The sequence below is a fragment of the Streptomyces sp. NRRL S-378 genome, assembly GCF_000720645.1.
GTDB lineage: Bacteria > Actinomycetota > Actinomycetes > Streptomycetales > Streptomycetaceae > Streptomyces.
Map to the genome: position 1 here is coordinate 56,341 of NZ_JOBX01000008.1, position 110,401 is coordinate 166,741.

A 110,401-nucleotide genomic window follows, 5' to 3' on the forward strand; every position below is an offset into this window, starting at 1 on the left:
TCTGCTGCCGCGCGGCACCTCCCGGGCGCTGCTGGCCGGCCCCGAGGGGCTCCTCGTGCTGACCGTGCACAACAGGCGCCGCGGAATGAGCATCGGACGGAGCACCCCCGCCGCACCGCCGGAGCCGTGCGCGCTGCACCTGGTGTGCGGCCGGTGCCACCGGCACGCGATCGAGGCGGACGCCCGCTACTGCAGCGGCTGCGGTACGGCTTTGCCGGAACGCCGTACCACCTAGGGGTGCAGCGGCTGCGGTACGGCTTTGCCGGAACGCCGTACCACCCGAGGGGTGTCTTGTTCGGTCAGGCCGGCGACTGAAGGCCACGGCGACCCGTACGACCGGGTCCTCACTGTCCTGCAGCCGGGCCACTATGTCGGCGGTCAGGTGCGGGTTGTGTGCCACGGCGTGCAGTACGTCCGGGTCCCCGGTCGCTCGCAGCCGTGCGAACCGGTCGGGCGTCAGCGGGACATGTCGAGCGAAGGTCGGCCCGCACGGCCGGATCGGCGAGGCAGCGATCGTGGTGCTCCGGCGGGGCGCCGGGGTGCTCGGCCCAGGTGGCCGCGGCCCGCACCCGCGGGTCGGGGTCGGTGAGCAACGCGGACTGTACGGCGGCCGGGCGGTCCCGCCAGGTCACGGCGACCACGGCGCGCAGACCGGGGTCGGAGGCGGCCGCGAGTTCGGCCGGCGGCCGCCCGTACGCCTCGACCAGGTCCGTGAGGCTGCTCGCGGTCCCGTTCGCCACCAGGTCCCGTACGTGGTCCGTGTGGGCGTCACGGACCGCCGGGTCGGGGTGCTCGGCGATCCGACGGCTCATCGCCGGAGAGACCCGACTACCGTGCAGCAGGACCCCCCCTACAGCGGCCGCCGTGCGTCAGCAGGGCCTCGGCCACCGCGTTGGGTCACGGCCCCGGGAGCAGCGTCAACCCGTGCCGGCCGGCCGGATGCGCGGCCAGGCGCACACCGATGTCCGTGGGTGCGGCCGGATGCTGCCCGAGCCCCGAGAGCTCCGGCTCCTTGAGGTGCACCATGGGCCCACGCTGGCCGCCACCGCCGGGCCGCGGGCATCGAGCGGCTTTGATCCGCCAGATCGACGACCGTCGGGAGCCGCGCCGTCACCTTCAGTGGTGTTGCCGCGGGGCTATGGTGACACAGGGTCAGATGTTGTCGGGTTCCGTGCCGCGGGTACGGGACGCCCTTCCGGAAAGGCTTGCACCCGTGTCTGCTGAACTCTCCGATGATCTGAAGCGCCTCATCGACGACGCTCCGCTGTTCGTGACGGTGGCGACCATCCAGCCCGACGGCAGCCCGCAGCTGTCCGTGACCTGGCTCATGCGCGACGGCGACGCCCTGCTCATCTCCACGACCGAGGGCCGCAGGAAGGAACAGAACCTGCGCCGGGACCCGCGCATCACCGTGATGATCAACCCGCCCGACGCGCCGTACTCCTACGCGGAGGTACGGGGTACGGCCGAGCTGAGCACGGAGGGCGGCCAAGAGCTGATCAACGAGCTCTCGCGGAAGTACACGGGCAAGGACTACCGGGACTTCAACCCCGCCTCGGTCGACGACGCCCCGCGCGTCGTGGTGCGCGTCGTTCCCCGCAAGGTCGTCGGCTCGATCTAGTGCGGCGGCGGCCGTGGGCGCCCGGGGCCGGACGGGCCCCTGTGCGTCCCCGGCGGGTTTGCGGTGAGGGGGTGTCAAAGTGTCGCCCACATCAGGAGCGGTGCGAGGGTGACGGCTGCCTGGGAGGACTGGGCTGTCCGGTCGTACCTGGTCGCGACGGCGCGCCACTGCCGACCCGGTTGAAGCACCGTTCCACCACGTTGCGGTGCTGGTGGACCTCCTGATCGAAGGCCGGTGGGCGGCCCGCCCCGGGCTGTCTGGCCGGGCCCCGTTACGGACTTGGCCGGACCGTTGCGGGACCGTGCGAGTGATGCCGCGGCGCCGCTGCCGAGTATGCGGCGCCGCAGCCCGAAGCGTGCGCCCTTGGACGGGCCTTGACCTGCCAGGATGCTAACGATCGGAGACGTGCAGGGCGGGTCCGCCCTCCTCTGCCTCGGCTCTCTCCAGGGCGCTGATGGCCCTGCGGCGCCAACGAGTGCCGGCTGCAACGACAATCACCCCACCCAACAGGATGACCAGCGGGACACCCCAGGTTGCCGCCATAAACAAGGTTCCGAGTGACTCCATGACGCCCCCTTCGGGTCGAGAGTACTCCGCAGAACGCGGCATCAGGTGTGGAGCTCCCCTTGCCCGAGCAGGGTGGTGCACACCGGTACCGGACTCACCGACCTCGGCCGGCACCAGATCGAACGCCTGGCCAGCCGACTCGCCGCCGAGCAGAGCACCGAAGACCGGATCGACGCCGTCTACGCGGGACCGCGCCGACGCCTCCAGGAAAGCGGCCGCCTCCTCGCGACGCCCCTCAACCTCCCCCCTCCTCACGGACCAGGGCCTCGACCACCCCCTGCACGGCCAAGCGGACGGCATGCTCTGGCGCAGGTGTGCCGCACACCAAACACCACGCCTCCCGGGGCAAACCTGCCCGTGTGCACGCGCCCCGGCACCCCTACCCCCGCGCGGCCGGTGCCCGTTGCCGCGCAGCACCCGTCGGCGGAGCCCAGCTACGTCCCCAAGTCCCATGTCAGGCGCGGCGCTGGAGCGGAGCGGGTGCCGGAAGGCACCAGCGCCGTCGCTGCGCCTCAGGTGATCAGGCGATCCGGGGAGCCACTCGTTCCACGGGGTGCGGACCCGTCTCCCACTGCGGCAGCCAGTCGGTGGCGAGCGCACCGGCGAGGGCTCCGTGGAACCACTCGCCGAAACCGAGCCCGGTATCGTGCCAGTCGCCCCATCCCCTGCGGAACGCCGACACGGTCCAGGTACCGTCCGCCTGCGGGAGCAGAAAAGGTCGATCACCTTCGATCGTGTGCCCCCAGAGCAGGGCCCCTCCCGGCGAGGGCAGGACGGGGCAGGGTACGGAGGGGGAGCCCGCCAGCAGACCGCTCCATCTCTCCCCGTACGCACGCAGGTTCCCGGCGCCGCAGAGATACAGGTAGCCGGAGATCATGACGTCGCCGTACGCGGCCGCTGCGGCCACGTAGTCCGCCGGTAGGACGACCCCCCAGTCACTGGCGACCGCCTCGATCGCAGTGGCGCCGTCATCCGGGGGCCCAACCGGAGGACCCAGCAGCTCGGCCAGGCTCCAGCCGGCTCGTGCCGCGAGGGCCTCCTCCCTCCGCGGGGCCGGCGCGGGCGTCAACGGGGCGCCGTTCAGGTCGCCGTCGCCCTCGAAGGACCACCACAGTTCGCCGTCGCCGGTCAGGTAGGGCACGCAGCCGTCGACCACGCCGCCGTAGTCCAGAACGTCGGCCACCTCCGCCAGATAGGCGGCCAGAGACGGCCAGCCTTCCCCGAAGTGGCCGGTGCCGTCGTGGCACGCCGTACCCAGCCGCCCCTGCTCCGGCCCCTCACGCATGTCGATCACCTGCGCGTCCCCGTCGCCGTGGGCCCAGGGGATCCACCGAACATGCCACCAGGGCTCGCCCGACGGCCCCGAAGACCCGCGGAGGTCTGCATCGTCACCCGCGATCTCCTCGCACATCCGCCAGTGGTCCACGATCAGCGCAACCGGTCGGGGCATCTCACCCGGAAAGAGGTTGCCCCACTCCAGCAGGCCGTCATGGCAGCGCAGAGAGTCGACCAGATCGACGGGGAAGCGCAAACCCATCTCCGCCTGCGCCGCCTCGATCCGGTCGGGATCCGCAGGAGGCGCAAGGAGCTCGTACGAGGCGGGGGCGTACATGCGCAGCCAGGCATCAATACGGCCCCACGATGAACGGACCGACGATATGGAAGAACTCATGGAGCCGAGCATGCCCCACACCACCGACGACGGCGTTACGGGGCAGCGATGGCCCTCGTTAGCGGCCTCGGCTCAGCCCCTTGTCGTCGCCACGGGATACGACCGCGCCACCCCCGTGAGTCGAGCCGTGCATCCAGCTCCACCAGGGCTGACCTCATGGGAACGGTCGTCTGACCTTGATCACCGCCGATGCGCTGGGCTGTGACGACCCCCTCCCTGGGACAGCGCTCGCTCCGCGGTGACCTTCCCGTCCCCGACCGGCAGGACAGGCCGGGCGAAAGACGATCTGCAACGGCAGGCTGCGGGCTGACCGACGGGAGCTCGGGCACTGGCGGTCAGAGAGACCTGGGCTTGGCTGCGGCCAGCGCGATCCGTCGTCGGCGTGGGTGTCGTGAACGCCGCCGCTACGTGGGGCCGCGCGGTCGGGAAGAACCACGCGAAGCTCCTGGCAGCAGGGGTGATCTCGGCCGGAACCCGTCCGTAGGAGCTTCGCAGTCACACAGGCAGTCCAGCTCACAGTCAGTACCACGAGCCGGAATGGCTCAGTGGGTCGGACGCCGCGGCGCGCTCGCCACCCCTGCATCCCGGTGCTGCTGACCGCCACCGCGACCAACTGGCCGATCTGCTGGCGAGACACGACCGCATGGAGGAACTGCGCGCATACGCCGCGTCCGAGTACCACGGACACGCCACGCAATCGATCTGGAGACCCGTCGGGAGGTGCATATCGCCGAAGGGCCGCCGGAGCGCTGGAAGCGCCTCGGGTACGGCGGCACGGGTCAACTGGTGTGCTTCTACTGCTTCCACGGGTTCGAGGCCCCGGCGGGCACCCGGGTGCCGCTGGTGACGCGGGGAGGCTGGGCGGGAAGGTCCGCCGGCACTTCGCGCACCCGCCCGGGCAGGCGCCGACCGGGGGCCACGGCCCGGAGGCGGTCTGGCACATCACGACCAAGCACCTCCTGGCGGCCTGGGCCCGGTCCACGCCCGGGGTCGACCGTGTGCGGCTGGAGCAGTGGACGGAGGATCACGACCGGCGGGCCGACGTCGAGGTGCTGCTGCGGGACTGCACAAAGGTCGCACTGGAGGCGCAGCGCAAGCTCATGACCGACGACGGGTGGCGGGCCCGGCATCGGGACTACGCCCGCCAGGGCGTCGTCGACGTGTGGTTCTGGCGGCCGCGGGTGCACTTCCCGCACGTGGTGCTCGACGAGGGCTTGCCGGTGTGGTTCTACTCCGTCTCGAAACGGGAGGCTGCGACGTCGCTGGGGCGGCCTCATGCGCGCGCACATCAGTGGTGGCAGGCACCGGACCTGTCGGTGTTCGGGCTGCACCATCCGCCGTGTGCGCTGGACGAGCTGGAGCGGGTGACGATGCCGCTCGCCGCGCTGGGGCTGGGACCGGGCGACGCGGTGTTGCCAGAGAATCTGCGAAAGCGGGTGCTCGACTCCCAGCGGGAGGCGCAGGACGAGGCGAAGCAGCGCAAGGACGGCGAGGCCCGGTACGCCCGGGCAGTCCGTGAGACCCGGGACCGGGCGGCGCGTGCGCCCGCTCCCCTGCCGCCTCCGCCGGTGCCGGCAGGTGATCTGCGGTGCGCCGCCGTCCGCTGGATCCACTGCTGGTCAAAAACCGGCGACATCTCCTGTGCTGACCCACCCGGATTGCCCCCGTTAGACCTAACCGGGGCAACCCGGGGTGGGACCGGCCGCTCGCCAGCGCCGCCGCAAACCCTGGGCCGTCACTCGCCACCACGGTCGGTGACGCAAATGGTGCGTGATGTGACTTTGGGTGGCAGCGTGATCGGGCAGGAGTCCTTCCGCATCTCAGAGGAGTCGCCGTCATGGGCGGTATGCAGGACAAGCGTCAAGAACCGGGCAAGGGCAGCGAAGAGCAGGAGCGCATGCGCCCGGGCCAGGCCCACCCCGGCGCGGGCCAGGAAGGCGAGCGGGCCCCGAGCCCCGAGGAGCTCAAGCGGCGCCGCCAGGAGGAGATGTTCCGCGAGCGCGAGCGGGACGAGAAGCGCGACGAAGAACTCTGACCACCGTCAGACGTCACACCCACGCACGCAGGACCCGGCCGGGCCCGTAGGCACCTCGGCCGGGTCCTGCCACGTCATGCCACGCAGGCTCCCGCTTGCGGCCCGGATCAGGACAGGACGACGATCGAAACGGGCCGTCATCCGGCCCGCCAGCGCATCAGGGCGGCATGGCGGCGAGGTGTCCGTGGGCGCGTTGGCGGCCGGCCCCCCAAGCTCAACAACCACCAGATCAAGGACCTCATCCAGCAGCACGCCGACGGCGCCCGCGTCCCCGTCCTGGCCAAGAGGTTCAAGGTCTCCCAGGCGACGGTTTATCGCCTGCTCAACCTCTCCCACCTCGAGAGGGCCCCGTCCCAGTCGTCCGGCTCCCGCTGATCTGCGATGGCGAGGCAAGACCTGAAGTCACTCATCGAAGATCGGGAACATCTCGGCATAAGGGTTCGGCTCCCCGGTCAAGGGGTCCAGCCCGGCGACGAGTCGGCGGCGTTGCTCGCGCCAGCTGACGAACACTCCAGGGCGTCCCCAGAGTGATGCGTCGCCGAGCGGGCATTCGTCGAACTCCGCAAGCATCATGCGCGTGAGGAACTTGACCATGCCGCAGTCGAAGATCGCCCACCGGGACTCTCCATAGGAAACCTGGCGACGCCATGCCACGACAGGCCATTTGTTCGGGTCTGCGTCGGTCATCAACCAAGCCATCTCGTTGGCGTTGCAGCCGGTCCCCCACGGCAGTACAGCCTCCGGGCCAGCAGAAACGCCCGGCACACCGCCCTCCTCCTCCCACACCCAGCGGAGCCCCTCGCTCACGCTTCCGATGTGGCAGTCGCTCAAATGGGGGACGTCGATGGACAGTGGCGGGAGGATGACCAACTCCGCGATGTCGCCCACACCATATGTGTCCATGAACGACATGTAGTCGCTCGGCAACCTCGTGCCCAATGCGGCTTCCGCGGCACGCCAGTCGATACGCTCCTCGCCCCGATTTTCTGCGGGAACAATCCGCAGCAAATCCTCTACATCGGGATGAACAGACATGATTCAGACTCCTTGAGTACGGCGGGCCGCTCACCTTAACCCGAGGCTCCGACAGCACTGCCTGGCGACGATCCAGACCGACCGAGGCGACGACCAGCATCCGTGCGCGGACACAGATCAGCGGCAACCGAACCTGAGACGCTCAGCGGCTAACCCGTCAGAGCGACAACGAGATGTGAGACCAGCGAGACCATCCGGTCCCACTCGCCGTTGCATCAGCCCAGTTCAGGGGCTATGCCACCGGCAAAGAGCGAATGAGACGGGACATCAATCAGACGCTAAGGCGGTGGCCGGGACCCCCGAAGGCCGTGGCTACAGACGGGCCAGGTGCTCACGTACGGGGTCGGCGATCTCGGCGTAGAAGTCGATGCGGTCCTGAGCCTGGAGGATCTGGGCGGCCACGGTCAGCAGTCCGGTGCGGGCCTCGGGACGGTCCAGGACGGGGGCGAGCTCAGTCCGGATGCGGGCGGCCGTGGCGGGGGTCAGTAGCGCGTACAGGTACAGGGTGGCGGCGTCGTAGCCGTACGGGGCGCGGCCCCAGCCTTCCCAGTCCAGGATGTGCGGGCCGCGGGTGACGTTGCCGTAGTGGAGGTCGCCGTGGGTGGTGGACCAGGTGACGTCCTCGACCTGGTGGCCGGTGAACTGGGGGATGACACGGCGCAGGTACTCCTCGCGTACGGCCTCGCGGTCCGCCGGCGGTGGCACGTCGGCGAGGGCATCCAGGGCGGCGGTCATCTCCTTCCACCACGTCTCGGGCAGGCCCGGGTCCTCGTCGAGGACGGGGCGCGGGGAGACCATCGGGTCGGGGGCGAGGGCGTAGAGCTCGGCCCGGTAGGCGTAGCCGTCGGTGGTCCAGTCCCGGATGCGGGATGCGGAACAGGTCGGGGCGCGGCACCGCGGCGGGGAGGGTGCGGGAGGTGGACGGGCCGTTCCACAGCGTGCCGCCCTCGGTGCCGGCCTCGGCGCAGACCAGGCGCAGCCAGTGCGGACCGGCGGCTCCGGAGAGGGTCCGGGCCCGGTACCCCCACACCCGGCGGCCGGTGGCACGCTGGCCGAACTGGTCGGCGGCGTGCTGCTGGGCGGCCAGCATCCGGTCGACGGTGGCGGGGGCGGGGGCCTCGAACATGGGCGGGTCCTACCTCGGCTGGGAGACAGCTGCCGCGTCCTTGGATACCAGCTCGGTGGCCAGGGCTGCGACCTGTTCCACGGTGAGACCGGAGCGCTCGGCCAAGTCCCCGAAGGGCAGGCGAGCGCCGGAGACCAGAGCCTCCAGCACGGGGCGCACGGAGGGGTGGAGCTCCCATTCGTGTCCGGCAGCGCGCAGCACGACAGCCTCGTCGGATCCCTCCAGCGCGGCCCGGGCGGTGGTGAGGGCCAGGACCAGCCCCGGATCAGAGGGGACGTCGCCGATGTACGGGAGGGACAGGGCCGGGCGGCCGGGATCGCGGGCGTCCAGGGAGGCGGCGAACTCCGAGACGACGTGGGAGTGGAGCGCCTCGGACACCTCCTTGCACAGTTGCTCGGCGTACGCGTTGCGCTCGGCGGAGCCGGCCACCGTGGGCACGTTCGCGCGCAGGGTGGGGGAGTGGAGGAGCTGCCCGGCCAGCCACACCAGGAGGTGGTGGCCGGTCGCCGGGGTCAGCCCGCACGTCAGGTGCAGGGAGCGGCCCTCGGTGGCGGCCACCGCGTGCCACCAGCCTCGCGGCACGTACAGCATGTCCCCGGCCTGAAGCACCACCTCGGCCAGCGGCGGCCCCTCGGGCTTCTCGGGCGCTTCGACGTCCAGGCGAAGCGGGTCCGTGCGAGTGGCCCCGTACAGGTTCCACCGCTTCGCGCCTTCGAGCTGGAAGACCACCGTGTCGTGGTCGTCCCAGTGGATCCCGAAAGCCTCGGTCGGGTGCCAGGAGGCGTACAGGTTGGCCTGGACGTCGGTGCGGAAGTGCCGCTCCAGCGCCTCGGCGAGGTCCTGAACGCCAGGGTGCAGCTTGTCGACCGCGTCCAGGACGAGGGAGGCGCCGGCGCTGATCTGCCGGTGGAGGCCGGAGGGTTCGACCCTCTGGCGGATCTCGGTCCGCTTGGTGATCGAGGTGTGCAGGTCCTCGTACGGCGGGACCTGCTCCCCGTCGTTGAAGAGGCGCAGGCGTGGGGCGTCGAGGCGGTGGCGGGCGACCAGGTCGTTGAGGTCGTCCCACGTGAACAGGCTGCGCAGCTCTGCGGCGGCCTGTGACCAGTGCTGGTAAGAGCGGCCGAAAGCCCCGGCGAGGAAGTCCCCGCCGAGGCTCCGGACCGCCGCGTTGATCGCGGTGGTCATGGTCGGAGATCAGTCGTTGCCGTCGCCCTTGCCGGTGCCCCCGCCGTCGGGGGTCCGGGTCGCGGCTCCCTTGATGGAGCGGCTGGCCAGGATCAGACCGTTCATGACGTACTCCTTCCCTTCCCGGATGGAGCGTGGACGGCGCCCGCCGCCCCCAGGCGAGGCGGGCGCCCCGTGCGGGACCGGGCCGGAGGGGGAGCCTCTGGAGGCGTTGTCCCGGCTGGTTCCGTTCGACCATTGAACGGGCGGGGAACAACTCGGGGGAGGGCCGGATCAGGGTGCCGATTCCCTCTGCGGGGTGCCGTGTTGGGGGGCCAGGATGGTCTTCCGACACCCAGACGCGGGGAGGACCGGCATGGTGAGCCCGGACGGAATCGGCGAACTGCTCCGCACCATCAGGGAGCGGGCGGACCGGACCCGAGAGCAGCAGGCGAGGCTCATGACGGCCGCCGGCCTCTTGTGCACGGTCGAGAACCTCAAGAGGTGGGAGACCGAACGCCGCTTACCAACACCGGTCTGGCGCTCGGCGATCCGTGCCGTCTACGGCCTGAGCGATGAGCAGCTGGACCAGGCTCTGGAGACCACCCGCAGGCACCGCAGGCAGCAGAGGATGGAGGACGACGACGTGAAGCGACGCAAGCTGTTCACCCTGGCGGCGGCCACGGCGGGGTTCGCCGTGCTGCCTGGCATCGCGCAGGCCCGGGAGGGCATCGACACCGGCCTCGCCGGGGACGGCGCCGGGGATCTTGCCTACCTGGAGGGAGCCTTCGAGCGGCACCGCGGCGGCTACAACGGGCGGGCGCCCGACGTAGTCCTCGCCGAGATGCGCGAGGACCTGGCGCTGCTCGCCGCCGTCTTCGCCGGCCGCACCCTGCGAAGGACCGAGCCGACCTGGCGCGCACGGCCGCCGGGATCTCCGGCCTGGTGGCGATCGTCCAGCACGACCGGGGCGACCAGGCCGACGCGCACCGGTGGTTCGCCACCGCAGCGAAGGCGGCGCAGGAGTCCGGGGACCGGCGGATGACGGCCTGGGTCCTGGGACGGCGCGCCATGGTCGGCCTGAACTACGGAGCACCTGGGCAGGCCGCCCGCATTTGCTGCCCAGGCACGCCGGGAAGCCGGGGCCCGCCCGTCCGGCGCGGCCGCGCTCGCGGCCGTTGTCAACGCCCGCGCGCTGGCCGCCGTCGGCGACATCCCCGGCTCTCGCAGCAACGGTCGACGACGTCCGAACTCTGGCCGAGCAGCTGGACGGGCCCGAGGTCGCCGACACCTGGTTCGGGTACCCCGCCCAAAAGCACGCGGTGCACCTGTCGCAGGCGTACACGCTCCTGGGGGACACCCGCGCCGCCTACCGGGCGCAGGACGAAGCGCTGGCCCTGACGACCTCGCCCTCGGTGATGACCCGGGCCCTGATCGCCATGGACACCGCCGCGTGCCTGCGGGTCGACGGGGATCCGGGCGCGGCCGCCGAGATGGCCGCTGCCGTCTACGACCGGCTGCCCGCCGCGTACCGCAGCGGCCTGGTGCATTCCCGCGCCCAGCTGCTCCATCGGCGTTTGGACGGTACTCCGCGCCGGCTGCTCGGCGACGCGCTGAGGTGAGGAGGCGGGGTAGCTGCTCGCTGAGACCTTCGTCGAGGAACGACGCTCCGGCCGGGGAGAAGGGGGCGAGGAAGCTCGCGAAGATCGCCGAAGCCCCAGGAGGAGGCGTGGGAGCTGACCTACCTTTGTGATGAGCTGGAAGCGGAGGTCCAGAACCAGGCCTGACCGCGCCGGGCGTGGGGCGGCTGCTGCCAAGCGCACCAGGCGGTTGCACAGTCCGCCGCCCGGGCGCTCGACCGGCAGGAGCCGGGCCGCTCCGCCGCCACCCAGCCCGGGGGCACCGCATTGCTTCCGAAGGAAGATTTCAGAAACCGCATGTAGCTGTGCGTGCTTCTGACAACATCCAGTCATGCACACCCCGGGGAAGGGGTCCGCGGCGTAGTGCTGGGACGAGCTGTGGTCCGTGACCTCGACCGCCGGACCGCCGGGCTGGTGGGAGCAGGGTGACGGACCGTGCCGTACAAGCGGCGAAGTCGAGGACGGGTACGAGGCCGGCGAGGCATCCGTCGAGACGTCGTACGAGGAGAAGAGGGAAGCCCGTTGGCCGTGGGGATCACCGAGGAGCAGTTGCTCGCGTCGCGGCAGATGCTGGGCGGGCATTCGGCGACTCTGGTCCACGTGTTGGAGGAAGCGCTCGGCCGGATCCGGGCAGGACGGGCTGCTCCGGAGCTTCTGGCTTCTCAGCTGGAGGAGTGGCGGCAGTTGCGGTCCCGGATCGGCGGCGAGCTCGCCGCCGATGGACGGGAGTGGGGCGGGGAAGCGGGATTCGCGGAACTCGACGAGATCGTGCAGGCACTGCGGGACGCGGCGGAGCGCGCCGAGGAATTGCGCAGGCTGGGTGACGATCGCGAGGGGCTTCGTGTCCTGCTGGAGAGGATCGCCCCCGACGCGCCGCACCGCATACCGCTCCAGCAGTCGCTGGCCGTGTTGGAGGCGCGCATCGGTGAACTCGCGGCGGCATCGGCCGCCGCCGTGGTTTCGTCGGAGGATGCCGCGCCCGACCCTGCTGAGCTGGCTGTCGATGGCAACGAGGGATCCGAGGCGGTGGAGGAACCCGAGCCAAACCTCGCGGCGGCGGGCAACCACACCCCTGACGTCGGCCCGGGGCCGACCGCCGTGGAGGTGCCCCCGGTCGTCGTCCTGATCGGCCCCTCGAAAGTGGACCTGCAGCCGGAGACCGAAGCGGACCCGAATCCGGAGCCTGCTGCGGCACGGCCCCTGGAGGAAGAGCCGGCTGCCGCTTCCATACCCGCGTCGCGGGCGACGGCGACGTCTTCTGCTCTCGGGCAGGAGCCGGACACCGATCCGGCGCTCGAAGCGCGGGCCCTTCCCGAGCTGGGCCGGCCGACCGGTACCGGGCCGCATGCGACCGAGGTGTGGGAGCGGCCGACGCTACAGAGTGAGACCGAAGCCTCCAGCACCCCGGCGGACACCGCGGACCCGGACCTTGGCCCTGTTCCGCAGCCTAGGCCGTACTTCCTGCCCTGGAAGCCGTTGGCGGCGCCTGACAGTGGAGAGGCTGCCGTAGCCCGGCTGATCGGCCAGGGCCGGTTCCAGGAGGCCTACTGGATGACGGTCGGCTCGGCGGAGCCCCCGCACCGTGCCCACTGCCTCGCCTTCGCCGAGGCCGCCTTCTCCTGCGGTGACGAGGGAGAGGCCGTGGCCGTCATGACCGGCTTCGACCCGGAGATCGAACTGCTTCAGTCCGACCGGCCGGCCCTGGTGCTCGCCGCCGTGGCGTCGCTGCGGGCCGGTCTGCTGGCTGGGTGGCCCAACGACCTCCTGATCCAGACGGATCTCTCTTCCACTGTGCCGGAGAACTGGGGCAAGCTGCTCGAACGCGCTGTTGACGCTCTGCGCCGCTATCACCGGGTCGACCTCAGTGCGACCCGCCTGACCACCGAAAACATGCTCACCGCGGACCAGCTCTCAGCCGAGGCGGTCGAGCTGCGGGACGCGTTGCGGCGTCAGCGCATCGGTTACACCCGTGCGACCCAGGTCAGAACCCGTCTGATCGACTCGGACCAACCCCTCGGCAAGGCTCTGGACGGAATCAGCGCCTGGGCGGCTGGCGCGGCCGAGGCTGCCGACCTCGACGAGATCTGGGACCTCTTCCGTAAGCGGGGCTCCGCGGAACGCATGATCGAGGAGGCCGACGCCGAGATCCGCACGCCGAAGCAGGCGAAGGAACCCATCGAAGCCGCTGCCAAGCGGGCCCTGCTGCGCAGCATCGAGCAGGTCTCCGACCTGTTGTCCCACGCGCGGGCGCTGGCCGCCCCGGCCGTCGACGAACGGGCGGCGGACGCCACCACCGGGCTCCGCCATGTCCTGGACCAGGTACGGCACGAAACGCCTCCACCGGGTGTTGAAGGGGCTGCTCTGCTGCGGCTTCGCACGTGGCTGCTGGAGGGCGACCGGTCGTCCGGGGCCGCCGTCCCGGCCCGTGACCCGGAGGCTGTGCGCGCAGGTGAGCCGCCCCGGGCGGAGGCCTTGCTCGCCGCGCCGGAGCTCCCCCGTTCTGCCGAAGGAGCGCCGTGGCCGGGCGAGGAGGGCTTCGGGGAAGCGGTGGTCGGGCTTTTGGAGGCAGTCGATGCACGTGCGGTGCTGCGCAGGTACCTTGAGCGGGGAGACCTGCACCTGGCCGACGCCCTGGTCGCGGCGCTGGAACAGGACCTCGTCCCCGCCCTCCCGGCAGGTCTGGACGCGGTGCCGAGCGACTGGCGGCAGATGCGCGACCCTGAGTGGGCACGCTGGGGTGCCGTTCACCGCAGTGCCCACGCGACCGCGAGTACTCTCCTCGCCGAGCTGAGGACCCAGCAGCTCGACATGCAGACGGAGCGGGAGCTCGTCGGCCGCCTTGAGGAGTTGCGTCGGCCGGTGCCGGAGGGCGCATTCGGCCGGGCCTGCTCCAGCCTCGCCGTCCTGGAGGGCGAGATGCGGGAGAAGGTGCAGGAATACGTGGAGGACCTACGCGAAACGCTGGCCGCGCTGAGCCCCTCGCCCGAGGAGTTGCACCGTCTGACTTCGCTGCTCGACGCGGGGGATACGGTCACCGCCGAGGAGTGTCTGGCGCTGCTGCGTGAGGGCAAGCCTCTCCCCGACTGGAGCACCGTGGATTCGGGGGCGGAGCTGGAGCGCTTCACCGCCGGCATCGAACTTCCGGTGACGCGCAAGGCTGGCACCCAGGGCATTTCGGCCCGGCCGTGGGCCGAGTCTTACCTGGATGGGGAGCCTCTGACGGAGGGCGCTCGCAGCGGGCTGGACTCCTGGGAGGCCTTGTGCCGGCCTGGCACCAGGGGCTCGGAGTGGCAGCGGCACATCCCGTCGGTCCTGCGCGTGCTGGGCCTGGAGTGCCTGCAAACGCCCGTTCGGGACCAGCAGCGAGAGGTGCGCGGCGTGCTGCGGCTCACCGCCCGGGCGCGGGCGAGTGAGACGGCTCCCGGCTATGTGGCGGCCCTGGGGTCGGCCGCGTCTTCGTACACGATCATTGTGGTCTCCGATGAACAGCGCGGCCGCAGTCCGCTGGAGCTGCTGGACGGCAGCGACTCCGGAGCCTGCCTGATCCTTTATCTGTATCCGCTGGGCCTCAACGGGCGCCGGGAGATGGCGGCCCGCGCACGCATTAGCCCCAAGCAGGCCTTGGTGGTGGACCCGGCTGTGTTCGGCTGGGTGGCCGCGCGGTCCCCGCGCTCCTTCCGGGCCACCCAACGGGTCACCCTGCCCTGGACGGCGTACAACCCGTACACGCCCTTCGTGGCCGGGCTCGTGCCGCCGGAGGTCTTCTACGGTCGGCAGGAGGAGATCGCCGCGGTCACCGACCCGCTCGGCGCGCTGTTCTTGTACGGCGGTCGTCAGTTGGGCAAGTCCGCCCTCCTGCGCAAGGTGCAGGCGTCCTTTCCGGGCACCCTCGGCCACAAGGCCATCTATGTCGACCTCAAGGCGCGTGGGGTGGGTGAGGCTGAGCCGGCCGAGCACATCTGGGCGGTGCTGGAGGACGAGCTGAAGCGTGTGGGCGTCCTGGGCGAGTCGGTGGACTGCGCCCACACCCCGGACGTGCTGCTCGCCGCAGTGGAGAAGTGGCTGGAGGAGAGCCCTGACAGGCGAGTGCTAGTGCTCGCCGACGAGGCTGATGCATTCTTGACCGCCGACTCCAAGGCCGTGCGCGGGCGGGGTGGGGAGGCCACGTTCTCCAATGTGCTCCGGCTCAAGGGCCTCATGGACCGCACCGACCGCCGCTTCAAGATCGTCTTCGCAGGCCTGCACCAGGTCCAGCGCTTCAGCCACCTATCCAACGTACCCCTGACGCACGGTGGCCCGGACGTCCTGATCAGCACACTGAAGCCGGCTGAGGCTCAGCGCCTGGTCGTCGAACCGATGGCAGCCTTCGGGTACCGCTTCGAACGACCCGAGCTGGTCTGGCGGGTGCTCGCCGCGACCAACTACCAGGCCTGTCTCGTGCAGATCTTCTGCGAGCAGCTCGTCGCCGCCCTGCGGGCAAAGTCGCTCACCTCAGCGCAGTGGCCAATCACGGTGACCGACGACGACGTGCGGTCCGTGACCGGATCCGCACAGGTCCACCGCCACATCGCCGAGCGGCTGCGGATCACCATCAACCTCGAGGACCGCTACCGGGTCCTCGCTCTGGTGATCGCGCTGCGCAGCCAGGAAGACCGCTACCGGCACGGCTACGACGCCGACGAGCTTCTGAGGGCGGCGAAGGAACGCTGGCGGGAGGGGTTCAGCTCGCTCACCGCAAGCGACGTGAGGATCTACCTGGACGAGATGGTCGGCCTAGGCCTGCTCATCCAGCTCGCCGACGCGCGGCTGTACGCTGTCCGCAGCCCGAACGTCGTCAGCATGCTGGGAACCCGGGAAGACCTCGAGCTCGAGCTGCGCCAGACCGAATTCGACCTTCCCTACGACTATAATCCGCGCTTCTCGAGGCGCTTCGTCGCCCCGGACCGCGAGGGCATTGCCCGCTACAGTCCGCTCACGGAGCACCAGCTGCACCTGGTGACGGCGCCCGGGGTGGCCGCGGTGTGCCTGACCGCAGCCCACGGGCCAGCGCTCGTGACGCACGCTGTGAAGTCGTACTCCACCGCGCGCGGACTGGACTTCAGGGAGGCGGCCCCCGGCGCCGCGCCAAAGACGCTGACACGAGACGCGGACGGCCGCCCCTTTCTGATCCTGGCCGATCTCAGGGGCCGTGGGTCCGCGGAAGTCGCCGAGTGGGTCAAGGCGCTGCACGCGCAGACCTCCCTGCCGGAGGGGGCCCATCAGACGGCTGTCCTGCTGGTGGACCCGGGCGAGCTCAGGCAAAAGGACGAGCTGGTCACCTGTGTCGTGCGTCCCGAACGGTGGACCGCGGACAGTCTCCGCGCCTGGCCGGAGTGCCCGTTCGACACCCCGGACAAGCGGCGGCGGGTCATCGAACTCACCGGTGGCTGGCCCCACCTGCTGGAGCGGACCGTGCACCGCATCACCCGGGAGGGCTCCACTCTCGAATCGGCCCTGGAGGACGCCCGGGACTTCATCAGTCGGCGCGACTTCGCGCGTGTCCACCTGGAGCGGGTCGGGCTCGACACCCCTCTCATCGAGGTACTGACCGAGTGGAGCCGGTACGTGGAGCCGGGGGAGGGGTGCGCCTACGCCGACATCGCGTCGGTCACCGGACTGCAGCTCCAGGACGTCGGATCGCTCGTGGAGCGACTCATCGACCACGGCGTACTCGATGACGGAGCAGAGGGCTGCTCCCTGGACCGAATCACCTTCCGGGCGCTCCAGGTCCTGTCGGAACCGTCGTGACCTCGGTGTCATGGGCCCTGTCGGAGAACTCGGTGACCACGTTGCCGGGGGTGCGGTTGTGGATGCGCCGGCTACTGGGCGACCTGCGGTCGGGCAGGAGCTGCCTCTGCCTGTTCCCGCAGGCCCAGCTGACCGGTGCACCCGTCACTGTCGAAGCCCTGCTGGACGAGCTGCTGCACGAACTGGCGGACTTCGTTCTCGTCCCCGCACCCAGCGACGACCCGGCACACGGCGGCTTCGTCCCGGCCGCCACGCCCCCCGTACCCCCGCGGCCGTGGGACGGCTTGGACCCGATCCTGGATTATGACGACGGCCTGTCCGCGTTCTCCTCCATGCGAAAAAGCCGTGCGGAGATACCACAGGCCCGCTCAGCCCCGGCACCCGCCGCACGGCGGGAGGAAACCGGCTTCCACCCGCTGGCCGACCGGATCGTCAAGGAAGTCGGGGACTGGGCCTCCGACGACCGGGGGCGCACCGGAATCGAGCGACTACTCGATCGCCTGACCAGCCCCGCCTGCAGCTTCGATGCGGGCCGGGTGATCGTGGTGCGCAGCTGGAAAGAGCCCGTCCCGACCGCCGGGACCGACCTGCTGCGACGGCTGTCAGCCACGGTCAAGAGCGCCGGACTGCCTCCGGGCCAGCGCCCGCGGCTGCTGGTGCTGGCCACACCCGGGGACTTGCCCGCAGAACTACCCGACCAGATCGCGCGCGAGGACGTCGGTGTGCACTGGTGGTGGGGCGCCCTCGGCCGACTCGACACCGCCACGGTGGTCGCCATGGCCCGGCCCCAGCCATCCGGCCCAGCCGCCCAGCACCAGCTCCTCGAAGCGGTGGCTCAGGCCACCGTGGTCGAAGTCTGCGGGCCCTTCCTTGACCTGGCAGCCCGGCTGGCGGTCGAGTGGGACGGCCTCCCGGACAACCTTTTTGTCCAGTTGCAGCGACTCACAGCCGGCGCCTCGGCCGACCGGCCCCCCCTGCCGATTCCACAGAAAAGGGAGCCACCCGCCGCTCTGCTGCATCCGAACGCCTCCCAGCGTCCCGAGTGGAACCGGGGCACGCTCGAACGGTGGGACGGACGGCTACGCCGACGCCCAAACGGCGGTGCCGGACAGCAACACAGCGTGCGCACCCGCATCTGGCTCGCCCAGAACCACGCGCTGTTGCCCCTTCTCGACGAGGCCCGCGAGCAGTTCACCGAGGTCATCGGCACCCGATCACGCATCTCCGCAACCCAGCTCACCGACCTCTACGGCCGACGGGCCGGGATGGAACTCGGCGCGATGTGGCATGCGTACGTGCAAGGCCACGTTCGGCTCACCCGACGAGAGGCCGACAGACTGCGCACCCTGTGGGCGTCCCGGAACAAACTCGCCCACCGAACCGCACTCGACAACACCGCCCTGTCGACGTTGATCCACGCGCTTTGCTCCTGAGACCGCAGCAGGCGAGTCCGGGGGACACGCCGAAACCGGGCGCCACGTGAGCGCTGGGGGGCGCGGGCACCTTCCGGGTCCGACACCGGCAAGGAGAGGTCGCAGTCCTGGAAGGCGCTCGGCGCTGAGGGCACAGGACGTTCGGTGGTTGGCATCCGGGGCAGGATGCCGAAGCCGCAACGGCCGCCGGCAAGATCAAGCGCCATCTGGAGGGAGCTCGGCCGTGCTTGGCGGACGGGGACGAGGACCTGGTGCTCGCCTTCGCTCGTGCCCACGCACGGGGACCTGCAGTACCTCAACGTCCTGATCGGCGACGACGGCGAACCGCTGTTGTTCGACTTCGAGCGCTCCGAGTACAACACCGCGACCCGGGACATGGTGCGGCTGAGCGACACCTGGACCGGCCGCCCGGACCTGCGCAACGCGTTCCTCGACGGCTACGGCAGAGCGCTCACCCCCGCCGAGGAGCTGTGCCTGGACTGCGATGCCGCCTTCGACGCCGTCTCCGGCATCGCCTACGGCACCAGCCACGACGACCCCGAGGTCACCGAACGCGGCAACCGCACCCTGCGCCGGCTCCGTCCCATCCCCCGCCCATAGATGCGCGGGTCTACCGGCCCCTTCGAGGAAGGAAACGTCGTGCCCGAGCCCCGCCTCGCGAACCCGGGCGACGCTGCGGAGATCGCCCGCCTGCGCTACCACGTGCGCCGACCAGCTCGCCTTACGCCTCCAGGACGGCGGCGACGCCCACGCGTGCGTCGTCGACTCCCCCACCAGCGGGCTCGCCACATGGGCCCTGGGCCTGGTCCACGCCGTCCAGCCGGACCCGAAGTACTCCAATACGGATCCACGCCGTCGCCACCCACCCCGCCCACCGGCGCCACGGCTACGCCAAGGCCGCGCTACTCGACCACCTGGAACGCGACGGCGTCACCCTCTACGAGCTGTACGCCAGCGAAGGTTTCGCCACGCTGTACGAACAGCTCGGCTTCGCCGCCGACCTGGCAATGGTCAGTCACGGTCCGGGGGTGTGGTGGTCTGTTCGTCGGTGAGGCGGGCCCTCCAGTCACTGACGTATGCGTCGGGCAGGGAGGCCAGGCGGGCGATCTCCGCGTCCCCGCGTCCGTCGGACCAAGCCAGGATCCGCGTCACGGTGCGGTTACGTGCGGCGCGGAAGTCCTTGAGCATGGTTTCGAGGCGTTCGACTTCCTCGCCCTCGTGCACGAGTTGCCGGTCGACGGCGGAGCGTTCCGCACCGCGCAGCCGCCGGAGATGAGCGGTCAGGCCCGTCAGGGCCAGTCCGTGTTCGTGCGCGGCGTTCTGGAACGTTTCGGCCAGGGACACCAGCACGCAGTCGGGGACGTCGGCGAGGGTGGCTCCGAGGGGCTTGGCCGCTTTCCAGGTGTCCCGCCCGGCCTCCGTCGTCTCCAGCCAGACGCGGGCGTCTGTCGGGGTACGGTCGCCGCAGGCCCGTGCCCGGTAGGCGTACAGGGCGGCGCGGTGGCCGTAGAAGGTGAAGCCGTCCTCTATCTGCTGGTCGGCGTCGCGGCAGATCCGGCCCGGTACGCCGCCATAGCCGTTCGGGGGGCTGTAGTCGGCGTAGGTGTCGAGTTCCGCGTCCGTGGCCAGGTCCCAGGAGGGGTCGCACAGGCCGGGGTTGGCGGCCAGGAAGGCCCCGACCTCGACGCGCCAGGCCGGGACCGGTGTGGTACGCGGTCTGGGCCAGCGGAGTTCCCCGGAGGGGTCGAAGGCGGGGGTCGCGGCCTGTTCGATGTCGTCCCATGCGGTGGCTGCCTCGGCCGACCACTCGAGCTCGCCTTCGGGCCCGATCCGGTGGATCGTGCCCACGAGCCGCTGCACGGCGGGCAGGACGCGCACCGCGAGCGCGTGCAGTTCCTCGGCGTCGAAGAAGCGCCATGTACAGCCGCGTTGTTCGTCGTGGCTCAGGTGGCCGAGCAGTTGCACCATGATGCCGGGGTCGGGGATGGTCCCGTCGCCGAGTGCTCTGCGGGGGATGCCGGGGAGCCGGCTGCCAGGGGACTCCTGCGGGGCCCGCCAGTCGGTGTCGCCGAACCAGACGGCGCCGCTGCGGGCGTCCACCGCCAGCCACTGCTGGTAGCCGACTCCCGGGCCGTAACGCTGGTCCTGCTGCTCGGCGTTCTCGTCGTGCCATACGTACTCGGCCGGGGGCGGGTCCAGCTCTGCGGCCATGAAGCCGTCCTCGGGGCGGTAGCCGGTGAGGACGCGCGCCGTTCCCGGCGCGCTGTCGGCTGCGGTCATGAGGGGTTTCCTCTCGATGGAACGTCAACCGCGGCAAACCTAATGTGCCCGTCACACAATAGTTTAACTTTCAGCCACCGTGTCCGGTAGTCGGACACGGTGGGAAGTACGGCGTGCCGGTGAGGTCTACGCGCGTGCGACGGCGGTCAAGTTGGCCGCTTTTCACGTTCCCCCCCCACGATCAGCTCCCCCACGACCCGCTCCCCCCGATCAGCTCCCCACGATCCGTTCACCACCCGACCCCGGGACGCCGTGTGCCTTACGAGAGGGCGGCCAGCGCCTGGGCGGCGAGCATCTCCTCCAGGTCCAGGACGGCGCGCGGGGCGTGCCGGGTGTCGATGCGGACGGCGTAGATGAAGCGCGTCAGCTGCGGCTCGGCCAAGGGGCGGGCCACCACCTGGGTGTGGGTGCGGGGCAGGGCGAGTCGCGGCATGACGGCCACGCACAGGCCTGCGGCCACGAACCCCAGCACGGTGTTGAAGTCGTCACCCTCGTATTGCAGGCGGGCCTGGAAGCCGGGCGTGTCGGCGATCTGCGAGAGCAGTTCCAGGCGCAGCGCGGCCTCCGGAGCGGCGATCCACGTCTCGGAGGCGAGACTGGCCAGGTCGATGACCTCCCGGTCGGCCAGGTGGTGGCGCGCCGGGACGACGGCCACCACCGGGTCCCGTGCGACCAGCGTCCGGCGCAGCATGCGCGGCGGCGGGACGGGGATGAAGTCGTAGTCGTAGCTGAGCGCCAGGTCCATGTCCCCCCGCTTGAGCCGGTTGTAGCCGGCTTCGGGCTCCAACTGGCTGAGGCTGACCTGCACGTGGGGGTAGGCCGCGTGGAGGCGGGCCAGCGCCTGCGGAACGATGCCGGTGGCGGCCGAGGCGAAGGCGCCGAGCCGGATCCGGCCGGCCGTCCCGGCACGCATGGCGCCGAGTTCGACCGACGCCGCCGCCAGCGCGCTGCGGACGCCCTGCTCCGCGCCGAGGAGGACTTCGCCGGCCGGTGTGACGCGAACAGGTCGCCGCTCCAGCACCCTGAGGCCGGCGCGGCGTTCGAGTTCGGCGATCTGTTGGGAGACGGCGGGCGCGCTGTAGCCGAGTTCGCGTGCGGCGGCGCTGAAGGAGCTGTGCCGCACGACGGCTTCGAGGGTGGCGAGCAGGCGGGGGTCGAGTGCGTGCACGGAGTTAAGGCTCACTTATCTGTCGCGAAGATGTGTTTTCTTGTGATTGGAGATGAACGCCAGCAGGATTCTTGCTCGCGGCAAGAAAAACGCAAGCCTGCGCTCCTGGACCGCGAACACCCCTCCCCCGCCGTCATGGTGGCCGCCGCCCGTACCGCCTTGCCACCCGCCACCGCCTGCCGTGGCGGGGGCGGCCGGCTGCGGCCGTCGACGGTCACCCCTCATGCCCCGAAAGGAAGTGGTATGCCCCAGCCACCGCTCATCGGACTCACCACCTACCTCGCCCACGCGCAGTGGGGTGAGTGGGACCTGCCCGCCGCGGTGCTGCCCGCGGCCTACGCGGACTGCGTCCGGGCGTCCGGCGGCCGCGCCGTACTGCTGCCGCCGGACGCGCCGGAGGCCGCTGCCGACGTGGTCGAGCGTCTGGACGCGATCCTCCTGGCGGGAGGCGAGGACCTGGATCCCGCCCTGTACGGAGCCGTGGCCCATCCGCGTACCGGGCCGCCGGTGCGCGAGCGCGACGCATGGGAGCGGGCCGTACTGGCCGCCGGCCTCGCCCGTGACATACCCGTGCTCGGGGTGTGCCGGGGGATGCAGCTGATGAACGTACACGAGGGCGGCACCCTGATCCAGCACCTGCCCGACCGGGTGGGCCACGACGGCCACAACCCCTACCGGGGCCACTTCTGCTCCCACGCCGTGACCACCGTACCCGGGACACAGGTCGGCGCCCTGCTGCCGGGGACGCGCCACGTCGCCACGCACCATCATCAGGCGGTGGACCGCCTCGGCGTGGGACTGGTCGTCGCCGCCCGTGCTGCGGACGGCACCGTCGAGGCCATCGAGAGCACCCGGCACCGCTTCGCCGTGGGTGTCCAGTGGCACCCGGAGATGGGCGCCGACGCCCCGGTCGTGCGGGCCCTGGTGGCTGCGGCGGGTTCCGCCGGAGGTACCGCTGCTGCCCGTACTGCCGGACGGAACACCCGCACGGTGCGAAGCGTGCCGAGCGGGATTTTCCCGGCACAGGTGCCTTGACACCCCGGGGCGAACCCCCCAAGATCACAGCGTGAACCTGTCAGACAGCCAGACAGGTGGCCCCCTTCCGCGGCGCGTCAGTGCCATGGAAGCGGTCTTCGGCCACCTGCGCAGCGCCATCGAGCGCGGTGAGTACGCCGTGGGAGACAAGCTCCCCTCCGAAGCCGAGTTGTGCCGCACCCTGGAGGTCAGCCGGCCCGTACTGCGGGAGGCGCTCCGGGCCCTGCAAGCCATGGGGTTGACCGTGTCCAAGAGCGGCAAGGGCACGTTCGTCCTGGCGAACACGGTCGAGGAGCCCACCTTCGGCGACTACGCCGCCAGCGACCTGCTGGAAGTGCGCCGGCACGTCGAGATCCCGGTCGCCGGGTACGCCGCGCTGCGCCGCACCCCCGAGGACCTGGACTACCTGCGCCATCTGCTGGACCGGATGGAGCAGGAGACCGACACCACCGCGTGGGTGGCGATGGACACCGTGTTCCACCTGGCCGTGGCCGAGGCCTCCCGCAACCCCGTCTTCCGCCGCGTCATCGAGGAGATCCACGACGCACTGGCGCGTCAGTCGACCTTCCTCAACGAACTGGGCGGCCGGCGCGAGCAGTCCAACTGCGAGCACCGGGCCATCCTGGAGGCGCTGGTCGACGGCATCGAGCACGACGCGGTGGAGGCCATGTCCCACCACCTGCGACGGGTCGAGACGACCCTCACCGACATCGTGCGCCCCCAGCGCACCACCGCCCCTACGGAAGGCAGACCCGAGGCGTGAGCGAGCAGTTCCTCAAAGACGAGAAGCGCCCCACGACCCGTCACGTCGACGCCGGCGACACCGGCTACAGCAAGACCTTGAAACCCCGCCACGTCAACATGATCGCCATCGGCGGCGCGATCGGTACCGGGCTCTTCCTCGGCGCGGGCGGACGCCTCGCCGAAGCCGGGCCCTCCCTGTTCATCGCCTACGCCGTCTGCGGGATCTTCGCCTTCCTCGTCGTGCGCGCGCTCGGCGAGCTGGTCCTGTACCGGCCGTCCTCCGGCGCCTTCGTCTCCTACGCCCGGGAGTTCCTCGGGGAGAAGGGCGCCTACACCGCGGGCTGGATGTACTTCCTCAACTGGGCGACCACCGGCATCGCCGACATCACCGCCGTCGCCACGTACGCCCACTACTGGCACCTGTTCTCCGATGTCCCCCAGTGGGTGATCGCCCTCATAGCCCTGGCCGTGGTCCTCACCGTGAACCTCATCTCGGTGCGGATCTTCGGCGAACTGGAGTTCTGGTTCGCCCTCGTCAAGGTGGGCGCCCTGGTCGTCTTCATGGGGATCGCGATCTTCCTCCTGGCGACCCGGCACCCCGTCGACGGCGCCGTCCCCGGCCCTGCCCTGATCACCGGCAACGGCGGGATCTTCCCCCACGGCCTGCTCCCCATGCTGCTGATCGTCCAGGGCGTCGTCTTCGCCTACGCCTCCGTCGAACTGGTCGGCGTCACGGCCGGCGAGACCGAGAAGCCCGAGGAGATCGTGCCGAAGGCGATCAACTCGATCATGTGGCGCGTGGGCCTCTTCTACGTCGGCTCGGTCGTCCTGCTGTCGATGCTGATGCCCTGGAGCAGCTACAGCGGGGCCCAGAGCCCGTTCGTGACCGTGCTCTCCCACATCGGCGTCCCGGCGGCCGCCGACGTGATGAACCTGGTCGTGCTCACCGCGGCCATGTCCTCACTCAACTCCGGCCTCTACTCCACCGGCCGCATCCTTCGCTCGATGGCCGTCAACGGCTCCGCCCCGCAGTTCACCGCACGGCTCAGCCGGACCCAGGTCCCCTACGGCGGCATCCTCCTCACCAGCGGCATGTGCGTCCTGGGCGTCGGGCTCAACTTCGTGGTTCCCGCGGACGCGTTCGAGATCGTCCTCAACCTCGCCGCGCTCGGCATCCTCGCCACCTGGGGCATGATCATGATCTGCCACCTCCTCTTCTGGCGGAAGACCCGCAGCGGCGAACTCACACGCCCCTCCTATCGCCTGCCCGGCTCCCCCTGGACCGAACTCGTGACGCTGGCCTTCCTCGCCTCCGTCCTGGTCCTCATGTACGCCGACGGAGGCGCCGGGCGCACCACCGTGCTGTGCGTACCGCTGATCGCCGCGGCGCTGGTCGCCGGCTGGTACGCGGTCCGCGGCCGTGTGGCGCGCACCGCCGCCCGAAGCGACGGCTGAGCCGGACGCCCACCCGTCCGCCCACGCCCGGGGGTGGCGGTCGCCACTCCCGGTCAGCAGCGACCCACCACAGAACGAGGCAGTGATGCGCAGCAGTTTCCTCGAGGACGCGCCCGCGATCCGCGAGCCCCGGCACGCCGCCGTCGCCCACGTCGTACGGGGCGGCATGATCGAGGGGGTCCACTACGGTTCCGTCGCCGTCCTCGACGGTGAGGGTGAGGTCCGGACGAGCATCGGGGACATCGAGGCCGCCTGCTATCCGCGCTCGGCGCTCAAGCCGGTCCAGGCCGTCGCCATGGTGCGGGCCGGCCTGCCGCTCGACGGAGCCCTGCTCGCCCTCGCGATGGGCAGTCACTCCGGCGAGGAGCACCACCTCGCGGGTGTCCGGCTGGTCCTGGAGCTGGCCGGTCTCACCGAGGCCGACCTGCGCAACGTCCCTGACCTGCCCTACGGCCCGGCCGTCCGGGACGCCTGGCTGCGCGAGGGCCGCGGGCCGTCCCGACTCGCCCAGAACTGTTCCGGCAAGCACGCGGCGATGCTGTACCTGTGCAAGCTGTCCGGGTGGCCCCTGGAAAGCTACCTCGACGCGGACCATCCGCTCCAGAGGGCGATCGCCGAGGGCGTCGAGGAGCTCACCGGCCGGCACATCGCGCACGTCACCGTCGACGGCTGCGGATCCCCGCTGTTCGCGGTGTCCCTGCACGGCCTGGCCCGCGCCGCCGCCCGCATCGCCACGGCGGCCCCGGACACCGCCGAGCACCGCGTGGCGAACGCACTGCGCCTCCACCCGGAGATGGCCTCCGGTACCGGGCGGGATACCGCCGCACTGATGCGCGCGGTGCCCGGGCTGCTGGCCAAGGACGGCTTCGAGGGCGTCCAGCTGGCCGCGCTGCCCGACGGCCGGGCCGTGGCCGTGAAGGTCGCCGACGGGGCCGACCGCGCGCGTACGGTCGTGACGGCCGCGGCTCTCGCACGTGCGGGAGTCGAGCCCCGGCTGCTCGCCGGGTTCACGGGCGAGCCCGTGACCGGTGGCGGCCGGACCGTCGGCGGCATCCGGCCGGTAGCGGCCCTGAACCCGCCCGGCGCCCCCGTCACGGCAACCGCCACCGCCACCGCCTGACGCCCGCCTGCCCCCGCACCACCTTTGACCCGCCCACCTCAGGAAGAGGATCCGCACACCGTGACCGCCTTGACCGCCGCCTCCAGCCGCAGTGAACACGACCTGATCGGAGACCGCGACGTCCCCGCCGACGCCTACTGGGGCGTCCACACCCTGCGCGCCACCGAGAACTTCCCCATCACCGGCACGCCCATCTCCACCTACCCGCACCTGGTCGACGCCCTCGCCGCCGTCAAGGAGGCCGCGGCCCTCGCCAACGCGGAACTCGGCCTGCTGGAGCCCGCGAAAGCTGCCGTCATCGTCGCCGCCTGCCAGGAGATCCGCGGCGGCGAGCTCCACGACCAGTTCGTCGTCGACGTGATCCAGGGCGGCGCCGGCACCTCGACCAACATGAACGCCAACGAGGTCATCGCCAACCGCGCGCTGGAGCTGCTGGGCCACGGCAAGGGCGAGTACGGACACCTGCACCCCAACGAGGACGTCAACCTCGGCCAGTCCACCAACGACGTCTACCCGACAGCCGTGCGGATCGCGACCGTCTTCGCGGTGCACGGTCTCCTCGACGCCATGGCCGTCCTGCAGAACGCCTTCGCCCGCAAGGCCGCCGAGTTCCACGATGTCCTGAAGATGGGCCGCACCCAGCTCCAGGACGCCGTGCCGATGACGCTCGGACAGGAGTTCTCCGCCTTCGCCGTCATGCTGGACGAGGACCGCAGCCGGCTCGCGGAGGCCCTCGGACTCGTCCACGAGATCAACCTCGGCGCCACCGCCATCGGCACCGGTCTCAACGCCCCGGCCGGCTACGCCGAGGCCGCCCGCCGCCACCTCGCCGACATCACCGGCCTGCCCCTGGTCACCGCTCCCAACCTGGTCGAAGCCACCCAGGACTGCGGCGCCTTCGTCCAGATGTCCGGCGTCCTCAAGCGCATCGCCGTCAAGCTGTCCAAAACCTGCAACGACCTGCGCCTGCTGTCCTCGGGACCCCGCGCCGGACTCGGCGAGATCAACCTGCCCCCGGTCCAGGCCGGTTCCAGCATCATGCCCGGCAAGGTCAACCCCGTGATCCCCGAGGTCGTCAACCAGGTCGCCTTCGAGGTCATCGGCAACGACATCACCATCACCATGGCCGCCGAAGGCGGACAGCTCCAGCTCAACGCCTTCGAGCCGGTCATCCTGCACTCGCTGTCCAAGTCCGTCACTCACCTGCGCGCGGCCTGCCTCACCCTCGCAGAACGCTGCGTGAGCGGCATCACCGCCAACACCGAGATGCTGCGAGCCACCGTCGAGAACTCCATCGGCCTGGTGACCGCCCTGAACCCGCACATCGGATACACCGCCGCCACCGACATCGCCACGGAGGCCCTCGCCAGCGGGCGGGGTGTGGCCGAGCTGGTCCTGGAACGGGGGCTGCTGCCGGCCGAGCGGCTCGCCTCCCTGCTGCGCCCCGAGGTGCTGGCGGGAACCGGCCCGGCCCGGCTCTGACCGGGATTACCGGAACCGGCTCCGGGTCCCGGTCCCGGTCCCGGTCAGGTTCCGCCCGGTCGGAGCGCGGGGTGCAGCGGGTGGACGTGGTCGTGCGGGGCGGCTACGGCCCGAGGCGGCGACCCCCACGATCGCCGCCCAGCACCTCCCGGTCGCCGCGCCGACGTCGGCCAGCGTCTGAGGCCGCGACGGCGCCTCGGGTGCCGGCCGCCGACGATGGGTGGCTGCCTCTGGGTGAGGGGGGACCGGGCTTGCGGCGTCGTCGCGGGAGGACTGCGCGGCAACCGGCGCCACGCGCGGTGCCTACCGCGGGGACCGACCGGACCGGGTCAGCGGATCGTATGCCCGAAGCCGATCCGGGTCCGACATCCGCCAACCGCCGCACGGCAGAGGCCCAGGTCAGCGACCTGGTGCTTGTCTGTTCTCCTGGGCCCCCGCTGGTGGTCAGGCGTGCTTGTCCGCGGGGTGGTGGGTGGGCTGGACCGACCAGGTCGAGGGTTCGTCGTTGCCCGACTCCTCGTCGCTTTCCGCGTCGGCGAAGGTTGCGTGGATCTTGCCCGGGGCGTGGTGGACCGGGGCGTAGACGGCGTAGAGCTGCATGGGCTCGTCCCCGGTGTTGGTGATGTTGTGCCACGTGCCGGCGGGTACGAAGACCGCCCAGCCGTCCTCGACCTCCTGATCGAAGTCGAGGCGGTCCTTCGCGCTGCCCATCTGAACGCGGCCGCGGCCCGCGTCGAGCCGGAGGAACTGGTCGGTCTCCGGGTGCGCCTCAAGGCCGATGTCCTCGCCCACCGGGATCGACATGAGGGTCAGCTGGAGGTACTTCCCGGACCAGGCGACCGATCGGTAGTGGGTGTTCGCCAGCGTCGCCTGCTCAAGGTCGAAACTCTGAGGTTCGGGCCCGATGTCCTTGATGGTCATGCTTCTCTCCCGGTCGACGGAGGTGGTACGCGTTCAGGCACAGGTGTTGCGCCGGGCCAACCCTTCCAGACCGACCGGGGTGTTCTGGCCCGACGCCAGTGGCGCTCGAGCCTTTGGTGTGGGAGCCGCGGAGTCCATCGGCGGCGACGCCCTCTTCTGCGGCGAGGCCCTTCAGCGGCCCGCTGACGACGAAGCCCGCCGCCGCGACGTCTCCTACGAGCGCGACCAGCTCGTCCTGCGCCACGAGGCCGAGGGGGGTGCCGACCGGGTTGCTGGCCGGTGGGGCGGCCGGAGGGCGTGGCTGCGGTGTCAGCGGGTGAACCTGAGCGCCCGGCATGCCGGATGGGTGCGTCGGGCCTGGCCAGCGACGCACGGCCCCGGGTGGCCTGCGCCAGCGCGTTCCACAGGGGGCGGATGCGGGTGACCGCCATGTACGACAAGCCGGTATGAACGTCTGACGAAATGATCTCCAAGGCGGTTGGATCACTCCGGAACTGATGATCCGGGGTGCGCGGCGGCTCGGTCGAAGCCCTGGCGAAGCGACGACGAGTTGTGGGCGGTGCCCGCTGAACCGCGAAGAACGTAAATGCGTCGACAGGGCCCCTCGGCACCCGGCACAGTGCCCACCCATGACGAGCAGTGAACTGCGCCTCTCGGGGCAGCTCGCCCAAGCCGTCGGCCCGGACGCCACGGTCACCCACCTCCGTGACCGCCACGGACGCCTCCAGGCCGAGACCGTGAACGGCCGCACCATTGCCTACACCCACGACGAACTCGGCCGCTGTGTCTCCCGCACGACCCCTTCCGGGGCCGTGAGCTCCTGGTCGTACGACGCGATGGGCCGACGGAGGGAGCTCACGACCGCGGGCAGGACGCTGACCTTCGAGAGGGACGCCGCCGGGCGCGAGACCGTCCGCCGCATCGGGGACGGACTGACCTTCGCCTCCACCTACGACGCACACGGCCGCCTTACGGACCACCTCGTTTCGAGCGCGCAGCGGAGCCTCCAGCACCGGTCCTACGCCTATCGTGACGACGGCATGCTCGTCGCGATGGACGACCAGCTTTCCGGTAGCCGCCGCTTCGAGCTGGATGCCGTGGGCCGCGTGACCGGTGTGACCGCCGAGGCGTGGACCGAGCGCTACGTCTATGACGCGAGCGGCAACCAGACCGAAGCCTCCTGGGCCGGCCACCCATCCGGGCCGGGAGGCGACCGGGCAACGGCAGTACGCCGGCACGACCCTCACCCGGGCGGGCAGGGTCCGGTACGAGCACGACGAACTGGGCCGGGTCGTCCTGCGCCAGAAGGCCCGGCTTTCCGCGAAACCGGACACCTGGCACTACGAGTGGGATCCCGAGGACCGGCTGACACGGGTGACCACGCCCGACGGCACGGTGTGGCGGTACTCCTACGACCCGCTCGGCCGCCGCGTCGGCAAGCAGCGCCTGGCGCCCGACAGCGACGAAGCCGTGGAGCAGGTCTCCTTCACATGGGACGGCACGCTCCTGTGCGAGCAGACGACGACAGCGGCCGACGCCGCGGCTCCGACCGTCGTCCTGACCTGGGATCACGAGGCCCTGCGCCCGCTCGCCCAGACGGAACGTGTCATACGCGACGGAACATCCCAGGAGGTGATCGACGAACGGTTCTTCGCCATCGTCAGCGACCTCGTCGGCACTCCTACGGAGCTGATCGACGAAGAGGACCGGATCTGCTGGCGGACGCAGGCCACGCTGTGGGGGGCCACGGCGTGGAACAGGGATGCGTCGGTCTACACGCCCCTGAGGTTCGCCGGTCAGTACTTCGACCCGGAATCCGGAATCCATTACAACTGTCAGCGCTATTACGATCCCGAAGTCGGCCGGTACCTCAGCGCCGACCCCCTCGGCCTCGCGCCGTCTCCGAATCCCTCGGCATACGTGCCCAATCCTCTCCAGGCCACCGACCACCTGGGACTCGCACCTGACTATCACGAGTTCCACACGGTGCAGGACCCCGCGAACGCCACCCGGCTGAGAGGTGACGGAAACCCCTGGCCGGAGGCGGACACACGAGGCCAATGGGGCGAGGGAGCTACTCCTGGGGCACGCTGGACGAAGCGGTCCGCTACGCGGAACGCCTCCGCGGACGGGACATCGAGGTGGAGATCCTCACATTCAAGGTGTCCGCGGACGACTTCAACATGATGAACAAGGTGGACATCACGAAGATGACGCCTGACAAGATGGACGAATTCTTCGAGAAACACAGCCGCCTGTACAGCGAGGCGGGAGCGCAGCCGCACAATTTCGACTACGTTCGCGGTCCCACCGGCATGGGAGTCGAGAGCTACTTCAGCCGAGGCGTTTTCCACCTTCGCAAGTTCGTGGATTGAGTGAAATGATTCGAGGATTCAAGTACCGGCTCAGGAGTCCGATCGGCGGACTGGCGGCGGATCTTTCGGCCGAGGCCGTGTCACCCGGTGAGACGGCGGCTCCCTCCGTGGGGATCGACCGAGGAGTGAGGCTCCTGTTGCCGGCGTCGGGCATCTACTGGGAGGACCTGGCGTGGCTCTCCTTCGTCGTCGCGCTCCGCGCCGACGAGCTGCGCACCCGGCATCCGGACGGTGTCCACCTGCAGATCGTCTCCCTCGACTTCCCGTTGGCCGACTACCGGCCGGAGGTCGCCGCCCTCGCCGTGGACGGGTGGCTGCGCGAGGAGTTCGACCTGCCCGATATCGGCATCACCTGCTCGTACACGGGTGGCGCGGACCCCTACGCCTTCTCCTGGGGCGGGGCGGAGCCACCGCTGAGGAGCCCGCGCCTCTGAACCCGCCATAAGGACGCGGGGCGACGGCGGGGGTGGAGGGGACCGCCGGCGCAGTCCCTGCCGCAGCCCCACCGAACACGGTGTCGCCCCGGGTCCGGGCGACCACGACGTCGGGCCTGGCTTCCGTCACCCGGGGATCGCCGCGGGCGGGCCGCCGGGGATCAGGCGGCCTCGGTCACTGAATTCCGCCACGGGGCTGTCGGTCATGTGGAGTGTCTGCTGGTCTCTGGTGTGGACGGAGGCGTTCTGCACGGCGCTGCCGGTCACGTGCAGTCTGCTGGTCCCGGGCGTACACAACCGCGTCGTGCAGAACCGCATGGCGCAGATCGATGGTCTGCCCGTCGCCGCCGGCCAGCTGCAGCCCGTGGATGACGGCCCCCCTCAGATACACACCGTTCGCTCCCGTCACGGCGGGGGGCTCCGAGGAACCTCGGTCACCCGGCGGCTCCTCGAGGTCCTGGAGCCGCTTCGCCTTCTCCTCGGCCGCAGCAGCGTCGTGACCTCCGATGTCCGCGAGTGCCCTGACGACCGACAAGACGCTGGCGGGTCTCGCACTCGTGCCCGCGACGACTCGCCGTACCGTCTCCGGACTGATGTCGGCGCTGCGCGGGTCGGCGAGAATGGCCGCACTGATGGCCCGCACAGAGGGGCTGCCAGCTGCCCGGTGGAGCTCTCTGACCTCGTTGGCGATGGCGGCCGGGGCAGCGACCGTGGGCGACGACGGATCCGGTGAGGGGAGTTCTGGGGTCTCAGGAGGGGGTCGAAGCACGGTCGGCTGCGAGCCCTGCTCATCCGCGCTTCGAGCAGGTGACGTCCCGGTCGCAGGCGAGGACGCCGGTGTCGCGAGCGCGGCCACCCCTACCGCGGCCCCGGCGGCTGCCGCAGCTTCGGCTCCCGCACCCGCTCCCGGCGCCCGCGTACCGGCGGGTGATCCGTGGGCGCCGCCCACCCGACGTATCCCCGCCCCCGCTCCCGTCCGCAGTCCGGCCGGGCCCGCCCCCGCGGCGCCCGCCGTACCGACCACCGGGCCTGCCGCCGCTGCGCCCGCTGCATCGCGGGCGGGGCAGGCCGCCGATTCGTGGGCCACGCCCGCCCTTGCTCCTGCGGGCGTGCCTGCTTCCGTGCCTGCGAGTGCGGATGCGAAGCGGGTATGGGGCCCGTTGACTGAGGGCCTGACCGTTCCAGGATGCTGGAGGAGCGCGGTGACGTGGAAGGCGCGATCACCGCGTACCGGCAGGCAGGCACCCCGCTGGCGCACCAGCGGGAGAGTGCAGTGCAACTGGCGCAGCTCCTGTCCCGGCACGGCCGGGGCGACGAGGCGATCGAGCTGATGCGCACGCTCGTGGACTCGCCCGGCGGCGCGGAGGACTGGCTCGTCGACACGCTGTGCACCCTGTACGCGGACCACGGCCGCGCCCAGGAGGGGCTGGCCCACCTCGATGTCCTCCAGGCCCGCCGCGGCGGCGAGGAGGAAGGGGACCTCTACAGGCTGCGACTTCGGCTCATGGCCGACTGCGGCCTGCTCGATGAAGCAGTCGAGCGGGCGTGGGCGCACCCCGAGGGCCACACCTCCTACGCGGTCTGGACCGTCGCCGACCTGCTCGCCGCCGCCGGTCGGACCGAGGCGGCGGTCGCCGTCCTCGAACCGCACGCTGTCGCCAGCCCCAGTTCTCTGGCCGGGCACCTCATCACCCTCGGCCGGGTCAAGGAGGCCGTGGCCTTGCTGCAGCAGCGCCCATCCGATCCGCCCGCACGTGTCTGGACGGGCACGTTCTCCAGCGAAACTCCGTCCTGACCCCACGCGCTGGGGACGCAAACTCGGATCCCCATGGGTGAGAAGCACAGCCCCTGGCCTGAAGTACCGATCGTGCAGTTGACACGTCAGCCCGGCGCAGGACGGCGCCCCGGCGCATCCACTCTGCGTGCCGCGCCGGCAGGAGCGGCCGGCCCGCACCGGATCCCGCTCAGGGGCGTCCGGTCATCCAGCCGCGCCGGCCCCGCACGGACCGAGGCCGCAACGGCTGCGCGAGTTCCCACTCAGCGTCCGACAGTTCAGGGCGACGTATCACCCGACCGTGATCCACAATGCGAGATCACTTTGACGGCCGACCCTAGGCGACCAGTTCCTGCTCGGCCGCCGCGGCACCGGGCAGTTCTTTCCCGGACCTGTTCTTCACGAGTTCGACCTTCTCGACGAACAGCTCGAAGAGCAGCTGGCTCGGACCGACCTCCCTGCCCCTCTTGCCGTTGTTGCCCTGCGCGATGCCCAAGCTGTAGGGCTCCTTGTCCTCGGCCTTCACGCCGATGTACCCGCCCAGGGTGCCTTCGTTCGGGTTCGCGTTCTGGTATGTCCCGTCGTCCTTGTTCGCCTTGCGGATCAGGTCGTTCTTGTAACCCGGCCCGAGCGCCATGTGGTTCGGGTGGAACAGGAGTTCGTGGGCGCCGGGCTTCAGCGTGAACCTCAGCTGGACCGCGTACGGCTCACCCTGGGTGTCGTAGTACCCGTCGGCCTGGCCCTGGTCGCCGAGGTGGGCCCCGATCGTCATGCCGGAGTACCCCTTACCCCTGAACTCCTTCGCCGTGCCACCGCCGGCAGCGATGTAGTCCGTCATTTGGTTCCGTGAGGCCTCGTCGCCCCAGTAGGTCAGGGCACTGTGAGCCTCTTCGAAGCTCATGGAGCGGTACAGCTCCATCCGGCCGGCGGTTTCCTCCATGTTCGACAGGTCGCGCAGCAACTGGGGGCCGACGGTCGCGATGATGTCTTCCATGCGGCGTGGAGCCTTACTGGCCTTGAACGTCCTCGCGGCCTTCTTGGAGTCGGCGATCTGCTTGGCCCTGGCAGTGGCGGCCGTGCTGCTGGATTCGCCCAGTCCGGCCTTCTCCTCCCAGTACTCGACCGTCAGCCGGTCCTGGGGGTTCCCTACGCGCTGCACCGCGGGTTGGGAACCGGCCGAGGCAGAGGGCGCCGTATGCCGTTGTACGTCCGTGGCAGCCCGGTGGCCGGGAGCCATCACCCGGCTGGCGTTCGCCTCGGCCTCCCGCTCGAACCGGTCCGACGGGTCGGAGACCTTCAGCCCCGCACCGTTGTCGGTACCGGCGACCGGCCCCTGGCGCTGCTGGATGACGTGGGTGAGCTCGTGCGCGAGGGTGTGCTTGTCGCTGCCGCCCGCGCCGATGACGACATGGCTGCCCGAGGTGTAGGCGCGGGCCCCCACTTCGGCGGCGGAGGCCTTGGCGGCGCTGTTGTCATGGATGCGTACGTCGGAGAAGTCCGCGCCGAGCCGCGCTTCCATGTCGGTGCGGGTGGCTTCGTCCAGGGGGCGTCCGGGGGCCCGCAGGACGTCGTGCACGGCGGACCGCTGTACCGCGTGCTGTCCGGTCTGCTGGTGTCCGCATCCGTCGGTGTGCCGGTGCTGTTCCTGTTCCTGGTCCTGCTCCTGGAGGTGACCGCTCCGCCGGAGCATCTGCACGACCGCGGCATTGCCCGCACCGGCCTGCAGCGCCATCAGCCCGACCGGTGGCGCGGCCTCCTGCTGCGGAGCCGCGGGACGACGGGAGGACAGCAGCAGTCCGTCGTCGGTCTTCTGCGTCGGCCGGGGGTGCTTGGGACTCACGCGATCGCCTTTTCGCTACGTCGGAGAAGCCGCTTCGCGCGGCCGCAGGCCACACCCCGGAAGGGCGGTCACCCGTCATGACCAGGGGTTCTGAAGCATTATCAGCTCACCTGCCGACGCGAAGCCAACGATCGGCGCCCTGCCGTCGGCTCTCTGCCCGGACGGCCACCGGGCCGTGCAACCGAGGTGCCCTTTGGGGCAGACCCACCGCCCCCGACCGCGGCGCGCGGGCCGGGGACCGGTTTCCTACCACGCGGCCGTGGCCGGTCTCCTACGGTTCGGCCGGCAGCCGGACCGTGACGCGGAGGCCGCCGGCGGGGCGGGGGGTCAGGTCGAGGGTGCCGTCGTGCGCGCGGACGATGCTGTGCACGATGGCCAGACCGAGGCCGACGCCGGCGTGCTCGTCGGTGCGCACGCGCTCCGTTCCGCGCCGGAACGGCTCGGTGAGCGTCGCCACCAGTTCCGTGGGGAGCACGCTGCCCGTGTTCTCGACGCGCAGCACGCTCGTGTCGCCGGACGCCTCGGTGTGAACGGTCACGGTGCCGCCGGCCGGGAGGTTGTGGACGACGGCGTTCTGGACGAGGTTCGTCACCATGCGCAGCAGCAGGTCCGGGGAGCCGGTGGTCCGGGCCGCGCCGCCGGTCACGTCGCCGGTGACGCCGAGGGTGATCCGGCGCTGCTCGGCGAGGGGCAGCAGTGTTTCGGCGGCTTCCTCGGCGATGAGGGAGAGGTCGACGCCCTCGCGGGGGAAGTTCCCGCGGTCACCCCGGGAGAGGAGCAGGAGGGCCTCGGTCAGGTCGATCGCCCGGGCGTTCACGACGGACAGGCGTTCGATGAGTTCGCGGTGGTCCCGCGCCGGGTCCTTGAGGGCGACGTCGAGGAGCGTCCGCGAGATCGCCAGCGGGGTGCGCAGTTCGTGGGAGGCGTTCGCGGCGAAGCGCTGCTGCTCGGCGACGTGGGACTCCAACTGCTCGAGCATCGAGTCGAAGGTGTCGGCGAGTTCACGGAACTCGTCCTGCCGGCCCTCCATTCGGATCCGGTGGGACAGCGAGCCCTTTCCGGCCGTGCGCGCGGCGTCCGCGATCCTCGTGAGCGGTCTGAGCATCCGGCCGGCGAGGAGCCAGCCGCCCAGCAGGCCGAACACGAGCAGGAAGACCATCGCCGCGGCCGCGGCGGGGGCGAAGGTGCGCACGAGGAGGTAGCGGTTGGGCGAGACCCCGAGGAGGCCCTGGGAGTTGTCCGGTACGTAGCGCAGCAGGAACACCCACACCACGGCCAGCAGCAGGGCGCCCGCGACGAAGAGGAACCCGGCGTAGCTGAGGGCGAGCTTCAGCCGGGCGCTGGGCCCCGGTCGTCTACGCACCGGTGGCACCGGCACCACCGGGAGCGGGAGCCGGAGCAGTGGGGTCCGCACCGGTGTCGATCCGGTAGCCGACGCCGGGCACGGTGGCGATGACCCATGGCTCACCGAGCCGCTTGCGCAGGGCGGACACGGTGATCCGTACGGCGTTCGTGAGCGGGTCGACGTTCTCGTCCCAGGCCCGCTCCAGCAGCTCCTCCGCGCTGAGCACCCCGCCCTCGGCGGCGACGAGGACTTCCAGCACGGCGAACTGTTTGCGGGTGAGGGCCACGTACCGCCCGTCGCGGAACACCTCCCGCCGGAACGGGTCGACCCGCAGGCCAGCGATCTCGCGGACCGGGGGACGGGCGTACGCGCGCCTGCGGTCGAGCGCCCTCAGCCGCAGGACCAGCTCCCGCAGCTCGAAGGGCTTCGTCAGATAGTCGTCGGCGCCCAGCCCGAACCCGGAGGCCTTGTCGGCGATCCGGTCGGCGGCGGTCAGCATGAGGATCGGGATGCCGCTGCCGGAGGCGACGATGCGGCGGGCCACCTCGTCCCCGGAGGGGCCGGGGATGTCACGGTCGAGGACCGCGAGGTCGTAGGAGTGGACACTGAGCAGTTCGAGGGCGGAGTCACCGTCACCTGCGATGTCGGCGGCGATCGCTTCCAGCCGCAGACCGTCACGGACGGCCTCCGCCAGGTAGGGCTCGTCCTCCACGATCAGTACGCGCATGCCGGAAGCCTAAGCGGCGCAGCCGGTCGCCGACGTACGCACCGGCCTGTGCCCCGACGCGTGCGCACCGAACACGGCGCCCTCACGCCGGTACGGGAGCCGGGCGGGGCGGATCCGACGGCGTCCGCTCCGCCGTGCGCCACCAGCGGCGCGACGCCAGCGCGGCCAGCACGGCACCGGCCGCGTTGATGAGGACGTCGTCCACGGAGGACACACGGTCCAGCCACAGCACGTACTGCGCGGTTTCCACCAGGACCGAGCAGCCCGCCCCGAGCGCCAGGATCCGCGGCACGGACGCCAGCGCCGCGAACCGCACGGGGGCGAAGAACCCCAGCGAGGCGAAGACGAGCAGATTGCCCACGATCCCGAGCGTCCCCATCGTCATCAGGTCCCGCAGCGGCACCAGGCTGACCCGGCCCGGAACGACACCGGCCCCGGCGCCCGGCATCAGGATCATCCAGACCCACGGCAGCGTCCCGTGCACCATGCCCACCTCGGCCAGCGACATCCGCCACGCCGACGGGACACCGGCGGCGCGCCGCCGGCGCGCCAGGACCCACGCCACCAGCACCGCCAACGGCAGCGATACCAACGTCATGAGCACCACACCGTTGAACGTGTCGAAGCAGCCGTGCCAGCGCCCGGCCATGCACGCCGGAACGGACATCATGAGCGGCCGCCGCAGGACGAACACGGCCCCCGCCACGCAGAGGACCGCCAGGGCGACGAGCACGATCGGGCCCGTGCGGCACGGCGGCCGGGGCGGTGCGGGCAGGGATGCGTCATGGTTCATGCCCCCATGGGACACGCGACGCCGTTGCGGTGGCGTATGGGCTTTTCGATACACCCGCGATACACCCGAGATACACCCGCGTTCGATCAGCGGTACGCCTGCGATCGCGGGAGTCCGGGGCCTCGGCGCCGACGAAACGCGGCCGCATGGTCCGCGATCCCCACGCCCTGGTCCGCGCGGGGGTCGCCGGAGGCCCCCGCCCGCGCCCGCGCCAGGTGCTTCCGCTGCCCGACGACGTCCTCATCGCGCTGCTGACCGCCGAGGACGGCGGCGAACGCGTGCTGCTCATGGTCGGCGAGATCGTGCAGGAGCTCGTCTTCTCCCACCAGATGCCCCCGTCGTTCCGGTACCGGATGCGCGGGCACGAGCACCCTGCTGTGCGGGCCACCGCGACGGGGGTGTGGGACCGGCTCACCGCCGAGGAGCGGCAGGCCCTGCTGACCGACCCCCACCCGGACGTCCGGGAAACGGCCGAGCACCGCGCGCGGGCGGCGGATCCGGCAGCCATGGAGGCCGAGATCCCGGAGCGGGGCCACTACCGCGGACTGCCGCGCACCACCGCGGAATGCACGGCCGTCGATCACGAGCTGAGCGAGGCCGCTTCACGCGACGGCGACTGCCTCTGCTTCATCCTGGAGCGCCGCACGGAACCGGACCCGGACTGGTACCGGGCCTGCGCCGGGTCCGAGGACGTGCTGCTGCGCCTCGCGGCGGCGTCGTGCGCCACCCTGCCGGCCGACCTGGTGGCGCGGCTGGCGGGGGACCCGCACGAGGAAGGACCCGGAGGTTCGCGCGCTGGCCGCCGCCGCGACCCTCGGGAGGGCTCCGGTACGGCTCCTCACCGACCCCGACGAGCGCGTTCGCCGGGCCGCCGCCGGCAATCCCCTCTTCTCCGGGGACGCGGTGGAGGCACTGCTCCACGACCCGGCTACGGCCGAGGGCGCGGCGGCCAACCCGGGACTGCCGGCTGCGCGGCTGCACGAGCTCCTGGACCGCGCGGGCGTCCCCCGCTGACTCCGCCGTCCGTTCGGGGCCGGCGCGGTCCGTCAGCGGACCCGTCCGGACATCCAGGGCGTCAGCGAGACGCCCGGGACGTGTTCCCGGTAGGTCTCGTCGCCGGGAAGGGGGACGCAGAGCTGGTAGCCCGGCGGGAAGAACCGGCCCTTCACGAAGGCCAGTCCGCCGTAGACGCACGTCAGGAACGGCGGGACGTGGTCGCGGGGGAGGTCGTGGAACTCCACGCCGTCCACCGTGATCTGCGCGTCGCCCTCGGGGAAGAGCCGGATGCTGATGGCCGGGCTGCCTCCCAGCTCCACGAACGCCTCGTGGGGCAGTGACCCGTCGGGATCGGTGACGGAGAACAGCGGCGCGGCAGTCCTCCGCGACGTCCGGTCGGCACCGATGTCGTCGGTCACGGTGATGGCCCGCCGGTACTCGGCGGCGACGGCCCGTATCGCGGTGACGGCCGACTCGGTGGTCGGCAGGTGGGGGTGAAGCGTCATGATCCCGATGATGCCCCACCCGGCCGGGGCGCAGCCCCCTCCCGGTGCCGCGAACGCCGCGCAGGTAGGGTCGGCCGTCCGGGGGAGATCGGATCAGGGGGACCCATGAGCGCCACGGACGCACCGCCCATCGTCCTCGTCCACGGGACGCGGTTCAGCGCGGGGCAGTGGAGCCCCCAACTCAGCAGTCTGCAGGGCGACTTCCGTGTGGCCGCCGTGGACCTGCCGGGCCACGGCGCCCGCGCCGCCGAGCACTGGAGCCTCGACGCGGCGACGGAGGTCATCGCGGCCGCGGCGGAACAGCTCGACCACGGCCCCGCCCTGGTCGTCGGGCACTCCCTCGGCGGTTACGCGGCACTGGAGTTCGCGCGCCGTCGCCCCGAACTGCTGCGGGGGCTGGTCCTCGCGGGGGCCAGCGCGTCGACGAAGGGCGCGTGGGCGACCCCCTACCGGTGGGTGGCGCGTCTCGTCCCGCGCATTCCGGCGGACCGGCTGACGCGGTGGAACGACCGCCTGCTGCGCCGCATCTATCCTCCCGACGTGGTGGATGCGACCATCCGCGCGGGGTACGCCTTCCATACTCTGCCGGTGGCCTGGGGAGAGGTGCTCGGCCGGTTCGGCGCGGATGCGATGCGGCACGTGGCGGCTCCGGTGCTCATCCTCAACGGCGAGAAGGACACCGTCTTCCGGTCCGGCGAGAGGGAATTCGCCCGCGCGCACCCGGACGCCCGCATCGAACTGATCCCACGGGCACGGCATCTGGCGAACTTCGACGATCCGGAGGCGTTCACCGCGGCCGTCCGCCGCTTCGCCCTGCACCTGCACGCTCGTGGCTGATCGCGGCCGGTCGCGGCTGGCTGAGGCTGATCGCGGCGGGTCGCGGGCCGGAGCGGACACCCGGCGGGCCGAAGGCTATGCCGGGCCGGTGTCGCGTACGCGTACGGTCTCCACCCAGGACGGGGGCGCGGGCGGAGCCTCGCCGACCAGCGCGGCGATCAGGCGGCAGGAAGGCGTCTCGTCCGGCCACGGCGTGTACCCGTCCGTCAGCACGACGACGATGTTCGGGCGGTCGGGCAGGGCCAGCGCAGCGCTGATACCGATCCGCATGTCCGTACCGCCGCCGCCCGCCAGCGTCACCTCACCCGCACTGCGCACTCGCGTCACGGCGTGCACGTCTGCGTCGCACGCCAGCACGGCCACCCGGTTGCCGCCGACGCCCACCTCCCGCAGGACGCCGGTGACTTCGGCGAGCGCCGCGGCGAGATCGTCCGGGCCCATCGACCCGGAGGTGTCGACGACGATGGCCACCCGCGGCAGCGGCCTGCGCAGACTGGGCAGCACCACCCTGCCGCCGAGCGCCGGTGTGCGGCGCGAGGGGCGGCGGTAGGTGTAGTCCACGGCGCCCGCGGCCCAGGCGGCGGCCTCGCGGACCGCTCCGGCCAGGGCCTGGCGCCAGTCGACGGAGGGTTCCAGGAGCTCTTCGGCCCAGCGGGCCCAGCCCTCGGGGACCTGGCCCCGCGCACGCCGGTGTGCCCGTACGGCCTGGGCTGTCTGCCGGCGCAGCGCCTCCGCCTCCACCGGGCCGACCCGGGCGGGACCGCCCTCTTCGCCCAGTTCCCAGGGCATCGGGGTGCCGTGGGCGCCGGAACCGCAGTCCGGCCCGTGCGGGGTCGGAGGGATACCCGGCAGGTACGCCTCGAACAGGCCGCCCGTGGGCAGCCCGTAGAGCCTGGGCTCCATCCGGCCCTCGGGCAGCGCGAGGCCGTCGGCGAGCAGGTCGTCGTTGATCTCGCAGTCCTGGGCGATGTTGACGCGTACGTGATCGCGCTGGTCGGCGGCGGGCAGCCGCTCGGCCCGGCCGTGGTGGTCGCGCAGCAGGTGCGCCACCTCGTGGATCCACACCCCGGCCAACTCGACGACCGGGGTCGCCTCGACGAAGGCGGGGGAGACGTAGCAGCGCCAGTGCCGGTCGACGCCCATGGTCGGCACGCAGGCCGAAGGGACCACGGTCAGGGCGTACAGGGCGGAGGCGAGGTACGGACGGGCCTCGGCCGCCTTGTAACGGGCTGCCAGCAGCTTCGCCCGGTCCAGGGCCGGTTTCGGATGCGGGTCCGGGCGCACGGCTGCCGGACCGGATTCAGCCGCCGCCCGGCAGCGAGCCGGACAGCTGGAGCAGTTCCACGAAGGCGTCGATGCCGGCGGGCACCGGCCAGTCGAGGTCGCGCATCGCCGCGAGGTCGGCGGCGGCGCGGGCGGCGACGTCGGGCACGCCCGCGTCCACGGCCTTGGCGAGGACCGCCCAGCCCGCTTCCCACCGGGGACGGGTGAGCTCGCTCTGCACGGCCGCGACCACCGCGATCAGGAAAGCCAGCTGCCGGTCACCGCGCTCGGGCAGGGCGAAGGCGTCCGGGTCGGCCAGCACCCGGTCCGGGTCGGGCAGGTCGAGGTGTTCGAGGTAGGAGAGCAACTCGATCCCGGCCGCTTCACCGACGGCGCCGGTGAGCGCGGCCGCCAGGGCCTCCCGGCCCGTCGACGCCGCGTACCCGGTGGCCAGCAGCCGCAGGGCCATCTCCCAGGTACGGGGGGAGGGCCAGCCGCGGCCGCGTCCGGCGGCCTCGGCCGGCATGTGGTGGACCAGGCCCGGCCGGGCGGTGAGCAAGCCGGAGACGGCGCCGCGGGCACGGGCGACCGAACCGGACGCCTTGGCGGGATCGACGGTGGGGATCGCCACCTCGGGCCAGGTGCCGGCCATGCCGCGGGCCACGGTGCGCGGGTCGTGCGTCCAGTCGAGGTGGACGAAGCGGTTGGCGAGCGGCGGGCTGAGGTGCCAGCCGTCGGCGGCGCTGGCGGGGGGATTCGCCGCGGCGACGATCCGTACCGCCGGCGGGAGTTCCAGGCTGCCGACACGCCGCTCCAGGACCACCCGTAGCAGGGCCGCCTGGACGGCAGGCGGGGCGGAGGACAACTCGTCGAAGAACAGCAGCCCGTGGCCGGTTCGGACGAGGCGCACCGCCCAGTCCGGCGGGGCCATGGGGACACCGGTGGTGGCGGGGTCGTCGCCGACGATGGGGAGCCCCGCGAAGTCGGAGGGCTCGTGGACGCTGGCGATGACGGTCTCCAGCGGTACGCCGAGCGCGGTCGCGAGCTGCTCCATGCCGGCGGACTTGCCGATGCCCGGCTCGCCCCACAGCAGGACCGGCTGATTGGCGGTCACCGCCAGTGCCAGCGCCTCCAGTTGAGGGTTGGTGGCGGGTTCGGTACGGGTGGCGCCCAGCCGGGCGCCGAGGGCGTCGGCGGCGGCCAGGGCCCGGGCGGGCTGCAACGGCTGGGCGGCGCTCATGCGTCCTCGTCCTCTTCCTCGTCGTCTTCGTCCGCGTCCTCTTCCTCGTCGTCTTCGTCCTCGTTCTCCCAGTACTCCATGTGCTCGTCGAACCATTCGGCGCCGTTGCCGGGGAACTCCTCCTCCACGCGGTCCCGCAGGAAGGCGAGATCGGTCCGCTTGTAGCGGCGGATCTCCTGGGACACCGACAGGTCCATCTCGTCCAGGACGTCGATGCGGGAGCCCGCCGCCAGCAGGGCCTTGACCAGGCCGACCGAACCGCCCCAGTGCACCGCGGACAGCAGGGGGGTGCGGTACGCCTTGTCCCGCCCTTCCAGGTCGAGTCCGGCCGCCAGCAGCCGTGGCAGGAGCACCTCGTGGTCGAGCAGGTGGAGCGTGTGCAGCAGTCCGCGGTGGCGACCGTCCCGGATCCGCGGGTCCACGCCCGCGTCCAGCAGTGCCACGACACCGGGGGTGTCGCCGTGCTGGGCGCGCAGGAAGAGCTCGTGCCGCTGGGCCCGCAGGCCGCGCGGCAGCCGTCCCTCGCCCGTGGTCCAGATCTGCTGCACGGCGAAACAACCCGAGACGGCGCCGCCGAACGCCCGCATGGCGCGCTCCCGTTGCTGTTCCTCGGGGGAGTGCGGCACGTCGAGCACGCCGCCGCGCGAGCGCACCTCGTGCCATGCGCCGCGGCAGCGGACCCGTACCGGCCCGCCGTCCGTGTCGGGGCCGGGCGGGCCCGTCACCGGCCCGGCGTCGGGGAACAGGGCGGCGGCCACCAGCGGATGCAGCTCGCGCGGGGAGATCCGTCCCGTCCGCACCAGTTCGAGGTCGGGGAGGGGCTGCCAGGCGTACCGGGGCAGGGCCGGGACGGAGGCCGCCCCGGCCTGCGGGACGATGCGGACCAGGAGACCGTCCGGGCCGGTGTGCTCCAGTACGGCCGAGTAGGGCCAGCCCGCCCTGAGCCGGTACCGGCCGCCCGCGCCGGCGGCCACGAGCCGGGCGACCTCAGGCGCCATCCGCGTGAGGTCGACGGGCAGCCTCGCGAGGAGGGCCTCCGGGTCCGCCGGGCGCTGGTACTGCCGGGCGGGAGGAACGGTCAGGTCGCACGTGATGCCCGCGGCCCCGTACGCGCCGACCGTGTCCCCGGCGGCCCGCAGCCCCGCGATCCGCTCGGCGAGGCCGTCCGGTTCGGCGAAGCGCGTGCCGAGTTCGCAGGCGTGGCGGGCGTCCCAGAACGGCCGGATCGCGGTCCAGTTCTCCGGGACGAAACCGCGTCCCGTGTACTTGTTCCGCTTGATGACGACGGGCGCGCAGTGCAGGCGCAGCCGCTGCGAGGCCTCGGTCATGACGGGTGTGGTGACCGACAGGGCCGGCCCGCCGGGGCCGTCGTAGGTGGCGAGGACGATGCGCAGGTCGGGGGCGATGGTGGTGCGGCCGCCCAGGAGCCGGGGCAGATGCCAGCGCAGCAGGTCCGGGGCGAGGTGCCGCAGGTCCTCCGCCACGGCCGCGGCCACGGCCGTGCCGTAGCGGGCCTCGATGTCGGGCAGATCGAAATCGACGTCCACGGCGGCGGCCGCGCAGGCCGCCCGCCAGTCACCGGCCAGCCGGTGCGCGGTGGCCTGCTCGATCATCCAGCCCGGCACGGCGTAGCGGCGGATCCGCTGCCAGGCCGAGCCGTCCTCCGCCCTGAAGCCGCCGACGGGTTCCGCGTTCGCAGGGCTCATCGGTACACGCTGCCGATGGCCCGCACGTCGGGGTGGGAGGCCCGGGCGGGGCGGAGCCGTTCGCTGAAGGAGCGCTTCACCCGGCGGGGGAGTCCGGGCCCCAGGCCGACGTACTCCAGGGGGCTGTCGTCGTGCACGGCGGCGAGCAGGCCCTTGGCGCCCCGCCCGGTCAGACCGGTGTGGCGCAGTTCCAGCCGGCGCAGGGGGCTGCCGGGGAGGGCGGCGGCCAGGGCGTACGCCCCTTCGTCGCCCGTGTGGTTGCCGGGGGCTCCGAGGCTGCGCTCGGACAAGGTCCGGCCGAGGTCGAGCGCCTCGATACCGCTGAGGGAGGCGGCCAGGGAGCGGGCTCCGGCGGCGCCGATGCCGTTGCCGCCGAGTCCGAAGCGGACCGGGTGCGCGGCATCGGCCGCGGCGGCGGCGAGGGTTGCGGCACCCTCGTCGCCGAGGTGGTTGGCGGGGGCGTACAGCTCGCGGACGCCGGCGTCCCGGATGAGGGCGGCCAGCAAGGGGGCGGCGTCGGGGCCGAGGCCGTTGCCGCCGAGGAAGAGCCGCTCCAGGGGCTGTTCGCGTTCCAGCAGGGCGTCGAGCAGGAGGCGTACGCCGTCGGCGCCGATCCCGGTGTTGACGAGGTCGAGGGTGCGCAGGGCGGTGTTGTGGCGCAGCAGCGCGGCCAGGGTGCGGGCGCCGTCGGCGAACAGCGGATTGCGCTTGAGCCAGAGGGCGCGGACGGTGGTGTCGTCGGTGAGCGCGCCGGCGAGGGAGCCCACGCCGTCCGGGCCGATCCGGTTGCAGCCGAGGTAGAGGGTGTGCAGCCCGTGGCCCTCGGTGGCGTGGCCGTCGGTGGCGAGGGCGTCGGTGGCGAGGGCGTCGGCCAGGATGCGGGCGCCCGCGTCGCCGATGGCGTTGGTGCCGAGGAGCAGGTGGGTGGCGTGCGCGGAGGCGGCGGCGGCCGGGAGCAGCCGTGCGGCGCCGGCCGGGCCGAGGCCCTGCTTGCACAGGTCGACGCGGCCGTCGGTGCGCAGGGTGCCGAGCGGGAAGGTCTCGTCGGTCTCGACGGGGCGTTCCGCGGCGAGCCGGGCGAGCAGCGGGTCGAGGCCCGCCGGGTCGGCCGTCGGCAGATCGGGGTGCTCGATCGCGGGGCACCGTACGGGTGTCGGCTGTGTCATCACCACTCCACCGGTTTCCTTCGCCGGTGCCCGGCGTCCATCACGACTTGAAGAGACGAATACTGCTCAAAGAAGACGCAAGACCGGTCGGATTCGAACCGACGTCCTCCAGCTCGATGCGTGGGCGCGACGACCTCTGCGCTACGGCCTTGCTGTCGGCGATCATACCCATAGGGTGGCCGAAAATCGATCACCAGTTTGGGCGTTCGGGTGTAGGGGCCGGTGAAGCGGGGGAAAAGGCCTGACCGGACGCCACGGTGGCGGAGTTGAGCCAGTCATGGCAGCTGCGGCCGGTGTGCCTGGTGGGGGTCGCAGGCGCTATGTAATGTCACATCGCATGATGTCCTTACGTCGTGCGGCATCGGCCGCAGCCCTCCTCGCCACCGTCCTTCCCGTGGCGGTCACCTCGCCCGCGCACGCCACCGCCGCCGGCCCGTCCGCCTGCCGCCCCCAGTCGTCCGTAGCGCTCGACGCCGAACAGGCCCGGCTCGCGGACCCCCGTACCACCGCCCTCGTCGAGCGGGCCGGCTTCGGGGACTTCGTACGGAGGTTCCCCGCCGCCCTGTGCAGCACACGCAGCCGCGCGGAGGCCGAACGGCTCCTCGAATCCTGGGGCCAGGCCCTCTGGCAGGCCTCCGTCCGCCGGGCCCAGGCGCAGCGGCCCGGCGGCGACCTCGCCCCCGGGGACGACCGGCCGCTGTACTGGGCGCGACTCGGCATGACCGCCGCACTCGCCGGCTGGCAGCCGCAGTTCACCGTGGACCGGGCGGCGCTCCGATCCCGCTTCGAGGACGCCTCCCGCGGCCTCACCGACAACGCCTTCCGAACGGCGCCCGGCGTACGGAGGATCTTCATCAGCGGGTTCGACCCCTTCGGGCTCGACGCGGAGATCCGCCGCGCCAACCCGTCCGGCTCGGCCGCCCTCCAGCTCAACGGACGGCGCGTGACCCTCGCCGACGGCAGCCAGGCCGAGATCCGTGCCGTGGTCCTGCCCGTGCGGTACGCCGACTTCGACGCCGGCATGGTCGAGCGGGCCTTCGCCCCGCACCTGACCGCCGGACCCGCCGCGGCCGACATCGTCACCACCGTCAGCCAGGGCTACCCCGGCATCTTCACCCTGGAGGACTGGGCGGGGCGGGCGCGGTCCGCCGACCCGTACCCCGACAACGCGAACGCCCTCTCCGGCGGCACCCGCGAACGCCCGGTCACGGCCCCCGGCCTCGGCCCGGGCCCGGAGTTCATCCGCACGACGCTGCCCGCCGACGCGGTCACCGCCGCCGTACAGACCCCGTACCCGGTCCTCCTGAACAGCAAGGTGACCGAGATACCGGCGGGCGGCACGGCTCCCGTCGACCGCACCGACGGCCCGACGCCCGGCTCACGCGCCGTGGCCGGTGGCGGAGGCGGCTACCTGTCCAACGAGGTCGCCTACCGCTCCAACCGGCTGCGCGCCGAACTGGCCCCGCACCTGCCCGGCGGCCACCTCCACACCCCGGTACTGACCGGGCTGCCGGCCGACCCCCAGGTCCTGACCGGCCCCGAGTTCGAACGCAACGAGAGCGCCATCACGGCAGAGGTCCGCGCAATCCTCCAGCACGCCGGGGCAGGGAAGGAACTCCGATAGGTCTCAGCCTGCTGTCACCCGTCTGCGTCAGCTACCCCCGTGGGTGCCGTCCGGCAGCACCGCATCGGTCAGCTCGAACTCCTCCCGCTTGCCCGGAGGGCAGCTCCAGGCGACCCGGGTGCCCGCGGGGCGGGCTGCTGGGCAGGTGCACGGGCACGGGCCGGCCGTCGGCGGCTCGGATGCCGAGCAGGGTGTGGGTGCGGAACCGGCCGTACGGCCGCGGCGGCCCCTTCCGCACACGACGGCGGCCCTCCCAGTACCCCGGCAGGGCCGCCGTGCCGTTGTGCCGCTCCACTACCCGCGGGCGACCCCCTGGCCTCCCCGAACGATTCGCCGATGACCGTGTGCCCGATGCGCGGCTCGCACCGTGGAGGCCGGGTCCTCGGGACGGTTCAGGCGGGCCGCACGGACATCGCGCGCGCTCAACGCCCGTACGCCAGAGCGGTCGTCGAGATCCCGGCCGCCCATTTTTTGATCATTCCGGGGCAACCGATCGGGCCCCCCGTCGGTCGTACAGGAGTCGGGCGTGCTCGAACGCCTGACCCGTATGACGCGAGGGGGATCATCTTGATGCGGTTGAACCGCACGCACAGCATTGCAGCACGGCGGATCGGAGCGGCTCTGGCCACCGGTACGGTGGTGTTGGGCGCCGCGACCGCTGCCCAGGCAGCGCCGGCGTCGACCCCGGTGTCGTCCACCCCGGTGTCGCCGACCCCGGTGTCGCCGACCCCGGTGACGCCGGCCACCGCGATCGGTGAGCAGGGCTCGAACCGGCCTGAGGGCAACCCTGACCCGGTCGGCGGTCTCGTCACCTCCGAGGAACTCCTCGACACCACGGTCGAGAACGGCCAGAAGCAGAGCCTCCGTCTGGGCTTCAAAGTCACCGGTGACAATCCCGTCCAGGGGGCGGAGCTGGGCGTCCACCTGCCGCCGGGCCTGGAACTGAATCCTCAGGAACGGCCGTCGAACTGCGAACACTTCAAGGTCGACCCCGTGCGGGAGTACCGTGACGAATACCTGTTCTGCAGCTTCACCGGCACCTTCGAGCCAGGTAAGTACTACCGGCTCGACACGGGGTTGAACATCACTGCGACCCCGGAGCTGTGGCGGGACCTCTTCTACGTCTCCTGGACGCCGGGCGGCCAGCCGATGTACAAGCCGCAGCAGGGCGGGGTCAAGGGAAACGCCGCCGCCATCAAGGTCATACCGGCCGAGCCGTTCAAGGAGTGGCGTTTCTGGGGCCGCGAGGTGCCGGTCGAAAACCCCGCGAACCAGCCCGACTTCACCGTGGACGGGGCGACCGGCAGCGGCCCGGCCGGCGGCCAGGTGCTGCTCGATCCGGGCTGGCAGATCAAGGGCACCGGCTCGGTCGCCACCACGGCCGCCGACGACAACGTGGTGGAAACCGAGTTCGTGCTGCCGCCCGGCATCAGCTTCGTCGGCGGCCGCCCGGGCCCTGAGGGGCGCCGGGTGTTCGGCGGGACCGGCGGCTCGGTCAAAGGGGTCTTCAAGATCGAGTCGTGGGTCAAGCCGGGCACGTACCACGGCGAGTACCGGTACAAGGCCGACCGCGGACCCGGCCATCTCAAGATCGCCGACATCGACCGTGACCTCCGCAACAACGCGGCCGGGCTCACCATCACCGTGACGCCGGCCGACGGGCAGCAGCCCAGCCCGTCGACGTCCGCCTCGGCCTCCCCGAGCCCGTCCGGCTCGACCTCGACCTCGCCCTCGGCCTCCGCGACCACCGCCCCGAGCACCGGCAACACTCCGGGCCCGAACGGCGGTACCGGCGGCATCCTGGCCAACACCGGCTCCGCCGCGCAGACCGCGGGCGCACTCGCCGCCGTGACCCTGACGCTCGGCGGAGCCCTGTACGCCCTGGCCCGGCGGCGCCGTTCGGCGTAACGGCATACGCCGTGTCGGCGTCGGCGCCGCGAGGGGCGTCGGCAAGTCCCGTGCGGGGCGGTTCAACGCCCCGCACGGGACGACTCGACGCCGCTCACCGCTCCCGGCTACGGTGGCGCCCCCCGGTCCCGCCCGGGCCCTCGGTCCCGACCGGGCCCGCCGCCGCTTCCGCCGCGCCTGCTGCTTCGCCGGGGGCGCGGGAGGCGGCCGGTCCATGGGGCCGCGCCCGCGATGCCGGACGCGAAGCGCGCCTGGGGCCCGTTGACCGAGGGCATGACGGTTCCCCGCGACTTCGACCGCGCTGCCGTCAGACGTCAGACGTCAGACGTCAGACGTCAGACGTCAGACGTCAGACGGCACCGCCCGGTCGGCAGTATCCAGCGGCACGGCGGCGATGACGCCTGGAGAACGCCTCACCGGCACGGCCGTTGCCGCAGTGCTTCGGGTGCACAGGGCGGCACCGGGCGTTGATGCCGGCCTGCTCCGGCGACATCCCCGCCACGCAACCGCCGCCCGCGCCTCGAGGCCGGCTGGGGGTCCACGCGGGCTGAGACCCCCCTTGTCACTGTTCTACCGGCGACGGCGGGACGTGCGCGGACCATGCCGGTCACGGGCCGAGTGCGAGGGCCATGGGTCTGCCCCTTCGGACGGGGCGAGGGGGTGGTCGTCTACGCGGACGCGCCGCCCGACGGCCGTTCCCGGCGGTACGCGCTGGTTGCCAGGAGTGCCGGCGACGATGACACGGCGCCGGTCCCGACACCCGAGGGAGATCGGGACCGGCAGTGCGGCGGGGGGAACGCGATACCGCCGGAACTCTATGGAGAGCGCTCCGACTCAGCAGCCGCCGCAGTTGTAGAACGTCACGTCCCAGTGGTTGCCCTCGTCGGCGTAGACGTTGCCCGCTCCTGACTTCCACTGCGGGGCGCCGTCACCGCGCACGCCGATGTAGGTGAACGTGTTCTTGATGTAGTTCCCCAGGCATGTGTACTTGCTGAAGTCGAGCTTGTAGCCGTTCCAGTGCGAGTAGGTACCGCCGGCGTGGCCCGTCTCCGTGCCGCCGGTGATGTTCAAGGAGCAGCCGCTGGCGCTCTTGAGGGTCTGGGCGCCCTTCGCCGTGGCGAGGTTGAGCTGCTCGAAAGACGTGCAGGTCGGGTTGTTGCGGTCCGAGCAGCCGCCGGAGGACGACCAGGTGATGGCGGAGCTGCGGAACATGGAGGTGGCGGTGGCGTGGCTGATCTTGGTGGCAGCCTCGGCCTCGCCGGCCCCGCCGATGACCCCGACGCCGGGTGCGAAGAGCGCGCCGAGGACGAGGGTGAGGGCGGTGAGGACGGAGCGGAGCGTCCCTCTGCGTGTGCGGTCTTGGGCGGTCTCGCCGGCCCGGGGGCCGGCGGGAGCCTTGGCGGTCTTCATGAGGTTTTTCCTCCGGGTGCGGATCGCGGAAGGGGAGAGCGGTGCTTGACGGGGGTCTACCCGCGTGGACCTCTGAGCGTGGCAGACCCCGGGGATGTCGGCGGGAACGGTCACACGGCGGACCGGAAGGCGGGCAGGTATCCGCCGGAGTGGCCGGCGGCCGTGGGGTGGTAACTGTTGGAGACGGGCACCGAGACGCTGTGCAGCCAGGCCGAGCCCGAGCAGATCTCGTGGCCGGTGAACTCGTCCACGACGCTGGAGTAGGTGAATCCCGCGTTGGCGGCCTGCTTCGCGAGCATCCCGTTGAGAGCGTCGCTGCCCCGGTTGATTGCAGCACGTTCGACTTCGCTCAGGCCGGCGATGCAAGTGCCGTTGAGCTGGTAGAAGCGGGGATACCCCAGGACGACGACGTGGGCCTGGGGGGCCTTGCTGCGGATGGCGCCGTACAAGGACGAAAGGCTCCCGGGCAGGGTGCCGTTGATCTGCCCGATGGCGTTGTCCACGGCGCTCACGCAGGTCGCCTCGCTCTGCAGGACGCAGGTCTGCATGACGTTCGCGAACCCCACGTCGTTGCCGCCGGCGGTGACGCTGACGAGCGTGGTCGAACTGTTGAGCGGGCTCAGCTGGTTGCTCTTGACCGTACCGGTCGTGGCTCCCGAACAGGCGGTGAACGAGAACGAGGCCGGGGCGTTGGCCGCCGCCCACAGGGACGGATAGGCCTTGCTGCTGCGCTGGCAGCTACCGCTGTCGGACAAGTAGCTTCCGGCGCCCACCCCTGAGGAGTAGGAGTCGCCGAGAGCGACGAAGCGCTCTCCCGCCGCCGCGGCTGCGGAGGCCTGCTGTGCCAGACCGAGAGTCGCCGCGGCCGCAAGGGCCAGCAGAGCGGGCAGAACCCGTCTCGCGCGTGTCGCGAACATGACAAAGAACTCCTTGATGTGTTGTGGGGAACAGGAGTTGTTGAAGCGTCACTCTTCTAGCAGCGGTGGAGTCCCTGGCGATAGGTGTGGGCAATGGTTTGTTTGTTTCCGCGAGCTTCCCCTTCGCCCTGCGCCCTGCGCGCCAGGGCTCCGCCCACCCCGGAAGCCACCGGCGAGGCGGCCAACTTCGTCCGCACCGCAAAGCTCGAGGCGGCCCCGTGTGCGCGCTCGACCAGGGATGGGCGTGGTCGGTGTCGCGATGACGGGTCCGTTGGCCGACCGTTGCGTGACCCGGGCCGTCCCCTGTCGAGCGTGGTCACGACGGCCGGCCCCGCCTGCCGACCGCTGGCCGACCTGCGGAGCGTCACGCCCGAGCACGAGGCCACCGGTACCGCCTGGGCATCCCTCGGGGCCCGCGACGGGGCCGCGACGGGGCCGCCGGGGGCGGCAGCGCCCCACTCACCAGCTGCCCGGAAGGTGAGGCGGGGGGCGTGGATGAGCGAGCTGAGGACGGCCGTCTCAGCGTGTAAGGACTGGGCCCCAGCTACCGACCCAAGAACCGACTCGCCGCCATCGCGCGCGATGCCAACGTGGCCTGATCAGCCAAAATAGACGTCTCCCCATCGACATCCCGTCGGCTAGCTAGCCCCGTCCTTCAGGGATTCCACGCCAGCAGGCGACAGGCCGGGAAACAGCGTGGACAGGGGGATGTCGTCCAAGGCGCCTCGTTTCATGCGTCGATCATCAGGTTTCTCCGGCTCTCAGGCCAGGAGTTTCTGCCCCGAGGCTCCCTAGGTCCTCACAAGACGGCGCTTGGAGGGCCGGCAAGCTGAGCACGTTCATCCGTACCTTGCTGCGCACCTCGTGGATCAGGCGGCGTACCCTCGGCTGCGTGCCTCGCCATTCGAAGAAGCCCCGGCGGCTGGTCGTCGGCGGACGCGTGTTCATGTGGACCATGCGCCACAGCCACCGACGGGACGGCGACGGCCGGGCCGTGGACTGCTGCCAAACCCTCACGCTGTTCCCGCAGCCGGCTGGCACCGGAAGCCCGTTGCGCATCGTCTTCGCCGACGGCTCCGGCCGTTACGTCCCGGGCGGGGCTCCCTTCGGCTCGGGGGACGTGGGCTTCACCCGGGGGGCAGACCTGAACCTGCACGAGCCGGGCGCCGTGCGGGCCCTGCTCGATGTGGCGATGGCCCGTGGGTGGCAGCCGGGGGAGCGGCGGACGATGGAGGTCGACGGCTGGTCCCTGCTGGTGGAGGCGGCCGCCGCGCGAGCAGGGGCCACCGGCATCAACAGCCCGTAGCCCACGCATCAGACGCCTGGGTATCTGCGGGGGCGCTGGGCCCCAGCCCCCACGTGCGGCATGTTGGAGGAAGGGACATGGCCATTTCGTCCGGAGAGACTGAGGAGAAGCGGCTCGTGCGCCATCGGCCGCCTTGGCCGCCGCTTTGTTGCAGTGTGACCTGCGGGTTTGCCGGCTGCTGGTCCCTTTGACCAGTCGTGGTCAGTCTCTGAGCGCTGGCCGTCTTCGCTGACGCTTGTAGAGCTCGCCTCGGGTTGCGTGCTCAGGTGCCGGAGTGTGCTCCGTCGCCGGTGCCGAGGAGGGGGACAGCGAGCCGGCGTTCGACGGCGTTCGGCAGGGACCACAGTTCGCCGCGCCGCTGCCGGTCCAGCGCCCCTTGTCGGTTGGCGCGGCGGATCCCGGGCACGGCGAGGACCAGCACGGTCAGGGAAGCCGCCAGCCCTGCGCCGAGCAGTGCACCGGCGAGCAGGGCCCCGCCCGCCAGAGCGAACGGAAGCGCGAACCCGAGGCAGAGCGTGCCGAGGCCGCCGACGACGGCCAGCATCCACCACAGAGGGGTGAGCGGGTGCTCGTCGCGCAGGTGGTCGACCAACTGCCGGTCGGTGGGACGACGCCGGCGATGCTCACTGGCGGCGGCGAACAGCTCGGCACGCCCGCGCAGCGCCCAGGCGGCGCGCACTCCCACCCACGCGACGGGCAGCAGGAACAGCGTCACCAGCACCAGGCCCGCCTGAACCGTCCGCGACACCGGCATCCCGCCGGAAGCGTCAACCACCACAGACGCCACGGCGGCTCCCGCAACCACAGCCCCCGCCACGCTCGTGACCACGAGCCAGCGCCGGGCCCGGCGCACCCGGGCGCTGAGAGGGAACTCGACCGCGTCCAACGTCTTCTCCGTTCGATGACCGCAGGTACTCTACGCAGCCCGCCGAGGCAGCGGAGTAGCTCCTCCCACCCGACGATCCGGGCAACCCCAGTGCCTGCCGCGCGGCTGGTCCGGGAACCGCAGGTCCGTGGGGTGCGCCCGCGAACGCGGACGCGAAGTGCTCCTGGGGACCTTTGACCGAGAACCTGAGCGGCCCCTGCGTCTGGCGGTCGCACCCGCCGTCCATGCCACCGCCCGGCCCACCCCGGACCAGGCGCGCGACGTCGGCCCCCGGCCACCTCAAGGGGCCGGAACCCCGGGACGGCCGCGTCGTTGGACGGTGGGGACGCACACCGCTCCGGAGGCTCCATCCGTTCCCCCACGGGTCTGCCCGGGGCGGAGCAGCATCGGGCCGCGGCTCCGCCGGTTTCCCTGTCTCTGCCTTGCGCCCCTCCGGGCATGGACTGTTCCAGGCTCCGGAGGGTGCGCAAGGTGCCGTGCGGGGAGACAGGTGTCCACCCGGGTGAGGGCGAGCCGTGGTCAGACCTCGCCGCGCCAGGCGCCGGTCTCCTGCCCACGCCTTTCGATGTAGTCCTTGAACCGCTTCAGGTCGCCGGTGATCTGCCGCCTGACGAAGCCGAGCTTGTCACCGACGTTCTCCGCGAAGCCGTCCGGGTCGTAGTCGAGCTGCAGCATCACCTTGGTCTTGCTCTCGCTCAGGCGGTGGAAGGTGACGACGCCTGCCTGCTTGACCTCGCTGCCCAGCGTCCTCCACGCAACCCGCTCGTCGGGGATCTGCTCGGTGATCTCCGCCTCGAACTCCTTGGTCACCCCGCCGATCTTCGTGACCCAGTGCGTCATGGTGTCGGTGCGCTGCTCGATGCGCTCCACCCCGTCCATGAAGTGCGGGAACGACTCGAACTGCGTCCACTGGTTGTAGGCGGTGCGTACGGGGACGTCGACCTCGACGGACTCTTCGACCTGTGACACAGAAGCATCCTTCCTCTTCGCCGGCCAGGCAGGTTGCCCGGCCGTGCCCGGGGAGCTCTTCCCCTGTCGGTGCTGCTGCCCCCGTTCGGCCACTCCATCACCCCCGGAAAGACGCAGCACCGGGTGGGGCCGGAACTTCGGTGGCCGGCTCGGCCCGGTGACGAAGGTGTCCGCTTCGCTCCCTCGCCGAGCTGGAGCGGCAGGGGCGCCAGAATTCTGAGGGCCGCAGCAGGGTGAAACACTGCTGCCGGGCACGGGCCCAGCCGTCGGCCCCGACATCACCACCCCTTCATTCCGGGAGCGTGGGCCGCCACCGACGGGGAGGGGACACGGACGGCGATCTGATGTGCAGGGTCCTGGCGTGTCAGCGCGCGGACCAGTCCGGCCCGGGCAGGGAGTGCCGTCGAAGAGCCGGACGCCCGAGCCGGGCACGAGGGGCGCAAGGTGGATCTGGAGTTCGTCCAGCAGCCCGGCGTTGATGAACTGTCGTACGGTGTCTGCACCGCCGGAGACCTGGATGTCTTGTCCCCTGCGGCCTTGCGGGCCCGGGCCAGTGCGCTGGCGGTCCCGTCGGTCACGAAGGTGAAGGTGGCGCCGCCCTGCCGACCCCAGGGCTCCCGCACCCTCGGCCAGGCCGTCACCGCCTACGAGGAGAGATCCTGCTGCCTCGCTCCGTCGAAGCCGCCGAAGGCGCGCGGCCGGCGCCATCGACGACGCCTTCAGCCCCGATGGCGCGGCCGGCGCCATCGACGACGCCTTCAGCCCCCGATGGCGCCACCCTGGTCCTCGCTCACATGACCCATCACCACTGACGCAGGAAACGCCGGTCCCGCTGACCGGCGACAACGAGGCCGTCGCCGAGGCGGTGGCCGCCGTCTTCCCCCACCTGCCGATCCGAGAATCCCGTTCGGGCTCCTGAGGGGCGGCACCCGTATTCGGTACCAAGTAGGCGCGCGTCACCCTCATTGCCGCGTCCGTCGTCACCGTGACCGCTGTGACCGGTGGTGTCGCACGCGCGGCGGGCTGCGGCAGCCCTGTCAGCCGCCGCACGCCCAGACATCCGGCCTGGTCAAGTTGACAGGAGCGGGATCCCAGTGGTGGCGCCAGGTACTGACCGGAAGCCTCATCCCCGGACTCCGGCCCTGGGCGGACAGCTCAGCCGCCGAAGAAGACGAGGCGGTGCACAAGGCCCTTGCTCTGACTGCTCAAGTCGAGCGCAAGGCTCACCGGTATCTCGTCTTCAACGGCGACTGACGACGCCACTTCCACAACAGGCGTTATGCGAAGGAGAACCAGTTGACGTTGACGAAGTCGGAGGACTGGCCGCTGTCGAAGGTCAGATAGACGTCGTGGGTTCCGTTGGTGCGGCGGATGTCGGCGGGGACGGTGCGCCAGGCCTGCCAGCCGCCGGTGTTGGCGACGGCGAAGCCGCCGACCGGGGTGGCTGTGGGGCTGCCGAGGCGGACCTGGACCAGACCGCTGACGCCACCGGCGGCCCCGGAAGCGACTCGGGCGTCGAAGCGGGTGGCGCCGGTGGAGCCGAAGGCCACGGCCGAGAACTTGAGCCAGTCGCCGTTGGACAGATGGCCGACGGCGGATCCGCCGCCGCCGTCGGAGCAGGCCTCGACCTGTGCTCCGGACTGGGCGTTGAATGCCTCGGCCTGGATGGTGGTGAAGGCGCTGACCCCGCCGCCCGGGGCGGTGGCGGTCGGCGTGGGGGCTGGCGTGCCCCCGCCGGCCAGACCGCCGACCGTGATGGTCCAGCGGCCGGGGGTGCCGGACTGCACCTTGCCCTCGAAGTCGACTCCGGCCGGGTGAACGTCGTCGTACGGGAAGGCGTACCCGAGATGGTCGGGGGTGGTGTTGTGCAGGATGCGGGCGTAGTGGTTGGTGCGCGGCCGGGTGTAGAAGGCGGCGGGCTTCTCGGCGGTCGGCTGGTGGGGGTTGTCCAGCAGGGTGGTGCGGTTGAAGGCGGCGGCGAGCCGTGCGCTGAGATTGCCCATCAGGTCGTTGCCCGTGGTGAAGGGCGCGTCGCTGCAGGAGAAGATCGAAAGGGTGGACGGCTTGGCGAAGCTGCCGACTCCGGGGAAGACGAGGGCGTCGCCGTTCACCCGGCCGGTGACGGTTCCCCAGGTGAACTGGGTGTCGATGCGCAGGTCGGTGGAGTGGTACGTGTTCCACACCTCGTCCACGTAGCCGTCGAAGTATCCACGGAACAAGGCGCTGTTGCCGCGGATTGCCAGGTTGGGGCTGAGTACGCGCACGTCGCGGCCGCCCGCGGTGACGATCAGCCGGCTCCAGTCGCTGCCGTCGGCGGCGGACTGGGCCCGCAGCGCGGCGGCGACCCGGGACAGTCCGTCGGCGGGCAGCCCGCGCACCGTCTGGGTGCCCTGCCCGGTCTCCAGTTGGAAGGCGATCGGCAGCGAGACCATGTCGACGAACGTGATGTTGGCGTACAACTGGTCGCGGTTGAAGGTGAATTCGCAGAAGTCGTGAGCGACGTTCGCGTTGGGGTCGGAAGGGTTGCTCACCGATGGCAGGGCCAGACCGCCGCCGCGGTTCACCAGGAAGGTGAGCTTCGTGCCGACGGAGAAGTAGATACGGCCGCTGTCCAGGCGCGGCAGCGTCACCCTCCGCGCCCCGGCGCCGGACGCGTTGAGCGGGATGGCACAGTCGACCCCGAGCGGGGTCTGGTCGTTGGCCGGAGCCGGCGGGTGGTACAGGCTGGAGCCGTTGGCCTGGATGAAGGCCCAGGTGCCGCCGGCCGCGGGGTCACGGCCGAGCACATAGGCGTACACCGTGTCGTTGCCGGTGGTGTTCACCAGGTCCAGCGGGAGCGTGGCGGTGGTGGAGGCGTTGGCGCTCATCTCGAGCCAGGCTGCCGCGGTGGGCACGGCCAGGGCCAGGCCCGCTGTCACGGCGAGGAGTTTTCTACGGGGCATGGTTCGTTGGTGGCGAGCCGTCACGGTGGGGGTCCGTTCTTCGTGAGGTCGGGCGGGGGAGCGGTCGGACGCAGGGACGGGGGGAGAAGGGAGGGCGGCGGGGCCGGTGGGTCAGCCGACCGTCCACTTCTGGTTGGCGGCACCGGTGCAGGTCCAGGTCTGCAACCGGGTGCCGTCGGCGGAGGAGTTGCCCTTGGCATCCAGGCACTTGCCCGCACCTGTGTTGGTGAGGTCACGAGCGGCGGTGTACGTCCACTTCTGGGCGTTGGTGCCGTTGCAGGTGTAGAGCTGGACGACGGCGCCGTCGGCGGTGGAGCCGGCCGCGACGTCCAGGCACTTGCCGAGGGCGCGGACGGTGCCGTCGCCCCCGATGGTCCACTGCTGGGCCGCGCTGCCGGTGCAGTCGTGCAGCTGGATGGGGGTGCGGTCGGCGTCGGAGCCGCCGGCGACGTCGACGCACATGCCGCCGATGCCACGGATCGGGCGTGCGGCGGGGGCGCTGGCGGAGGAGGCGCGGACATAGTCGACGGTCATCGTCTGCGGGAAGGACGTGGAGGCGTCCGGGCTGCCGGGCCAGTCCCCACCGACCGCCAGGTTGAGGATGATGAAGAACGGGTGGTCGAAGACCCACTTGTTGCCGCCGGTGTCGGCCGGGGTGAGGGTCTTGTACGTGGTGCCGTCCACCGACCAGACGAGGGAGTTCGGGCTCCAGTCGACGGCGAACACGTGGAAGTCGTCGGCGAAGGCGCGGCCGCCGGGCAGGCTGTAGGCGGCGCCGAGGCCGCCCGCTCCGGAGTAGCCGGGGCCGTGCACCGTACCGTGCACGGTGTTGGGTTCGCGGCCGATGTTCTCCATGATGTCGATCTCACCGCTGTTGGGCCAGCCCACGCTGCCGAGGTCGTTGCCGAGCATCCAGAAGGCGGGCCAGATGCCCTGGCCGCGCGGGATTTTGATGCGGGCCTCGAAGCGGCCGTACGCCTGGGTGAAGGTTTTGGCGGTGTTCAGCCTGGCCGAGGTGTACTGGCACTGCCCGTACCAGCAGCCGAGGCCGGCGTCGGTGTTCTTCCGCGCGGTGATGACGAGGTTGCCCTGGCCGTCGAGCGCGGCGTTCGAGGTGCTGTTGGTGTAGTACTGCAGCTCGTGGTTGCCGAAGCCCGAACCGCCGGTCTCGAGCGTCCACTTGGCGGCGTCAGGAGCGCGGCCGGCCGCACCGTCGAACTCGTCGGACCAGGTCTGCGCGACAACTGCGGCACCGGCGTGCGGGGCGACCGAGCGGGTGAAGGACATGAGCACCGCCGCGACCAGGGCGGTGGTCACGAGGAGCACCACTCCGCCGAGAGAGCGGCGACGTGCGCGATGGGCAGCAGCCATGGGCATGGTTCCTTGTCTGGGTGGGGGAGGAGGGGGCCGGGCCGGCGAGTCGTCAAGAGCGACAGGGGGTATGAGAGCGCTCTCACTCGTGACGCAATGCCGCCCCGGACAGCGAGTCTTACGGAGGAGTAACCGTCATGGCAACGTCAGACGTCATTCTTGGCACGCCTCTGAGCTGCGGTTTTCTATCGTGGCCCTCGGCTTAACGATCTCTTAAGCCTGGCTTGATGCGGAGAGGTGTGCATCGGAGCCTCACGTGATCGTCGGCCGGACGTCCGCCGCGGGTACTCCGCGCGGCATCCGGACCGCGTGCTCCCGGCCACGAACCCAGCCCCGGCGGACGGTTCTCGTTCATGTGTGGGTGTCCGGCGCCGCGCAGCCCGTCGACCGGTGCGCCGGCGTCGGTCCGCGACACCACGGACACGTCGACGAGCAGCGCCGCCGGCCCCGTACGGGAAGCCGGGCGACAGGTCCTTCCGGGTGCTCGCGCCCGGAAGGACCTGCCGCCGCGCCGACCTCAGGCGTGTGCGGGGTCAGGCGGTGTGCAGCGTCAGGCCGTAGCGGCCGAGGATTTCGTTGATCGGCTGGAACCAGGTCTGGCCGCCGGACGAGCAGTTGCCCCAGCCACCGGAGGTGACGCCCTGGGCCTGGTCCCCGCTGAGGAACGAGCCGCCGGAGTCGCCTCCCTCGGCGCAGACGCTGGTCTTCGTCATCTGGTGGACGGCGCCCTGGCTGTAGTTGACGGTCTCGTTCCTGGCGAGGACGGTGCCGCAGTGCCAGTGCGTCGTGGACCCCGACCGGCAGATCGAGGCGCCCACGGGCGCCTCGGCGGAGCCGCGTACCAGCTGGTCCGGGATGGTGCCCCAGCCGAGCACCACCGGTACGGTCCACCAGCCGCTGTGGATGCCGACGTACGCGTAGTCGTTGCCGGGGAACGAGGACCCCTGGAAGGTGCCCATCGCGGACCCGTCCCAGCCGCGCACGGCGGCCCCCGCCTGCCCGCAGTGCCCAGCCGTCACGAAGCCGCCGTACACGGAGAAGCCGATCGAACAGCGGACGTTGCCGGTGTAGTACGGGTCGCCGCCGACGGTGCCCGCCGCGTACGTACGGGGCGCCTGCGCCGTCTCGGTGACGGTGACGGGGCCCCCGGCCCTGGCCAGGTCGACGAACGCCCGTACGGCGGGGGCTTCCCGCTCGGTACGTACGACCGTGACGACGACGCTGTTGGTCCGCGGGTCGACGTGCCAGCCGGCCACCCCGGTGGGGGCGCGCAGCGTGTCCAGGCGCGCTTTGGCGCGGTCCAGCGCGGCCGCGCTGTGCCGGACGAGGCGGGTGTCGGCGCCCAGTGCCCGCGCCGCGGACTCCTTCGCGCGGTCGGTCACCGCGACGACGAGCCGGCCGGTGGAAGGGTCGTACCACGAGCCGCCGTACGCGTCACCCGCGGCCTGCCGTGCGGTCTTCTCCACGGCCGCGGCGGCCTTTTCTGCGCTCAGCCGTTCCTCGGCCTGGGAAGCGGTGAGCCCGAGGTCCCGGCGCATCGCGTCGAGCAGTCCGGCCGAGGCTGACGGCGCTGCGGCGGACGATGCTGTCGCGGGCTCCGGAAGCGGGCGCGCGCTCGCCACGCCACCGTGGGCGGCGCCCAGGCCGACGGTCAGGAGCAGGGCGGCGACGGCGGCGCGTAAGGGGGTGGTGTGTTTCACGAGACCTCCTGGTGTGGGGGATTGAGAGCTTGAGAGCGCTCTCACGGAGTGTCGGGCGCTACGCTAGCCGAGCCAATTTGTCAGGTCCATACCAAGTTCCGGTTCCGTCGCGGCGGGGCCCCGCGCGTGGCCTTGCCGCACACCGCGTTCAGGAGACCGAGGGACGGCTGGGTTGCCGCTGAGGGTGGGATCGTCCGGGACGGGGTGAGCTGCCGTGCGACGGTGGTCACCGCCCCGCCTGCCGTGAGTCACCCCACCATGGGGCAGGATGGCAACCCGTTCCGGATGCGTCCACACGCCCGAACGCGGCCTACAGCACGACGAACTGACAGGTGACAAGGTGACGACACACCTCATACGACGGCCGGCGGAACGCGCCGTCACCCCCACGGGCCGACGACGCGCAGGGGAGGGGGACCGTTGAACCGGGACCTCGTCCTGCACGACTGGCTGGTCGCGGGTATCGCCCTGGCGGCGGGCGCCGCGGCCGGGCTGCTGCTGCGCACGCTCCTGCGGTGGCTGGCCCGGCACGCTGAGCGCACCCGCTGGCGGGGCGACGACATCATCGTCGACGCGCTGCGCACGATCGCCCCGGGCGCCGCGCTGATCGCGGGCGCCGCGGTGGCCGCCGGCACCCTGCCGCTCACCGCCCGGGTCTCGGGCTTCGTGAACCAGTCCCTGACCGCGCTGCTCATCCTCATCGCCACGCTCAGCACGGCGCGGGTCGTCGCCGGCCTCGTCCAGTCGATGGCGGGAACGCGCACCGGGGTGGCCGCCTCGGCGTCCATCTTCGTCAACATCACGCGGATCGTGGTCCTGGTGATGGGCGTCCTGGTCGCCCTGGAGACCCTCGGTGTGTCCATCGCACCCCTGGTCACCGCCCTCGGAGTGGGCGGTCTGGCGGTGGCCCTGGCACTCCAGGACACCCTCGCCAACCTCTTCGCCGGGGTCCACATCCTCGCGTCGAAGACCGTGCAGCCCGGTGACTACATCCGGCTCACCAGCGGCGAGGAGGGGTACGTCGTCGACATCAACTGGCGCAACACCGTGGTGCGCAACCTGTCGAACAACCTGGTCATCATCCCCAACGCGCGTCTCGCACGCACGAACATGACCAACTTCACCCAGCCGGAACAGCAGTTCTCGATCCTCGTCCAGGTGGGAGTGGGGTACGAGAGCGACCTGGAGCACGTCGAGCGGGTGACCCTGGAGGTCGTGGACCAGGTGATGGCCGACGTCAACGGCGCGGTCCCCGACCACGAGGGAGCCGTCCGCTTCCACACCTTCGCGGACTCCCGGATCAACTTCACCGTCATCCTGGGCGTCGGCGAGTTCAGCGACCAGTACCGGATCAAGCACGAGTTCATCAAGCGCCTGCACCGGCGCTTCCGCGCCGAAGGCATCTCGATCCCGGCCCCGACCCACACCATCGCCCTCCAGCGGGACGAACTCCCGGCCTCGCCCGCCTCCCCCGCGCCCGTCCCGCACCAGCGCACGACGTCACCGTCGATCCTCACGGACAGCGACCGCTGAGCCACCGCCCCCGGTCTTCGTGAAGTCTCCACACCGAGCCATGTCAGGGAAAGGGCCTCCGCGCCCCCCTGAAGGGGCAGGACACTGCAACGGCAGCGTCCGGCGCGCAAGGAGACCGCATGGCACCGGAGGTCCTGTTCCCGCTATTGCTCGCCCTCGTCGGGGCGGCGCTCCACCTGGCCAGGGAGGCCATCCGGCGGAACGCCGCCCGCCGGGTCGAGGAGACCCGTTGCCGGGCGATGGTCGACCTCGCCGGCCACTGCGGCCCGGACGCGGTCCTCGTCGACCACCGTTTCGCCTGCACCGAAGCGCGCGAGAAGTGGGACCGGATCACCCACCCGAAGGCGTACCCCGCACAAGGTCATGGTCCGGCTCCGGAACCGGCCCGCTGTTCGACGTCCGGCCCTGAAAGACGGCTCCGGCCCCGCACGTCGTGTGCGGGGCCGGAGCCGTGGAACGTCCTGCGGGTGGCGGTAGGGGCTACGGGTTCGTGAAGTAGCCGAGGAGATCGCTGATCACGTGGTTGCTGCCGCCCCAGCTGTTGAACACGCTGACCTTGCCCGCACCGACCGGGGTGGTCACGTGGTTGGGGACAGTGATGCCGGGAAGGGTGTTGAGGCTGCTGGCCGCGGGGAGCGTGCCGCCGAAGGCGTACGCCGTCAGGAAGCCCGGGCCCGTGGTCTCGGTCGCGGTGATGTTCAGTACCGCGCCCACCGCGTTCGCCGGCAGGCCGGAGACCGTCGTCGTGGCGCCCGGGGCCAGCTTGCCCGTGGTGCGGGTGTCGCCGAGCCGCTTCGGGACCACCGGCTTGAACAGGGACGTGCCGCCCTTGCCGTAGTGGCCCACGGCATCCAGCACCAGGTGCGTGGAACCGGAGTTGGTGAACAGCGTGATCGTTCCGTCCGGGCCGACCGGCACGATCGCCTGGTTCGACCTGTCCTTGCCCGGTTCCACGTTCAGGTTCGATGTCGCGGGCCGCCGGGCCGGGTCCGGATAGGCGATGACGTGAGCGTTCTCCGTCGAGCCGGTCGCGGTCAGGTTGAGGGCGACGGCGGTGGCGTCGGCGGGGATGCCGTTCACCCCGGCGACCTTGACGGTACGGGGCTTGCCGCCGGGCAGCGCCCCGCCGGTGGCGCGGGTGTCGAGCAGCCGGGCCGGGGCGAGCGGACTGAACCGCTGCCCGATGTTCGGCTGGTAGTAACCGACGAAGTCCACGATGATCGACGCCCAGCCGGAGTTGAGCTGCATCAGGGCGCCGTTGCTGTTGCCGACGGGGACGGTGACGGTGTTGGAAGTGGTAGCGCCCGCGCGGACGTTCACGTTCGAGGTCGCGGGACGGTCCTGGCCGTCGGGCCAGACGGTGAGGTGGGTGTCCTGGGTGGCGTCGGTGACGGTCACGTTCAGGACGACCGCGGACATGCTGCCCGAGAGCGGGTGCTCCGGCTTGTTGAGCCCGATGGGCAGATCCATCCACAGCGGGACGCCGCCCGGCATCACGGGGGTGTCATCGCGGCTGTCGTAGAACCGGAACGGCTCGGTGGCGACATAGCCGGACGCCGCGTAGTCGGCCTTGAACGTCTGGCTGGAGACGGACGTGGTGCCCCGGGCGTCCTGAAGGGTGAGCGTCACCTTGTAGTCACCGGGAGCCCGGTAGGTGTGCGTGAGCCGGGACAGGTCGGACACCTGCTTGACGGTGCCGTCACCGAAGTCCACGTCGGCGCGCGTCAGCGGCCACGGCGTCGCGCTCGCCGCCGGGTCGAAGCGGACGGTCAGCGGCGAGATCCGCTCGGCCGGGCTGTCCGAGGAGGGCAGCACCTGCGCGGCGGTGAAGGCCGCGGTCAGCGCACCGGCCGGCGTCACCTTGACCGGCTGCTCGGCGTGGACCTTCTTACCTGCGGCGTTGGACGCGGTGACCTTGACCACGCACGCGCACGGAGAGGCGTAGACGTGCGAGGCGACGGCCTCGGGGGCCCCGCCCTGCCGGGTGACGACCGGGGCGCTCCCGTCGCCGAAATCCACGCTGTACGTCATGCCGGTGGGCCAGCGGCTGTTCGACGAGGCCTTCACCTCGACCTTGGTGCCGATCGGCGCCCACGGCTGGTCGACCGACACGGTGGCCGTGGTCAGCTGGTCGTGGGACTCGTAGGCGCCACGGTCGAGGAACCCGCCGTCCTTGCCGGTGTTGGCCACACCGGGGTCGTCCATCGGGGCGAATCCGGCGATGTCGAGGGAGGCCAGTGCGCCCGGCGCCGTCGCGTCCGCAGAGTCGACGACGGCGGCGTCGTAGTCCGCCGGGTTCACGAAGTCGTGCGCACCCTGGCCGGTCGCAGCACGGAACTCCGAAGGAGTCCTGTGGTCGGTGCCCGCCCAGTGGTAGGCGGCGTCCGTGACCTCGGTCCGCTGATGGACGACGTTGTAGTCGGCACGGGTGCCGGACGCCGCGCTCTGCGCCACCCGCAGACCGTGGCGCGGTGCGAGGGGCGTCTCGCAGCGGGGCTGGGCACGCTCGCTGAAGACCACGTTGTTGACCACCGAGGTTCCGGTGGCACCGCCGCTGACCGAAATCCCCGCATCGCAATAGCTGGTGATGCTGTTGTTCGCGATGGCCGTATCGGAGGCGTCCACCACGCTGATGGCGGGCAGGGAAGCGCTGCTGTTGCTCTTGTTACGGCTGATGATCGTGCGCTGGGCGCCGCCCTGGATCCGGCCGGAGGCGATGGTACTCCGGCTGATCCGTACGTCCGTGCTTCCCGCGCCGATCACGAACTCGTGTGCGAGAACTGACGTTTCCACGATGACGTCGCTGGAACGCTCGATCTTGGTGTCGCGCCCGACGATCCCGCGGAGGACCAGGTGGGACGCGCCGTCGATGCTCAAGGCATCGCCCAGTACTGCCCGGTGGGCGGCGTTGGAGGTGTCGGTGACGAAGGTGATCGGCCGGCCCTGCGCTCCGGACCGGTTGATCGTGAGGGCTCCGCCGTAGGCACCCGGTGCGATCCGCACCGTCTGACCCGGTTCGACGACCTTGGCCGCCGCCTGGATCGAGCAGAACGGGGTGTTCTTCGTACCGGCACCGGTGGCGGTGTCGGAGCAGTTGGCGTTCGTGCCGTTGTTCACGAACAAGTCGGGCGGGGCCTCGGCGGCGGAGACCGCCGGTATGCCGAGGACGGTGACGAGGCCTGCGGTGAGCAGGACCGCCGCACGAGTGGGACGCACCAGCAGAATTCCTTCGGGGAAGGGGATGCGTGGACCTCGTTCCGGTGCGGCGCCGAGCCACGCCGAACGGCCGGTTCCCCCAGAGGACGTCAGGCGCACGAGAATCCACAAAGACGCTGCTCATGATCCACTCTCGGGCGACGGTTGTCACCTTCGAAATGAACGCGCTCAACGGCCGATGCGCCGTGCGGTCCGCACGGTTGACCCGGCAGGCCGGCAGGCCGGCAGGCCGGCAGGCCGGCTGTCCGGCTGTCCGGCTGTCCGGTCGGGTGGGCCCGGCCGGCCGTCTGCCCGGCGGGCCTCGGGCGACAGGGTGCCGATCAGTCCCGGTGGACCAGGATGAACTCCCCGTAGGGGTGAGCGCCGTGGCGACCCGCCGTCTCGTCGAGGGCCCTGCGCAGGGTGCGCAGGTGGCCCACGGTGAGCTGCAGCGGCGGCTCGTCCGGCTGGTACGTGGTGCCCCGGGGGTAGTCCTCGCCCGGCGTGGTGGTCATCTCGACGTGGCAGCCGAGGACATGCTGAACGGGCCGGGTGCCGCAGAAGTCCAGCAGCCGGTCGACCGTTGCCGAGTAGGCCGCCCGGTCCTCGATGTAGAGCCGCCCCGGATAGAGGGAGTCACCGGTCAGCAGGAGGCCGGTGTGGCGGTCGTGGAACACCACCGCGGCCCGCTGGTGGCCGGGGCCGGGGATCAGGTCGAGGATCCGGCCGCCCAGGTCCAGGACGCCGGTGCGGTGCGGCCAGTCGGTCAGACCGAATGCTGCCGTGACCTCGTCCAGCCCCGGTCCCACGACCGTGGTCCGGGGCCGGTCCGTGAACTGTCCGTCCGCCGCGATGTGGTCGCCGTGCCCGTGGGTGTGGGCGACCAGCAGCCCGTATTCGGGCGTCGGACGGTGTGCCAGCCAGTCCGCGACGAGCCGGTCGACCGTTTCCCGCAGCGGGAAACGGGCGGGGTCGGCGGACGCGCCCGTGTCGAGGAGCAGCGCCCGGTCATTGCCGAAGAGGAGGAAGAGGAAGGGGGCCTCGTAGTGCACGGACTTGTTCTGGCGCAGGATCACCGTGTGTTCGGAGTAGGCGTGGACCTGGATCCCCGGGGCCGGGTCGTGCTCGGGGGAGGGCCGGCCCGCGTGCCAGACGACGTCGAGACTGCCGGTGACCGGGGCACCCCGGCGAAAGTCGATCACGCCTCCAACCTACTCCTGCCGGCGTGCACCGGGGGGCGGGCCGTCGCCGGCCCCGACGGCCTGTACCGGGCCCGACGGCCCGTACCGGGCCCGACCGGCGCACACCGGGCCGGAGACGGGCCCGTTCCCGGCTCGCGCGTGCCGCCCGATCGCGGTTTCGTGGTGACAGAGGCGTGCGTACCGATGCGGCGGCATCGACCGCCGGACCGAGCCCTCGCCGTGACGGAGGAGGGCGGAACATGTCCGCACCAGGTCCCACCACCGGCCGCCGACGCCGTGCGGCGGTCCTCACCGCGGCGCTGGCCTGCTCGGCACTGCTCACCGGGCCGGGCCCCGCCGCGGCAGGCGGCCCGCCCGCGGCGCCCGCGCCCGCGCCTGCTGCGCCCGCGGCACCCGCGCCGGCGCCCCCGCCTGCTGCGCCCGCGGCACCCGCTGCACCCGTGCCGACGGCACCCGTACCGCCCTCGCCGTCACCCTCGGTGGCCGTGCCGCGACTGGACTGGAGTCCCTGCCGGCCCGGCAGCCCGTGGGCTTGTGCCACGGCGAAGGTGCCGCTCGACCATGCCGCACCCGCCGGGCGCACCATCGACCTGGCCGTCGTACGCCGCCAGGCCGCCGACCCCGCCCGGCGCATCGGCACCCTGTTCGTGAATCCCGGAGGTCCCGGAGGCCCCGGGACCGTACAGGTGCCGCAGAACTACGACGCCTTCCCCAGGGAACTGCGGGAACGGTTCGACATCGTCAGCTGGGACCCCCGCGGGATCGGCAGCAGCACGGCCGTGAACTGCTTCGACACCACCGACGAGGCCAAGGCCTGGGCGGCCCGCCCACCCGCCGGCTTCCCGGTGGGCGCGCCGGAGCGCAAGGCCTGGACCGACGCGTACGAGGACCTCGGCCGGCTCTGCGAGAAGCGCGACCCGGACCTCCTGCGCCACGTGTCGACCGCCGACACCGCCCGGGACCTCGACCTGCTCCGCCGGGCGGTCGGTGAACCGCAGCTGAACTACCTCGGTGTCTCCTACGGCACGATCCTCGGCGCCACCTACGCCAACCTCTTCCCCGGCAGCGTCCGCGCCATGGTCCTCGACAGCAACATCGCCCCCCGGGCGTGGACCGGCGACCCCGCGCAGGACGATCCCCGCACCACGACCCTCCTGCGCATGGGCTCGGACCGCACCGCCGCGGCCACCCTGGACCGGTTCCTCACCCTGTGCGGATCGGCGCCGAAGGCCCGCTGCGCCTTCTCGGCGGGCAGCCCCGAGGCCACCCGCGAGAAGTTCGACCGGCTGATGCAGCGGCTTCGGGAGCGCCCGATCGGTCCGTGGACGTACGCGAGGACGGTCGCCGACACGGTGAACTCCCTCTACATCGTCGACCCCGGCTGGACCGCTCTCGCCGGCAGGCTCCAGGAGCTGTCGCAGGGCCGGGCCCCCCAGCCCCCGGTGTACCCCCCGCCGCCCCCGGTCGCCGAGCCGAACCCGTACCTGGGGGACGAGCAGGCGGCCGCCGTGTGGTGCGCCGACAGCCCCAACCCGCGCGACCCCGCCGCGTACCGGCGCCTGGAGGAGGACAGCGCCCGCCGGTCGGGCGACGCGGGACGCTTCTGGACGTGGGCGGCGGAGCCCTGTGCCACCTGGCCGGCGCGGGCCGCCGCCGGGTACGACGGCCCGTGGAACACCCCCACGGCCCGCCCCGTCCTGGTGATCGGGACCCGGTACGACCCCTCCACCCCCTACACCGGCGCCCGGGCCATGGCCGCCGAGCTGGCTGACGCCCGCCTGCTCACCAACGACGGGTACGGGCACACCGCACTGTTCAACAACGGCAGCAGCTGCATCGGCGCGTACGAGAGCCGGTACTTCGTCGACGGCACCCTCCCGCCCCCCGGCACGGTCTGCCGAGCGGACAGGACCCCCTTCTCCTGACGGGCGGGAACGCGGCGCGCTCCAGGCTCGACGAGCTCCACGTGCAGGCCGGCCGCCTCGGCGATGCCGGGATCCTCTACGGCAATCCGGTGGCGGGCTTCAGCCCCTCCAACCTCTGGGCGCAGGACCGCTCATGGGTCCTGCGTACCGACTACGACCTGTGGGCCTCCAAGGTGGCCGGCCCGCCGGCCCTCATCGAAGCACTGCTGAACGACCCCGAACTCGAGGCCGTACGCCTGCCCTGGGCAACCTGACCCGGGCCGCTCGCGACCGCCTCAACTACGCTGCCAGAAGGTGCAGTCGCGCCACTTGTCCGGCGCTGCCGAGTCGCCACTCGGGCAGGGGACCGGCGTCCGCGGGGGTGCGGAAGGCCGCTCCCAACGGGTCGGCTCAGCCGGGGCGTTCGCGGACACCTCGAGGTACCAGGTCGCCACTCCACCGACGAGCACCAGCGCTGCCCAGCCACCCCACACCCACCGTCGCACCGACCTCGACACACGTCCCCCCTGCTACGCAACCGGTCATGGAACTCCCCGTGCCCATTCTGACCCCCGGAAGCGGGCCCCCGGCGCACGGTGGTGGGCCCCGGCCCCACCAGCGGGCCCCGGCCCCACCAGCGGGCCCCGGCCCCACCACCGTGCGCCCGGGGCCCGTCGGCGTGCCCCTCCGCCCCCCACGCCCGAATGCGAAGGCCGGCGCGGGGACATCGGCGGTCCGGCCCCGGTGATGAAAGAGGCACCGTGAACCCCTGTCGTATCGGTGACCTCATGAGGCATGAATTCCTTGAACGGCCGACGCGCACCACCGTCGTTGTTTTCGGTCCGTGCCGGGCGACCGGCGCGGAGTTGTTGACCGTTCAACGTCCTGGACGGAGCAGCTCGCACGGCTGGCCGCGCCCCGGGCGGCCCTCGGGTCGGCGTTCCTGCGCCGGTCGGCGCCGCGACGGAACAAGGCCCTTTGCGACAGGACGGGCAACAGGAAAGCCGTAGCACGGCAACAGTGCGCCGGCAGTGTTCGCGGCGACGGCAAGAAATGTGACCACCGGCCGGTGGAGAAACCGACGGAAAATTCCGGAACCTTCAATTCGGATTCGCGAGCCTGGGAATTCGCGGGACCCCGACCCCTCCGGGCGTGCCCACCGAGCAGGCGAACAAGGACATTTACCCCTGCGCACTCCTGCGTGCTTCCTTTCTGCGCCGGTTGACACCATCCGGTGGCGCAACGACACCGTGCGCTCGTCGCACCCAGTGACGTCCGTCCGGCACGGCCGATACGTTCTTCATTACCGAAGGCATATTCCAACCAGCGGTCCTCGCCGTTGAGAGGGACGGGCATGACGAGCCACGCAACCGAAGTCGACCTCGAAGAGCTGCTCCGCCGGGCGCTGGACGGCTCCGGTACGGGCCCGCGCTGGACCACCGGCGCGGACGAGATGTGGTGCCGCCTCACCCCCCGTACCGCCACGCAACGCGCTCAGGGATGGAAGCTGCACGTGTCGGCGACGTCCGCCTCCGCGCCCGCCGTACTCGCCAGATCCCTGGACGTGCTGCTGCAGGGGGACTCGGCGTTCAAGTTCGCCCGGTCCCTGGAGACGGTGGGAGCGCTCAACTCCCGTGCCACACCACGGGGGAGCTCGGGCAAGTTCATCACCGTCTACCCCCGCTCGGACACCGACGCGGCCCGCATCGCCCTGGAACTGCACCAGGCCACGGCGGGGCTGGCCGGCCCCCGGATCCTGTCGGACCAGCCCTACGCCGTGAACAGTCTGGTGCACTACCGCTACGGGGCCTTCGTCGGCCGCCGGCGGCTCTCGGACGACGGTCTGCTGGTGTGGTTCATCGAGGACCCCGACGGAAACCCCGTCGAGGACAAGCGCACCGGCGAGTACTCCCCGCCCTCCTGGGCCGTCAGCCCCTTCCCCGCCTCGGTCCCCGCCCCGCCGCGCAAGGGGAAGGAGGCGAGCGGGCCGGTACTGCTCGGCGGGCGCTTCTCGGTCCGCGAGGCCATCCGCCACACCAACAAGGGCGGTGTCTACCGCGGTACGGACGTCACCACGGGCGCACCCGTGGTCATCAAGGAGGCCCGGCCGCACGTGGAGGCCGACGCGTCCGGATCCGACGTACGGGACTGGCTGCGCGCCGAGGCGAGGACCCTGGAGCAGCTGGGCGGCACGGGCCTGGCACCCGAGCCCCTCGCGATGTTCGAGCACGCGGGACACCTGTTCCTGGCCCAGGAGGAAATACCCGGCGCGCCCCTGCGCAACTGGGTCGCGGAACACTTCCGCGATGCCGGGAGCGAGCGCTACCGCGCCGATGCCCTGGCCCAGGCGGCCCGCCTGGTCGACCTCGTCGCCGCAGCCCACGCCCGCGGCTGTGTCCTGCGTGACTTCACCCCCGGCAACATCATGGTCCGACCGGACGGCGAACTGCGCCTCATCGACCTGGAGCTCGCCGTCCTGGGGGACGACACCGCCCTCCCGACGACGGTCGGAACCCCCGGCTTCAGCGCTCCCGAGCGCCTGCAGGACGCACCCGTCTCGCCCACCGCCGACTACTACAGCCTCGGCGCCACCGTGTGCTTCGTCCTCACCGGGAAGGTCCCCAACCTGCTGCCCGAGGAGCCCGCGACCAGGCGCTCGGAGCAACGGCTCGCCGCATGGCTGGCCGCCTGCGACGCCACGCTCGACCTCCCGGACGCACTGCGCGAGACCGTCCTCGGCCTGATGCGGGAGGACCCCGCCGAGAGGTGGGACCCCGCCAGGGCCGCCGAGGCGCTCCGGCGCACGGAACGGCAGCTCCCTCCCCACCACGCCGCCCCCGGGCACCGCACCACCGCGGACGACGACGGAACGCAGACCGCCGTGGCGGGCATCGTGCAGCACCTCGTCGATACGATGACCCCGCACGACGACAAGCGGCTCTGGCCCGTCTCCACCATGGCGGGGGAGACCGGCCCCTGCACCGTCCAGCAGGGCGCGGCCGGCGTACTGGCCGTCCTGACCCAGTACTTCGAGGCCACCGGCGACCCGCGCCTGCCGGAGGCAATGGCCACCGCGGGCCACTGGACCGCGGCCCGCACCGACCTGGAATCCGTACGCCCCGGCCTGCACTTCGGCGGCCGCGGCACCGCCTGGGCGCTGTACGACGCCGGACACGCCATCGGCGACGGCGCCCTCGTGGACCACGCACTCGCCCTCGCCCTCGCGCCACAGGCACCGACGCCCAGCCACGACATCACCCACGGCTGCGCGGGCAGCGGACTCGCCGCCGCCCACCTGTGGCACCGCACCAAGGACCCGCGCCTGGCCGAGCTGGTCGTCGACGCCGCCGACCGGCTGGCGGCGGCCGCGCGGCGCGAGCCGTCCGGGGTCAGCTGGCCTGTTCCCGCGGAGGCCGTCTCCGAGGAAGCGGGCAAACGCTACCTGGGATTCGCGCACGGAACCGCGGGCATCGGCTGCTTCCTCCTCGCCGCCGCGACGGTCGCGGACCGGCCCGAGTACACCGAGCTGGCGGTCGCGGCGGGCGAACACCTGGTGGCCCACGCCCTCCTCGTCGGCGAGGCCGCCCAGTGGCCGGCGCAGGCGACGGACCCGCCCACAGCCCCGTACTGGTGCCACGGTTCGGCCGGCATCGGCACCTTCCTCGTCCGGCTCTGGCGGGCCACCGCAGACGACCGCTTCTTCGACCTCGCGCACCGCGCGACGCACGCCGTCGTCGAACGCGCCTCCCGGGCAGCCCTCACCCAATGCCACGGACTCGCGGGCAACGGCGACTTCCTCCTCGACATGGCCGAGGCCACGGGGGATCCGGCGTACCGCACCATGGCCGAACACCTGGCCCGACTCGTCGTCGCCGAACGGGCCCACCGGTCACGCCACGTCGTCTTCCCCAACGAGTACGGGGACGTATCGACGAGCTGGAGCGACGGATCCGCAGGAATCCTGGCCTTCCTCCTGCGCATCCGCCACACAGGACCCCGGCGCTGGATGATCTGATCCGGCAGCCGGTTTGAGCGGCAGGGACCCTGCCGCCACGTCACAGAGAAGGAGAAAGTCATGGAGAACCGCGACCTCGAACTGCTGGCTCACCTGCACGCCCTTCCGGAGACCGACCCGGTCGGCGTCGACGGAGCCCCGTTCGCCGCGACCTGCGAGTGCGTCGGCCTGCTGACGCTCCTCAACACCGTCTGTGTGGGCATCAGCTGCGCCTGACCCCGATCACGGGCCTTCTCGGCCCGGCCACCGGACACCGCAGGGGGAACACCAGGTGTTCCCCCTGCGGGACCCGGCCGGAGCCGCCGTGAGACGGGCCCGACAACCTCCGGCCGGTGGCTGCCCCGCAGCAGCCACCGGCCGGAGCACCACCCCGACCCCCACCCCGGCCACACCCGTACCCCGAGTCCGCAGACGACACCCCGCAGACGAGGACCGACCATGAAGCCGCACGCCGGTGACGACGCCCCCGCTCAGGCCCTCCTCCTGACAGCCGCCCCCGAGGACCCGGACAGCGCCCGGCCCGGGCCCGGACCGGCGTACGCCATCAGTACCCGCGGCCTCGCCAAGAGCTACCCGGGCCCGGACGGCACCGCCGTCCACGCCGTCCGCGGCCTGGACCTGGACGTGAGCCAGGGCGAGACCTTCGCCTTCCTCGGCCCGAACGGCGCCGGCAAGTCCACCACCATCGCGATGCTGTGCGCCTTGGCCCGCCCCACCGCGGGGCAGGCCGTCGTGGCCGGTGCCGACGTGGCCGGCCGGCCGGACCGCGTACGCCGCAACGTCGGCATGCTCTTCCAGCACAGCGCCCTGGACCCGGACCTGACGGCCGAACAGAACCTGTACGTCCACACCCGCCTCTACGGGATGGGCCGCCGCCACGCCCGCCGCCGTATCGGCGAGACGATGGAGGCGGTCGCACTCACCGACCGTCGGCGCTCCCCGGTCCGCACCCTGTCGGGCGGCATGCGCCGACGCCTGGAGATCGCCCGCGGTCTGCTGCACGAGCCCCGCATCCTCTTCCTGGACGAGCCGACCACCGGACTCGACCCGCACGCCCGCGCCCAGGTCTGGGACCACCTGCGCACCCTGCGCGAACGGCACGGCACCACGCTCTTCGTCACCACCCACTACCTGGAGGAGGCGGAGAACTGCGACCGCCTCGCCATCATCGACGCGGGCCGCCTGGTCGCGCAGGGCACGCCCTTCGCCCTGAAGGCCGCGATCGGCGACGACCGGGTCGTGCTGCGCACCGGCGACGACACCAAGGCACGCCAGGTCGTCCACGAGACCGCTCCGCCGGGCACCGCCCTCACCCTGGACACCGACGGCCTCTGCCTGCGCGTACCCGACGGGAGCGCCTGGATCCCCCGCCTGTGCGCGGCGCTGGAAGCCCACGGGATCCCCGTACGAGCCGCGTCCGCGACCCCTCCCACCCTCGACGACGTCTTCTTCCACCACACCGGCCGCAGCATCACCACGGCACGGCCCCCGCAGCCGGAAACCGGGAAGGACGCATGACCGCCCCCGCCCCCGTACCCGCCCCCGAGCACCGGGCCGCAGGCACCCCCGCGACCCCTGACACCCCCGGCCGCGAGCCGGCCCGGCTGCGGCGTGAACTGCGCGCGGTCCACGCCCTGGTCCACCGCGACCTCCTGCGCCTGTCCTCCCAGCCCACGCACACCGCACTCATGCTGCTCCAGCCGGTGCTGTACCTCTTCGTCCTCGGCGGCGGGCTGTCCGCTCTGATCCCCACATCGACGCTCGGCGTCGGCTATCAGACCTACCTCTTCCCCGGCATGCTGATGATGACGGTCCAGACGCCGGCCATCATGGTCGGCATCCGCATGATCACCGACCGGCAGAGCGGCTACCTGCGCGAGCTCCTCATGGCACCGGTCAGCCGCACCACGCTGCTCCTGGGCAGCTGCGCCGGAGGTACGACCGTAGCCGCGGTGCAGGGCGCGGTGCTCCTCGCGATGGCCGGCGCGGTGGGGCTGCCCTATGACCCGCTGCTCCTGGCGCTGCTCCTGGCCGGCATGATCCTGGCCTCGTTCACCATCACCGCCCTGTCCCTGGCCCTGGCCGTGAGCCTCCAACGAGCCGAGGTCTTCCACATGTTGCTCGGCGTGGTGATGATGCCCCTGCTCTTCCTGTCCGGCGGGTTCTTCCCGCTCGACAGCCTGCCGGGCTGGGCCCGCTCCCTGGCCGCCGTGAATCCGATCGCGTACGGGGTGGACCTGCTCCGCCGCTCCATCACGCTCCGGTTGCCGGACCTGGCCACCGCGGCGGGCATCGAATGGTTCGGCAGCCGTCCCCCGCCGGCCCTCGAAGCCGCGGCCCTCCTGGCGACCGGCGTCCTGGCGCTCCTCTGGGCCGCCCACCGCTTCAAGCGCCCGGACTGAGGCGGGCCCCGTAACAGCCTGTCACCATACGGGCTGCACGAGCCTCCCTGACATCCCCGGCTGAATTCCGCAGGGGCCGGTGTCGAATATCCGTCCCCCCGCGGGGCGGTATTGCCTTCGCCGAGAATTTCTGCGTCTTCCCTGGCATCGGATCCGGGCTTTTGCGGAAGGAGGGCCTGCGCGCGGTATGGTGGAGGTTTCTCGCGGATGAATGGACGAGCGGCATTCCTGCGTGCGTTCGACCCGAATGCATCCCACCCTCCTTGTTCGCATGGCGCGTCATGTTCCTGGCCGACGCCGAGGTCTCCGAAACGACCGACCACTCCTCCGAGACGCTGTCCCGGCGCTTCCAGAAGGTGGCGTTCCTGCCTCTCGGCTTCTGGCAGCACCTGGACCGAACGGGAGTGCCCCCCTGTCCGTGAGCGGCGGGGCGCCGCCGCTCACAGGAAGCGGCGGAGCGGGCGGATCGAGAGTTCGCGGGCGCGCTGGAGGACCGAGCGACGGCGCCAGCGCTCCGGGGCGATGGGGGTACTGGCCCGGAGGTCCTGGTCGTAGTGCTCGTCCAGGGTGCGGGTGACGGCCGGGTCCATGACGGCGAGCATGACCTCCTCGTCGTGGTCGAGGGAGCGCCGGTTGAAGTTCGACGAGCCGATGAGGGAGACCACCCCGTCCACCGTCATGATCTTGGCGTGCATCATCGTGGGCTGGTACTGGTGGATGCGTACGCCGGCGGCGGTCAGGGCCTCGTAGTGGTGCTGGCCCGCCAGTTGGCACACCCGCTTGTCGGTGTGCGGACCGGGCAGCAGGATCTCGACGCCCACGCCCCGGCGGGCGGTGGCGGACAGCAGCTCGACGAAGTAGTCGTCGGGGGCGAAGTACGCGGTCGCCAGGCGCACACGCTCCTCCGCCGATTCCAGGACGACCCGCATCAGCGTCTGCATGTCCTGCCATCCGAAGGCGGCGGAGCCGCGCACCACCTGGACGACGGCGGAGCCGGCCGGCTAGTGATCCACGAACCGGTCGCGGTCGTCGAAGAGTTCGGGATGGCACTCCGCCCAGTTCTGGGCGAACGCCGCGGCGATCCCGTCGACGGCCGGCCCGCGGACCTCGGCGTGCGTGTCCCGCCATTCGTTCGGGTTGCGGGCGTCCCCGCACCACTCCTCGGCGATGCCGACGCCGCCGGTGAAGGCGACCTGCTCGTCGACGACGAGGACCTTGCGGTGACAGCGGTGGTTCTGCTTGAGCGGGGAGAGGAAGACGGGTCTGCGGAACCACGCGACGTCCACCCCGGCCGTGCTCATCCGGTCCAGCAGGTCCTGCTCGATCAGACGGCTGCCGAAGCCGTCCAGCAGCAGCCGCACGCGCACGCCGTGCCGCGCCCGTTCGGCCAGGGCCTCGGCGAACCTGCGGGCGATGTCGCCCTTCCAGTAGACGAAGGTCATCATGTCGACGGTGTGCCGGGCCGAGGAGACGGCGTCCAGCATCGCGGTGAAGATCTCGTCGCCGTTGCGCAGCGGACGTACGGAGTTCCCCTCGGTCGCGGCGATGCCGATCAGGCACTCCAGCCGTCGGCGTATGCGCCGAATGCGCTCGTCGGCGCGGGCGGCCCGGTCTGCGGCGGCGGCCGCGCGCTGCGGATCGGCTCCCGCGCCGAGAGCCTCCGTCCCCTCGGCGGGGGCGGCGTCGGTGTCGGTGGTCGTCATGACGAGGCTCCTCGGGCAGGGGTGGTGGACGGGGAGGAGGCGGGGCCGCCGGTGCCGCACTCCCACGGGGCGGGCGCCCGGAGCTCGGTCCAGGCGGCCAGGGCTTCGCCGTCCACGCGGACGATGCCGCAGGCGTCGGCGTACTCGGCGGCCGGCGCGGTGAAGGAACTGGTCGTCACGATGACGGCGACATCGGCTTCGTGGACCGCGAAGCAGGTTCCGCCGAAGCGCTGGAGGTCCTGCGAGCCGACCCGGTTGTCCTCGGCGTAGTGCTTGCACTGGAGCACCACTCGACGCCCGTCCGCCGTCGTCGCGAGGACGTCGGCGCCGAGGTCGCCCGCGCCGCCCACCACCTCCACCGAGGTGCAGCCGTCCCGTGCGCACAGGGCGGCCACCGCGTGTTCAAAACCGTCGGCGTCGACCGCTGCGTGGTCGAGGGCCTCGCCCCCGACGTCGGGCAGGTCCGCCGGCGGCCCGGCGTACCCCGAGGGCCGTACGGCACGGACCCGGCGCCGGCCGGGAGCCAGGCTCCACCGCGCCATGAGCGAACCGGCCACCAGCACGAAGAGGATGGCGACCGGAGCGAGCGGGAGCCCGCCCCCGCTCCCCGGAGTGGCCTTCAGAAAGGCCGCCACGCCTGCGACGGCGATGCCGAGCAGCCCGAGCGCGAGCACCGCGTCCCGCCCCAGGGATCCTGAGCCGCGTACGGACGCGGGCGCGTCCTCCTCAGGTGTGGTCATCAGTGTTCCCCCTCTCGCCCCGGCACACCGGCCCCGGCCCCGCCCGGGACCGGAGCGCGGACCGTGGCGGACGCCGAAGCCTGTTCGACGCCCGTATGGCCGGGATTCCGGTTCTCAAACCGGTGGGGGAGGGGATCCGATCCCGATGTCCCGGGTCAGCCCTGGCGGGGCGGGACGATCATGGCCGTGCCCTCCGCCACGCTGGGGGCGGTGGCGAAGGCCAGTTCGGCACCGGTGAGTTCCAGCAACCGGGCCAGCCGTCTGGGCACGGTCCCCGCCAGGACCACCGGCCTCTCCAGCGTCGGCTGCAGCATCACACTGAGCGCGGTCGAGTCGACGAAGGTCACCCCGGCGACGTCCAGGACGAACCGGGTGACACCGGGCGCCGCGGGATCCATGGCGGTCCGCAGATCGGCCACGTTGTCCATGTCGAACTCGCCCGCCATCACCACGATGCGCACGTCCCCGTCGGACCGGGTCTCGACGTGGCTGCGCGCCTCGGCGTTCTGCGTGTCCATGCTGTTCACGTCTGCCTTCCCCACATTTGTGTTCGCATTGCCGAATCCACCCTTCCGCCCGCCCCGTCACGGGCCGGCCACCGCCCTCAGCGCGTACGGGGCAACTTGACCACGGTGACGAAGAAGTCGTCGATCTGCTGGATCGCCCGGATGAACTGGTCGAGGTCCACCGGCTTGGTCACGTAGGCGTTCGCGTGCAGCTTGTAGCTGCGCAGGATGTCCTCCTCGGCGGCCGAGGTGGTGAGCACGACCACGGGGATGTGGTTCAGGTCCGGGTCCGTCTTGATCCGTTCGAGGACCTGCCGTCCGTCGTACTTGGGCAGGTTCAGGTCGAGCAGGATCAGGTCGGGGCGCGGGGCGTCGGCGTGCGCGCCGCGCCGGTACAGGAAGTCCAGGGCCTCCAGGCCGTCCCGCACGACGTGCAGCACGTTTCCGATCTTGTTGTCCTCGAAGGCCTCCCGTGTCATGAGCTCGTCGCCCGCGTCGTCCTCGACCAGCAGGACTTCGGCGGGGGTGGCCCGGGGCTCTGCGGGGATGCTCATCGGCGGGTTCCTTCGGTGGGTTCGGGTTCGGGTACGGGTACGGGTACGGGTACGGGTGCCGTGGCGTCGGCATCGGCATCGGTGCCGGCGGCGGCATCCGCATCGGGTTCGGCATCGGTGTCGGCGACGGGCAGGGTGAAGACGATCCGGGTCCCGTCGTGGTGGTCGGTGTCGATACGGATGCGCCCGCCCGCGTGCTCGACGATCTTCTTGCAGAGCGAGAGTCCGATGCCGGTGCCGCCGTAGGTCTCCCGGCCGTGCAGCCGCTGGAAGATGACGAAGACCTTCTCCGCGAACTCGGCCGGTACGCCGATGCCGTTGTCGGTGACGGTGAACGTGTGGAAGCCGGGCTCCGCGCCGGGACCGTCGACCAGGGCAACCTCGACGCGCGGAGCACGGTCGGGCGAGCGGAACTTGACGGCGTTGCCCACCAGGTTCTGCCACAGCATCGTCAGGAGCGTCGGGTCGCCCACCACGTCCGGGAGCCGCTCGGGCCGCACGATCTCCGCGTCGCTCTCCTCCACCGCGGCGCTCAGGTTGCGCAGGGCCCGGTCCAGAGGGCCGTCCATCGCGACGGTCTCGCGCGCGTCCTGGACGCGGCCCACCCGGGAGAAGGTCAGCAGGTCGTTGATGAGCACCTGCATCCGCTTGGCGCCGTCGACGGCGAAGCCGATGTACTGGGCGCCGCGCTCGTCCAGCCGGTCCCCGTAGCGCTTCTCCAGCAGCTGGCAGAAGGAGGCCACCTTGCGCAGCGGCTCCTGGAGGTCGTGCGAGGCCACGTACGCGAACTGCTCCAGCTCCGCGTTGGAGCGGCGCAGCTCCACCGTCTGCGCGTCCAGCTCGACGGCAATGCGGTCGAGCCGCTCGGCATTGCGCCGTGAGGCGTTCAGTTCGGCCACGGTCCGGTGCCGCATGGCCTCCACCGCTCGGGCCAGGTCCTGGAGGTCGGAGGGGCCGCGCAGGGGGATCTCCTCCTCGAACGCCCCGTCCGCGACGCGCTGGGAGGCGGTCCGCACCAGGGCGAGCGGCCGCAGCACGCCCACGTGGAGCAGGACGGCGAGGGCGGAGCCCGCCAGCAGGAAGACCACGACGATCGCCAGCAGGATGTGGTCGCGCTGCGTGCGCGCCTCGCCGAAGGTGGTCCGGGCGTCGGCCTGCATGCGGTCCAGGTGGGTCTGCTGGGCCGCGAGCCGGCGGCGGACCTCGTCGAAACGCTCCTTGCCGGCCTGCAGGGAGGGCGCGGCGGTGCCGTTCTCCACGGAGGCGATGGCGGGCACTGCGAACTGTTCGCGCCAGGTCCGGGCGGCCTCCTGGACCGCCGCCAGGTCCTCGCGCACGTCGTCGTCGCCGTCGAGGACCGCGGCCAGGCGCTGCGCGGCCGCGGTCTCGTCGGCCAGCCCCCGCTCGTACGGCTCCAGCAGCGCGGGCTCGTCGGCCAGCAGGTAGCCGCGGACCCCGGTCTCCTGGTCCAGCAGGGCCGTCTCCAGCCGCAGGGCGTCCCGCTGGGCGGGCACGATCCGGTCCACGAGCCGGTTCCCCGCCGTGGTGGTGTGGGACAGGAGGGTGGCGCCGAGCGCCCCCGTGCCGACGACCATGAGGGCGAGCACGACCAGCACGGTGGTCAGCCAGCCCTGGAGGCTCGGCCCTCGGCGCTCCGCGGCCCGTCCTCGGGATGTCTGGGGAGGTTGTGCGGGGGAAGTCACGTGGGGGAGTTCCATTCCAGGTGGAGGACGGCGACGTCGTCGGCCAGGCCGCCCCAGTCCGCGGCGAGGCCCTGCGCCGTCTGGATCAGGGTGTCGACGAACGGCTCTGCGGGCAGGTCGGCGTGCTTGCGGGCGATCTCCAGGAGGCCGTCCTCGTCGAGGCGGTCGGAGCCGGGGCCGACGCGCCCTTCGATCAGGCCGTCCGTGAAGAGCATCACGGCGCCGCCCGCCTCCACGGCCACGTCGGTGACGGGCCAGCCGGCACCCCAGCCGGGCACGATGCCCAGCGCCGGCCCTCCGGGGACGGTGCGCAGCTCCACGCCGGCCGCGGAGCGGACCAGGAAACCCGGGTGCCCGGCGCGCTGTACGGATACGGCGTGGGTGCCCGCGGGACGGGTGAGGGAGACGAGGGTGGCGTAGATCTCCGGGCCGGAGCGTTCCGCCAGCAGGATCCGCTCCAGGAGGCCGAGCAGTTCGGCGCCGCGGGCGCCCGCCATCACGAAGGACCGCCAGGCGACGCGCAGGCACACGCCGAGCGCCGCCTCGCTGGGGCCGTGGCCCGAGACGTCGCCGACGACGGCGTGCGTGGCCCCGTCGGGGGTCTGGACGACGTCGTAGAAGTCGCCGCCGAGCAGCGTCTGGGCGCGTCCGGGGTGGTAGCGGGCGCAGACGGTGACGGTGTCCGCCATGTCGTCGAGCAGCAGCGGGGTGGGAAGCAGGCCGCGTTCGAGGCGCGCGTTCTCCTCGGCGCGCAGTCGGCCCGCCTGGAGGGCGGCGGCCGCCAGCTCGGTGCGCTTTCGCTGGATCGCGTAGCGGATGGCCCGCATGAAGACGTCGGGCTCCAGGCGGCCCTTGACCAGGTAGTCCTGGGCCCCGGCGGCGACGGCGCTCAGCCCCGCCCGCTCCTCCGACAGGCCCGTCAGGACGACGACCGCGGCCTCGGCGGACACGGCGAGGACCTTCTCCAGCCCCTCCAGCCCCCGGGCGTCGGGCAGGTGCAGGTCGAGCAGGACGCACTCGGGGGCCTCGGCCTCCAGCAGGTCCAGCGCGTCGGCGAGGGAGCGGGCCCGGCCGAGGCGGACCTCGATCCCGCTGTCCTCCACGAGCTCCTCGACGAGCACGGCGTCGCCCTCGTCGTCCTCGATGAGCAGGACGTACGGCGGTACGCCGTTCCACAGTGCGAGCGAGTCGTCCGGTTCTCCGGAGGACGCCTGGCGGGGCCGGACCACCGGCTGCTGCGGTGTGCGGGCGGCCGGGCGCTGGGCCCCGAGCCCGGAAATGCTCACCATGGCGTCGCGTCTGCCCCTTCTCGTTTCGGACGGCGGACGCCCGACGGACGCCGGGTTGCGTCGGACAAGCCTAGAGTGATCATTTGCCGTCAGGCAATATTTTACGAACTCAATGAGTCTGCCATGCCCACGGACGGGCCGTGAACCACCCCCCGCGGACCAGGAGGGGCCGCGGTGCCCGCGGCCGTCAGGCGCTGTCGGGCACCTGTGCCGGAGCCGGCGACGGCCCCGGGGCCGTCGGAGCGGAGGCCTCCGCGTCCGTGGGCGGCCCGGCGGCCGGGTACAAGCCCGCAGCCGCCTCCCGGAACGCTGCCAGCCCGGTCGTCAGCGCCTCCAGCGCATCGGGCGCCATCCGCCCGAGCACCGCCGACAGCTCGCGCACCCGGATCGCCCGCCGTTCGTCCAGCACCGTGCGCCCCCGGGGCGTGAGGCGCACCTCCACCTCGCGGCGCCGCGACGGGTGGGGCGAGCGGGTCAGCAGCCCCATCGCCTCCAGCCGGTCGCAGAGCCGGGTGACCGACGGCGGACGGGAGCCGAGCACCTCGCCCAGGGTCCGCAGGTTGCCCCCCTCGGAGGCCTCGACGGCGAGCAGCGCCCGCAGCTGCGACGGCGACACGGCGGGGGTCACACCGTCCTGGCCCCTGGCGTGCAGCACCGCGAGGAGTTCCGCCGCGGCGGCGAGGGCCGCGGCCGGGTCCTCGTACGCGCCGGAGCGGCTGGGACGGGGCATGCCACCACTGTGCCACCGTCCGGCGCGCTCGGCCCCGCCGCCGTGACCGGCGGCCGTGACCGGCGGCCGTGACCGGCCGCCGTGACCGCTCGCAGCTACCGCTCGCCGCCGCCCGGTTCCGTACCGGTCCGGCCGTGCCAGTCGAGGCAGACGATCATCGCGTCGTCGGAGGCGTCCGCACCGCCCCGGTACCCCGGCAGCTCCTCCAGCAGCGCCCGGGGCACCTGCGAGGGAGGCAGCAGCCGCGTGTTCATGATCGCCCGCGTCAGAGCGTGCAGGCCGTACGGCTCCCCGGCGGGGGAGAGCACGTCGTACACGCCGTCGCTGAGGAAGAACAGCCGGTCCCCGGGCAGGACCCAGAAGCGCTGACAGGTGTAGACCGTGTCCTCGAACATGCCGAGCGGCAGCTGCGCCTCCAGACCGACCTGCTCCACGACCCCGCCGCGCAGCCGCCATACCCGGGGCGACCCGGCGTCGATCACCTCCACCTCCCCGGTGTCCAGATCGAAGCGGAGCAGCAGCATCGCCACGTGCAGCCGTCCCTGGTACTGGCCGTAGAGGGCCTGGTCCGCCAGGGCCGCCTGGTCGGCGAGCCCGAGCCCGGCCCGCCGGGCGTTGCGCACGGCGCTGACGGCGAGACTGGTCAGCAACGCCGCGTCGATGCCCTCGCCCATGCCGTTGTTGACGGTCAGCGTCAGATGGTCGGCGGAGGCCGACCAGTCGAAGCTGTCGCCGAAGATGGCGTACGCGGGTTCGAGTTGGGCCCCGAGGTGGTACTCGGGCCGGGAACACGACCGCCCCGGCAGCAGCTGCCACTGCATCTCGGCGGCCAGGGTGAGCCGCTGGGCCCGGCGCGCCTGCAGGAAGAAGTCGGTGTCGCGGTCGGCGACGAGGATCTCGTGGGCCAGCGCGTCGGCCACGTCCTGCAGCGGACCGATGCGTGCGGCGACCGGGACCCCGGCCGGGTAGCGGACGCTCAGGACCCCCAGCCGGTCGCCGCGCACGCTCACCGGCAGGTGCACGACGGCCCCGTCCGCCCCGGGCACCACATGGGGCTCCTGGGCGCCGAAGGCCCGCCCCTCGTCGCTGTTGTACGCCGACACGGAATCGGTGGTGAAGGGCTGCGCCGTGACGGGCTGGAGCCGTGCCGAGGCGTAGTCCACCATCAGCAGTTCGGCGCCGGCCGCCCCGTGCTCGCGGGCGAGGATGCCCCGGACCGCCTCGAACAGTTCGTGCGGGGCGGCGCCGCGCAGCACGCGCTCGACGTCCCCGCCGCCCCCGACCTTCCCACCGCTTCCGCCTTCGGTCACCGGCCCCGCACCTGTCTCTCTCGCAACTGCCAAGATGGGGGACTACGAAGCCGCCGGTCCGCCGGGGAGGGGCTGCGCGTAGTCCGGTAGGGAGTGTCACATGAGTCAGCGGTCGATCGGCTCCCCGAGGCCCGTCGTGTCGGCGGCGGCGGAGATGAGCGAGCTGATCGAGCTGTTGGAGGTGGTCTGGGAGCGGGGCCGGGACACCGCCAGCGCCCCGCCCGTCTCCTCCGCACAGGCCCGAGTGCTGTTCCTCGTCGAGGCGAACGACCAACTGAACCTGCGCGAGCTCGGCAGGCTGCTGGAGGCTGCCCCGCCGTCCGTCACCCGGCTCTGCGACCGGCTGCAGGCCGTCGGCTTCCTCGCACGGCACCCCGGGGCCGACGACCGCCGCGAGGTACTGCTCCGCCTGACGCCTACGGGCCGGACGTACCTCGAACGGCTGCGCGCCCGCAGGCAGGAGGTGCTGGCCGAGGCGATGGCCGCGATGCCGGAGGCCTCCCGGGCCGCCCTGGCGACGGGCCTCGCCGACTTCTGCGCGGCGGTCGCGGAGCCGCTCCGGCTGCCGTCCACCGAGTCCTTCACCACCAGGACGGCCTGAACCGGCCGGGGCGGTACGCGGTGCACCGCCCGGACCGCCCGTCCCGCTTCGGACCGCCCGCACCGCCGCCCCGCCCGCACCGCCGCCCCGCCCGCACCGGCCGCCCCGCCTCGGACCGCCCGGACCGCCTGCCCCGCACCGTCGGCGGGGGGCCGTCAGCGGGCCGCGGTCGCCCAGCTGCCGGCACGGACGGCATACACCGTCAGCCGCCGGTTCAGCGTGTCCCCGTGACCGTCGAAGGCGACACGGCCCGTGACGCCGTCGAAGGCCAGCCGCGAGACGGCCTGCGGCACTTCGGCCCGGGCGTTGTCGGGGAGGGTGCCGCCATGGGCCGCCGCGACGGCCTTCACCGCTTCGATGAGGGACCACGTCGCGTCGTACGCGTACGGGCCGTACCAGCCGGCCGCCTCCGGGTACCCGGCCTTCCGGTACCGGGCGAGGAAGTCCTGTCCCGCCGCCGAATCCTCGGCGGGCACGCCGATGTTCGTCGCGAGATCACCCTCGGCCTTCGGGTTCGACGTGAGGTACTGCTGGTCGAAGATGCCGTCGCCACCCATCAGCGGGACGGTCACCCCCGCCTGCTTCAGCTGCTGGGAGAGCTGGGCCGCGGTGTCGTAGTAGCCGCCGAAGTAGACGGCGTCGGCGCCCGAGGAGCGTGCCCGCTCGGCGAGTCCGGCGAAGGCGCGTTCCGCGGGGTCGACCTGCTCCGTACCGACGACGGTTCCACCGAGCTTGGTGAACTCGGCCGTGAACCCGGAGGTGAGGGCCGTGCCGTGCGCGCTCGCGTCGTCGACCACGTAGAGCTTGGTCTTCTTCGCCTCGCCGTACAGGTACCGGGCGGCGAACGGCCCCTGGTCGACGTCCGTGGCGAGGGTGCGGAAGTACGTGGAGTACGGGCGGGTCCGGGTGCCCGCCGCCCAGTCGGGGCCGAGGGTCAGGACGGGGTCGGTGTTGCCCGGTGACACGACGGCCAGGTCCGCCTGGGCGAGCGGCGCCACCAGGGTCTTGGCCACACCCGAGTTGAGGGGGCCCACCACTCCCAGCACCTTCTCGTCGGACACGAACCGAGCGGCGTTGGACGCACCCCGGGCGGGGTCGGCCCCGTCGTCCAGGGCCTTGATCTCGAAGTTCACGCCGGGCACGTGCCGGGTCTCGTTGGCGGTCCTGACGGCCAGGTCGGCGGAGTTCCTGATCCCGGTGCCCATCGCGGACAGGCCGCCGCTGAGCGGTGCGTCCACCCCGATCACCACGGTGACGGAGGAAGGAGCCGCCCCGCTCCCGGCCGAACCGCCGTTGTGGCGCGCTTCATCACCCCGTGTGAGGGTCCAGGTCAGGACGGAGCCAGTGGCGAGCGTGGCCAGCACCGTGCCGAGTACGACGGAGCGGCGGGTGAGGTTGCGCCGCCCTGCGGAGGGCCCCGCGCCGTGCTCCCGTTCCGGTGCGGTCCCGTGCGCCGTCGGTGCCTCGGACGGGGGTGCGGGCACGGTCGGGCGGGTCGGCCGGTCCGGCACGGGGTGCTGCGGGATGCCGCCGGAGGCGCCGGTGTCCGCGACCGTGGGGGTCGGCGGGGGCGTCGTCGACGGTGCGGGCTCGGAGTCGGCGGTGGTCTCCGCCGCCGGCTCCCGTGCCGGGTCGTGGGGCGTCCGCGGATCGGGCGCGGGCGCCGGAGCGGGCTCGCTGCGCTGCCCGTCGTCGCCGGCCGGTTCGGGCACGGCCGGGGTGGAATCCAGCACCGCTGCGAGCATCTCGGCCGCTTCCGCGGCGCCCACCCGCAGCGCCGGATCCTTGGTGAGGAGCGCGTCCAGTACGGGCGCCAGCGGGCCGGCGTGGACCGGTGGCCGGTGAGGACGGGTGAACACGGCCACGGCGAGGGCGTGCAGCCCGTCCGCCTCGAACGGCGGGTGCCCCTCGACGGCGTGGTAGAGGGTGGCGCCGAGCGCCCACAGGTCGTTGGCGGCGGTGGGGCGCTTGCCCTCCAGCTGCTCCGGCGGCATGTACTGGGGAGTGCCGATGACGATGCCGCTGTGGCTGAGCTTGGTCGTGGCGTCCGCGAGATGGGCGATGCCGAAGTCGGTGAGGACGACGCGGTCCTTGGTCAGGAGCACGTTGTCCGGTTTGATGTCGCGGTGCACGATACGTGCCTTGTGCGCCTCGGTCAGCGCGTCGAGCATGGCGGCGCCGATCTGCGCCACCCGCCGCACGGGCAGCCGGCCCCGGTTGCGGATCGCGGCGGCCAGCGACTCGCCGCGGATCAGCTCCATGACGATGACCGGAGCACCCTGGTGCTCCACGACGTCATGGATGGTGATGATCCCCGGGTGGCTGAGAGTGACCGCCGCCCGGGCCTCGCCGGTGAACCGGCGCAGCAGCGCGGCACGGTCCTCGTCCTCCATGCCGGGCGGGAAGAGGATCTCCTTGACGGCGACCTCGCGCCCGAAAAGGTGCTGGTCGACGCCACGCCAGACCCGGCCCATACCGCCTTGGCCGATGCGTTCGACCAGCTGGTAGCGGCCGGAGATGAGTTCGGGAGTGTGCTCGGTCACGCGCACACTGTAGGTCCTGCTGGGCCGATCGGGTGCCGAAAGGGTGGCTTGATCACGCCCTCGGAGGGAGGAGCGCGCGGGCGGGAGGAGCGCAATGCCCTCGCACGGGGCGGGAGGAGCGCAGTGCCCTCGCACGGGGCGGGAGGAGCGCAATGCCCTCGCACGGGGCGGGCGCCCGCCGGGCTGCCACCGGTCGCCCGAGGTGCTCGCCGGGCTGCTGCCGCCGGTGGCCCGCTGCCCGGGGGCGGCGGTACGAGCGCCGACGCCGGGGGTTCACCGGACACCTGGTCTCCGGCGCGGGGAAGCGGCCGGTACACGCGGTGTCCGGGTGCCGTAGGGGACCGGCGGCAGCCCGCCGTCCAGCCGGGCCTGCCGCACGGCGCAGGGGGAGGACGCCGTGCGACCGAGCCCGCACCGGAAGCCGTTCGCTTCCGATGTCACGCGTCTGACCCGGAAAACCGCCGTCAAACACCCTCGTCGGCAACAGATATGAGGAGACGTCACACGGGAGGCCGAGGAGCAGCTGTCCGCCCGGGCGCGACCGGGCGCTGCTGACCCGGCTGATCAGCGTGAAGATCACGGACGAGACGCCCCGGCCGCCCGGGACGGCCCTCAGCGCCTGGGGGATGGCGGTGCCCGGAGCCACGTACGAGGGAGTGTTCCCGGCACTGGGCCTGCACGACGCCCGGCCCGTCACCACGGCCGGTGGCCTTCACGCGTCCGAGGGGCAGGAGATCGGCGTCGTGGGACCCGCGGGGGAGGAGACCGTCGTCGGCAGGGTCTTCGTCACCCCCGAACTCGACGGTTGGCGCCTCGTCTTCGGTTCCTCCGACAGGCTCATCGGCGACGACCCGTGGGACGGCATGACCGACGTGGTGGAACGGGTCAGCTCGCACTGCGGCCACGCCCAGCTCTTCTTCCTCGACGACGCAGGCGGCTCCGACGTGTGGTTCGTCGCGGAGAACGGACGGGTGATCCGGCGGTTCGCGGCGGACGGCGACCCCGAGTGGGAAGGCGACCCCCTGCCCTGGGAGACCTCGCCACCGACGGTCCCGGATCCGGCGACGACGACGCGCCGTCCGACGTCGGCACCGCAGGCGCCCGCGAGGCGTGCGCGCACCTGTCCGTGGATCCGGGCGCAGTGGGCCCCGGCACCCGCGTCGTCGGCCACGGCTGGCTCGCGGTCACCGCACCGGACGTGGGCCACGGAGCCTTCCCCGGAACGATCCCCCTCTGACGTACGGACGGCCCCCCGCGCGGCCGGCCTCCCGGTCCGGGTCAGCTCAGACGGAGCGCCGTCGTGATGGTCTTGCCGTCGGCGTGGGTGCTGCAGTCGACGTGCTCCGTCAGGCGCTGGATGAGCGGCCAGCCGTACCCGCCGGGGTGGTCGACCGTCCCCGTACGTGCGGCGGGCAGGCGGGGGTTGGCGTCGGCGATGGACAGCCGCAGGACGTCGCCCGCGATGTCCGCCCGGAAGTCGATGACACCGTCACCGTGCCGGATCGCGTTGGTGACCAGCTCCGACGTCACGAGCAGCGCGTCCGCCGCGACGACGCTGTCGAGGCTGACACCCGCCAGGAGCAGCAGTTCACGGACGCGCGCACGGGCCGCGGCCGCCGAGCCGGGCGGGGCGTCGGACGGCGGGGGTGGGTTCATGTTCATCGCCTGCCCCCGGCCGCACGGGTCCTACCGCGACGGGGCGTGCGGGCGAGCGGGACGGCGGTCAGCATGTCATCGCGGTTCCCAGGTCGTCCGCCATGCGGAAGGCCGGTGCGGATCCAGTCACTTCGAAGAGCCGCCGGACGGCGGTGTGCAGCGGGCCGGCGAGCACGAGCACCGGCCCCGAGGCCGCGTGGGCCCGCTGGGCGTCGAGCAGCGCGTGCAGCACCGAGGAGTCCACGAACGGGGTGCCCGACAGGTCCACCACGGTACGCGGCAGGCCGCTCGCCGCGGCCCGCGCGAGGGCACGGGCCAGGAACGGCGCGGCCTCCTCGTCGACTTCGCCGCGCAGGCTGATGACGGTCGCGTCACTCTCCGTGGTCGTGGTGACGACCGCTTCCTCTCCGGTCACCGGGACATCCTCCTACATCGCGCGCCGTGCCGGTGACCGGGTGCCCGTACGGGCGGCGGACCGGCCCTCCGTCACCCTCAGGGACCAGCCCTCGATACCGCGTCCACCCGTGGCCCGGTTGCACGGTGCACGGCCCATGGAGGATGGTTGCCGGAGGACAACTGTTTTTCCCGAGGCCTATCCGACGTGAACGCGATGAAGAGGTGAGGGGTCCGCGCAGCGGGCCTTCAACGTTTGCTTCCTTCCACCGAGACGACACCGAACGCGCCCACCACGGGCCTGTCGTGGAGTCAGGCCCCCTATCCGGTGCTGGTCGCCGACGCCGACGCCGTCGTGGTCCACGCCAACGAGGCGGCCGGGCTGGTGTTCCCGGACGCCCTCCCCGGATCGGCGCTGGCGGACACGGTCCCCGGATGGCTGGCGTCGGCCCACGCCCGCCACACCGCCATGCTGCCCGCGCAGCGCCCGCCCGCCGGATCCGGCACCGTCCAGGGACCCGTCGGAGACCGCTCGTACGAGGCGCACCCCACACCCCGTGACGACGGCACGGTCGTGTGGTGGCTCCTCGACGACACCGACCACCGACTCGTCCGGGAAGCCCTCCGGACGGAACGGGAACGCACCGAGTTCCTCGTCCGCTCCTCCAATCTCCTGCTCTCGTCACTGAACCTCGACCGGTGCATGGACGTCACGGCGCAGATGGCCGCCGACCACCTCGCCGACGCGGCCCTGGTGATCGCCCCCGCACACGGCCGCGAACTGCCCATCGTGTCGTGCCTCCGCGGCGGCGGCCCGTCGGTGTCCCGCGCCGCCGTCGACCCCGAGGACGTGCCGGGGCTGGCCGAGGCGCTCCAGGGCTTCCCGCCCGTCCCCTCCCGGTGGCTCGACCCGGCCGCCGCACCGCCGTGGCTGGTGCCCGACGGCCTCGCCACCCTCGGGTCGATCGTCATCACGCCCCTGCCCGGGCACGGTGTCCCTGCGGGCGCCCTGGTGCTGCTGCGCGCCGACGGCACCGGCGGATTCACGGAGGGCGAGGAGGTGTTCGCGCGGCTGTTCGCCGCCCGCGCCGGAGCGGCGATGTCGGCCGCCCGGCTCTACGCGGAACAGGCCTCGATCACCGACACCCTGATGCGTGAACTCCTGCCCCCCTCCCTGCACCAGGTCTCCGGGGTCGAGTACGCCGGCGGCTACCGGCCCTCGAAGGACCACGAGCGGGTCGGCGGCGACTTCTACGACGTGCACCCCGCCGCCGAGGAGGGCGCCCCCTCCCTCGTCGTCCTCGGGGACGTGTGCGGCAAGGGCCTGGCGGCGGCGGTGATGACCGGCAAGATCCGCAACACCCTGCACGCCCTCCTGCCGATGGCCGACGACCACCACCGCATGCTCAGCCTGCTCAACACCTCACTCCTGAACTCCGAGAACGCCCGCTTCGCCACCATGGTGCTGGCCTCCGCGGCCCGCGACGGGAACACGGTGCGGCTGCGCCTCACGAGCGCCGGACACCCCGCCCCGTTGATCCTGCGCTCCGACGGACGGGTGGAGGAAGCCCGTACGAAGGGCACCCTCGTGGGCGCGCTCCCCGAGATCACCTCGGAGACGGCCCGTGTGACGCTGGCCCCCGGGGACACATGCGTGTTGTACACCGACGGGATCAGCGAGGCACGGGGAGGACCCATGGGCGGTGCGATGTTCGGGGAGGAACGGCTGCGCCGCGCCCTGTCGCAGTGCGCGGCGATGCCCGCCGAGGCGGTGGTGGAGCACGTGCAGATGCTCACCGCCCAGTGGGTGGGTGCCGGCCGCCACGACGACATGGCCGTCGTGGTGATCTCGGCGCCGCGCACCAACCACCTCAGCGCCGTCGACGGCCACACCCGGGGGAGGTTCACCGCGTGAGCCCGTACGACACCGCGGCACCGGCTCCCGCCGCCGCCCCGGCCACGACGTCCGCTGCGCCGCCCGGGGAACTGCGCGCCCGGATGTGGGAGTCGGTGATGGCCTTGGACGAAGCGGCCGCGGTCGGCGCGGTGCTCCGCGCACTGGACGACGGCATGGCGGCGGAGGACCTCCTGCTCGACGTCATCGCCTCCGTCCAGGGACGGGTCGGCCGGGAGTGGGCGGCGAACCGCATCACCGTCGCCCAGGAGCACGCCGCGACCGCCATCAACGACCGCGCCGTCGCCGCCGTCGCCCTGCATCCCTCGGTGCGCCCGGCCCCGGCACGCGGCCGGGTCACGGTGGCCTGTGTCGACGGCGAATGGCACGCCCTGCCCGCCCGCCTCCTGGCCGAGGTGCTGCGGATCCGGGGCTGGCGCGTCGACTACCTCGGCGCGCAGGTCACCGCCCCGCACCTGGTCGCGCACCTGCACCGCACCGGCCCGGACGCCGTGGCCCTCTCCGGCTCCCTCGCGACCCGGCTGCCCGCCGCGCACGCGACCATCACCGCCTGCCAGGCCGTCGGGACCCCCGTGATGGTCGGCGGCGCCGCCTTCGGACCCGGGGGGCGCTACGCCCGCCTGCTGGGAGCGGACGTCTGGGCCCCCGACGCGCGGGCCGCCGCCGACGAGCTGGCCCGCGGCCCGCTGCCGCGCCCCCGGCCCGGCCACCAGGCCATCGACGACCTGCCCCACCTCAACGACCAGGAGTACACGCTGGTCGCCCGCAGCCGTCCGCGACTGGTCCGGGACGTGTTCAGACGACTGGAGGACGCCCATCCGGCCGTCCGCGCCTACACCGAAGTGCAGCGCGAGCGGACGGCCGAGGACCTCTCCCACATCGTCGAGTTCCTCGCCGCCGCCCTCTACACCGGTGACGAGGACCTCTTCTGCGGATTCCTGCTGTGGACCGCCGAAGTCCTGGACGCCCGCGGAGTCCCGGCCGGCTCCCTGGTGCCCGCGCTGGAGCTGCTGCAGCGGGAACTGCAGGACTTCCCCCGCGCCACCGCCACGCTGCGGGCGGGAGCCGCCCGCCTGACCCGTACCCCTCTCACCGCTGCCGGGACCGCTGAATGACGAGCCTGCCCTCCACCCCGCTGGGCCTGACGTACTCCTCCTCGCACGAAGCCGTGCGCGTCGAGCTGACCGGCGACCTCGACCACCTCCACGCCGACCTCCTCGTCGAAGCGGTCGACCGGCTGCTCGCCGCGCATCCCGGCATCCGGGACCTGCGGCTGGACTGCGCCGGACTGTCCACCGTCGACTCCAGCGGCCTGGCCGCCCTGCTGATGGTCCGGCGACGCACCGACGAGGCGGGCGCGGGACTCCACCTCGACGGCCGGACCGTGCAGCTGAACCGCATCCTGGAGATCACCGGCACCCTGGACCACCTCACGGCACCGGGCCCGGGCGCGCAGGCACTGCGCCGCACCGGCGGCAGCGCGCGCGGCGGTCCGGCCGAGGACAGCCTCCCCGCCGCTCCCTCCGGCGGCCCGGAGCCGGGCGCCTGAGACCGCGACCGCGAGCGCGGAGTGTGACCATCGCAGGATTCACTCGTTTGACGCCGGCGTGAGCACCTCTCCGAGATTCGGCTCGGCCGCCGTCGAGCACGCCGAGGCGGTCCTTGTCGAGCAGTACCCCCGACTGGTCCGGCTCGCCTACCTGACGCTCCCGGACACGCTGGGCCGGCACACCCGCGTCCTGCTGGCCCACAAGGCGGTGCAGCGGGCGCTGCCCCGCCCCGGTACACCGACAGCCCCCGCCCCGACCGAGGCGGGCACGGACGCAACCGGCCGGCACCTCACGCTGGTCCGCTCCCGCGTCCTGCGCGCCACCCTCGCCCCCTCGGGTCCCGCGGGCGGCACGTGGGCGCGTATCGGCCTGCCGCCCGTCCCGCCCTTCGTGTGGGGGCTGAGACTGTGGCCGCCCGCGGGCGGCATCGACGAGGCCGCCCAGACGCTGAGCGGCACCCCCGCCCCGGTGCGGGCCGCGTTCGTCCTGCACCACCTGGACGAGCTGACGGAGGACGAGAGCGTACGCCTCCTCAGCCGGGCCGGGGCGGCCGACCCGGCCGGTGCCGTCCGCGACGCCCTCGCCCTGCCCGTCGCCGAGGAACTCCTCCGAGCCCTGCGCCGACCGGAGTTCGACGCCAGCGTGGTCAGCGCCCGGCCCACCGACCTGTTGCGCCGCCGCCGCAGGGCACGGGCCTGCTGGGCCGGTCTCGCCACCCTGGCACTGACCCTCACCGTGCTGTCCGTCCGCGGCCCGTCACCGGACCCGGACGTGAGACCGGCCGCCGGGCCCGCAGCCTCCGGGGCCCTGGACCCCGCCCGGCTCCAGCGCGTTCGCTCCGACGTCTGGTCCGACACCGCCCGCGTCGACTTCACCGCCTGGCCGGCGCGCGGAGGCCGGACCGGCGACCGCGATCTGCTGGCCCGCGCCCTCGGCACATGGGCCGAGCCGGGCACGACCCGGGTCACGGCGGCGCCCGGCAGCACCGCCGAACCGCCCCCGCGGCCGCCCCAACTGCTCTACGCGGGTGACGTGGACGGCCGCACCGTGGTGCTCCTGCGCGACGGGGACCGCGTCGTGCGCTACGGCGAGACCGGCACCGGGTCCGGCGGCCGTACCCTCGACATCACCCGCACCGACCAGGCCGGGGTCACCACGGCCGCCGCCCTCACCCTGTCCCGGGCCCCCGGCGGGGCATCGGCCCGCTACCTCCTCGCCCCCTGGATCGCCGCGGCCGCCACCCGGGACCTGACGCGGGCCGGCGACCCGGCGCAGACGCTCGCCCTCACCGCGGACGGGGTCACCGCCCCGGCCGCGGTGCCACCCGCCGACGCTCCCCCGGCCGGCGCACCCTGCGCGTCCTGGCCCGTCATCGAACTCACCTCCTCCACCCGCATCGTCGAGAAGCACTCCTTCGTCATCACCGACCTCGGAGCGCTGTCCCCGGTCCACCTGACCTACACGCCTCTGCCGGACGGCCCCGCCGCCGCGCCCGCCCGCCAGCCCCGCGAGGCCACCGGTCCCGAGGCCCGCGCCGCCTGGGCGCCCCTGGCCTGCCGCCTCGGCGAACTGCGCTCGGGCGCGTACCGGGCCGTCAACGTCTGGGACTTCGCGGCCGCGCAGCTGCCCGACGGCGCAGGCCGTGCGGTCTGGTCCTGCACCCGTGCCTCCGGCTGGGCCGGGCCCGGCGACGTCACGGTCCGGCTGCGCCTCGAGGCCGGAACCCCGCAGGAAGTGGCCCGGGCCCGGTCCACCGCCGCGTGCGGCCGATTCGGCCAGCACCTCCTCGCGGGCTTCCGCTGGCGCTCCCCGGCCGGCCGCTGGTACCTGCTGGCCGCCGGAAGCCGCCACGTCACCGGGATCACGGCGGCCGGAGCCGTCCGCGCCGACAGCTCCGACCGCACCCTCGCCGCACCCTGGCCAGGCCCGGACGGTGCCGTGTCCCTGACGGGCACCCTCGCCGGCGGTGGCACCGTCACCGCGCTCGACGGAGCCGGGGGCGGCCGCGACTGACCGGCCACTACCACCGCGTGCGGACGTTCTCCGCCCAGCCCGACTGGCCCTCGACCGCGATCCGTCGGCCCCGTCCGCGCGGACGGGGCCGACGCAGTGGCCGAAGCACCGGTCGGCACGGTTGCAGAACGGCCCGCACCCGTGCGGACGCGCCGCACGAGGCGGTGTGCACCGCAGGTCCACCTGCCCGGCCCGGCCGTCGTGGACGGTCCAGGGCGGCGGGGGTGTCGGGCGCCGACGTCGTCACGCACAGTACGCCCACCGTTCGGTACGGCAGACGTCCGGCAGCGGCACGGGAGCCGCAGCGCGGTGGGGTCAGGTGCTGGCTGCGTCGCGCAGGGCGAGGGTCGTACGGGCAGCTGCTGCGAGGTCGGTCTCGTAAACGTGGCGTACGCCGACGAGGTTGGCGGCGTCGCTCCATGCGCAGAGGGTCTGGTCGCCGTCGGGTCCGGTCACGTGGCCGCAGGCGAGGCCGCCGCCGTGCCGACCGGGGTCGAAGCGGGTCACGTCGCGGGCCTTGGCGCCGGCGAAGAGGTTGCGGAACTCCTGGGAGATGGACTTGGTGGCCTTGGACTCGGCGACCTTGGGGTCCCAGTCGGCGCTGTTGACCATGACGAAGAGGTCGTAAGAGCCGTCGGCGTCCTGGTCGTAGTAGCCGGTCCGGATGCTGTGCGGCAGTGTCCGGCCGGCCAGCACCTCGTCCTCGGCGCGCGCGGCGTCCTCGCCCTTCAGCAGACGGAAGCGGTCGAAGAGTTCCGGGAGGATGATGACGGGGTACTCCGCGGTCCCGTCCGCGGCGACCGCCTCGAAGGCCCGGGGTTCGGGGTCGTAGGAGGCGAAGGCCTTCACGCTCGCGACGGCGGCGATGAACACGCTCACGCCCGCGATGAACCAGGTCCGCTTCCTCTTCCCCCGCGCCGCGTGTACGGGATCGCTGCCGGGCGGAGTGGACTGCTTGCGCCAGGCGCGGGTCAGCCACCACAGCACGCCGATGCCCAGAGCGGCGGCGGTCATGTAGCCAACGACCTCGCCGAAGGCCCAGGCCTGCGAGGTGGGGTCAAGGGAAGCGACGATCACGCCCGGGATCGTACATGTGGCCGAAACTTGCTGAACTGCAATGACGTCACGGGGATTGGGCTCCATTTCGGCCCGTGCCGGTATGGAAGGTGCGGGACAGGCCCCCGTCCCCGTTCACGGGACGCAGTACGGCCGGACCCGCCCCCCTCGACCGCTGACGGCCGCCTTGTGAGCGCGGCCCACTCGCCGGCGGCTACGGCCGGGGGCCGGCCGGCGGCTCAGTCGGTGTGCTGCGCCTCGCGGCGTCGTCCTGCCGCCATTGCTCGGCCGCCTGGATCATGGTCCGCCCGACGTGCTCGAAGAAGTGGCCGATGTCTTGCATCCGGGTGCCGGCGGGTGTCGCGGGGCCGAGGACCCGGGCGCTGCGCAGGGCGAAGTCGGCCAGCATGGTGTTCTGACGGGCACTGGCCATCCAACCGCGGAACCAGGCGTCGGCGTCGATGACGTACCGGTCGCGCCGCCGACCGGTGTCGCGCTCGCGCCTGATGAGCTCCTGCTGTTCGAGTTCGCCGACGGCCTTGGAGACGGAGGCGGGGCTGACCTGGAGGCGCCGGGCGAGCTCGGTGGCGGTCAGGCTGCCTCCATCGGTGACGTAGAGGCACGTCAGTACCCGGGCGGTCATGCGGGGGAGCCCCGTACCGACCATCATCGCCGTGAACTGTTCCTCCAGTTCGCGGACCGCCTCCGGGTCGCGGCCGTGTGCGTCGCCCGCGGTCGGGGAGGTGGCCGGAGTGGCGGCCGCGGATTGCTTGCGGCGGCGGGCGCGGCTCGTGGTGGCGCGATGGGCCGCGTCGGCCCGATAGGCGGCGGGGCCGCCGTTGCGAGCCACCTCCCGGGTGACGGTGGAGATCGGCCGGCCCAGGCGTCCGGCGATGTCGGTGTAGCTGAGTCCGTCGCGGAGCCCCGCGGCGATCTCCGACCGCTCGTCGTGGGTCAGTCTGCCTCCGGGCATCGGCATTGCCTCCGTGTCAGGTGCGTGCGGGCGCCCAGTATTGCTTTCACGACCATGTCATTGCAAATCTGACGGAGTTGTATGTGCATTCGCTCCCATTGTCATTGCAAAAAACCCTTAGATTGACCTGCGTGAACGCGCTGTTCATCGATTTTATGATTGACGGATAAGTGAAAGCAATTTAGCTTTTAGTCATTCGTGAACGCGCGATGTGATCCGAGCCGGCCCCGGACGAGGGGTGCGCTCGTTGCTGATCGGGAGTCCCCATGACCTGCGCCATCCGCTACGGTCTCGCACTCGCCACCTTCGGCATGGCCCTGCCGGTCTTCTGGACGGTCACCGAGATCCACTCCCGTACGGTGACCGACGCCAACGGCCACTCCGTGCAGATGTACCAGGGCCACGGCATCCGTGACCCTGATGGCCACGGCATGCCCCTCACCAACGGGAGCGTGACCGGGGGCGACTTCCGGGTACCGCACTTCTTCGCCCTGCACGGCATCCAGGTGCTCCTCCTGATCACCGCGGTACTGGCCGCCCTGGCCGCCCTGGCCGTCGAGGGCGTCCGGCTGCGCGACGAGGAGGTGAGGGCCCGCCTGGTCCGCAGCGCGGCGCTCGGCTACCCGGGGCTGGTCGCGGTGGTGACCTGGCAGGCGGGGCGCGGACAGTCCCTGATCCATCCGGACACCGCCACCCTCCTCGCCCTCGCTGCGGTGCTGCTGCTCACGGCGGGGACCACCGCACGAGTGATCGCGACCGCTGAGCGCCCTACGGCTGAGTGCACTCCGCCTGAGAGCCCTACGGCCGACCGCCTTACGGCCGAGTGCGCTCCGGCTGAGCCCCCTACGGCCGAGCGCCCCACGGCTGGGCCCGCCACGGCGCGCCCGGCGGGGATCCCCGAGCCCTCCTGGCCGGCGCGCTGACCCAGCCCGCCCACCCGATCCGACGAAACCGAAACCGAACTCCTGAAAGGAAGACCGGCATGACCAGTCACTTTTCCACCGAGGCGACCGCACAGAGTGCGCCGGAGGCCTCCGCAGCGGCCATCGACGCCGCCCTCGACCGCTCCGCAATGCAGCACGCCCTGGACCGCGCCACCGTCCCGGGCGGCGCTCCCGGCATCGTCGTCGAGGTGCGCGACGGCAGTGGTGCCTGGTTCGGCTCGGCGGGGGTCTCCGACACCTGGACCGGGGAGGAACGCCGACCGTCCGAGCGGTTCCGGATCGGAAGCACGACGAAGGCGTTCACCGCCACGCTCGTCCTGCAGCTCGCGGCCGAGGGCCGGCTGGCCCTCGACGACACGATCGAGCAGTGGCTGCCCGGCATGGTGGCGGGCAACGGCTACGACGGCCGCGCGATCGCCATCCGCCAGTTGCTCGACCACACCAGCGGCATCTTCAACTACGCCAATGACGCGGAGTTCTTCAAGAACGGCATCGGTGAGGCGTGGTTCCAGCACCGCTACCACACCTACGCCCCCGAGCAGTTGATCAGGACCGGTCTGGCCACCCCTGCGCCCTTCGCTCCGGGGGACGCCTTCCTCTACTCCAACACCAACTACGTCTTGGCCGCCCTGATCGTCGAAGAGGTCACGGGCGGGACGTTCGCCGAAGCGCTCACCCAGCGGATCATCCGACCTCTGAGGCTGACCGGGACCTACCTGCCCGGCACGGAACCGGCGATCCGAGGGACGCACTGCCGGCACTACTCCACCCTTTTCGCTTCCGACGCCCAGCCCGTGGTCCACGACGCGACCGAGATGAACCAGTCCTTCGCATGGGCGGCCGGCGGCCTCGTCTCGACCACGGGTGACCTGCAGCGCTTCTTCCGCGCACTGCTCCAAGGCCACCTCCTGCCCGCCGAACAGCAGCGGGAGATGTTCACCACCGTCGACACCACGGGACCCGTACCGTGGATCCCGGGCACCCGGTACGGCCTGGGCGTGTTCTCCTGGACACTGCCGTCCGGCATCACGGTCTGGGGCAACGCGGGTGCGACGTACGGCTCGTGGACCTGCGCCATGGGCTCCCGTGACGGCGAGCACCTGCTCACGAGCCAGGTCAACGGCGACTGGAGCGGCCTGGCCGTCCTCGCCGACGTCCTCACCACCGAGTTCGGCGCGGCTGCCGGAGGCTGACGGCAGGGAGCGCGGTCGCCGCTGCCGCCCGCAGCGGCGCACGTCGGCGACATTCCGGCCGACTGCGGGAGCCTCGCCGCCAGGCCGTTCCGCTACACGGGCTGTCGAGTACTTACGATCCCGTACGGGCGAGGACTACGACCCATCGGGCGCGCTGCCCGGCCACCGCGCGGACCACGGCCGCGCCCGGTGCGGTCCGCTCCGTTTCCTCGCCACGAGGTCGAAGACGCCGACACCTCAACCGCAACCGGCAGGAACCGGCGCCCTGAGCAACGGTCACCGTCGCCTCGATCCGGCTTCGGCTGCGCACATGGGTTCGCTCGGGCCTACTCCAGCATGCGTTCGGCGTCATCCGGGACCCAGGGGAAGGGCACGTCGGGCCATCGCGCGGCGGTCCACGCGTCGAGATCGACGGCGAGTACGGCATCGATGAAGACCTGCGGCGGCCGGTAACCGTGATCGGTCACGTAGTGCGTGATCAGGAACGGAGCGGCATAAGCGACCCCGGGCTCGCCCGGGATCCGAACCTCGCCGTTGCCCGCCGGAGCCCTCTTCTCAGGGCACAGGTCGCATGCGTGTACCCCGAGGCACACGTTCATCCACTGGACCTGCTGAACAGCCTTCAACTTTTCCACGAACGCGGTGGGAACCGCTCCGGTCGTGTACGGCTTGCCGGCTGCCAACCACCCGATGCTCAGGCGGGTGTACGCCGGACGGTACCAGAGCGAGTAGAAGCCCGACTCCCTGTCCGTGAACGCATCCTCGTCCTGGTAGTCGTACTCGCTGAGATCTCCGTAGAACACCCACACATCATCGCCGCACGGCTTCGGTGGATGCTGTTCTGGTGAGTGACGGGTCCCAGCGCATTGTGGAGAACGGACTTCCTGATGACCGGGTCCGGGCTGGTCAGCAGTGTCAGCGCCGCCATCACCTCAAGGACTCCACCTCCCGCTGGAGGGTGCGGCAGGCCGGGCCCTCTCGCTGGTGCGTGGCCAACTGCGTGATTCCGGCCGCGCTTCCGTGACGACTACGTCAGGAGGGGGACGGAGGCCGTCGAGACTTCTATGGACATCCCAGAACCGATGCCACCCAGCTTTCGGAGGGGGCTGCATCTTGGGCTGTGCCGTTCACCAGCCACGAACCGACCCACTCGACGTTCCACACCTGGCCCTGCGAGTTCTCGAACTCCACGAAGCTCCCCGGAGCGCCTTCGAGAAGGCCGAGCTCCCTGAGCAACACCTCGTGCGTGGCGAATCCACGGGACGGCCCCACGCTGCCGCCGTGGGTCCGGGTGTTCTCGTATCGCATCAGCAGGTACGGAACCGGCGGCCGGGAGATGACCGTCGGCCGCATCATGCCCTTGAACCGCAGAACGGCCTCCTCCAGGCTCTCGTCCCCGCGGACCTCACACCGGTACGCAGGGAAGACCGCTGACACGACCTCGTTCAGGGCCTCGTTCCGGCCGTGGTGGTAGCCGTGCACGGGCGGTGCAGCCGCTACCACGGCGTCGAACCGGTAGGTCCCGTAGGAGAATCCGGCGGCCATCGTGAACGGGCGGGCTCCTGGTCCGCGTCCAAGGCGGCGCTGCCTCGCGAACTCAAGAACAGCCCTGCTCAGACCTTCGTCGTGGATGTCCAGCGAGTTCATTTGGTAGGCCCAGGACCCGTCAGCGTCCATGGCGAGGGAGAACATGAAGCGCGACATGGGTGACCATCGCCAGGCCATGGGCAGGCCAGGCATCTCCTCAGCGCTCCCGATCTTTGCGACGGCCTGTTCGATGTTCATGTCCGTCATCTTCTCTCCCCCGCCAGCTGCATGATCGGGCGGGTGAGTCACGCCGGTTGCCGCCGTTGATCGGCGAGGACTACAGCTATAGCTCAGAAGGATGCGTGTTCTGAGTAGAGCGAATGAGGCTCTGCCGCACATCTGATGCTTGATCGTTTCGATGCTGTTGACGTCGCCTTCGACGCCCGGGTGATCCGGTCGGGAGTCGAAGACCGCGTCATCCGCGAGGACGAAGCCCTCCGCGACCGCGCCCGGGCACTCCTCGCCGCCTGCACGGATCCCGTCCGGACGGTCTTGGAACGCCAGAAGAGCGGCCGCTGAATGAGGTCGAGGTGATCTCAGGCCGTGTGTGATCATCTCGGCATGCGCCTGGTAGCTGACGGAGCCACGCCGACTTCGCGGTTGGTGCTGGTGAAGGACCTCGAGACCGACGACGGGTACGCCTTCGAGTTGGCGAACCCGCTCTTCCTGGCCCCCGGCGATCGAGTCGCTTTCGAAGACGGCGGTTTCGTCGTCGTGCAGGCCAGTGGAGTGCGGCTGTCGCCGATCGGTGACTGGGCCACTCGTTGCGGGCCCGGATCCCCGCGCCGCCGGTAGGTGCTGTTCCGCGAACCGTGCGCGTCGTATTTGCTCACTCGGTTCGGTATCCGCCGTACGTGGAAACGGCCTTCGCCTGAACACGTGCTCCGACTGAGGAACACACGCATTCAGCCGCAGGCCGTGAGGATGTGCCTGCTGCAGCACGATGCCCGCCGCGAGGTGTTGGCCGAGCTGTCACGCGTCCGGGGCGGGCTCTCCTCCTGTCCCCGGCCGTTGGCAGCCGAGCGGCGCCGCCCACGGTCGGGGGGTGCCCCTGTGACTCCGGATCTAGCAGATCGTTCAACCCGAGTGATCTACTCCGGCACGCCGCTCAAGACGCCGCATCTCCCCGCCGAGACCGCTCGGCCACCGGGCGAAGCACTTGTGCGAGCACATCGTTGGCAGGGCACTCCTGCGCATCACGTGCGGTCCGCGCATCCGCCCCTCGATTCCCGCCCGCGCTGCTCATCGGCGGTGCGTTCCAGCGCAAGGAGTCCTGGGGGCGTTGCGAAGAGGTGCTCCTCAGGAGCATGGACGTGTTCACCGTCGACCCCCCGGGTTGGGGGGCAGCCGACATGCTGCCCGAAACCTACGGCGGCGACTTCCTCGCCGACGCGGTCTGCCACATGCTCGACGAGTGGGGCGCCGGTCAGGTCAACGTACTCGCCGGCTCCTACGGAAGCGCCATCGCCTACGAGATCGCCCGGCGCCACCCGGACCGGGTGGGGCGCATGGTCCTGGTCGGCACGATGACCGCCATCCCCGACCATGCACAGGCCGCAATGCGCCGCACTCTGGAACACCTGGCCGCCGGAGACATGGAGACCTACGCGCGTGTGACGGTCGACCTGCTCATGACGCCCGAACGCCTCGCGGACATTCCCAACGGCGCCCGGGTCCGCAGGCTGCTGTTGCGTCGCATCAGCAACCTCTCCGAGGCGGAGGCGCACCAGATGCGGACCAACACCCTGCGCCTGCTCACCCATCAGGCTCTCGACACCAGCCGGCCGCCTCGTCCGCCGGTCCTGACCGTGGCCGGCGAGTACGACTCGTTCACCACGCCGGAGCTGTGCCGCCAGATGGCGGCGGCGTGTGCCGACAGTTGGCATGCGGAGGTCCGCGACGCCGATCACATGGTCATCCTGGAACGGACAGCGGAAGTCGCCGACTTGGCACGTCGCTTCCTGGCCGGGGAGGCGCTGCACGGACTGCCGTACTGCCGCAGTATTGAGCGAGTGTCACCGGGCGGCACGGGATGAGTAGCAGCAACAATGCCCTCCCGGGAAGGCCGCCCCACGCCGCTCGGCGATGCGATCGCCCCCCTACGGGCGGATCGCCGAGGCGCTGCACATCCTGCGCCTGAGCACGGCTACCGGCGCACATCAAGGTGCAGGGCGACCTTCAGGAGGTGAGGAGGCCCGGCACGCGCTTGTGCGGAAGATCTGCCACGGTCGCGCCGGGCAGCTCCACCAGCGTTACCAGGACGGCATGGAGGGCCAGGTCGGCGCGCCCGGCCTGGTGCTGAACGCGCTGGTGCTGCGCAACACCAGGTCCATGGATGCCGCCGTGAATCAGCTGCGCGCGGACGTCCCGCACGTCGCCCCAGGGTGCGCAGAACTCCTCCCCGCAGCCTGCCTCCTCGCCGCAGCCTGCCGTCGGCCCCGCAGCCTGCCGCCGGCCCGGCCCGGTCCGATCCCTCCGCTATTCCGTCTTGCTAAATCCGGTGGAGTTCGCCGACACGTTCGCCCAGAACTACTCCGACGGCGGCTACGTCCCCGCCCGCGCCCGCAAGCAGCTGAACGAGGACATCGACCGCGCCGCCGGCGATGCAACCGGGACGGCCTGAGCCGCCTCAGCACCTCGCCCCACAGAGGCGGACCCCTCCTTCCCACACCTGTGCACCACGCGGCCGGCCGGAGCCCACCCCGGCCGGCCGTCTGCCGCCGCATGCCCGCGGCACCGCCGAGACCGACCACCCGCGTACGAGGAGACCCGTCATGGCACACCGCACCAACGGCCTGTCCGCAGCAGGACTGCGCCGCCTGCGCGAGGTACTGCAGACGCACGTCGAGTCCAAGAAGATCCCCGGCCTCGTCGCCCTCATCGGCCGGGGCGAAGAGACCCACGTCGAGGCCATCGGGACGATGCGCCACGACGGCGGTGCGCCCATGAGCCGCGACACCATCTTCCGGATGGCCTCGACGACCAAACCGGTCGCCGCCGCCGCGACCATGGTCCTGCTCGATGACTGCCGGCTCCGGCTCGACGAACCCATAGACCAGTGGCTGCCCGAACTCGCCGACCGGCAGGTCCTCCGGCGGCCGGACAGCCCTCTGGACGACACCGTGCCGGCAGGCCGCCCGATCACCGTGCGCGACCTGCTCACCTCCACCTGCGGGCTCGGCCTGGACACTACGGCGATGGGCTCACCGATGATGAGCGCCTTCTTCGAGCGGAAGATCTACGGCGAGAACGGATGGATGCTGCCGGCGGTCGAACCGGACGAATGGATGCGCCGCCTCGGCACGCTCCCGCTGATGCACCAGCCCGGAGAACGCTGGCTCTACAACGTCGGCGACGACGTACTCGGCGTCCTCGTGGCCAGGGTCACCGGCCAGACGTTCGAGGCGTTCCTGCGCGAGCGCATCTTCGAACCGCTGGGCATGAAGGACACCGGCTTCCACGTACCCGCCGACAAGCTCCACCGCCTGCCGCCCCTGTACGCCCCCGACCCGCAGACCGGCGAGTTCACCGTGGAGGACCCGGCCGCCGGGGGACACCACAGCACGGCTCCGGCCTTCCAGTCCGGCGGCGGCGGACTCGACTCGACAGCCGACGACTACCACGCCTACTTCCGCATGCTCCTCAACCACGGGATGCACGGCACCGAGCGCATCCTGTCCCGGCCCGCCGTCGAGCTGATGACCACCAACCGCCTCACCCCCGACCAGACGACCGCCCTCCAGGGCTGGGCGCGCAGCGTCGTCCACCTCTCGCACGGCCAGGGGCAGACCGGCGGCTGGGGCTTCGGGATGACGGTGCGCACCTACCGCGGCGACTACGCGCCCATCGGCCAGTTCGGCTGGGACGGCGGAGCCGGCACCACCACCTACGCCGACCCCCACAACCAGCTCGTCGGCATACTCCTCACCCAGACCGGCATGTCCACCCCGGACTCGGCGCACGCCATACAGGACTTCTGGACCACCCTTTACCAGGCCGTCGACGACTGACAGAGCCGCCGTACGGCCCCGCCCGCGTGGGGGCCAGGTGAGGGAGCACTGGCGCGAGGAAGCACCTCGCCGGGTTCAGTGGCGTGCGCGCCATGCGCCGTTAGAGGGCGGCGACGGCGCTGACGACGCCCCCGAATCAGGCGTCGCCGACGGTGACGCAGGTACCGGCGAAGGCCGCCCACAGCGCGACCAGGACCACGGCCGTGCGGCCGGGGATGGGGATGGGGATGCGGCGCGTCTTGCCTACGGAGCCGGTTCGGAGGCCGCGGGAGCGGTCGGGGTCGGGTGTCTGCGGAGGCACGGACACCCGGTACGCGCTGCCCCCGCGCGGGGAGGAGCCGACAGGCGGAGCCCCCTGGTGTCAGCTGTGCAGGCGGCTGTGGGGACCCTCCCCGCCTTGGGCGCTGTCGTTGTCGAACCAGTAGTCCCCGGCCGCCAGGTAGCGCGAGGAGCGGCTGTTTCCGGTGGGCGGCTCGGCGGTGACGGCCCGCTTCCCGCCCTGGGCGGGGGTGTCGGCGGGAAGGACGAGGGCGGCCGCGGTGCGGTCCTTGCGCAGGGTGCGCTCCAGCATGTGAATCCTGCTCCTGACGGTGCGGTGACGGGGGAGTGCGCTCATCCTCGGCACCCCGGCCTCGTGACGCATCCGCACCGGCCACCACTCACCCTTCCGCCACGATACGTAGCCGAAATAATGCGGGATGTGACTCTTGGTGTCAGTGTGGCGGAGGAAGGACCACCCCCACGCAACGCATCGAGGAGTCGCCGTCATGGGCGGTATGCAGGACAAGCGCCAGGAACCGGGTAAGGGCCGCGAGGAACAGCAGCGCCCCCAGCGCCCGCAGCGCCCCGGTCAGGACCCGATCCACCCCGAGCCCGGCACCCGTTCAGGTGGCGGCAAGCGCCCGGAGGAGATGGAGCGGCGCCGCGAAGAGGACCTCCGTCACGACGCGGTCGACGACTTCTGACCCAAGCGCGGTACCCACGCACGCAGAGCCCGGCCAGGCGCCCGTAGTCACCCTGGCCGGGCTCTGTCCATGCGGTGGGCCCGGCCCGCCGCATGGGTCGGGCATGGATCCGCCGTATGGGTCAGGCATGGAGAAGAGTGGTTCCTTCCGCTCATTCTTCCGGAGGCGCAGCGGTAAGAGGTAGGGGAAACGCCCTGACGGGGTCCGCGGTTGCTCCGGTCACGGCTCGGACCGCGGCGACCTCGGCCTGTACAGCCGCGTCGTCCCACTCCGGGGGGATCCGCACCTGGGCGCAACCGGTGGCCCAACCCGGGACGGGAACCGCGCTGGGGTCCCCGTCCCGGGGGTCGGAGCCGGGTGCTGCCCGGGGTGTTGCCGGTCAGGCTTGCCTCGCTCGAGTCGGGGTCGTCACCGGCGCGGGGATCGGGAGTGACCTCCCCGGGGCCGGGATGCCGAGCGCGATCCGTCCACGAGTGCGGTCAGTCCGTCGGCTCCTGAGGCTTGGTGTTGCCCGGGCCGGCCGGAGGCCGTTCGTCGCCGTCTCCGTCCCCGCGTGAGTCCCTCTCGTGGCTACCGTGCCGGGGGCGTCCGGCCGTGGAGCTCGGCAGGTCAGGGGCGGCAGGGCCGAGGGGCGGCAGGTCGGGGGTGAGGGCGTTGCGCTTCTCCGGTACACGATCCGGAAGCTCAGGCTCCGGCGGGCTGCTGTGCATGACAGTCTCCTTGCGTGAGGCGGGCTCGGGACACCTCGGGGCTACGACGAGGATCTGCAAGCTGTACGCACCTTCCGCCTGCCCTGCCATCGGCAGCTCACTCGCCCAAGGGCCCGCCGATGACCCGGCGCCGCCGCCCCGGGCGGCGCACGTGCCCGTGATCGGTCCTCCGCAGAATCCGGAGTGTCGCCGCCACCGACTGCTGGGGCGCCCACAACGGCCGGCTCTCCGGACTTCTCCGAGCACCCGCTCGCGACCCACGTGCCCGCGTACCGGGCGCCACGAGGCACGGAACCTGGCCCCCAGGGCGACAGCTGCGCGGCGGCACCCTGCGTGGACACCAGCGAGTTCGGCCCCGGACGCCCATCCCGGGTTCCGGCGTGTACGTTACGTCCCCTCTCGACGTATTCTGAGGTCGCGCTGCTCGAGCATGCCGCGCCCGCCGCGCGAGAGGACGTCCGTCGTCATGGCACATCAACCGCAGACGGGACCGTCGGGCGGGCAGAGCCTACTGACCACCGAGGTGGACGTCGCCCGCGACTGGTTGAAGGCGGCGTACGGGACGAGCCTGCGCATGAGGACGCCGGCACCCCACAGTGCGTTCCGGTACTCCCGCACCACCGCAGGCTCGCTGTCGCTCAGTACCCTGGCGCTGCCGACGGAATACTCCTACGCCACCGACCCGCTGGGCGCCGTGGCCATCACGCACGTCATGGGCGGCCGCATGACCCGGGAGTGCCAGGACGACGCCACCGAGGCCGTGCCGGGTGACGTTCTGGCGATCTCGCAACCCCACCTCCCCTACGCGGGAAGGGTGTTCTCCGCCGAGCTACGAGCGGTGACGGTGCCGCCCACGCTGGTGCAGGAGGTCGCCGGCCGCCCGGCCGGGCAGAAGACCCGCCCCCTGCGGTTCACCCGCTTCACTCCCGTCTCCCCGGCCATGGCCGACCACTGGAAGAGGACCGTCGACTACGTCGAGCAGAGCGTCCTGGCACTGGCCCCGGGCGGTGCGCCGCTGGTGGTCGACGCCGCCGCGCGGCTGCTGGCCGCGACCATCCTGGCGGCCTTCGACACCGACGCCCGCCCCGAGCCCGTACTCGCGGACACCCGCGACGCGACCTCGGAGACCGCCCGCCGGACCGTCGCGTTCATCGAGTCGCAGCCCCAGGCCGAGATCGGCCTGGCTGACATGGCAGCCGCCGCCGGCGTCACCCCTCGCGCCGTCCAGTACGCGTTCCGACGCCACCTCGGCACGACTCCCATGGCCTACCTGCGCCGCGTACGCCTCGCGCAGGCTCACGAGGACCTGGTTGCCGCGGATCCGGCACGGGACACCGTCACGGCCCTTGCGGCCCGGTGGGGCTTTCACCACCAGGGGCGTTTCGCCGCCGCCTACCGTGAGGTCTACGGAGTGCCACCGCGGCGCACCCTCGCCGCAACCTGAGCGGTCGGGCGAACGTTCGGGTCGTTGCTCCGGTAGCGATGTTCCGGGCTCGGACGACGACGAGGTGTCCGGCGTGAGCTGCGAGGGCACACGGCCGTTGAGCCGGATCCCCTCGCAGGTCTCTTCAGGGCGGAGGCGCCCGTCGACGAGGACAGAGGCCGGCTCCCGGTCCGCACGGAAGGAGCACTCCACCGCTGCCCGGCTCGTGAGGGCGTCTCCCTTGCCCGCCACACCACCGCGGTGCTCCGCCGCCGGCTCGTCTCAGAGCAGGCCGGGGCCATTGTCGATGTCGAGATCGCGCCTGTTGTTGACACGCTGGCTGTTGTCGATGCGCGTACTCGCGTCGATGTCCGAACTCGCCCCGCAGCGGTTCTCGTTGGCCGACTGCGACGCGTCGCCCCCGTCGGCAATGCCGCCCTCTCCCGTGATGACTCCGGAGGCGAGGTTCCCGTCGTTCGTGTCCCCATCTCCCGAAACAACCGAGATCAGCTGCCTGACCAGTGAGTCTCCACCAGAGGCATCAGCAAGAGAAAGACTTGAGGGGTTGTTGCACCGGATGAGCACGGGGCGGTCCTCTCCGGCAGGCGCCGCACTCGCAGTGCCATGACCGAATGCTGCGGCACTGAAAGCGATGACGATGGCCGAGGCGATGCGAACAGCAGAATGCACGAGCTTCCCTTTCCGAAAGGTTCCGCATGAGGCGCCGCCCTTCCCCGCAACAGCGGACAGGAGACACGCCGAGGGTGGTGATCAAGCAGCTGGCGAGCGGGCTTCCAGCCCACTCGCCAGTGCCAGGCGATGGGTTCAGTGGTGAGGCTGCCGGCGGAGTGCCGTCGTTTGCCGGTGCTGCCTGCTCCCGGACCAGTCAGAGCAGGCTCGGGCCGTTGTCGATGTCGAGGTTGCGGCTGTTGTCGATGCGCTGGCTGTTGTCGATGCGGGTGCTCGCGTCGACGTCCGAGCTCAGACCGCAGCGGTTCTTGTTCGCCGACTGGGAGGCGTTGCCGCCGGAGGCCTCACCCCCCGCTCCTGTTTCGACCGCAGAAGCGTTATTGCCCTCGTTGGAACCACCGAGAACATCGATCAACTGACTGACCAGCGAGTCTCCACCCGAAGCATCCAGGAGGGAGACGTTCGTCGGGTTGTTGCACTGAATGATCACCGGGCTGTCTTGCGGGGCGGACGCGGCGACTGCAGCGCCGTGACCGAAGAGCGCGGTACCGACTGCGAACATGATGATCGAAACGGTGCGAACGACAGAGGTCATGAGCATTCCTTTCCGAGGAGGGGCGCCACGCGACGCCGTACATGCTCAACACCCGACGCTGATCCCGGTTCCGGCTTGTGGCCCCGGTTCACCCAAGTGCCTCGACGCTGCTCTCGGCTCTCGGCTCTCGGCTCTCGGCTCTCGGCTTGAACGCCCAGCCCCCAGCGAGCGGCGCGCAGGTGTTCCGCGCGGACGGCAACCCTCTGCTGGGGGTGTTCGCCCAGGCCCTGGGCTCGGGCGGCGGCACCGTCTTCCACCACAACGGCGCCACCATCGGATCGGCGGCGCTGATGGACAGCACGCCCGACGGCCGCACGACCATGACCGCCTGGCTGACCTCTGTGGACGACGCCGACATGTCCGTGGCATCGGCATTCCAGGCCGCCCAACAGCGGCTCGTCAGACTGGTGTTCCGCGGCGGGCAGGACGCTCCGGCGCGTCCGACGGGCTGAATGCCGGGCATGCACGCTCCGATGCGTCAGACAGAATGCGAACCGGGGCCGGGCTGCCGCACGGCCTCGGCGCGGCCCCTTACACCTGCTCGGCAACGCCGTCCGGGCCCTACGACGAGGCAGGCCGAGCGGATGACGAGCGGGGTCACGATCGGACAGGCGGCGGCGTTCGTCGGCGTTACGGTGAAGACGGTGCGGCACTACCACGGGCACGGGCTGGTCCACGAGCCGCAGCGCGCTGGGCGCCTCCGCCGATCTGCCGGCGAAATACTGTGGCCGACCCGTTTGGAATCCTCGATCCGGTGAAGACGAGTGCTAACACCGGCTTTATTCATCGAGGTAGGAGAAGCGCATGGGCATCATTGCCTGGATTCTGATCGGCCTGCTCGCGGGCTTCGTCGCGAAGGCCCTTATGCCGGGCAAGGACCCGGGCGGCGTCGTCATCACCATGCTCATCGGCATCGCGGGCGGCCTGCTCGGCGGCTGGCTCGGCAAGGTCATATTCGGCGTCGACTCCATCGACGGCTTCTTCGACCTCTCCACCTGGATCGCCGCCATCATCGGCTCGGTCATCCTCCTCGCCGTCTACCGCCTCGCCACCGGCAAGCGCCACCACCGCCACGCCTGAACGACCTCGCCTCGAAACGGCTCCCCCTCTCAGGAGGGCGGGGCCGTTTCGCTGATGGCCTCCACTACCGAATCCCGGTTCCCGCACCGTGAATGAACCGGCACCCACGGGGCACGGGCGAAAAAGCCACTGCACGGATTCGAGGGACGGAATTGCGTTGGCGCACCGTGCCCTCTACCTACTTCGAAGGAGTTGTCTCGCATGACCGATAACGTGTGGAGCTACAAGCCGACCGCCGGCCGTCTTCCGGCCACAGACCTGACCGGCTACAAGGTCGAGGCGACGGACGGCGACATCGGCAAGGTCGACAAACACTCCGACGAGGTGGGAGACGCCTACCTGGTCGTCGACACCGGTGTATGGATCTTCGGCAAGGAGGTGCTGCTCCCGGCGAGCACCGTGATCCGGATCGACGAGGCCGAGGAGAAGGTCTACGTCGACCGCACCAAGGACCAGGTCAAGAACGCGCCCGAGTTCCACCGGGACAAGCACCTGGGTGACGCCGGCTACCGCGAGGAGCTGGGCACCTACTACGGCACGGGCGCACCCTTCGGCGGCCGCCCCGCCTGACCCACGGCATGAACCGGCCCCGGCACCCTTTGAGAGGGTGCCGGGGCCGCTGAGCGCAGTGGTGGGGCGGCAACGGCTCTCGGACCCTGCCGTGGTCGGCATGCGCTTCCCGCAGCCGCCGTCGTGTCCCTCCGCCGGAGAGACACACGCATGTTTGATCGCTCGAAGTGGCCGCTGCGTCGGCGAACCTCAGAGGCACCGGTGAGCCGGAGCCGCTACAGGTCGGGGTGAAGCCCGGGGCCGAGGGGTGGCCCGGCCAAAGGAGTGGGGGAGAGGTCGGACGGCTCTTCACCGGCCTCGAGGAGGGTGTCCGCGGCGCCGACGATGAGGGCGTCGGGTCGGCCGACAGCCGTTTCGTCCTTGCGGTCGTAGTCGATGCGCCACAGCAGGCTCCGCATGGCTTCCAGTCGGCCGCGGCGCTTGTCGTTGGTCTTGACCACCGTCCACGGTGCGTGAGCGGTGTCGGTCGCACGGAACATCTCGACCTTCGCCGTGGTGTACTCGTCCCACAGGTCCAGGGAGGCCAGATCGGTGGGCGACAGCTTCCACTGGCGCACCGGATCGACCTGGCGGATCGCGAAGCGGGTGCGCTGTTCGGCGCGGGAAACCGAGAACCAGAACTTCACCAGCAGGATCCCGTCCTCCACCAGCATCGCCTCGAACGCCGGGCACTGCCGCAGGAACTGCCCGCTCTGCTCCGGCGTGCAGAATCCCATGACCTTCTCCACGCCGGCCCGGTTGTACCAGGACCGGTCGAAGAAGACGATCTCCCCGGCCGCGGGCAGGTGGGGTATGTACCGCTGGAAGTACCACTGCCCCTCCTCCCGC

Annotated in this window: 95 protein-coding genes and 7 pseudogenes (1 of these 102 cut by a window edge); 52 read left to right on the plus strand and 50 right to left on the minus strand. The window is 71.8% G+C overall.

Annotated features, from left to right (window positions below):
- Positions 1-235: the 3' portion of a zinc ribbon domain-containing protein gene (locus tag IH80_RS0107695; RefSeq protein WP_030958760.1), read on the plus strand. The gene continues 257 nt to the left of window position 1, outside the view; 235 of the gene's 492 nt are visible here — the last part of the coding sequence; its start codon lies off the left edge, out of view; its stop codon occupies positions 233-235.
- Between the two features lie 109 nt (positions 236-344).
- On the opposite strand, the gene IH80_RS44575 is transcribed toward IH80_RS0107695, so the two are convergent.
- Both IH80_RS44575 and IH80_RS46805 read right to left on the minus strand, forming a co-directional pair.
- Complete coding sequence (locus IH80_RS44575; protein ID WP_158943306.1) at positions 345-812, minus strand: hypothetical protein; 468 nt, start codon at positions 810-812, stop codon at positions 345-347.
- An 85-nt stretch (positions 813-897) separates the two neighbouring features.
- Positions 898-1,026 (minus strand): hypothetical protein, encoded by a 129-nt coding sequence (locus tag IH80_RS46805; RefSeq protein WP_267883510.1) that lies wholly within the window; start codon positions 1,024-1,026, stop codon positions 898-900.
- A gap of 187 nt (positions 1,027-1,213) precedes the next feature.
- On the opposite strand from IH80_RS46805, the gene IH80_RS0107705 reads away from it, so the two are divergent.
- Entirely contained in the window at positions 1,214-1,621 is a 408-nt protein-coding gene (locus IH80_RS0107705; RefSeq protein ID WP_030958762.1) for a PPOX class F420-dependent oxidoreductase, read from the plus strand.
- Between the two features lie 1,087 nt (positions 1,622-2,708).
- On the opposite strand, the gene IH80_RS43580 is transcribed toward IH80_RS0107705, so the two are convergent.
- On the minus strand, positions 2,709-3,860 hold the full coding sequence (locus tag IH80_RS43580) for an SMI1/KNR4 family protein (protein ID WP_234432153.1): 1,152 nt from the start codon (positions 3,858-3,860) through the stop codon (positions 2,709-2,711).
- Between the two features lie 788 nt (positions 3,861-4,648).
- On the opposite strand from IH80_RS43580, the pseudogene IH80_RS47335 reads away from it, so the two are divergent.
- From IH80_RS47335 to IH80_RS47340, 3 genes and pseudogenes are all read left to right on the plus strand, one after another.
- A pseudogene (locus IH80_RS47335) lies at positions 4,649-4,966 on the plus strand (hypothetical protein); the annotation flags it as partial.
- A gap of 731 nt (positions 4,967-5,697) precedes the next feature.
- On the plus strand, positions 5,698-5,895 hold the full coding sequence (locus tag IH80_RS0107720; RefSeq protein ID WP_051808927.1) for a hypothetical protein: 198 nt from the start codon (positions 5,698-5,700) through the stop codon (positions 5,893-5,895).
- A gap of 156 nt (positions 5,896-6,051) precedes the next feature.
- Entirely contained in the window at positions 6,052-6,270 is a 219-nt protein-coding gene (locus tag IH80_RS47340; protein WP_420708767.1) for a helix-turn-helix domain-containing protein, read from the plus strand.
- Positions 6,271-6,297: 27 nt separating this feature from the next.
- Here the strand turns inward: IH80_RS47340 and IH80_RS0107725 are convergent, their stop codons facing one another.
- The 3 genes from IH80_RS0107725 to IH80_RS0107735 all read right to left on the minus strand — a co-directional run bounded on the left by IH80_RS0107725 (position 6,298) and on the right by IH80_RS0107735 (position 9,241).
- The gene (locus tag IH80_RS0107725) at positions 6,298-6,930 is read right to left on the minus strand and encodes a hypothetical protein (RefSeq protein WP_030958769.1); all 633 of its coding nucleotides are present in this window, start codon (positions 6,928-6,930) and stop codon (positions 6,298-6,300) included.
- Between the two features lie 312 nt (positions 6,931-7,242).
- The gene (locus IH80_RS45770) at positions 7,243-7,728 is read right to left on the minus strand and encodes a phosphotransferase (protein ID WP_051808928.1); all 486 of its coding nucleotides are present in this window, start codon (positions 7,726-7,728) and stop codon (positions 7,243-7,245) included.
- A gap of 337 nt (positions 7,729-8,065) precedes the next feature.
- Positions 8,066-9,241, minus strand: coding sequence for a cupin domain-containing protein (locus tag IH80_RS0107735; RefSeq protein ID WP_030958770.1), 1,176 nt, complete (start codon positions 9,239-9,241; stop codon positions 8,066-8,068).
- Positions 9,242-9,596: 355 nt separating this feature from the next.
- On the opposite strand from IH80_RS0107735, the gene IH80_RS45775 reads away from it, so the two are divergent.
- The 5 genes from IH80_RS45775 to IH80_RS0107760 all read left to right on the plus strand — a co-directional run bounded on the left by IH80_RS45775 (position 9,597) and on the right by IH80_RS0107760 (position 18,680).
- Positions 9,597-10,265 (plus strand): hypothetical protein, encoded by a 669-nt coding sequence (locus IH80_RS45775; protein WP_234432154.1) that lies wholly within the window; start codon positions 9,597-9,599, stop codon positions 10,263-10,265.
- 133 nt (positions 10,266-10,398) lie between these two features.
- Positions 10,399-10,842: a hypothetical protein gene (locus tag IH80_RS45780; RefSeq protein ID WP_234432155.1), complete on the plus strand. Its 444-nt coding sequence runs from the start codon at positions 10,399-10,401 to the stop codon at positions 10,840-10,842.
- 546 nt (positions 10,843-11,388) lie between these two features.
- Complete coding sequence (locus tag IH80_RS0107750) at positions 11,389-16,647, plus strand: hypothetical protein (RefSeq protein WP_030958772.1); 5,259 nt, start codon at positions 11,389-11,391, stop codon at positions 16,645-16,647.
- Entirely contained in the window at positions 16,644-18,080 is a 1,437-nt protein-coding gene (locus IH80_RS0107755; protein ID WP_030958774.1) for a hypothetical protein, read from the plus strand. Before IH80_RS0107750 ends, IH80_RS0107755 begins: the two co-directional genes overlap by 4 nt.
- A gap of 165 nt (positions 18,081-18,245) precedes the next feature.
- Positions 18,246-18,680, plus strand: coding sequence for a phosphotransferase family protein (locus IH80_RS0107760; RefSeq protein ID WP_078906372.1), 435 nt, complete (start codon positions 18,246-18,248; stop codon positions 18,678-18,680).
- 411 nt (positions 18,681-19,091) lie between these two features.
- Here IH80_RS0107760 and IH80_RS0107770 read toward each other — a convergent pair whose 3' ends face one another.
- Complete coding sequence (locus tag IH80_RS0107770) at positions 19,092-20,360, minus strand: hypothetical protein (RefSeq protein ID WP_030958777.1); 1,269 nt, start codon at positions 20,358-20,360, stop codon at positions 19,092-19,094.
- Positions 20,361-20,619: 259 nt separating this feature from the next.
- The gene (locus tag IH80_RS0107775; RefSeq protein ID WP_051700578.1) at positions 20,620-21,528 is read right to left on the minus strand and encodes a LysR family transcriptional regulator; all 909 of its coding nucleotides are present in this window, start codon (positions 21,526-21,528) and stop codon (positions 20,620-20,622) included.
- A 243-nt stretch (positions 21,529-21,771) separates the two neighbouring features.
- On the opposite strand from IH80_RS0107775, the gene IH80_RS0107780 reads away from it, so the two are divergent.
- The 5 genes from IH80_RS0107780 (at position 21,772) to aspA (ending at position 27,364) form a co-directional block, all read left to right on the plus strand.
- Complete coding sequence (locus IH80_RS0107780; RefSeq protein ID WP_030958779.1) at positions 21,772-22,563, plus strand: gamma-glutamyl-gamma-aminobutyrate hydrolase family protein; 792 nt, start codon at positions 21,772-21,774, stop codon at positions 22,561-22,563.
- A gap of 85 nt (positions 22,564-22,648) precedes the next feature.
- Positions 22,649-23,326: a FadR/GntR family transcriptional regulator gene (locus IH80_RS0107785; RefSeq protein WP_030958780.1), complete on the plus strand. Its 678-nt coding sequence runs from the start codon at positions 22,649-22,651 to the stop codon at positions 23,324-23,326.
- Positions 23,323-24,762, plus strand: coding sequence for an amino acid permease (locus IH80_RS0107790; RefSeq protein ID WP_030958781.1), 1,440 nt, complete (start codon positions 23,323-23,325; stop codon positions 24,760-24,762). The genes IH80_RS0107785 and IH80_RS0107790 overlap by 4 nt, the downstream gene beginning before the upstream one ends.
- Before the next feature lie 85 nt (positions 24,763-24,847).
- Complete coding sequence (locus tag IH80_RS0107795; RefSeq protein ID WP_030958782.1) at positions 24,848-25,882, plus strand: asparaginase; 1,035 nt, start codon at positions 24,848-24,850, stop codon at positions 25,880-25,882.
- 69 nt (positions 25,883-25,951) lie between these two features.
- The gene (gene aspA / locus IH80_RS0107800) at positions 25,952-27,364 is read left to right on the plus strand and encodes an aspartate ammonia-lyase (protein ID WP_030958783.1); all 1,413 of its coding nucleotides are present in this window, start codon (positions 25,952-25,954) and stop codon (positions 27,362-27,364) included.
- A 444-nt stretch (positions 27,365-27,808) separates the two neighbouring features.
- On the opposite strand, the gene IH80_RS0107805 is transcribed toward aspA, so the two are convergent.
- Entirely contained in the window at positions 27,809-28,285 is a 477-nt protein-coding gene (locus IH80_RS0107805; protein WP_030958784.1) for a cupin domain-containing protein, read from the minus strand.
- Positions 28,286-28,938: 653 nt separating this feature from the next.
- Between IH80_RS0107805 and IH80_RS41945 the strand changes: the two are divergent.
- The 4 genes and pseudogenes from IH80_RS41945 to IH80_RS0107835 form a co-directional block, all read left to right on the plus strand.
- Positions 28,939-30,250: pseudogene (locus IH80_RS41945) on the plus strand (RHS repeat domain-containing protein); the annotation flags it as partial.
- A gap of 230 nt (positions 30,251-30,480) precedes the next feature.
- A complete protein-coding gene (locus IH80_RS0107820; RefSeq protein ID WP_158943308.1) occupies positions 30,481-30,660 on the plus strand; it encodes a hypothetical protein in 180 nt (59 codons plus the stop codon).
- A 125-nt stretch (positions 30,661-30,785) separates the two neighbouring features.
- Positions 30,786-31,094, plus strand: coding sequence for a hypothetical protein (locus tag IH80_RS39005; protein ID WP_158943310.1), 309 nt, complete (start codon positions 30,786-30,788; stop codon positions 31,092-31,094).
- Between the two features lie 1,186 nt (positions 31,095-32,280).
- Positions 32,281-32,889: a tetratricopeptide repeat protein gene (locus IH80_RS0107835; protein ID WP_037879155.1), complete on the plus strand. Its 609-nt coding sequence runs from the start codon at positions 32,281-32,283 to the stop codon at positions 32,887-32,889.
- A 316-nt stretch (positions 32,890-33,205) separates the two neighbouring features.
- Here the strand turns inward: IH80_RS0107835 and IH80_RS41440 are convergent, their stop codons facing one another.
- The 6 genes from IH80_RS41440 to IH80_RS0107870 all read right to left on the minus strand — a co-directional run bounded on the left by IH80_RS41440 (position 33,206) and on the right by IH80_RS0107870 (position 39,075).
- Positions 33,206-34,663, minus strand: a complete 1,458-nt coding sequence (locus IH80_RS41440; RefSeq protein WP_386396963.1) for a DUF4157 domain-containing protein — start codon at positions 34,661-34,663, stop codon at positions 33,206-33,208.
- 316 nt (positions 34,664-34,979) lie between these two features.
- Positions 34,980-36,071: a sensor histidine kinase gene (locus IH80_RS0107845; RefSeq protein WP_051808953.1), complete on the minus strand. Its 1,092-nt coding sequence runs from the start codon at positions 36,069-36,071 to the stop codon at positions 34,980-34,982.
- A complete protein-coding gene (locus IH80_RS0107850; protein ID WP_051808929.1) occupies positions 36,064-36,780 on the minus strand; it encodes a response regulator transcription factor in 717 nt (238 codons plus the stop codon). Before IH80_RS0107850 ends, IH80_RS0107845 begins: the two co-directional genes overlap by 8 nt.
- 82 nt (positions 36,781-36,862) lie before the next feature.
- Positions 36,863-37,573 carry a VanZ family protein gene (locus IH80_RS0107855; protein WP_030958797.1) on the minus strand — a complete coding sequence of 237 codons (711 nt, stop codon included), beginning with the start codon at positions 37,571-37,573 and terminating at the stop codon, positions 36,863-36,865.
- 86 nt (positions 37,574-37,659) lie between these two features.
- A complete protein-coding gene (locus tag IH80_RS0107860) occupies positions 37,660-37,899 on the minus strand; it encodes a hypothetical protein (RefSeq protein WP_030958799.1) in 240 nt (79 codons plus the stop codon).
- 720 nt (positions 37,900-38,619) lie between these two features.
- Positions 38,620-39,075, minus strand: a complete 456-nt coding sequence (locus IH80_RS0107870; protein ID WP_030958800.1) for a hypothetical protein — start codon at positions 39,073-39,075, stop codon at positions 38,620-38,622.
- Between the two features lie 105 nt (positions 39,076-39,180).
- Between IH80_RS0107870 and IH80_RS0107875 the strand changes: the two genes are divergently transcribed.
- Positions 39,181-39,912, plus strand: a complete 732-nt coding sequence (locus IH80_RS0107875; RefSeq protein WP_030958802.1) for an alpha/beta fold hydrolase — start codon at positions 39,181-39,183, stop codon at positions 39,910-39,912.
- 75 nt (positions 39,913-39,987) lie between these two features.
- On the opposite strand, the gene IH80_RS0107880 is transcribed toward IH80_RS0107875, so the two are convergent.
- The 5 genes and pseudogenes from IH80_RS0107880 to IH80_RS44580 all read right to left on the minus strand — a co-directional run bounded on the left by IH80_RS0107880 (position 39,988) and on the right by IH80_RS44580 (position 45,438).
- On the minus strand, positions 39,988-41,196 hold the full coding sequence (locus IH80_RS0107880) for a DUF2201 family putative metallopeptidase (RefSeq protein ID WP_030958804.1): 1,209 nt from the start codon (positions 41,194-41,196) through the stop codon (positions 39,988-39,990).
- Between the two features lie 16 nt (positions 41,197-41,212).
- Entirely contained in the window at positions 41,213-42,415 is a 1,203-nt protein-coding gene (locus tag IH80_RS0107885) for an AAA family ATPase (RefSeq protein ID WP_030958805.1), read from the minus strand.
- Positions 42,412-44,121 (minus strand): ankyrin repeat domain-containing protein, encoded by a 1,710-nt coding sequence (locus IH80_RS0107890; protein ID WP_051808930.1) that lies wholly within the window; start codon positions 44,119-44,121, stop codon positions 42,412-42,414. Before IH80_RS0107890 ends, IH80_RS0107885 begins: the two co-directional genes overlap by 4 nt.
- On the minus strand, positions 44,118-45,287 hold the full coding sequence (locus tag IH80_RS0107895; protein WP_030958808.1) for a hypothetical protein: 1,170 nt from the start codon (positions 45,285-45,287) through the stop codon (positions 44,118-44,120). Before IH80_RS0107895 ends, IH80_RS0107890 begins: the two co-directional genes overlap by 4 nt.
- 78 nt (positions 45,288-45,365) lie before the next feature.
- A pseudogene (locus tag IH80_RS44580) lies at positions 45,366-45,438 on the minus strand.
- 174 nt (positions 45,439-45,612) lie between these two features.
- On the opposite strand from IH80_RS44580, the gene IH80_RS0107900 reads away from it, so the two are divergent.
- Both IH80_RS0107900 and IH80_RS0107905 read left to right on the plus strand, forming a co-directional pair.
- Positions 45,613-46,911 carry a pyroglutamyl peptidase gene (locus IH80_RS0107900; protein ID WP_234432156.1) on the plus strand — a complete coding sequence of 433 codons (1,299 nt, stop codon included), beginning with the start codon at positions 45,613-45,615 and terminating at the stop codon, positions 46,909-46,911.
- Positions 46,912-47,487: 576 nt separating this feature from the next.
- The gene (locus tag IH80_RS0107905) at positions 47,488-48,819 is read left to right on the plus strand and encodes an LPXTG cell wall anchor domain-containing protein (RefSeq protein WP_158943312.1); all 1,332 of its coding nucleotides are present in this window, start codon (positions 47,488-47,490) and stop codon (positions 48,817-48,819) included.
- Between the two features lie 834 nt (positions 48,820-49,653).
- Here IH80_RS0107905 and IH80_RS0107910 read toward each other — a convergent pair.
- Together IH80_RS0107910 and IH80_RS0107915 are read right to left on the minus strand one after the other, a co-directional pair.
- Entirely contained in the window at positions 49,654-50,229 is a 576-nt protein-coding gene (locus tag IH80_RS0107910) for a hypothetical protein (RefSeq protein WP_234432157.1), read from the minus strand.
- 110 nt (positions 50,230-50,339) lie between these two features.
- On the minus strand, positions 50,340-51,146 hold the full coding sequence (locus IH80_RS0107915; RefSeq protein ID WP_030958815.1) for an SGNH/GDSL hydrolase family protein: 807 nt from the start codon (positions 51,144-51,146) through the stop codon (positions 50,340-50,342).
- 892 nt (positions 51,147-52,038) lie between these two features.
- Between IH80_RS0107915 and IH80_RS0107920 the strand changes: the two genes are divergently transcribed.
- Positions 52,039-52,452 (plus strand): hypothetical protein, encoded by a 414-nt coding sequence (locus IH80_RS0107920; RefSeq protein WP_030958818.1) that lies wholly within the window; start codon positions 52,039-52,041, stop codon positions 52,450-52,452.
- A 262-nt stretch (positions 52,453-52,714) separates the two neighbouring features.
- Here the strand turns inward: IH80_RS0107920 and IH80_RS0107925 are convergent, their stop codons facing one another.
- The 6 genes and pseudogenes from IH80_RS0107925 to IH80_RS0107950 all read right to left on the minus strand — a co-directional run bounded on the left by IH80_RS0107925 (position 52,715) and on the right by IH80_RS0107950 (position 60,320).
- Complete coding sequence (locus IH80_RS0107925; protein ID WP_158943314.1) at positions 52,715-53,239, minus strand: hypothetical protein; 525 nt, start codon at positions 53,237-53,239, stop codon at positions 52,715-52,717.
- 618 nt (positions 53,240-53,857) lie between these two features.
- A complete protein-coding gene (locus tag IH80_RS0107930; RefSeq protein WP_030958820.1) occupies positions 53,858-54,307 on the minus strand; it encodes an SRPBCC family protein in 450 nt (149 codons plus the stop codon).
- A 405-nt stretch (positions 54,308-54,712) separates the two neighbouring features.
- Positions 54,713-55,273: pseudogene (locus IH80_RS47120) on the minus strand (dihydrofolate reductase family protein); the annotation flags it as partial.
- A gap of 311 nt (positions 55,274-55,584) precedes the next feature.
- Entirely contained in the window at positions 55,585-57,249 is a 1,665-nt protein-coding gene (locus tag IH80_RS0107940) for a glycoside hydrolase family 64 protein (protein ID WP_030958822.1), read from the minus strand.
- Positions 57,250-57,360: 111 nt separating this feature from the next.
- A complete protein-coding gene (locus IH80_RS0107945; protein ID WP_420708766.1) occupies positions 57,361-58,626 on the minus strand; it encodes a family 16 glycosylhydrolase in 1,266 nt (421 codons plus the stop codon).
- A 527-nt stretch (positions 58,627-59,153) separates the two neighbouring features.
- On the minus strand, positions 59,154-60,320 hold the full coding sequence (locus IH80_RS0107950; protein WP_030958825.1) for a S1 family peptidase: 1,167 nt from the start codon (positions 60,318-60,320) through the stop codon (positions 59,154-59,156).
- 420 nt (positions 60,321-60,740) lie between these two features.
- Here IH80_RS0107950 and IH80_RS0107955 point away from each other — a divergent pair, with 420 nt between their 5' ends.
- A complete protein-coding gene (locus IH80_RS0107955; protein WP_037879160.1) occupies positions 60,741-61,853 on the plus strand; it encodes a mechanosensitive ion channel family protein in 1,113 nt (370 codons plus the stop codon).
- 119 nt (positions 61,854-61,972) lie between these two features.
- Complete coding sequence (locus IH80_RS0107960; protein ID WP_030958829.1) at positions 61,973-62,347, plus strand: hypothetical protein; 375 nt, start codon at positions 61,973-61,975, stop codon at positions 62,345-62,347.
- Here IH80_RS0107960 and IH80_RS0107965 read toward each other — a convergent pair.
- Both IH80_RS0107965 and IH80_RS0107970 read right to left on the minus strand, forming a co-directional pair.
- Positions 62,334-65,069: a PKD domain-containing protein gene (locus IH80_RS0107965; RefSeq protein ID WP_030958830.1), complete on the minus strand. Its 2,736-nt coding sequence runs from the start codon at positions 65,067-65,069 to the stop codon at positions 62,334-62,336. The genes IH80_RS0107960 and IH80_RS0107965 overlap by 14 nt on opposite strands.
- 320 nt (positions 65,070-65,389) lie before the next feature.
- Positions 65,390-66,250: an MBL fold metallo-hydrolase gene (locus IH80_RS0107970; RefSeq protein ID WP_030958831.1), complete on the minus strand. Its 861-nt coding sequence runs from the start codon at positions 66,248-66,250 to the stop codon at positions 65,390-65,392.
- 548 nt (positions 66,251-66,798) lie between these two features.
- Here IH80_RS0107970 and IH80_RS0107975 point away from each other — a divergent pair.
- The 7 genes from IH80_RS0107975 (at position 66,799) to IH80_RS44585 (ending at position 74,993) form a co-directional block, all read left to right on the plus strand.
- Complete coding sequence (locus IH80_RS0107975) at positions 66,799-68,175, plus strand: alpha/beta fold hydrolase (protein ID WP_051808932.1); 1,377 nt, start codon at positions 66,799-66,801, stop codon at positions 68,173-68,175.
- Positions 68,176-68,216: 41 nt separating this feature from the next.
- Positions 68,217-68,429, plus strand: a complete 213-nt coding sequence (locus IH80_RS0107980; RefSeq protein ID WP_030958835.1) for a hypothetical protein — start codon at positions 68,217-68,219, stop codon at positions 68,427-68,429.
- Between the two features lie 1,079 nt (positions 68,430-69,508).
- Positions 69,509-72,169 carry a class IV lanthionine synthetase LanL gene (lanL, locus tag IH80_RS0107985; RefSeq protein WP_030958837.1) on the plus strand — a complete coding sequence of 887 codons (2,661 nt, stop codon included), beginning with the start codon at positions 69,509-69,511 and terminating at the stop codon, positions 72,167-72,169.
- A gap of 60 nt (positions 72,170-72,229) precedes the next feature.
- Positions 72,230-72,385 carry a VenA family class IV lanthipeptide gene (locus tag IH80_RS45300; protein ID WP_167350579.1) on the plus strand — a complete coding sequence of 52 codons (156 nt, stop codon included), beginning with the start codon at positions 72,230-72,232 and terminating at the stop codon, positions 72,383-72,385.
- 222 nt (positions 72,386-72,607) lie between these two features.
- Positions 72,608-73,687, plus strand: coding sequence for a daunorubicin resistance protein DrrA family ABC transporter ATP-binding protein (locus tag IH80_RS0107995; RefSeq protein ID WP_037879163.1), 1,080 nt, complete (start codon positions 72,608-72,610; stop codon positions 73,685-73,687).
- Entirely contained in the window at positions 73,684-74,571 is an 888-nt protein-coding gene (locus IH80_RS0108000) for an ABC transporter permease (RefSeq protein ID WP_078906373.1), read from the plus strand. The genes IH80_RS0107995 and IH80_RS0108000 overlap by 4 nt, the downstream gene beginning before the upstream one ends.
- A gap of 263 nt (positions 74,572-74,834) precedes the next feature.
- Positions 74,835-74,993 carry a hypothetical protein gene (locus tag IH80_RS44585; protein WP_158943316.1) on the plus strand — a complete coding sequence of 53 codons (159 nt, stop codon included), beginning with the start codon at positions 74,835-74,837 and terminating at the stop codon, positions 74,991-74,993.
- A gap of 18 nt (positions 74,994-75,011) precedes the next feature.
- On the opposite strand, the pseudogene IH80_RS39015 reads toward IH80_RS44585, so the two are convergent.
- From IH80_RS39015 to IH80_RS0108045, 8 genes and pseudogenes are all read right to left on the minus strand, one after another.
- Positions 75,012-76,274 (minus strand): annotated as a pseudogene (locus IH80_RS39015) (phospholipase D-like domain-containing protein).
- A complete protein-coding gene (locus IH80_RS40660; RefSeq protein ID WP_051808933.1) occupies positions 76,271-77,014 on the minus strand; it encodes a restriction endonuclease in 744 nt (247 codons plus the stop codon). The pseudogene IH80_RS39015 and the gene IH80_RS40660 overlap by 4 nt, the downstream one beginning before the upstream one ends.
- 155 nt (positions 77,015-77,169) lie before the next feature.
- A complete protein-coding gene (locus IH80_RS40665; protein WP_234432162.1) occupies positions 77,170-77,532 on the minus strand; it encodes an STAS domain-containing protein in 363 nt (120 codons plus the stop codon).
- 86 nt (positions 77,533-77,618) lie between these two features.
- Positions 77,619-78,074, minus strand: a complete 456-nt coding sequence (locus tag IH80_RS0108025; RefSeq protein ID WP_030958842.1) for a response regulator — start codon at positions 78,072-78,074, stop codon at positions 77,619-77,621.
- Entirely contained in the window at positions 78,071-79,777 is a 1,707-nt protein-coding gene (locus IH80_RS0108030) for a sensor histidine kinase (protein WP_324609398.1), read from the minus strand. Before IH80_RS0108030 ends, IH80_RS0108025 begins: the two co-directional genes overlap by 4 nt.
- A complete protein-coding gene (locus tag IH80_RS0108035; RefSeq protein WP_078906375.1) occupies positions 79,774-81,066 on the minus strand; it encodes a PP2C family protein-serine/threonine phosphatase in 1,293 nt (430 codons plus the stop codon). Before IH80_RS0108035 ends, IH80_RS0108030 begins: the two co-directional genes overlap by 4 nt.
- 187 nt (positions 81,067-81,253) lie before the next feature.
- A complete protein-coding gene (locus IH80_RS0108040; RefSeq protein WP_063757261.1) occupies positions 81,254-81,796 on the minus strand; it encodes a MarR family winged helix-turn-helix transcriptional regulator in 543 nt (180 codons plus the stop codon).
- A gap of 95 nt (positions 81,797-81,891) precedes the next feature.
- Positions 81,892-83,106: a PP2C family protein-serine/threonine phosphatase gene (locus tag IH80_RS0108045; RefSeq protein ID WP_051808938.1), complete on the minus strand. Its 1,215-nt coding sequence runs from the start codon at positions 83,104-83,106 to the stop codon at positions 81,892-81,894.
- A 100-nt stretch (positions 83,107-83,206) separates the two neighbouring features.
- Between IH80_RS0108045 and IH80_RS0108050 the strand changes: the two genes are divergently transcribed.
- Complete coding sequence (locus IH80_RS0108050) at positions 83,207-83,707, plus strand: MarR family winged helix-turn-helix transcriptional regulator (protein ID WP_030958851.1); 501 nt, start codon at positions 83,207-83,209, stop codon at positions 83,705-83,707.
- Between the two features lie 155 nt (positions 83,708-83,862).
- Here the strand turns inward: IH80_RS0108050 and IH80_RS41955 are convergent, their stop codons facing one another.
- The gene (locus IH80_RS41955; RefSeq protein WP_158943320.1) at positions 83,863-86,250 is read right to left on the minus strand and encodes a bifunctional serine/threonine-protein kinase/ABC transporter substrate-binding protein; all 2,388 of its coding nucleotides are present in this window, start codon (positions 86,248-86,250) and stop codon (positions 83,863-83,865) included.
- A gap of 569 nt (positions 86,251-86,819) precedes the next feature.
- Between IH80_RS41955 and IH80_RS39025 the strand changes: the two genes are divergently transcribed.
- Positions 86,820-87,554, plus strand: a complete 735-nt coding sequence (locus IH80_RS39025) for a hypothetical protein (protein WP_051808939.1) — start codon at positions 86,820-86,822, stop codon at positions 87,552-87,554.
- On the opposite strand, the gene IH80_RS0108065 is transcribed toward IH80_RS39025, so the two are convergent.
- A complete protein-coding gene (locus tag IH80_RS0108065) occupies positions 87,529-87,906 on the minus strand; it encodes an ATP-binding protein (protein ID WP_234432158.1) in 378 nt (125 codons plus the stop codon). The two genes, IH80_RS39025 and IH80_RS0108065, sit on opposite strands and share 26 nt — an antisense overlap.
- 67 nt (positions 87,907-87,973) lie before the next feature.
- A complete protein-coding gene (locus IH80_RS0108070; RefSeq protein WP_030958854.1) occupies positions 87,974-88,321 on the minus strand; it encodes an STAS domain-containing protein in 348 nt (115 codons plus the stop codon).
- A 447-nt stretch (positions 88,322-88,768) separates the two neighbouring features.
- On the opposite strand from IH80_RS0108070, the gene IH80_RS0108075 reads away from it, so the two are divergent.
- The 4 genes from IH80_RS0108075 (at position 88,769) to IH80_RS0108090 (ending at position 93,777) form a co-directional block, all read left to right on the plus strand.
- On the plus strand, positions 88,769-90,214 hold the full coding sequence (locus IH80_RS0108075; RefSeq protein ID WP_386396971.1) for a PP2C family protein-serine/threonine phosphatase: 1,446 nt from the start codon (positions 88,769-88,771) through the stop codon (positions 90,212-90,214).
- A gap of 83 nt (positions 90,215-90,297) precedes the next feature.
- Entirely contained in the window at positions 90,298-91,329 is a 1,032-nt protein-coding gene (locus tag IH80_RS0108080) for a cobalamin B12-binding domain-containing protein (protein ID WP_078906385.1), read from the plus strand.
- On the plus strand, positions 91,326-91,763 hold the full coding sequence (locus IH80_RS0108085; protein WP_078906377.1) for an STAS domain-containing protein: 438 nt from the start codon (positions 91,326-91,328) through the stop codon (positions 91,761-91,763). The genes IH80_RS0108080 and IH80_RS0108085 overlap by 4 nt, the downstream gene beginning before the upstream one ends.
- Positions 91,764-91,821: 58 nt before the next feature.
- The gene (locus IH80_RS0108090; RefSeq protein WP_030958858.1) at positions 91,822-93,777 is read left to right on the plus strand and encodes a hypothetical protein; all 1,956 of its coding nucleotides are present in this window, start codon (positions 91,822-91,824) and stop codon (positions 93,775-93,777) included.
- A gap of 315 nt (positions 93,778-94,092) precedes the next feature.
- On the opposite strand, the gene IH80_RS0108095 is transcribed toward IH80_RS0108090, so the two are convergent.
- Together IH80_RS0108095 and IH80_RS46810 are read right to left on the minus strand one after the other, a co-directional pair.
- Complete coding sequence (locus IH80_RS0108095; RefSeq protein ID WP_030958859.1) at positions 94,093-94,854, minus strand: hypothetical protein; 762 nt, start codon at positions 94,852-94,854, stop codon at positions 94,093-94,095.
- Positions 94,855-95,047: 193 nt separating this feature from the next.
- Complete coding sequence (locus tag IH80_RS46810; protein WP_030958860.1) at positions 95,048-95,806, minus strand: GbsR/MarR family transcriptional regulator; 759 nt, start codon at positions 95,804-95,806, stop codon at positions 95,048-95,050.
- A gap of 266 nt (positions 95,807-96,072) precedes the next feature.
- On the opposite strand from IH80_RS46810, the gene IH80_RS0108105 reads away from it, so the two are divergent.
- Both IH80_RS0108105 and IH80_RS39030 read left to right on the plus strand, forming a co-directional pair.
- Positions 96,073-96,729, plus strand: a complete 657-nt coding sequence (locus IH80_RS0108105) for a hypothetical protein (RefSeq protein ID WP_051808942.1) — start codon at positions 96,073-96,075, stop codon at positions 96,727-96,729.
- A gap of 59 nt (positions 96,730-96,788) precedes the next feature.
- Positions 96,789-97,943: a serine hydrolase domain-containing protein gene (locus tag IH80_RS39030; RefSeq protein WP_078906378.1), complete on the plus strand. Its 1,155-nt coding sequence runs from the start codon at positions 96,789-96,791 to the stop codon at positions 97,941-97,943.
- A gap of 326 nt (positions 97,944-98,269) precedes the next feature.
- Here the strand turns inward: IH80_RS39030 and IH80_RS0108115 are convergent, their stop codons facing one another.
- Both IH80_RS0108115 and IH80_RS0108120 read right to left on the minus strand, forming a co-directional pair.
- Complete coding sequence (locus tag IH80_RS0108115; protein WP_030958866.1) at positions 98,270-98,746, minus strand: hypothetical protein; 477 nt, start codon at positions 98,744-98,746, stop codon at positions 98,270-98,272.
- Between the two features lie 259 nt (positions 98,747-99,005).
- Positions 99,006-99,728 carry a hypothetical protein gene (locus IH80_RS0108120; protein WP_158943322.1) on the minus strand — a complete coding sequence of 241 codons (723 nt, stop codon included), beginning with the start codon at positions 99,726-99,728 and terminating at the stop codon, positions 99,006-99,008.
- Positions 99,729-99,872: 144 nt separating this feature from the next.
- Between IH80_RS0108120 and IH80_RS44590 the strand changes: the two genes are divergently transcribed.
- The 6 genes and pseudogenes from IH80_RS44590 (at position 99,873) to IH80_RS0108150 (ending at position 103,540) form a co-directional block, all read left to right on the plus strand.
- Positions 99,873-100,049, plus strand: a complete 177-nt coding sequence (locus IH80_RS44590) for a hypothetical protein (RefSeq protein ID WP_158943324.1) — start codon at positions 99,873-99,875, stop codon at positions 100,047-100,049.
- Positions 100,050-100,091: 42 nt separating this feature from the next.
- Positions 100,092-100,325 (plus strand): hypothetical protein, encoded by a 234-nt coding sequence (locus IH80_RS0108130; protein ID WP_158943326.1) that lies wholly within the window; start codon positions 100,092-100,094, stop codon positions 100,323-100,325.
- Positions 100,326-100,456: 131 nt separating this feature from the next.
- Positions 100,457-101,566 carry an alpha/beta fold hydrolase gene (locus IH80_RS0108135; RefSeq protein WP_078906380.1) on the plus strand — a complete coding sequence of 370 codons (1,110 nt, stop codon included), beginning with the start codon at positions 100,457-100,459 and terminating at the stop codon, positions 101,564-101,566.
- 12 nt (positions 101,567-101,578) lie between these two features.
- Positions 101,579-101,894 (plus strand): annotated as a pseudogene (locus tag IH80_RS41965) (Tn3 family transposase); the annotation flags it as partial.
- 136 nt (positions 101,895-102,030) lie between these two features.
- Entirely contained in the window at positions 102,031-102,153 is a 123-nt protein-coding gene (locus IH80_RS46815) for a hypothetical protein (protein ID WP_267883512.1), read from the plus strand.
- Between the two features lie 151 nt (positions 102,154-102,304).
- The gene (locus tag IH80_RS0108150) at positions 102,305-103,540 is read left to right on the plus strand and encodes a serine hydrolase domain-containing protein (RefSeq protein ID WP_030958873.1); all 1,236 of its coding nucleotides are present in this window, start codon (positions 102,305-102,307) and stop codon (positions 103,538-103,540) included.
- A 136-nt stretch (positions 103,541-103,676) separates the two neighbouring features.
- Here the strand turns inward: IH80_RS0108150 and IH80_RS44595 are convergent, their stop codons facing one another.
- A complete protein-coding gene (locus tag IH80_RS44595) occupies positions 103,677-103,841 on the minus strand; it encodes a hypothetical protein (protein ID WP_158943330.1) in 165 nt (54 codons plus the stop codon).
- A 60-nt stretch (positions 103,842-103,901) separates the two neighbouring features.
- Positions 103,902-104,111: a hypothetical protein gene (locus tag IH80_RS0108160; RefSeq protein WP_030958875.1), complete on the minus strand. Its 210-nt coding sequence runs from the start codon at positions 104,109-104,111 to the stop codon at positions 103,902-103,904.
- A 196-nt stretch (positions 104,112-104,307) separates the two neighbouring features.
- On the opposite strand from IH80_RS0108160, the gene IH80_RS39035 reads away from it, so the two are divergent.
- Both IH80_RS39035 and IH80_RS0108175 read left to right on the plus strand, forming a co-directional pair.
- The gene (locus IH80_RS39035) at positions 104,308-104,505 is read left to right on the plus strand and encodes a hypothetical protein (protein ID WP_051808947.1); all 198 of its coding nucleotides are present in this window, start codon (positions 104,308-104,310) and stop codon (positions 104,503-104,505) included.
- Positions 104,506-105,681: 1,176 nt separating this feature from the next.
- A complete protein-coding gene (locus tag IH80_RS0108175) occupies positions 105,682-106,659 on the plus strand; it encodes a helix-turn-helix transcriptional regulator (RefSeq protein ID WP_030958879.1) in 978 nt (325 codons plus the stop codon).
- Positions 106,660-106,920: 261 nt separating this feature from the next.
- On the opposite strand, the gene IH80_RS0108180 is transcribed toward IH80_RS0108175, so the two are convergent.
- The gene (locus tag IH80_RS0108180) at positions 106,921-107,328 is read right to left on the minus strand and encodes a hypothetical protein (RefSeq protein WP_158943333.1); all 408 of its coding nucleotides are present in this window, start codon (positions 107,326-107,328) and stop codon (positions 106,921-106,923) included.
- A gap of 196 nt (positions 107,329-107,524) precedes the next feature.
- Entirely contained in the window at positions 107,525-107,923 is a 399-nt protein-coding gene (locus IH80_RS0108185) for a hypothetical protein (RefSeq protein ID WP_030958881.1), read from the minus strand.
- A gap of 146 nt (positions 107,924-108,069) precedes the next feature.
- On the opposite strand from IH80_RS0108185, the gene IH80_RS0108190 reads away from it, so the two are divergent.
- From IH80_RS0108190 to IH80_RS0108205, 4 genes are all read left to right on the plus strand, one after another.
- On the plus strand, positions 108,070-108,375 hold the full coding sequence (locus IH80_RS0108190) for a hypothetical protein (protein ID WP_234432159.1): 306 nt from the start codon (positions 108,070-108,072) through the stop codon (positions 108,373-108,375).
- 132 nt (positions 108,376-108,507) lie between these two features.
- Complete coding sequence (locus IH80_RS41970; RefSeq protein WP_234432160.1) at positions 108,508-108,681, plus strand: MerR family DNA-binding transcriptional regulator; 174 nt, start codon at positions 108,508-108,510, stop codon at positions 108,679-108,681.
- A 46-nt stretch (positions 108,682-108,727) separates the two neighbouring features.
- Entirely contained in the window at positions 108,728-109,003 is a 276-nt protein-coding gene (locus IH80_RS0108200; protein ID WP_030958884.1) for a GlsB/YeaQ/YmgE family stress response membrane protein, read from the plus strand.
- Positions 109,004-109,204: 201 nt separating this feature from the next.
- The gene (locus tag IH80_RS0108205) at positions 109,205-109,573 is read left to right on the plus strand and encodes a PRC-barrel domain-containing protein (protein ID WP_030958885.1); all 369 of its coding nucleotides are present in this window, start codon (positions 109,205-109,207) and stop codon (positions 109,571-109,573) included.
- 215 nt (positions 109,574-109,788) lie between these two features.
- Here the strand turns inward: IH80_RS0108205 and IH80_RS0108210 are convergent.
- Positions 109,789-110,401, minus strand: a pseudogene (locus IH80_RS0108210) (polyphosphate kinase 2); the annotation flags it as partial.

Excerpts from the sequence above, each read along its gene's own strand:
- IH80_RS0107940 (WP_030958822.1), bottom strand. The coding sequence starts at position 57,249 with ATGCCCCGTAGAAAACTCCTCGCCGTGACAGCGGGCCTGGCCCTGGCC.
- IH80_RS0107960 (WP_030958829.1), top strand. The coding sequence starts at position 61,973 with ATGGCACCGGAGGTCCTGTTCCCGCTATTGCTCGCCCTCGTCGGGGCG.
- IH80_RS44575 (WP_158943306.1), bottom strand. The coding sequence starts at position 812 with ATGAGCCGTCGGATCGCCGAGCACCCCGACCCGGCGGTCCGTGACGCC.
- IH80_RS0107780 (WP_030958779.1), top strand. The coding sequence starts at position 21,772 with ATGCCCCAGCCACCGCTCATCGGACTCACCACCTACCTCGCCCACGCG.
- IH80_RS45775 (WP_234432154.1), top strand. The coding sequence starts at position 9,597 with ATGGTGAGCCCGGACGGAATCGGCGAACTGCTCCGCACCATCAGGGAG.
- IH80_RS0108130 (WP_158943326.1), top strand. The coding sequence starts at position 100,092 with ATGCGCCTGGTAGCTGACGGAGCCACGCCGACTTCGCGGTTGGTGCTG.
- IH80_RS0108120 (WP_158943322.1), bottom strand. The coding sequence starts at position 99,728 with ATGAACATCGAACAGGCCGTCGCAAAGATCGGGAGCGCTGAGGAGATG.
- IH80_RS0108175 (WP_030958879.1), top strand. The coding sequence starts at position 105,682 with ATGGCACATCAACCGCAGACGGGACCGTCGGGCGGGCAGAGCCTACTG.
- IH80_RS0108085 (WP_078906377.1), top strand. The coding sequence starts at position 91,326 with ATGACGAGCCTGCCCTCCACCCCGCTGGGCCTGACGTACTCCTCCTCG.
- IH80_RS0107900 (WP_234432156.1), top strand. The coding sequence starts at position 45,613 with ATGTCACATCGCATGATGTCCTTACGTCGTGCGGCATCGGCCGCAGCC.
- IH80_RS45770 (WP_051808928.1), bottom strand. The coding sequence starts at position 7,728 with ATGGTCTCCCCGCGCCCCGTCCTCGACGAGGACCCGGGCCTGCCCGAG.
- IH80_RS0108150 (WP_030958873.1), top strand. The coding sequence starts at position 102,305 with ATGGCACACCGCACCAACGGCCTGTCCGCAGCAGGACTGCGCCGCCTG.
- IH80_RS0107795 (WP_030958782.1), top strand. The coding sequence starts at position 24,848 with ATGCGCAGCAGTTTCCTCGAGGACGCGCCCGCGATCCGCGAGCCCCGG.
- IH80_RS0108200 (WP_030958884.1), top strand. The coding sequence starts at position 108,728 with ATGGGCATCATTGCCTGGATTCTGATCGGCCTGCTCGCGGGCTTCGTC.
- IH80_RS0107770 (WP_030958777.1), bottom strand. The coding sequence starts at position 20,360 with ATGACCGCAGCCGACAGCGCGCCGGGAACGGCGCGCGTCCTCACCGGC.
- IH80_RS0107760 (WP_078906372.1), top strand. The coding sequence starts at position 18,246 with ATGCCGAAGCCGCAACGGCCGCCGGCAAGATCAAGCGCCATCTGGAGG.
- IH80_RS45300 (WP_167350579.1), top strand. The coding sequence starts at position 72,230 with ATGGAGAACCGCGACCTCGAACTGCTGGCTCACCTGCACGCCCTTCCG.
- IH80_RS43580 (WP_234432153.1), bottom strand. The coding sequence starts at position 3,860 with ATGAGTTCTTCCATATCGTCGGTCCGTTCATCGTGGGGCCGTATTGAT.
- IH80_RS40660 (WP_051808933.1), bottom strand. The coding sequence starts at position 77,014 with ATGACCACACCTGAGGAGGACGCGCCCGCGTCCGTACGCGGCTCAGGA.
- IH80_RS0107995 (WP_037879163.1), top strand. The coding sequence starts at position 72,608 with ATGAAGCCGCACGCCGGTGACGACGCCCCCGCTCAGGCCCTCCTCCTG.
- IH80_RS44590 (WP_158943324.1), top strand. The coding sequence starts at position 99,873 with ATGCTTGATCGTTTCGATGCTGTTGACGTCGCCTTCGACGCCCGGGTG.
- IH80_RS0108160 (WP_030958875.1), bottom strand. The coding sequence starts at position 104,111 with ATGCTGGAGCGCACCCTGCGCAAGGACCGCACCGCGGCCGCCCTCGTC.
- IH80_RS0107890 (WP_051808930.1), bottom strand. The coding sequence starts at position 44,121 with ATGAGCCCTGCGAACGCGGAACCCGTCGGCGGCTTCAGGGCGGAGGAC.
- IH80_RS0108065 (WP_234432158.1), bottom strand. The coding sequence starts at position 87,906 with ATGAACCCACCCCCGCCGTCCGACGCCCCGCCCGGCTCGGCGGCCGCG.
- IH80_RS0107945 (WP_420708766.1), bottom strand. The coding sequence starts at position 58,626 with ATGCCCATGGCTGCTGCCCATCGCGCACGTCGCCGCTCTCTCGGCGGA.
- IH80_RS0107735 (WP_030958770.1), bottom strand. The coding sequence starts at position 9,241 with ATGACCACCGCGATCAACGCGGCGGTCCGGAGCCTCGGCGGGGACTTC.
- IH80_RS0108080 (WP_078906385.1), top strand. The coding sequence starts at position 90,298 with ATGTGGGAGTCGGTGATGGCCTTGGACGAAGCGGCCGCGGTCGGCGCG.
- IH80_RS0108205 (WP_030958885.1), top strand. The coding sequence starts at position 109,205 with ATGACCGATAACGTGTGGAGCTACAAGCCGACCGCCGGCCGTCTTCCG.
- IH80_RS0108000 (WP_078906373.1), top strand. The coding sequence starts at position 73,684 with ATGACCGCCCCCGCCCCCGTACCCGCCCCCGAGCACCGGGCCGCAGGC.
- IH80_RS41970 (WP_234432160.1), top strand. The coding sequence starts at position 108,508 with ATGACGAGCGGGGTCACGATCGGACAGGCGGCGGCGTTCGTCGGCGTT.
- IH80_RS0108035 (WP_078906375.1), bottom strand. The coding sequence starts at position 81,066 with ATGGTGAGCATTTCCGGGCTCGGGGCCCAGCGCCCGGCCGCCCGCACA.
- IH80_RS0107725 (WP_030958769.1), bottom strand. The coding sequence starts at position 6,930 with ATGTCTGTTCATCCCGATGTAGAGGATTTGCTGCGGATTGTTCCCGCA.
- IH80_RS0108040 (WP_063757261.1), bottom strand. The coding sequence starts at position 81,796 with ATGCCCCGTCCCAGCCGCTCCGGCGCGTACGAGGACCCGGCCGCGGCC.
- IH80_RS0108050 (WP_030958851.1), top strand. The coding sequence starts at position 83,207 with ATGAGTCAGCGGTCGATCGGCTCCCCGAGGCCCGTCGTGTCGGCGGCG.
- IH80_RS0107850 (WP_051808929.1), bottom strand. The coding sequence starts at position 36,780 with ATGCGCGTACTGATCGTGGAGGACGAGCCCTACCTGGCGGAGGCCGTC.
- IH80_RS0108105 (WP_051808942.1), top strand. The coding sequence starts at position 96,073 with ATGACCTGCGCCATCCGCTACGGTCTCGCACTCGCCACCTTCGGCATG.
- IH80_RS40665 (WP_234432162.1), bottom strand. The coding sequence starts at position 77,532 with ATGGACACGCAGAACGCCGAGGCGCGCAGCCACGTCGAGACCCGGTCC.
- IH80_RS0107855 (WP_030958797.1), bottom strand. The coding sequence starts at position 37,573 with ATGAACCATGACGCATCCCTGCCCGCACCGCCCCGGCCGCCGTGCCGC.
- IH80_RS46810 (WP_030958860.1), bottom strand. The coding sequence starts at position 95,806 with ATGCCCGGAGGCAGACTGACCCACGACGAGCGGTCGGAGATCGCCGCG.
- IH80_RS0108025 (WP_030958842.1), bottom strand. The coding sequence starts at position 78,074 with ATGAGCATCCCCGCAGAGCCCCGGGCCACCCCCGCCGAAGTCCTGCTG.
- IH80_RS39035 (WP_051808947.1), top strand. The coding sequence starts at position 104,308 with ATGGGCGGTATGCAGGACAAGCGCCAGGAACCGGGTAAGGGCCGCGAG.
- IH80_RS0107720 (WP_051808927.1), top strand. The coding sequence starts at position 5,698 with ATGGGCGGTATGCAGGACAAGCGTCAAGAACCGGGCAAGGGCAGCGAA.
- IH80_RS39030 (WP_078906378.1), top strand. The coding sequence starts at position 96,789 with ATGACCAGTCACTTTTCCACCGAGGCGACCGCACAGAGTGCGCCGGAG.
- IH80_RS0107875 (WP_030958802.1), top strand. The coding sequence starts at position 39,181 with ATGAGCGCCACGGACGCACCGCCCATCGTCCTCGTCCACGGGACGCGG.
- IH80_RS0108185 (WP_030958881.1), bottom strand. The coding sequence starts at position 107,923 with ATGACCTCTGTCGTTCGCACCGTTTCGATCATCATGTTCGCAGTCGGT.
- IH80_RS0107835 (WP_037879155.1), top strand. The coding sequence starts at position 32,281 with ATGCTGGAGGAGCGCGGTGACGTGGAAGGCGCGATCACCGCGTACCGG.
- IH80_RS0107910 (WP_234432157.1), bottom strand. The coding sequence starts at position 50,229 with ATGAAGACCGCCAAGGCTCCCGCCGGCCCCCGGGCCGGCGAGACCGCC.
- IH80_RS0107895 (WP_030958808.1), bottom strand. The coding sequence starts at position 45,287 with ATGACACAGCCGACACCCGTACGGTGCCCCGCGATCGAGCACCCCGAT.
- IH80_RS0107805 (WP_030958784.1), bottom strand. The coding sequence starts at position 28,285 with ATGACCATCAAGGACATCGGGCCCGAACCTCAGAGTTTCGACCTTGAG.
- IH80_RS46805 (WP_267883510.1), bottom strand. The coding sequence starts at position 1,026 with ATGGTGCACCTCAAGGAGCCGGAGCTCTCGGGGCTCGGGCAGCATCCG.
- lanL (WP_030958837.1), top strand. The coding sequence starts at position 69,509 with ATGACGAGCCACGCAACCGAAGTCGACCTCGAAGAGCTGCTCCGCCGG.
- IH80_RS0107870 (WP_030958800.1), bottom strand. The coding sequence starts at position 39,075 with ATGACGCTTCACCCCCACCTGCCGACCACCGAGTCGGCCGTCACCGCG.
- IH80_RS0107885 (WP_030958805.1), bottom strand. The coding sequence starts at position 42,415 with ATGAGCGCCGCCCAGCCGTTGCAGCCCGCCCGGGCCCTGGCCGCCGCC.
- IH80_RS0107915 (WP_030958815.1), bottom strand. The coding sequence starts at position 51,146 with ATGTTCGCGACACGCGCGAGACGGGTTCTGCCCGCTCTGCTGGCCCTT.
- IH80_RS0107785 (WP_030958780.1), top strand. The coding sequence starts at position 22,649 with ATGGAAGCGGTCTTCGGCCACCTGCGCAGCGCCATCGAGCGCGGTGAG.
- IH80_RS0108075 (WP_386396971.1), top strand. The coding sequence starts at position 88,769 with ATGCTGCCCGCGCAGCGCCCGCCCGCCGGATCCGGCACCGTCCAGGGA.